The sequence below is a fragment of the Streptomyces sp. NPDC055254 genome (assembly GCF_053606025.1).
In genome coordinates this window covers 1-85475 of sequence record NZ_JBSGQV010000026.1, presented here as the reverse complement: position 1 = coordinate 85475, position 85475 = coordinate 1, and the positions used below count along the sequence as shown (strand labels likewise).

General features: G+C 72.5%; 75 protein-coding genes, 7 tRNA genes and 3 pseudogenes. 19 read left to right on the top strand and 66 right to left on the bottom strand.

Features of this window, described 5'->3' with window-relative positions; translation table 11 throughout:
- Positions 1-18: 18 nt before the first annotated feature.
- Positions 19-768: pseudogene (locus ACWFQ8_RS23160) on the bottom strand (transcription antitermination factor NusB); the annotation flags it as partial.
- A gap of 201 nt (positions 769-969) precedes the next feature.
- Positions 970-1914, bottom strand: coding sequence for a methionyl-tRNA formyltransferase (fmt, locus tag ACWFQ8_RS23155; protein ID WP_453788158.1), 945 nt, complete (start codon positions 1912-1914; stop codon positions 970-972).
- A gap of 295 nt (positions 1915-2209) precedes the next feature.
- Between fmt and ACWFQ8_RS23150 the strand changes: the two genes are divergently transcribed.
- On the top strand, positions 2210-2734 hold the full coding sequence (locus tag ACWFQ8_RS23150; protein ID WP_453788157.1) for a hypothetical protein: 525 nt from the start codon (positions 2210-2212) through the stop codon (positions 2732-2734).
- Positions 2735-2903: 169 nt separating this feature from the next.
- Here the strand turns inward: ACWFQ8_RS23150 and ACWFQ8_RS23145 are convergent, their stop codons facing one another.
- The 14 genes from ACWFQ8_RS23145 to pyrR form a co-directional block, all read right to left on the bottom strand.
- A complete protein-coding gene (locus ACWFQ8_RS23145) occupies positions 2904-5036 on the bottom strand; it encodes a primosomal protein N' (RefSeq protein WP_453788156.1) in 2133 nt (710 codons plus the stop codon).
- A 90-nt stretch (positions 5037-5126) separates the two neighbouring features.
- Positions 5127-6335, bottom strand: a complete 1209-nt coding sequence (gene metK, locus ACWFQ8_RS23140; RefSeq protein ID WP_453788155.1) for a methionine adenosyltransferase — start codon at positions 6333-6335, stop codon at positions 5127-5129.
- Positions 6336-6530: 195 nt separating this feature from the next.
- Positions 6531-7751 (bottom strand): bifunctional phosphopantothenoylcysteine decarboxylase/phosphopantothenate--cysteine ligase CoaBC, encoded by a 1221-nt coding sequence (gene coaBC / locus ACWFQ8_RS23135; protein ID WP_453788154.1) that lies wholly within the window; start codon positions 7749-7751, stop codon positions 6531-6533.
- A gap of 118 nt (positions 7752-7869) precedes the next feature.
- Positions 7870-8142 (bottom strand): DNA-directed RNA polymerase subunit omega, encoded by a 273-nt coding sequence (gene rpoZ, locus ACWFQ8_RS23130; protein WP_004948662.1) that lies wholly within the window; start codon positions 8140-8142, stop codon positions 7870-7872.
- A gap of 64 nt (positions 8143-8206) precedes the next feature.
- Positions 8207-8770 carry a guanylate kinase gene (gmk, locus tag ACWFQ8_RS23125; RefSeq protein WP_453788153.1) on the bottom strand — a complete coding sequence of 188 codons (564 nt, stop codon included), beginning with the start codon at positions 8768-8770 and terminating at the stop codon, positions 8207-8209.
- A 61-nt stretch (positions 8771-8831) separates the two neighbouring features.
- Positions 8832-9155 (bottom strand): integration host factor, encoded by a 324-nt coding sequence (locus ACWFQ8_RS23120; RefSeq protein ID WP_030008746.1) that lies wholly within the window; start codon positions 9153-9155, stop codon positions 8832-8834.
- A gap of 305 nt (positions 9156-9460) precedes the next feature.
- A complete protein-coding gene (gene pyrF / locus ACWFQ8_RS23115; RefSeq protein ID WP_453788160.1) occupies positions 9461-10294 on the bottom strand; it encodes an orotidine-5'-phosphate decarboxylase in 834 nt (277 codons plus the stop codon).
- Between the two features lie 2 nt (positions 10295-10296).
- The gene (locus ACWFQ8_RS23110) at positions 10297-11406 is read right to left on the bottom strand and encodes a quinone-dependent dihydroorotate dehydrogenase (RefSeq protein WP_453788159.1); all 1110 of its coding nucleotides are present in this window, start codon (positions 11404-11406) and stop codon (positions 10297-10299) included.
- Positions 11407-11505: 99 nt separating this feature from the next.
- Positions 11506-14814 carry a carbamoyl-phosphate synthase large subunit gene (carB, locus tag ACWFQ8_RS23105; RefSeq protein WP_453788152.1) on the bottom strand — a complete coding sequence of 1103 codons (3309 nt, stop codon included), beginning with the start codon at positions 14812-14814 and terminating at the stop codon, positions 11506-11508.
- A complete protein-coding gene (carA, locus tag ACWFQ8_RS23100; RefSeq protein ID WP_453788151.1) occupies positions 14807-15955 on the bottom strand; it encodes a glutamine-hydrolyzing carbamoyl-phosphate synthase small subunit in 1149 nt (382 codons plus the stop codon). Before carA ends, carB begins: the two co-directional genes overlap by 8 nt.
- A complete protein-coding gene (locus ACWFQ8_RS23095; protein ID WP_384543726.1) occupies positions 15952-16533 on the bottom strand; it encodes a PH-like domain-containing protein in 582 nt (193 codons plus the stop codon). Before ACWFQ8_RS23095 ends, carA begins: the two co-directional genes overlap by 4 nt.
- Positions 16530-17816: a dihydroorotase gene (locus ACWFQ8_RS23090; protein WP_453788150.1), complete on the bottom strand. Its 1287-nt coding sequence runs from the start codon at positions 17814-17816 to the stop codon at positions 16530-16532. The genes ACWFQ8_RS23095 and ACWFQ8_RS23090 overlap by 4 nt, the downstream gene beginning before the upstream one ends.
- 2 nt (positions 17817-17818) lie before the next feature.
- Positions 17819-18808: an aspartate carbamoyltransferase catalytic subunit gene (locus ACWFQ8_RS23085; protein ID WP_453788149.1), complete on the bottom strand. Its 990-nt coding sequence runs from the start codon at positions 18806-18808 to the stop codon at positions 17819-17821.
- 115 nt (positions 18809-18923) lie between these two features.
- Positions 18924-19517: a bifunctional pyr operon transcriptional regulator/uracil phosphoribosyltransferase PyrR gene (gene pyrR / locus ACWFQ8_RS23080; protein WP_453788148.1), complete on the bottom strand. Its 594-nt coding sequence runs from the start codon at positions 19515-19517 to the stop codon at positions 18924-18926.
- 272 nt (positions 19518-19789) lie between these two features.
- Between pyrR and bldD the strand changes: the two genes are divergently transcribed.
- Positions 19790-20290 carry a transcriptional regulator BldD gene (gene bldD, locus ACWFQ8_RS23075; RefSeq protein WP_453788147.1) on the top strand — a complete coding sequence of 167 codons (501 nt, stop codon included), beginning with the start codon at positions 19790-19792 and terminating at the stop codon, positions 20288-20290.
- Positions 20291-20514: 224 nt separating this feature from the next.
- On the opposite strand, the gene nusB is transcribed toward bldD, so the two are convergent.
- From nusB to rpsD, 15 genes are all read right to left on the bottom strand, one after another.
- Positions 20515-20943, bottom strand: a complete 429-nt coding sequence (nusB, locus tag ACWFQ8_RS23070; protein ID WP_453788146.1) for a transcription antitermination factor NusB — start codon at positions 20941-20943, stop codon at positions 20515-20517.
- 3 nt (positions 20944-20946) lie between these two features.
- Complete coding sequence (gene efp / locus ACWFQ8_RS23065; protein ID WP_384537624.1) at positions 20947-21513, bottom strand: elongation factor P; 567 nt, start codon at positions 21511-21513, stop codon at positions 20947-20949.
- A gap of 58 nt (positions 21514-21571) precedes the next feature.
- Positions 21572-22678, bottom strand: coding sequence for an aminopeptidase P family protein (locus ACWFQ8_RS23060; RefSeq protein ID WP_453788145.1), 1107 nt, complete (start codon positions 22676-22678; stop codon positions 21572-21574).
- Between the two features lie 144 nt (positions 22679-22822).
- Entirely contained in the window at positions 22823-23719 is an 897-nt protein-coding gene (locus ACWFQ8_RS23055) for an AAA family ATPase (protein ID WP_453788144.1), read from the bottom strand.
- A 92-nt stretch (positions 23720-23811) separates the two neighbouring features.
- The gene (gene aroQ / locus ACWFQ8_RS23050) at positions 23812-24261 is read right to left on the bottom strand and encodes a type II 3-dehydroquinate dehydratase (RefSeq protein WP_453788143.1); all 450 of its coding nucleotides are present in this window, start codon (positions 24259-24261) and stop codon (positions 23812-23814) included.
- Positions 24258-25349, bottom strand: coding sequence for a 3-dehydroquinate synthase (gene aroB, locus ACWFQ8_RS23045; RefSeq protein ID WP_453788142.1), 1092 nt, complete (start codon positions 25347-25349; stop codon positions 24258-24260). The genes aroQ and aroB overlap by 4 nt, the downstream gene beginning before the upstream one ends.
- Positions 25346-25864: a shikimate kinase gene (locus ACWFQ8_RS23040; RefSeq protein WP_453788141.1), complete on the bottom strand. Its 519-nt coding sequence runs from the start codon at positions 25862-25864 to the stop codon at positions 25346-25348. The genes aroB and ACWFQ8_RS23040 overlap by 4 nt, the downstream gene beginning before the upstream one ends.
- Positions 25861-27045, bottom strand: coding sequence for a chorismate synthase (gene aroC / locus ACWFQ8_RS23035; RefSeq protein WP_453788140.1), 1185 nt, complete (start codon positions 27043-27045; stop codon positions 25861-25863). The genes ACWFQ8_RS23040 and aroC overlap by 4 nt, the downstream gene beginning before the upstream one ends.
- Positions 27046-27189: 144 nt before the next feature.
- Entirely contained in the window at positions 27190-28017 is an 828-nt protein-coding gene (locus ACWFQ8_RS23030; RefSeq protein ID WP_453788139.1) for a shikimate dehydrogenase, read from the bottom strand.
- 7 nt (positions 28018-28024) lie between these two features.
- Positions 28025-29749, bottom strand: coding sequence for an endolytic transglycosylase MltG (gene mltG, locus ACWFQ8_RS23025; protein ID WP_453788138.1), 1725 nt, complete (start codon positions 29747-29749; stop codon positions 28025-28027).
- A 128-nt stretch (positions 29750-29877) separates the two neighbouring features.
- On the bottom strand, positions 29878-30348 hold the full coding sequence (gene ruvX / locus ACWFQ8_RS23020; protein WP_384537649.1) for a Holliday junction resolvase RuvX: 471 nt from the start codon (positions 30346-30348) through the stop codon (positions 29878-29880).
- Positions 30349-30350: 2 nt separating this feature from the next.
- Complete coding sequence (alaS, locus tag ACWFQ8_RS23015; RefSeq protein WP_453788137.1) at positions 30351-33020, bottom strand: alanine--tRNA ligase; 2670 nt, start codon at positions 33018-33020, stop codon at positions 30351-30353.
- On the bottom strand, positions 33020-33364 hold the full coding sequence (locus ACWFQ8_RS23010) for a DUF6167 family protein (RefSeq protein WP_453788136.1): 345 nt from the start codon (positions 33362-33364) through the stop codon (positions 33020-33022). Before ACWFQ8_RS23010 ends, alaS begins: the two co-directional genes overlap by 1 nt.
- 8 nt (positions 33365-33372) lie before the next feature.
- On the bottom strand, positions 33373-33807 hold the full coding sequence (locus ACWFQ8_RS23005) for a DUF948 domain-containing protein (protein WP_453788135.1): 435 nt from the start codon (positions 33805-33807) through the stop codon (positions 33373-33375).
- A 361-nt stretch (positions 33808-34168) separates the two neighbouring features.
- Entirely contained in the window at positions 34169-34780 is a 612-nt protein-coding gene (rpsD, locus tag ACWFQ8_RS23000; RefSeq protein ID WP_384537663.1) for a 30S ribosomal protein S4, read from the bottom strand.
- Between the two features lie 55 nt (positions 34781-34835).
- Between rpsD and ACWFQ8_RS22995 the strand changes: the two genes are divergently transcribed.
- Positions 34836-35747, top strand: a complete 912-nt coding sequence (locus tag ACWFQ8_RS22995; protein WP_453788134.1) for a DUF2470 domain-containing protein — start codon at positions 34836-34838, stop codon at positions 35745-35747.
- 88 nt (positions 35748-35835) lie between these two features.
- Here the strand turns inward: ACWFQ8_RS22995 and ACWFQ8_RS22990 are convergent, their stop codons facing one another.
- The 4 genes from ACWFQ8_RS22990 to ACWFQ8_RS22975 all read right to left on the bottom strand — a co-directional run bounded on the left by ACWFQ8_RS22990 (position 35836) and on the right by ACWFQ8_RS22975 (position 39983).
- Entirely contained in the window at positions 35836-37188 is a 1353-nt protein-coding gene (locus ACWFQ8_RS22990) for a replication-associated recombination protein A (RefSeq protein WP_453788133.1), read from the bottom strand.
- 50 nt (positions 37189-37238) lie between these two features.
- Positions 37239-37853: a vitamin K epoxide reductase family protein gene (locus ACWFQ8_RS22985; RefSeq protein WP_453788132.1), complete on the bottom strand. Its 615-nt coding sequence runs from the start codon at positions 37851-37853 to the stop codon at positions 37239-37241.
- Between the two features lie 146 nt (positions 37854-37999).
- Positions 38000-39262 carry a histidine--tRNA ligase gene (gene hisS, locus ACWFQ8_RS22980; protein WP_453788131.1) on the bottom strand — a complete coding sequence of 421 codons (1263 nt, stop codon included), beginning with the start codon at positions 39260-39262 and terminating at the stop codon, positions 38000-38002.
- A gap of 10 nt (positions 39263-39272) precedes the next feature.
- Positions 39273-39983 (bottom strand): MBL fold metallo-hydrolase, encoded by a 711-nt coding sequence (locus tag ACWFQ8_RS22975; protein ID WP_453788130.1) that lies wholly within the window; start codon positions 39981-39983, stop codon positions 39273-39275.
- Between the two features lie 153 nt (positions 39984-40136).
- Between ACWFQ8_RS22975 and ACWFQ8_RS22970 the strand changes: the two genes are divergently transcribed.
- Together ACWFQ8_RS22970 and ACWFQ8_RS22965 are read left to right on the top strand one after the other, a co-directional pair.
- The gene (locus tag ACWFQ8_RS22970; protein WP_453788129.1) at positions 40137-40919 is read left to right on the top strand and encodes a peptidylprolyl isomerase; all 783 of its coding nucleotides are present in this window, start codon (positions 40137-40139) and stop codon (positions 40917-40919) included.
- Positions 40920-41109: 190 nt separating this feature from the next.
- Positions 41110-42339, top strand: a complete 1230-nt coding sequence (locus ACWFQ8_RS22965; protein ID WP_453788128.1) for a DUF349 domain-containing protein — start codon at positions 41110-41112, stop codon at positions 42337-42339.
- A gap of 81 nt (positions 42340-42420) precedes the next feature.
- Here the strand turns inward: ACWFQ8_RS22965 and ACWFQ8_RS22960 are convergent, their stop codons facing one another.
- From ACWFQ8_RS22960 to pgsA, 15 genes are all read right to left on the bottom strand, one after another.
- A complete protein-coding gene (locus tag ACWFQ8_RS22960; RefSeq protein ID WP_453788127.1) occupies positions 42421-44835 on the bottom strand; it encodes a RelA/SpoT family protein in 2415 nt (804 codons plus the stop codon).
- A 278-nt stretch (positions 44836-45113) separates the two neighbouring features.
- Positions 45114-45668, bottom strand: coding sequence for an adenine phosphoribosyltransferase (locus ACWFQ8_RS22955; protein WP_453788126.1), 555 nt, complete (start codon positions 45666-45668; stop codon positions 45114-45116).
- Positions 45665-46720, bottom strand: a complete 1056-nt coding sequence (gene secF / locus ACWFQ8_RS22950) for a protein translocase subunit SecF (RefSeq protein WP_453788125.1) — start codon at positions 46718-46720, stop codon at positions 45665-45667. The genes ACWFQ8_RS22955 and secF overlap by 4 nt, the downstream gene beginning before the upstream one ends.
- A gap of 3 nt (positions 46721-46723) precedes the next feature.
- On the bottom strand, positions 46724-48505 hold the full coding sequence (secD, locus tag ACWFQ8_RS22945) for a protein translocase subunit SecD (RefSeq protein WP_453788124.1): 1782 nt from the start codon (positions 48503-48505) through the stop codon (positions 46724-46726).
- Between the two features lie 152 nt (positions 48506-48657).
- Entirely contained in the window at positions 48658-49134 is a 477-nt protein-coding gene (gene yajC, locus ACWFQ8_RS22940) for a preprotein translocase subunit YajC (protein WP_453788123.1), read from the bottom strand.
- Between the two features lie 165 nt (positions 49135-49299).
- Positions 49300-50370 carry a Holliday junction branch migration DNA helicase RuvB gene (gene ruvB / locus ACWFQ8_RS22935; RefSeq protein WP_453788122.1) on the bottom strand — a complete coding sequence of 357 codons (1071 nt, stop codon included), beginning with the start codon at positions 50368-50370 and terminating at the stop codon, positions 49300-49302.
- 127 nt (positions 50371-50497) lie between these two features.
- The gene (gene ruvA / locus ACWFQ8_RS22930) at positions 50498-51130 is read right to left on the bottom strand and encodes a Holliday junction branch migration protein RuvA (protein WP_453788121.1); all 633 of its coding nucleotides are present in this window, start codon (positions 51128-51130) and stop codon (positions 50498-50500) included.
- Positions 51127-51657, bottom strand: a complete 531-nt coding sequence (gene ruvC, locus ACWFQ8_RS22925; RefSeq protein ID WP_453788120.1) for a crossover junction endodeoxyribonuclease RuvC — start codon at positions 51655-51657, stop codon at positions 51127-51129. Before ruvC ends, ruvA begins: the two co-directional genes overlap by 4 nt.
- A 142-nt stretch (positions 51658-51799) precedes the next feature.
- A complete protein-coding gene (locus ACWFQ8_RS22920) occupies positions 51800-52552 on the bottom strand; it encodes a YebC/PmpR family DNA-binding transcriptional regulator (RefSeq protein WP_384375083.1) in 753 nt (250 codons plus the stop codon).
- Between the two features lie 57 nt (positions 52553-52609).
- Positions 52610-53203, bottom strand: coding sequence for a pyridoxal 5'-phosphate synthase glutaminase subunit PdxT (gene pdxT, locus ACWFQ8_RS22915; RefSeq protein ID WP_453788119.1), 594 nt, complete (start codon positions 53201-53203; stop codon positions 52610-52612).
- Between the two features lie 6 nt (positions 53204-53209).
- Positions 53210-54127 carry a pyridoxal 5'-phosphate synthase lyase subunit PdxS gene (pdxS, locus tag ACWFQ8_RS22910; protein ID WP_030010552.1) on the bottom strand — a complete coding sequence of 306 codons (918 nt, stop codon included), beginning with the start codon at positions 54125-54127 and terminating at the stop codon, positions 53210-53212.
- A 157-nt stretch (positions 54128-54284) separates the two neighbouring features.
- Positions 54285-54827, bottom strand: coding sequence for a hypothetical protein (locus ACWFQ8_RS22905; protein WP_453788118.1), 543 nt, complete (start codon positions 54825-54827; stop codon positions 54285-54287).
- 119 nt (positions 54828-54946) lie between these two features.
- Positions 54947-56119 carry a glycosyltransferase family 4 protein gene (locus ACWFQ8_RS22900; protein WP_453788117.1) on the bottom strand — a complete coding sequence of 391 codons (1173 nt, stop codon included), beginning with the start codon at positions 56117-56119 and terminating at the stop codon, positions 54947-54949.
- The gene (locus ACWFQ8_RS22895; protein WP_453788116.1) at positions 56119-57021 is read right to left on the bottom strand and encodes a phosphatidylinositol mannoside acyltransferase; all 903 of its coding nucleotides are present in this window, start codon (positions 57019-57021) and stop codon (positions 56119-56121) included. Before ACWFQ8_RS22895 ends, ACWFQ8_RS22900 begins: the two co-directional genes overlap by 1 nt.
- The gene (pgsA, locus tag ACWFQ8_RS22890; RefSeq protein WP_453788115.1) at positions 57021-57686 is read right to left on the bottom strand and encodes a phosphatidylinositol phosphate synthase; all 666 of its coding nucleotides are present in this window, start codon (positions 57684-57686) and stop codon (positions 57021-57023) included. The genes ACWFQ8_RS22895 and pgsA overlap by 1 nt, the downstream gene beginning before the upstream one ends.
- Positions 57687-58006: 320 nt before the next feature.
- Between pgsA and ACWFQ8_RS22885 the strand changes: the two genes are divergently transcribed.
- Both ACWFQ8_RS22885 and ACWFQ8_RS22880 read left to right on the top strand, forming a co-directional pair.
- Positions 58007-60211, top strand: coding sequence for an elongation factor G-like protein EF-G2 (locus ACWFQ8_RS22885; protein WP_453788114.1), 2205 nt, complete (start codon positions 58007-58009; stop codon positions 60209-60211).
- Positions 60212-60341: 130 nt separating this feature from the next.
- Positions 60342-62009: a hypothetical protein gene (locus ACWFQ8_RS22880; protein WP_453788113.1), complete on the top strand. Its 1668-nt coding sequence runs from the start codon at positions 60342-60344 to the stop codon at positions 62007-62009.
- Positions 62010-62094: 85 nt separating this feature from the next.
- Here ACWFQ8_RS22880 and ACWFQ8_RS22875 read toward each other — a convergent pair whose 3' ends face one another.
- Entirely contained in the window at positions 62095-62655 is a 561-nt protein-coding gene (locus ACWFQ8_RS22875; protein WP_453788112.1) for an HIT family protein, read from the bottom strand.
- A gap of 70 nt (positions 62656-62725) precedes the next feature.
- Positions 62726-64702 carry a threonine--tRNA ligase gene (thrS, locus tag ACWFQ8_RS22870; protein ID WP_453788111.1) on the bottom strand — a complete coding sequence of 659 codons (1977 nt, stop codon included), beginning with the start codon at positions 64700-64702 and terminating at the stop codon, positions 62726-62728.
- A 347-nt stretch (positions 64703-65049) separates the two neighbouring features.
- On the opposite strand from thrS, the gene ACWFQ8_RS22865 reads away from it, so the two are divergent.
- Complete coding sequence (locus tag ACWFQ8_RS22865; protein WP_453788110.1) at positions 65050-65565, top strand: GNAT family N-acetyltransferase; 516 nt, start codon at positions 65050-65052, stop codon at positions 65563-65565.
- A gap of 37 nt (positions 65566-65602) precedes the next feature.
- On the opposite strand, the gene ACWFQ8_RS22860 is transcribed toward ACWFQ8_RS22865, so the two are convergent.
- Both ACWFQ8_RS22860 and ACWFQ8_RS22855 read right to left on the bottom strand, forming a co-directional pair.
- Complete coding sequence (locus ACWFQ8_RS22860; protein WP_453788109.1) at positions 65603-66847, bottom strand: hypothetical protein; 1245 nt, start codon at positions 66845-66847, stop codon at positions 65603-65605.
- Positions 66847-67449 carry a DUF4365 domain-containing protein gene (locus ACWFQ8_RS22855; RefSeq protein ID WP_453788108.1) on the bottom strand — a complete coding sequence of 201 codons (603 nt, stop codon included), beginning with the start codon at positions 67447-67449 and terminating at the stop codon, positions 66847-66849. The genes ACWFQ8_RS22860 and ACWFQ8_RS22855 overlap by 1 nt, the downstream gene beginning before the upstream one ends.
- A gap of 220 nt (positions 67450-67669) precedes the next feature.
- Between ACWFQ8_RS22855 and ACWFQ8_RS22850 the strand changes: the two genes are divergently transcribed.
- Positions 67670-68395, top strand: a complete 726-nt coding sequence (locus tag ACWFQ8_RS22850; protein ID WP_384537742.1) for a 3'-5' exonuclease — start codon at positions 67670-67672, stop codon at positions 68393-68395.
- A gap of 90 nt (positions 68396-68485) precedes the next feature.
- On the opposite strand, the gene ACWFQ8_RS22845 is transcribed toward ACWFQ8_RS22850, so the two are convergent.
- Positions 68486-68557, bottom strand: a tRNA-Val gene (locus ACWFQ8_RS22845).
- 38 nt (positions 68558-68595) lie between these two features.
- On the bottom strand, positions 68596-69084 hold the full coding sequence (locus ACWFQ8_RS22840; protein ID WP_453788107.1) for an SRPBCC family protein: 489 nt from the start codon (positions 69082-69084) through the stop codon (positions 68596-68598).
- A 123-nt stretch (positions 69085-69207) separates the two neighbouring features.
- Here ACWFQ8_RS22840 and ACWFQ8_RS22835 point away from each other — a divergent pair, with 123 nt between their 5' ends.
- Entirely contained in the window at positions 69208-71571 is a 2364-nt protein-coding gene (locus tag ACWFQ8_RS22835) for an SCO7613 C-terminal domain-containing membrane protein (RefSeq protein WP_453788106.1), read from the top strand.
- Between the two features lie 85 nt (positions 71572-71656).
- Here ACWFQ8_RS22835 and ACWFQ8_RS22830 read toward each other — a convergent pair.
- Positions 71657-71728: transfer RNA gene (locus tag ACWFQ8_RS22830), tRNA-Val, on the bottom strand.
- Positions 71729-71774: 46 nt separating this feature from the next.
- Positions 71775-72323 (bottom strand): TIGR02611 family protein, encoded by a 549-nt coding sequence (locus ACWFQ8_RS22825; RefSeq protein ID WP_453788105.1) that lies wholly within the window; start codon positions 72321-72323, stop codon positions 71775-71777.
- Positions 72324-72500: 177 nt separating this feature from the next.
- On the opposite strand from ACWFQ8_RS22825, the gene ACWFQ8_RS22820 reads away from it, so the two are divergent.
- Both ACWFQ8_RS22820 and ACWFQ8_RS22815 read left to right on the top strand, forming a co-directional pair.
- The gene (locus ACWFQ8_RS22820) at positions 72501-72914 is read left to right on the top strand and encodes an SsgA family sporulation/cell division regulator (protein WP_030011909.1); all 414 of its coding nucleotides are present in this window, start codon (positions 72501-72503) and stop codon (positions 72912-72914) included.
- 198 nt (positions 72915-73112) lie between these two features.
- A pseudogene (locus ACWFQ8_RS22815) lies at positions 73113-73667 on the top strand (CGNR zinc finger domain-containing protein); the annotation flags it as partial.
- 69 nt (positions 73668-73736) lie between these two features.
- Here the strand turns inward: ACWFQ8_RS22815 and ACWFQ8_RS22810 are convergent.
- The gene (locus ACWFQ8_RS22810) at positions 73737-73910 is read right to left on the bottom strand and encodes a hypothetical protein (RefSeq protein ID WP_453788104.1); all 174 of its coding nucleotides are present in this window, start codon (positions 73908-73910) and stop codon (positions 73737-73739) included.
- An 88-nt stretch (positions 73911-73998) separates the two neighbouring features.
- Positions 73999-74433 (bottom strand): hypothetical protein, encoded by a 435-nt coding sequence (locus ACWFQ8_RS22805; RefSeq protein WP_453788103.1) that lies wholly within the window; start codon positions 74431-74433, stop codon positions 73999-74001.
- 256 nt (positions 74434-74689) lie between these two features.
- On the opposite strand from ACWFQ8_RS22805, the gene ACWFQ8_RS22800 reads away from it, so the two are divergent.
- A complete protein-coding gene (locus tag ACWFQ8_RS22800; RefSeq protein WP_453788102.1) occupies positions 74690-75205 on the top strand; it encodes a DsbA family protein in 516 nt (171 codons plus the stop codon).
- Between the two features lie 7 nt (positions 75206-75212).
- Here the strand turns inward: ACWFQ8_RS22800 and ACWFQ8_RS22795 are convergent, their stop codons facing one another.
- The 3 genes from ACWFQ8_RS22795 to ACWFQ8_RS22785 form a co-directional block, all read right to left on the bottom strand.
- On the bottom strand, positions 75213-76037 hold the full coding sequence (locus tag ACWFQ8_RS22795) for a GNAT family N-acetyltransferase (RefSeq protein WP_453788101.1): 825 nt from the start codon (positions 76035-76037) through the stop codon (positions 75213-75215).
- A 169-nt stretch (positions 76038-76206) separates the two neighbouring features.
- The gene (locus ACWFQ8_RS22790) at positions 76207-77028 is read right to left on the bottom strand and encodes an aminotransferase class IV (RefSeq protein ID WP_453788100.1); all 822 of its coding nucleotides are present in this window, start codon (positions 77026-77028) and stop codon (positions 76207-76209) included.
- A 15-nt stretch (positions 77029-77043) separates the two neighbouring features.
- Positions 77044-78105, bottom strand: a complete 1062-nt coding sequence (locus ACWFQ8_RS22785; protein ID WP_453788099.1) for a chorismate-binding protein — start codon at positions 78103-78105, stop codon at positions 77044-77046.
- Positions 78106-78284: 179 nt separating this feature from the next.
- On the opposite strand from ACWFQ8_RS22785, the gene ACWFQ8_RS22780 reads away from it, so the two are divergent.
- From ACWFQ8_RS22780 to ACWFQ8_RS22760, 5 genes are all read left to right on the top strand, one after another.
- A tRNA-Gly gene (locus ACWFQ8_RS22780) sits at positions 78285-78357 on the top strand.
- A 37-nt stretch (positions 78358-78394) separates the two neighbouring features.
- Positions 78395-78468 (top strand) — tRNA-Cys (locus ACWFQ8_RS22775).
- 1 nt (position 78469) lies between these two features.
- Positions 78470-78541 (top strand) — tRNA-Val (locus ACWFQ8_RS22770).
- A 19-nt stretch (positions 78542-78560) separates the two neighbouring features.
- Positions 78561-78632 (top strand) — tRNA-Val (locus tag ACWFQ8_RS22765).
- Between the two features lie 37 nt (positions 78633-78669).
- Positions 78670-78744, top strand: a tRNA-Val gene (locus ACWFQ8_RS22760).
- Positions 78745-78937: 193 nt separating this feature from the next.
- Here the strand turns inward: ACWFQ8_RS22760 and ACWFQ8_RS22755 are convergent.
- The 3 genes and pseudogenes from ACWFQ8_RS22755 to ACWFQ8_RS22745 all read right to left on the bottom strand — a co-directional run bounded on the left by ACWFQ8_RS22755 (position 78938) and on the right by ACWFQ8_RS22745 (position 83491).
- Positions 78938-79246: a TFIIB-type zinc ribbon-containing protein gene (locus ACWFQ8_RS22755; protein WP_453788098.1), complete on the bottom strand. Its 309-nt coding sequence runs from the start codon at positions 79244-79246 to the stop codon at positions 78938-78940.
- A gap of 65 nt (positions 79247-79311) precedes the next feature.
- Positions 79312-79788, bottom strand: a pseudogene (locus tag ACWFQ8_RS22750) (phosphotransferase family protein); the annotation flags it as partial.
- Between the two features lie 3517 nt (positions 79789-83305).
- Positions 83306-83491 (bottom strand): hypothetical protein, encoded by a 186-nt coding sequence (locus ACWFQ8_RS22745; protein ID WP_453788097.1) that lies wholly within the window; start codon positions 83489-83491, stop codon positions 83306-83308.
- A gap of 564 nt (positions 83492-84055) precedes the next feature.
- Here ACWFQ8_RS22745 and ACWFQ8_RS22740 point away from each other — a divergent pair.
- Positions 84056-85252: a serine/threonine-protein kinase gene (locus tag ACWFQ8_RS22740; RefSeq protein WP_453788096.1), complete on the top strand. Its 1197-nt coding sequence runs from the start codon at positions 84056-84058 to the stop codon at positions 85250-85252.
- Positions 85253-85475 lie beyond the last annotated feature (223 nt).

The following is an 85475-nucleotide window of genomic DNA, read 5'->3' as shown; positions in this document are numbered from 1 at the left end:
GCACAGCGGCAGGGCTTAGGGCCCCCCGCCCCCCGGCAGCCCCTGGCCCTCGCCCACGCCTTCCCCACGCCGGGGGGGGGGCGGGCGGCGGGCCCGCCCCACCAACGTGACCTCCGGCCGCTCGTTGTCGGCCTCCAGCAGGTCCTCGATCCCGGCCCGGCCGCCGCCCAGGGAATCCCACAGGGCGCTGACGACCCAGCGCGGGTGCGAGTGGTACACCGCCAGGTGTTCCTCGGCGTCGTCCTCGTACGGCGGCGCGACGCGCTCCAGCCAGCCGTCGAGGTCGTGCGCGGCGATCTTGCGCAGGACGGCGTTCACGAACTTCGCGCGCCCGTCGCCGAGCACCACCCGGGCCAGCTCGACGCTCGCCGAGACCGCCGCGTGCGTGGGGATGCGGGTGCCGAGCAGCTGGTGCGCGCCGAGCGAGAGGACGTCCAGCACCGGCGGGTCCACCTCCCGCAGCGGGCGGTCGATGCACGCCTTGATGACCGCGTCGTAGGTGCCCTGGCGGCGGAGCGTCCCGTAGACCAGCTCGGTGGCCAGCGCCGCGTCCCGTGCCTGGAAGCTCTCGTCCTGGCGGGCCTTGCGCAGCAGCGGCGGCAGCACGAGGTTCGCGTACGCGTCGCGCTCGTCCACCGCCCGCAGCACCTCGAAGGCCAGCATCCGCACGGGATCCTTCTTGGGCCTGCGGTGAGGCTTGGCCTGGCGGTTCTTGCCGCCACCGGCCGCGGCGGGGCTGCGGTGGGGCTGAGGGGGCTGTTCGCTCACGTGAAAGGTGCTCCGGATGTACGAGTGCTACGAGTGCTACGAAGGCTACGGGGGGTGCGCGGGCGGCGGTCGCGGCGCGCGCCGGAAGGCCGGACCCGTGCGGGTGCTGTGCTGCTGTGCGGTGCCGGGGGTCGTACGGCGTGCTGGGAACGGGCGCGGTCGCGGTGCCGACGGGTCCGGTCCGCGGCGCGGCCGTACCGGTCAGCCTACGTCGGCCCCGCCGAGCCGCTCGCCGGGAGCGATCCGCACCCCGCGCGCCCAGTCGGCGCCGCGCATCGGCTTCTTGCCCTGCGGCTGCACCCACAGCAGCTCCACGGCGTGCGAGCCGGTGCCGACGTACACGTTGTTCTTGGCGGGGGCCAGCACGCCGGGCTCCAGGTCGGTGCGGTCGGGCACCGCGCCCACCGAGATCAGCTTGAGCCGCTCGCCGCGGAAGACCGTCCAGGCGCCCGGCGCGGGGGTGCAGCCGCGCACGACGCGGTCGACCCGCATCGCGGGGGCCGCCCAGTCGATCCGGGCGTCCTCCACCGTGATCTTGGGCGCGAGCGAGATCCCGTCGAGGGACTGCTCCACGGCGCGCAGGGTGCCGTCCTCGATGCCGTCCATGGTGGCGGACAGCAGACCGCTGCCGGCGAAGGCCAGCCGGGTGAGCAGGTCGCCGCTGGTGTCGGTGGGCCGGATCTCCTCGGTCAGGATCCCGAAGACGGGCCCGGAGTCCAGGCCCTCCTCGATCCGGAAGGTGGAGGCGCCGGTGACCTGGTCGCCCGCCATGATCGAGTGCTGGACGGGGGCCGCCCCGCGCCACGCGGGCAGCAGCGAGAAGTGCAGGTTGACCCAGCCGTGCCGGGGGATCTCGATGGCGCTCTTGGGGATCAGCGCCCCGTAGGCGACGACCGGGCAGCAGTCCGGGTCGATCTCGCGCAGCCGGGCCTGGAAGTCGGGGTCGCGCGGCCGGGTGGGCTTGAGGACCTCGATCCCGGCCTCCTCGGCGCGCTCGGCGACCGGGCTGGCGACCAGCCGGCGGCCTCGGCCGGCCGGTGCGTCGGGCCGGGTGACGACGGCCGCGACCTCGTGCCGCCCGGAGGCGATGAGGGCGTCCAGGGCGGGCACGGCGACCTCGGGGGTGCCTGCGAAGACGAGCTTCACTGGGTCCTACCTCGCTATCTCGGCTGTCAGCAGCGCACCAGTCTATGGGGCGTGCACGCCGGGGGGCACAGTGCCGGTCGAGCCTGGCCGACGGGCACCCCGTCACCGCGCCGACCAGCGGGCGCCGGGGAGCGTACGCGGACACACGCGCCTCTCGCATATGCCGACGCGCCCCCACAGCGTGACCTGGGCGCCCGGTGGCGCGTTGGTCAAGAGAGATTGACCAAGACGGGCCGCCCGTGAACGGTGTCCGCGGCCCGATCCGCCCTTCAGAACCGGTTCGAGAGGCTTCTTCATGGCCGACCACGCCACCCACGACGCCCAAGCCCGGGCCAGCCTGCACCTGCTGGTGCGGGACATCGAGCGGGTTCGCCGGCAAGTGGATGCTCTGCGTACGCTCACCGCCCAGCTCGGCAACGTGTACCGCCCCCGCCGCTCCGGCCCCTCCACGGGCTTCGTCGTCTACGGCCGGGCGCCCGCGCCCACCGTCCGCCTCGCGCAGGAGCTGCGGGACAGCGTCGAGACCCTGGTCACCGCCGCGGTGGACTTCGACCGCTCGCTCGGCTTCTCGTGGGACGCCGTCGGCTCGGCGCTCGGCGTCACCAAGCAGGCCGTGCACCGGCGCTACGGTGCCCGCCGGGCACAGGCCGCGGAGTCCGCGGAGCCGCCGGCCGAGGGCACGACCACCCGCACTCCGGGACCGCTCCCCACGGTCCCGGCGGCCCGCTCGGTGCCGCCGCAACTCGTGCGCGAGGACTCCCAGGCCGTGGCGGGCGCCGCCGCCCGCCCGGCGGCCTTCCCCGGACCGCGCAACGGCTGATCCGCCCGTCGCCGCCGGGTCGCCGACCCCCGACGGCCCCGGACACCCCGCTCCAGCGCCGCACCGACCCGCCCCCGTCGGGACGACCCCCACGGTCGCCCCGCCGGGGGCGTCCTTGCGTCCGCGCCGCCGCACCCGTCGGACGGCGCCCGCCCCGGCCGACGGCCTGTCAGCCGATGTCCAGCGGGTCGATGCGGACCCGCACCGCCTCCGCCGCCGGGACCCCGCGCGCCATGCGGGCCGCCTGGGCCGCCTTGAGAGCGGCCGCCAGGGCCGCCCCGCTGCCCGGGGGGACCCGCACCAGCGCCCGCTCCCCCGGGGACGGCTCCCCGCGCCGCCCGGGCAGCGGGACGGGGCCCAGCACCTCCGCGTCCGGCGGCAGCCCGGCACCGGCCAGGAAGGCCTCCACGGCCTCGCCCCGGCCGGCCACCGACGCCATCCGGGACACCGGCGGGAACCCGAGCTGGGCCCGCTCCGCGAGCTCCCGCACGGCATGGCCGACCGGGTCCCACCGCACCAGCGCCTGCACCGGCCGCAGCGTCGGCTCGGCGACGACGACGACCTGCCCGTCGCCCCGCACCAGGGAGGCGGCCCCGATCCACCGCCGCAGCGCGTCCTCGCCGGCCCGCAGGTCGGGCCGGGTCAACATCGCCCAGCCGTCCAGCAGCAGCGCCGCCGCGTACCCGGCGCCGGACGCGACGGGCTCGGCTCCCGGGGTGCACACCACCAGCGCGGGCCGGTCCGGCACCTCGTCCAGCACGTGGTCGCGCCCGGAGGTCCGTACGGGCACGGCCGGAAAGGCCCGCCCCAGCTCCTCGGCCGTGCGCCGCGCGCCCACCACCCGGGCCCGCAGCCGGAACGAGCCGCACTCCTCGCAGTGCCAGGACGGCTCCGCCCGCCCGCACCAACCGCACTGCAGGTCCCGCTCGTCGGGGGCCTCCAGCGGCCCCGCGCAGACCGTGCAGCGGGCCGGGGTCCGGCACCGCTCGCACGCCAGCCGGGGCACGTACCCCCGGCGCGGCACCTGGACCAGGACCGGTCCGCTCCGCAGTCCCTCGCGGACGGTCTCCCAGGCCAGGCTGGGCAGCCGCGCGGCCCGCGCCGCCCCGTCCCGGGCCAGCAGCTCGTCCCCGACCGTTCGGATCCGGGGCGCGCAGGCCCGTACCGTCTCGCGGTCGGCGACCAGCGGCCGCGCCCAGCCGGACTCGACCAGCTGGGCGGCCTCGACGGTGCAGCTCGTACTGCCCGCCAGGAAGCCGCAGCCGTCGGTGACCGCGCGCAGCTCCAGCACCTCCCGCACGTGCGGGAAGGGCGCGTGGTCGTCGCTGTGGCTGGAGTCGCCGTCGTCCCAGATCGCCACCAGCCCGAGGTCCCGTACGGGCGCGAACATCGCGGCACGGGTGCCGATGACGGCCCGCACCGAGCCCCGGTGGACGGACAGCCACTGCCGGTAGCGCTTCTCGGGCCCGGACTCGGCGGTCAGCAGCGCGTGCCGGCCCTCGCCCAGCAGGGCGGTCAGCGCGGCGTCCACCCGGGAGGCGGTGCGCCCGTCGGGCAGTACGGCGAGGGCGCCGCGGCCCGAGGCGAGGGTGGCGGCCATGGCCCGGGCGAGCTCGTCGGCCCAACCGGGGCCGGGCAGCGCGGTCCACACGGCACGCGGCGTGCCGCCGCCGGCCAGGGCCCGCAGGAAGGCCGGCCCCGCGCCGTACCGCTCCCAACCGGCCGGTTCCGGCGCCGGGGGCGGGGGCAGCGGCTCGGGCGAGGGCTTGGCCTCGGCGCGGGCGTTGCGGGGCGGCAGGGCGAGCTGGAGCACGTCGGCCAGGCTGCCGGCGTACCGGTCGGCGACGGCCCGGGCGAGAGCCAGCATGCGCGGATCGAGGACGACCTCGGGCGAGACGACGTGCGCGAGGGCCGCGAGGGCGCCGTCGTAGTCCGACTCGGCGCGGCGCTCGACGACGAAGCCGTCGATGAGCCCGCCGCCCTCGCGGCGGCCGCCGTGCACCTGGTGGGAGCCCGCGCCGAAGCGGACCCGGACGCGGACGCCCGGCTGCGCGGCCTCGGAGAGCTCCTCGGGGACGGCGTAGTCCCAGAGCTGGTCGAGGTGGAGCACGCCCTTGTTGACGAGGATCCGGGCGACCGGCAGCTCCTCGGCCAGCGCGGCGCCGCGCCAGGTGCGCGGTTTCGCCTTGGGTGCCTTGGCCTTCGCCTCGGCGACGATCTCCCGGATCAGCGCGAGCTGCTCCGGCGGACCGTCGGGGCTCTCGCCCCCGGCCCGCTCCCCGGAATCGTTCGTGCTGCTCACAGCAGCATTCTTACCAAACCCCACCGACAGCGGACGGCCCCGGACCACAGGGTCCGGGGCCGTCCACGACGCTCGCTACGGCGAGTCGGCTCAGAGACCGGCGGCCGCGCGCAGCGCGTCCACGCGGTCGGTGCGCTCCCAGGTGAAGTCCGGCAGCTCACGGCCGAAGTGGCCGTAGGCTGCGGTCTGGGCGTAGATCGGGCGCAGCAGGTCCAGGTCGCGGATGATCGCGGCCGGGCGGAGGTCGAAGACCTCGCCGATCGCGTCCTCGATCTTCTGGACCTCGACCTTGGCGGTGCCGAAGGTCTCGACGAACAGACCCACCGGCTCGGCCTTGCCGATCGCGTACGCGACCTGGACCTCGCAGCGCGAGGCGAGGCCGGCGGCGACCACGTTCTTGGCGACCCAGCGCATCGCGTACGCGGCGCTGCGGTCGACCTTGGACGGGTCCTTGCCCGAGAAGGCGCCGCCGCCGTGGCGGGCCATGCCGCCGTAGGTGTCGATGATGATCTTGCGGCCGGTGAGGCCGGCGTCGCCCATCGGGCCGCCGATCTCGAAGCGGCCGGTCGGGTTCACCAGCAGGCGGTAGCCCTCGGTGTCCAGCTTGATGCCGTCCTCGATGAGCTGGGCCAGCACGTGCTCGACGACGAACTCGCGGATGTCGGGAGCCAGCAGCGAGTCCAGGTCGATGTCCGAGGCGTGCTGCGAGGAGACGACGACCGTGTCGAGGCGGACGGCCTTGTCGCCGTCGTACTCGATGGTGACCTGGGTCTTGCCGTCGGGACGCAGGTACGGGATGGTCCCGTTCTTGCGGACCTCGGACAGCCGCTTGGAGAGCCGGTGCGCCAGGTGGATCGGGAGCGGCATCAGCTCGGGCGTCTCGTCGCACGCGTAGCCGAACATCAGGCCCTGGTCGCCGGCGCCCTGCTTGTCGAGCTCGTCCTCGTCGCCCTCGACCCGCTTCTCGTAGGCCGTGTCGACACCCTGTGCGATGTCCGGGGACTGCGCGCCGATGGACACCGACACGCCGCAGGAGGCGCCGTCGAAGCCCTTCTTGGAGGAGTCGTAGCCGATCTCGAGGATCTTGTCGCGCACGAGCTGCGCGATCGGCGCGTACGCCTTCGTCGTCACCTCGCCCGCGATGTGCACGAGACCGGTGGTGATGAGGGTCTCCACGGCGACGCGCGAGGTCGGGTCCTCGGTGAGGAGCGCGTCGAGGATCGTGTCGCTGATCTGGTCAGCGATCTTGTCAGGGTGGCCCTCGGTGACGGACTCCGAGGTGAACAGGCGACGGGACACAACGCTCCCTGGGGTTGCAGCGGCTGCTGGCTGATCATTGGCGGAACCACACCGGGGGCTGCGCCCGATCACGTTCCGAGTGCAGTTTATCGGTCGCCACCGGCTGAGGGACCACCCGTCTCGCCTTGTGGGAGCCACGTGACCTGCGCCACGCCATTCTCACCCACACTCGCGCCCAGGAGAAGGGGATCTCACTCACGCGCGTCGCGGCGCCAGCAGGAGCGCCACCTGGTCCCAGATCTCCTCCGCCAGGGCTTCCTTCGGACCGTAGGGGACCTGGATTTCAGACCCGCTGGAGGCCAGGATGACCGCCTCGTTCTCCTCGGAACCGAAGGTCTTCGTGGCGCCGACCTCATTGACCACGAGGAGGTCGCAGCCCTTGCGCCGGAGCTTGGCCCGCCCGTTGGCCAGGACGTCGTCGGTCTCCGCGGCGAATCCCACCACGACCTGGCCCTCCCGGGCCCGGTCGGCGGAGATCTCCGCGAGGACGTCGGGGTTGCGGACGAGGGCGACCGGCGCCGGGTCCTGCCCGTCCTTCTTCTTGATCTTGCCGTCGGCGTACTCGGCGGGCCGGAAGTCCGCCACGGCCGCGGCCATCACCACCACGTCCGCCCCGGCGGCCGCCCCGAGCACCGCCTCCCGCAGTTCGAGGGCCGTCCCCACCCGGACGACGTCCACCCCGGCCGGATCGGCCAGGGCGGTGTTCGCGGCCACCAGGGTGACCTTGGCGCCGCGCGCGACGGCGGTGCGGGCGAGGGCGTAGCCCTGCTTGCCGGAGGAGCGGTTGCCCAGGAAGCGGACCGGGTCCAGCGGCTCCCGGGTGCCGCCCGCGCTGATCACCACGTGCCGCCCGGCGAGGTCCGCCTCCGCCCCGGTCGCCCCGCGCGCCAGGACGTGCCGGCACACCTCGAAGATCTCCTCGGGGTCGGGCAGCCGCCCCTTGCCCGTGTCCTTGCCGGTGAGGCGGCCCACGGCGGGCTCGACGACCACGGCCCCGCGGCGGCGCAGCGTGGCCACGTTCTCCTGGGTGGCCGGGTGCTCCCACATCTCGGTGTGCATGGCGGGCGCGAAGACCACCGGGCAGCGGGCGGTGAGCAGGGTGTTCGTGAGCAGGTCGTCGGCGAGTCCGTGGGCGGCCTTGGCCAGCATGTCGGCGGTCGCCGGGGCGACGACGACGAGGTCGGCGGACTGCCCGATGCGCACGTGCGGCACCTCGTGGACGGTCTCCCACACCTCGGTGGAGGCCGGGTTGCCGGACAGGGCGGCCCAGGTGGCCTCGCCGACGAAGTTCAAGGACGCCGCGGTGGGCACCACCCGCACGTCGTGGCCGGACTCGGTCAGTCGGCGCAGCAGCTCGCACGCCTTGTACGCGGCGATCCCGCCGCTGACTCCCAGCACGACCTTCGGCTTACCCACCACGTACTCCCCTTCGACCCGTCCGGCGCCCTCGGCACCGGTCGCCGTACCTACCCATGACACACCACAGGCCCGGCAGATGTTCTGCCGGGCCTGTGGTGAAAGGAATTTCCGTGCCTTACTGAGCCGGGGCCTCGATGGCCTCGGAGGTCAGCAGACCCGCGTTGATCTCGCGCAGCGCGATCGAAAGCGGCTTCTCGTGGACGTGGGTGTCCACCAGCGGGCCGACGTACTCCAGCAGGCCCTCGCCGAGCTGGGAGTAGTACGCGTTGATCTGACGCGCGCGCTTGGCCGCGTAGATCACGAGGCTGTACTTCGAGTCCGTGGCCTCGAGCAGCTCGTCGATCGGCGGGTTGATGATGCCCTCGGGCGCAGTGATGGAAGAGGACACGCTCTACCTTCCGAAGATGGGTGAAAGATCAGGCATTGAACGTGGAGATAAATACGTTCAACGATCAGACAACTTCCACCAAGGCTAGCAGCTCGCGCGCCACGTCCTCGACGGAGGTATTGACCAGGGTGGTGTCGAACTCGGACTCGGCAGCGAGTTCGATCTTGGCGGTGGCGAGCCTGCGCTCGATGACCTCCGCCGATTCGGTGCCGCGGCCGGTGAGCCGGCGGACCAGCTCGTCCCAGCTCGGCGGGGCCAGGAAGACCAGTTGGGCCTCGGGCATGGACTCGCGTACGAGCCGTGCGCCCTGGAGGTCGATCTCCAGCAGGACCGGCTCGCCGTTCTCCAGGCGTTCCAGTACCGCGCCGCGCGGTGTGCCGTAGCGGTTGCCCGCGAACTCGGCCCACTCCAGCAGCTCGCCGTTGGCGATCAGCTTGTCGAACTCGTCGTCGGAGACGAAGAAGTAGTGGACTCCGTGTCGCTCACCGGGCCGCGGCTTGCGGGTGGTGGCCGACACCGAGAGCCATACCTCCGGGTGGACCTTGCGCATATGCGCGACGACCGTGCTCTTGCCGACCCCGGAGGGGCCGGAGAGCACGGTCAGCCGCGGACGAACCTCTGCTGCCATAGAGCGATTATCCAGGTTCCCGGGCATGCCCGGGAACGCCGGGAGAACTTCAGGCGACGCCTCAGGCGCCGGTGCTGCCGAACTCGCGCTCCAGAGAGGCGATCTGGTTGGAACCGAGACCTCGGACACGCCGGGACTCGGAGATGCCGAGACGCTCCATGATCTGCTTGGCGCGGACCTTGCCCACGCCGGGCAGGGACTCCAGCAGGGCGGAGACCTTCATCTTGCCGATGACGTCGTTCTCCTGGCCCGTCTTGATGACCTCTTGGAGCGAGGCGCCGGAGTGCTTGAGTCGATTCTTCACCTCGGCCCGCTCCCGGCGAGCCGCGGCGGCCTTTTCGAGCGCGGCTGCGCGCTGTTCAGGGGTAAGGGGCGGAAGAGCCACGCCTACGTCACCTCGGATGTCGAACTGTCGGATACGGACCGGTGGGGAACCCAAAGGCACCACACCAGGCGAGGTCCCGAACAGCGATGCAATTTCGCTCGCTGCACGTTCACTCTGCTCGGAGACTAGCGGCCATCACCGCTCCAGTCAGCGAGAACGGACTAAAAGTCCTGGTCAGCCTCCACCGAACCGTACATTACGGACAAACTACCCCGGTTTTGTCCGGTGAAAGACCTTCCAATTTCGTCAGCCCGTGCGAGACGCCGGGCCGACCCGAGGCGAGAACACCTCGAATCGGCTTCCGGCTACGCGGAAACGGCCGCGCGGATCTCGTCCGCGAACCGCCGTGCGGACGCGCGCAGGGCGGTCACGTCCGGACCGTGCTTCAGGACGCCGCGGGACACGTTGGGCACCACATGGCGCACCGCCGTGCCGAACACGGCCGGCAGGTCCGCAGCCGTCGCGCCCTGCGCGCCGATGCCCGGGGCCAGCAGCGGCCCGTTGATGTCCAGGTCGAAGGAGGAGAGGTCGCCCAGCGTCGCGCCGACCACCGCGCCGAAGGAGCCCATCGGGTCGGCCCCCGCGTTCTCGGCGGCCAGGTGCGCCAGCATCGTCGCGCCGATCGTGCGGCCGTCCTCCCGCACCGCCCGCTGGACCTCCGCGCCCTCCGGGTTCGAGGTGAGGGCCAGGACGAACAGGCCCGCCCCCGACTCCCGGGCCAGGTCGACGGCCGGCTTCAACGAGCCGTAGCCGAGGTACGGGGAGACCGTCAGCGCGTCCGAGAAGAGCGGGGACGCCGGGTCGAGGAAGGCCGAGGCGTAGGCGGCCATGGTCGAGCCGATGTCGCCGCGCTTGGCGTCCATCAGGACCAGCGTGCCGGCCGCCCGCGCGTCCGCGACGGTCCGCTCCAGCACCGCCACGCCCTTGGAGCCGAACCGCTCGAAGAAGGCCGCCTGCGGCTTGAAGACCGCCACCTGGTCGGCGAGGGCCTCCACGACGGTCCGCGAGAAGCTCTCCAGGCCCGCGATGTCGTCCCCCAGACCCCACTGCGCCAGCAGCGCGGCGTGCGGGTCGATGCCCACGCACAGCGGGCCGCGGGAGTCCATCGCCTCGCGGAGGCGGGTACCGAACGGGGTCACGGTCACTTCGCGGCCTTTCGGTTCTCGGCGCCCACCGCTTCGGCGAGCGTCGCGTACGGGCTGGCGGCCAGGCGCGCGGCCAGGCCCTTGTGGACGGCTCGGGCGTAGAACGGGCCCTCGTAGACGAAGGCGCTGTAGCCCTGGATCAGGGTGGCGCCGGCCAGGATGCGCTGCCAGGCGTCCTCGGCGTTCTCGATGCCCCCGACGCCGACGAGGACCAGCCGGTCCCCCACACGGGCGTACAGGCGGCGCAGGACCTCCAGGGAGCGCTCCTTGACGGGCGCTCCGGACAGCCCGCCGGTCTCCTTGACCAGGGCGGGGTCCGAGAGCAGGCCCAGGCCCTCGCGGGCGATGGTCGTGTTGGTGGCGATGATCCCGTCCAGGCCGAGCTCCAGCGCCAGGTCGGCCACCGCGTCGACGTCCTCGTCGGCGAGGTCGGGGGCGATCTTGACCAGCAGCGGGACGCGGCGGTCGGTGACCACCCGGTCCGCGGCTTCCCGGACGGCCGTCAGCAGCGGACGCAGGGACTCGGTGGCCTGGAGGTTGCGCAGCCCGGGGGTGTTGGGCGAGGAGACGTTCACGACCAGGTAGTCCGCGTGCCGGGCCAGGCGCTCGGTGGACGCCACGTAGTCGGCGACCGCCTCCTCCTCCGGGACGACCTTCGTCTTGCCGATGTTGACGCCCACGACGGTCTTGAAGACGGCACGGCGGGCCGCCAGGCGCTCCGCGACGGCCGCCGAGCCCTCGTTGTTGAAGCCCATCCGGTTGATCAGCGCACGGTCCGGCACCAGCCGGAACAGCCGCTTCTTCGGGTTGCCGGGCTGCGGCTCGGCTGTGACCGTACCGATCTCGACATGGTCGAAGCCGAGCATCGACATGCCGTCGACGGCCACGGCGTTCTTGTCGAAGCCCGCCGCGAGCCCGAAGGGCCCGTGCATGCGCAGGCCCAGCGCCTCGGTGCGCAGCTCCTCGTGGCGGGGGGCGAGCCAGGCCGCCGCGAAGGTGCGCAGCACCGGCGTGCGGGCGGTGAGGCGGATCCAGCGGAAGGCCGTGTAGTGGGCCCGCTCCGGGTCCATCCGCTTGAAGACCAGGTTGAAGAAGAGTTTGTACATCGTCGTGAAGGATCCCTCTGCGCTCATGGAAAGGGGGACACCCGTCGTGAAACCGGTGTCCCCCTCTCCCGTTCTCCCGAGTCCGGGCTGTACGGGCTGCTAGTCGCGGGCCGCGTTGAGGTGCTCCGCGTGCTCCTGGAGCGAGCGGACGCCCACGTCGCCGCGGTTCAGCGCGTCGATGCCCTGCACGGCCGCGGCGAGTGCCTGGACCGTGGTCAGGCACGGGACGCTGCGCGCCACGGCCGCCGTACGGATCTCGTAGCCGTCGAGGCGGCCGCCGGTGCCGTACGGGGTGTTGACGATCAGGTCGACCTGGCCGTCGTGGATCAGCTGGACGATGGTCTTCTCGCCGTCCGGGCCCTCGCCCTCGCTGAGCTTGCGCACGACGGTGGCGTTGATGCCGTTGCGGCGCAGCACCTCGGCGGTGCCCGAGGTGGCGAGCAGTTCGAAGCCGTGGGCGACGAGCTCGCGTGCCGGGAAGATCATCGAGCGCTTGTCGCGGTTGGCGACGGAGATGAAGGCGCGGCCCTTGGTGGGCAGCGGGCCGTAGGCGCCGGCCTGCGACTTGGCGTACGCCGTGCCGAAGAGGGCGTCGATGCCCATGACCTCGCCGGTGGAGCGCATCTCCGGGCCGAGGACCGTGTCGACGCCGCGGCCGTGGATGTCGCGGAAGCGCGACCACGGCATGACGGCCTCCTTCACGGAGATCGGCGCGTCGATCGGCAGCGTGCCGCCGTCGCCGGTCTTGGGCAGCAGGCCCTCCGCGCGCAGCTCGGCGATGGTGGTGCCGAGCGAGATGCGGGCGGCGGCCTTCGCGAGCGGGACGGCGGTCGCCTTCGAGGTGAAGGGGACGGTCCGGGAGGCGCGCGGGTTGGCCTCCAGGACGTAGAGGATGTCTCCGGCCATCGCGAACTGGATGTTGATCAGGCCGCGGACGCCGACGCCCTTGGCGATGGCCTCGGTGGAGGCGCGCAGCCGCTTGATGTCGTAGCCGCCGAGGGTGATCGGGGGCAGCGCGCACGCGGAGTCGCCGGAGTGGATGCCGGCTTCCTCGATGTGCTCCATGACGCCGCCGAGGTAGAGCTCGGTGCCGTCGTAGAGGGCGTCGACGTCGATCTCGATCGCGTCGTCGAGGAAGCGGTCGACCAGCACGGGGCGGGTCGGGGAGATCTCGGTGGACTCGGCGATGTAGGACTCCAGCCGGGTCTCGTCGTAGACGATCTCCATGCCGCGGCCGCCGAGCACGTAGGAGGGGCGGACCAGGACCGGGTAGCCGATCTCGTCGGCGATGGCCTTCGCACCCGTGAAGGTGGTGGCGGTGCCGTGCTTGGGCGCGGGCAGGCCGGCGTCGGCGAGGACCTGGCCGAAGGCGCCGCGGTCCTCGGCGGCGTGGATGGCCTCGGGCGAGGTGCCGACGACGGGGACGCCGTTGTCCTTGAGCGCCTGGGCGAGACCGAGGGGGGTCTGGCCGCCGAGCTGGACGATGACGCCGGCGATGGGGCCGGCCAGCGTCTCCGCGTGGACGATCTCCAGCACGTCTTCCAGGGTCAGCGGCTCGAAGTACAGGCGGTCGGAGGTGTCGTAGTCGGTGGAGACGGTCTCCGGGTTGCAGTTGACCATCACGGTCTCGTAGCCCGCCTCGCTGAGCGCGAAGGAGGCGTGGACGCAGGAGTAGTCGAACTCGATGCCCTGGCCGATGCGGTTGGGGCCGGAGCCCAGGATGATGACCGCGGGCTTCTCGCGCGGGGCGACCTCGGACTCCTCGTCGTAGGAGGAGTAGAAGTACGGGGTCTTCGCGGCGAACTCGGCGGCGCAGGTGTCGACCGTCTTGTAGACCGGTCGCACGCCGAGGGCGTGGCGGACCTCGCGGACGACGTCCTCGCGCAGGCCCCGGATCTCGGCGATCTGGGAGTCGGAGAAGCCGTGGCGCTTGGCTTCGGCGAGCAGCTCGGGGTGGAGCTTGTCCGCGGCGGCGAGCTCGTCCGCGATCTCCTTGATGAGGAAGAGCTGGTCGACGAACCAGGGGTCGATCTTCGTGTACTCGAAGACCTCTTCCTGGGTGGCGCCGGCGCGGATGGCCTGCATGACGGTGTTGATGCGGCCGTCGGTGGGGCGCACCGCCGTGGCGAGGAGCTCGGCCTTGTCGCCGGGCTCGCCGACGAAGGTGAACTGCGAGCCCTTCTTCTCCAGGGAGCGCAGGGCCTTCTGGAGGGCCTCGGTGAAGTTGCGGCCGATCGCCATGGCCTCGCCCACCGACTTCATGGTGGTGGTGAGGGTGGCGTCGGCGAGCGGGAACTTCTCGAAGGCGAAGCGCGGGGCCTTGACGACGACGTAGTCGAGGGACGGCTCGAAGGAGGCCGGGGTCTTCTCGGTGATGTCGTTGGGGACCTCGTCGAGCGTGTACCCGATGGCCAGCTTGGCGGCGATCTTGGCGATCGGGAAGCCGGTGGCCTTCGACGCGAGCGCCGAGGAGCGCGAGACGCGCGGGTTCATCTCGATGACGATGACGCGGCCGTCGACGGGGTCGATGGCGAACTGGATGTTGCAGCCGCCGGTGTCGACGCCGACCTCGCGGATGATCGCGATGCCGATGTCGCGCAGCCTCTGGTACTCGCGGTCGGTGAGGGTCATCGCCGGGGCGACGGTGATCGAGTCACCGGTGTGGACGCCCATCGGGTCGAAGTTCTCGATGGAGCAGACGACGACGACGTTGTCCTTGGTGTCGCGCATCAGCTCCAGCTCGTACTCCTTCCAGCCGAGGATGGACTCCTCCAGGAGCACCTCGGTGGTCGGGGAGAGCGTGAGGCCCTGTCCGGCGATGCGGCGCAGCTCGTCCTCGTTGTGGGCGAAGCCGGAGCCGGCGCCGCCCATGGTGAAGGAGGGGCGCACGACGACCGGGTAGCCGCCGAGGGTCTCGACGCCGTTGATGACGTCGTCCATCGAGTGGCAGATGACCGAGCGGGCGGACTCGCCGTGGCCGATCTTGGCGTTGACGGCCTCGACGACGCCCTTGAAGAGGTCGCGGTCCTCGCCCTTGTTGATGGCCTCGACGTTGGCGCCGATCAGCTCGACGCCGTACTTCTCCAGCACGCCCTGCTCGTGCATGGAGATGGCGGTGTTCAGCGCGGTCTGCCCGCCGAGGGTCGGGAGCAGCGCGTCGGGCCGCTCCTTCGCGATGATCTTCTCGACGAACTCGGGGGTGATCGGCTCGACGTACGTGGCGTCGGCGATCTCCGGGTCGGTCATGATCGTCGCGGGGTTGGAGTTCACCAGGATGACCCGCAGGCCCTCGGCCTTGAGGATGCGGCAGGCCTGGGTACCGGAGTAGTCGAACTCGGCTGCCTGGCCGATGACGATCGGGCCGGAGCCGATGACCAGGACGGACTGGATATCGGAGCGCTTAGGCACGATCGGCCTCCATCAAAGAAACGAAGCGGTCGAAGAGGTACGCGGCGTCGTGCGGGCCGGCGGCCGCCTCGGGGTGGTACTGGACGCTGAAAGCGGGCTGGTCGAGCAGTCGCAGGCCTTCGACGACCTGGTCGTTCAGGCAGACGTGGGAGACCTCGGCGCGGCCGTAGGGGGTTTCGGAGACCTTGTCGAGGGGCGCGTCGACGGCGAAGCCGTGGTTGTGCGCGGTGACCTCGACCTTGCCGGTGGTGCGGTCCTGCACCGGCTGGTTGATGCCGCGGTGGCCGTACTTCAGCTTGTACGTGCCGAAGCCGAGCGCACGGCCGAGGATCTGGTTGCCGAAGCAGATGCCGAAGAGCGGCGTCCTGCGCTCCAGGACGCCCTGCATGACGGCGACGGGTCCGTCGGCGGTGGCGGGGTCGCCCGGTCCGTTGGAGAAGAACACGCCGTCCGGCCCGACCGCGTAGACGTCCTCGACGGTGGCGGTGGCGGGCAGTACGTGCACCTCGATGCCGCGCTGCGCCATCCGGTGCGGGGTCATGCCCTTGATGCCGAGGTCCACGGCGGCCACGGTGAACTTCTTCTCACCGACCGCGGGGACGACGTACGCCTCCTTGGTGGCGACCTCGGCGGAGAGGTTCGCGCCCTTCATCTGCGGGGCTTCCTGGACGCGGGCCAGCAGGGCCGCGTCGGCGACGCCGGCGCAGGCCTCGCCGGAGAAGATGCCGACGCGCATGGCGCCGCGCTCGCGCAGGTGGCGGGTCAGGGCGCGGGTGTCGATGCCGCAGATCCCGACGACGCCCTGCGCGACGAGCTCCTCGTCCAGGGAGCGGCGGGAGCGCCAGTTGGAGGGGACGCGCGCGGGGTCGCGCACCACGTACCCGGCGACCCAGATGCGGGAGGACTCGGGGTCCTCGTCGTTGACCCCGGTGTTGCCCACGTGCGGCGCGGTCATCACGACGACCTGGCGGTGGTACGACGGGTCGGTGAGGGTCTCCTGGTAGCCGGTCATGCCGGTGGAGAACACGGCCTCACCGAAGGTCTCCCCGACGGCGCCGTAGGCGCGGCCGCGGAAGATCCGACCGTCCTCCAGGACGAGTACGGCGGGAGCTTTGGCTGCTCCCCTGGTGGAGGTCGTCATCGTTCGGCGCCTTCCGTCGTGATGGATGAGTTCATGAGATTGACGGCTTCGACCCAGGCGGCGTGCTCGGCCGCGCGGTCGGAGCGGAATCCGGAGTCGATCAGCTTGTCACCGTGCGCCCAGGTGACGACGAGCAGACCGCCTTCGGTGAGTACCTTGCCCGCGATGCCCTTGTCGAGGCGGGCGCCGCGCAGCTGCGCGGCCGGTACGAAGAAGTCGTTGGCACCCGGACGGACCACGTCCAGGCCCGCGTCGGTGAGCGTGAGCTCCACGCGGCTGCGGACGCCCAGGCCGTGGGCGACGATCCGGTCGAGCCACTGCCCGGCGGTCGTGGACCCGTGGTACCGGCCGGTCAGGGCCAGCCGGTGCTCGGGGAGACCGTCGGGGGCGGCGGGCAGCTCCGGCAGGTCGTTCTGCAGAGCGCCGCGCCATTTCCAGCCCTGCCGCATCAGCCAGTAGACGAACGCGATGAAGACGAGCAGACCGATCACCCACGCCATGCGGGCGCCCCAGTCCGTCACCTCCGCCGACCGTCGTTCCGCGGCCTCGGCGGCCAGTTGGATTACTGCAGGTGTCACGCCAGCGTCCCGTCCACGACCGTTGCCCGGCCCCGCAGGAAGGTGTGAGTGACGCGCCCCGGCAGCTCACGGCCCTCGTAAGGCGTGTTGCGGCTGCGGGAAGCGAAGTGTGCGGGGTCCACGACACCACGGTACGAGGTATCGACCAAGGTCAGGTTCGCGGGTTCACCTGCCGAGACGGGACGGCCGTGGTGGTCGAGGCCGCCGATGCGCGCCGGGGCGAAGGACATCCGCTCGGCGACGCCCGCCCAGTCGAGCAGTCCGGTCTCCACCATCGTCTGCTGGACCACGGAGAGCGCGGTCTCCAGGCCCACCATGCCCATGGCGGCGGCGGCCCACTCGCAGTCCTTGTCCTCGTGCGGGTGCGGGGCGTGGTCGGTGGCCACGATGTCGATCGTGCCGTCGGCGAGCGCCTCGCGCAGGGCGAGTACGTCGCGTTCGGTGCGCAGCGGCGGGTTGACCTTGTAGACCGCGTTGTACGAGCGGACGAGCTCGTCGGTGAGCAGCAGGTGGTGCGGGGTGACCTCGGCGGTGACGTCGATGCCGCGGGACTTGGCCCAGCGGACGATCTCGACGGAGCCGGCCGTGGAGAGGTGGCAGATGTGGACGCGGGAGCCGACGTGCTCGGCGAGGAGGACGTCGCGGGCGATGATCGACTCCTCGGCGACGGCGGGCCAGCCGCCGAGGCCCAGCTCCGCGGAGACGACGCCCTCGTTCATCTGGGCGCCCTCGGTGAGGCGGGGCTCCTGGGCGTGCTGGGCGACGACGCCGCCGAAGGCCTTCACGTACTCCAGGGCGCGGCGCATGATCACGGCGTCGTCGACGCACTTGCCGTCGTCGGAGAAGACCGTGACGCGGGCGGCGGACTCGTGCATGGCGCCCAGCTCGGAGAGCTGCTTGCCCTCCAGGCCGACGGTGACGGCGCCGATCGGCTGCACGTCGCAGTAGCCGGACTCCTTGCCGAGGCGCCACACCTGCTCGACGACGCCGGCGGTGTCGGCGACCGGGAAGGTGTTCGCCATGGCGAACACGGCGGTGTAGCCGCCGGAGGCGGCGGCGCGGGTGCCGGTGAGGACGGTCTCGGAGTCCTCGCGGCCGGGCTCGCGCAGGTGGGTGTGCAGGTCGACGAGGCCGGGGAGGAGGACCCGGCCCTCGGCCTCGATCACCCGGGCGCCGTCCGCCGACAGGTTCTGCCCGACCTCGGCGATGGTCTCGCCGTCGATCAGGACGTCCTGCGCCTCGCCGCCGAGTACCTTCGCGCCACGGATAAGGATCTTGCTCATGGTTACTTGCTCTCCTCGGTACGGGCGGCGGGGGTGGTGGTGACGGCGGGCTCGGAGCCTCCGAGCAGCAGGTACAGGACGGCCATCCGGGTGGAGACGCCGTTGGCGACCTGCTCGACGGCGGTGCAGCGGTCGGAGTCGGCGACCTGGGCGGTGATCTCCATACCGCGGTTCATCGGGCCGGGGTGCATCACGATGGCGTGCTCGGGCATCTTCGCCATGCGGTCGCCGTCGAGCCCGTACCGGCGCGAGTACTCGCGCTCGGTCGGGAAGAAGGCGGCGTTCATGCGTTCGCGCTGCACACGCAGCATCATCACCGCATCGGACTTCGGCAGCACCTCGTCCAGGTTGTACGAGACCTCGCAGGGCCAGCTCTCGACGCCGATCGGGACCAGCGTGGGCGGGGCCACCACGGTGACCTGGGCGCCGAGGGTGTGCAGCAGCTGCACGTTGGACCGGGCCACCCGGCTGTGCAGGACGTCGCCGACGATGGTGATCCGGCGGCCGCCGAGGTCCTTGCCGAGCCCGGCGTCCCGGCCGACGAGGCGGCGGCGCATGGTGAAGGCGTCCAGCAGGGCCTGGGTGGGGTGCTCGTGGGTGCCGTCGCCCGCGTTGACTACGGCGGAGTCGATCCAGCCGGAGGTCGCGAGGCGGTAGGGGGCGCCGGAGGCGTGGTGGCGGATGACGACGGCGTCCGCGCCCATGGCCTCCAGGGTCAGCGCCGTGTCCTTCAGGGATTCGCCCTTGGAAACGGAGGAACCCTTGGCGGAGAAGTTGATGACGTCCGCGGACAGCCGCTTGGCGGCCGCCTCGAAGGAGATCCGGGTGCGGGTCGAGTCCTCGAAGAAGAGGTTGACGACGGTCAGGCCGCGCAGGGTGGGCAGCTTCTTGATCGGCCGGTCCGCGACGCGGGCCATCTCCTCGGCGGTGTCGAGGATCAGGACGGCGTCGTCGCGCGTGAGATCGGCGGCCGAGACGAGGTGGCGCTTCATCTGGATGGCTCCACGGGTCGGGGCGGGCAGGCAGGCGTGCGGACGGGCAGGGGGTGCGGGCGGGCGGGGCAGGCCGGTGCACGGGCCCGGTCGGGGCCCGGTGGCGGGTGCGGACCTACTGCCCGGCTTCCTGGGCGGTCCGCTGTCCGAGCAGCACGGCGTCACGGCCGTCCTCCTCCTGGAGCTGGACCTTGACGGTCTCCCGCAGCGACGTGGGGAGGTTCTTGCCGACGTAGTCGGCGCGGATCGGCAGCTCGCGGTGGCCCCGGTCGACGAGGACGGCGAGCTGGACCGCGCGGGGGCGGCCGAGGTCGCCGAGGGCGTCGAGGGCGGCGCGGATGGTGCGGCCGGAGAAGAGCACGTCGTCGACGAGGACGACCAGGCGGCCGTCGAGGTCGTCGCCGGGGATCTCGGTGCGCCCGATCGCGCGGGCGGGCTTCATCCGCAGGTCGTCGCGGTACATGGTGATGTCGAGGGAGCCGACCGGGATCTTCGTGCCGGTGATCTCTTCGAGCTTGGCGGCCAGCCGGCGGGCGAGGTGGACACCGCGGGTGGGGATGCCGAGGAGCACCACGTCGTCGGCGCCCTTGGCGCGTTCGACGATCTCGTGGGCGATGCGGGTCAGGACCCGGGCGATGTCCTGCGCCTCCAGTACGGGGCGCATGGCGCCGGCCTGGTCGACCGTGCCGGCAATATTCTGAGCGTCCATGGAAAGGACCTCCTTCTCCGCCTCACGGGACGGACCTTAAAGGACGTCTGATGTACGCCTCCCACGGTAGCAGGGTGATTCCGGCCGGGCGTACCGGGCCGTCGGCGCGGCGGCGCCCACGGGGCCCCTGGGACCGCCCGCGAGGGGGCGGCGGGGACCATTCGGCTTGACGCATCCAAGTAACGCTGCGTAACCTCACAGTGAGTTACCAGCCGCGCGGCGGAGCCGCACGTTGTCCATGTCGTCACAGCGTCACAGCGTCCGGGAGCGTTATGTCCAGCGAATACGCCAAACAGCTCGGGGCCAAGCTCCGCGCCATCCGCACCCAGCAGGGCCTCTCCCTCCACGGTGTCGAGGAGAAGTCGCAGGGCCGGTGGAAGGCCGTGGTGGTCGGTTCGTACGAGCGCGGGGACCGCGCCGTGACCGTCCAGCGCCTGGCCGAGCTGGCGGACTTCTACGGGGTGCCGGTGCAGGAGCTGCTGCCGGGCACGACTCCCGGCGGAGCGGCCGAGCCGCCGCCGAAGCTGCGCCTCGACCTGGAGCGTCTGGCGGGCGTGCCCGCGGAGAAGGCCGGCCCGCTCCAGCGGTACGCGGCCACCATCCAGAGCCAGCGCGGCGACTACAACGGCAAGGTGCTGTCGATCCGCCAGGACGACCTGCGCACCCTCGCCGTCATCTACGACCAGTCGCCCTCGGTCTTGACCGAGCAGCTCATCAGCTGGGGCGTCCTGGACGCGGACGCGCGTCGCGCCGTGGCCCACGAGGACCTCTGAGTCCGGGCCCAGGACCAGCAGAAACGTTACCGGTGGCGCCGGTCCCCGCGGGGGCCGGCGCCACCGGTCGTTTCACCGGCCTCCGGGCCTGCGGGCCGCGGCGCCTGCGGGTCTCCGGGGTGCTCCGGGTCTCCGGGCCGCCGCGCCGCCGGCCGCGCCGGACGTGCCCAGGGCCCGCCGCGCGTGCGCGCTGCGGGCCCTGGGCACGACCGATGCACCGGAGACTACTCGCGGCGCAGGTTCGGCTTCAGCTCCTTGAAACGGGCCAGCAGACCGTTCACGAACGAGGGGGACTCGTCCGTCGAGAACTCCTTGGCCAGCTGGACGGCCTCGTCGATGGCCACGGCGTCCGGGGTGTCGTCCACCCAGATCAGCTCGTAGGCGCCCAGCCGCAGGATGTTGCGGTCCACGACCGGCATGCGGTCGAGCTCCCAGTCCACGGCGTAGGTGACGATCAGGTCGTCGATGCGGTTCACCTTGTCGGCGTACCCCTCGACGAGGTCCATCGTGTAGGCGCTGACCGGCGGCTGCCGGTCGTCCGACCGCGCGTGGCGGATCCAGTCCGCGAGCACCTCGCGCACGGGGACCCCGCGCTGGTCGGCCTCGAACAGGATCTGGAAGGCGCGCTTGCGCGCATTGCTCCGAGCAGCCACGGGTTAGTTGCTCTTCCGGCCGAGGTAGTCGCTGGTGCGGGTGTCGACCTTGACCGTCTCGCCGGTGGTGACGAAGAGCGGGACCTGGATCTCGTAACCGGTCTCCAGGGTGGCGGGCTTGGTGCCGCCGGTGGAGCGGTCGCCCTGGACGCCCGGGTCGGTGTGCTGGATCTTCAGCTCGACCGCGGCCGGGAGCTCGACGTAGAGCACCTCGCCGTCGTGCTGCGCCACCGAGGCGGTGAAGCCCTCGATCAGGAAGTTCGCGGCGTCGCCGACGGCCTTCTTGTCGACCATCAGCTGGTCGTAGGTGTCCATGTCCATGAAGACGAAGTAGTCGCCGTCCATGTACGAGAACTGCATGTCACGGCGGTCGATCGTGGCGGTCTCGACCTTGGTGCCGGCGTTGAAGGTCTTGTCGACGACCTTGCCGGAGAGCACGTGCTTGAGCTTGGTGCGCACGAAGGCCGGGCCCTTGCCGGGCTTGACGTGCTGGAACTCGACGACGGACCAGAGCTGGCCCCCGTCGAGCTTCAGCACCATGCCGTTCTTGAGGTCGTTCGTGGAAGCCACGGTTGCGGAATCTCCTGCACTGGAAGACCACGGGTGCGCGCACAGCCCGGCGGGCGGGCTAGAGCGCGAGCAGCTCCTTGGTCGTAATGGTGAGTAGCTCGGGACCGCCGTCCGCCTCGGGGCGTACGACGAGCGTGTCATCGATCCGGACACCTCCCCGGCCCGGGAGGTGAACCCCCGGTTCGACGGTGACCGGCACGCAAGCGTCCAGTTTACCCATGGCCGTAGGTGCAAGCTGCGGGTCCTCGTCGATTTCGAGACCGACGCCGTGTCCGGTGCACGGAGCGAGGGCCTCCCCGTGCCCCGCGGAGTCCAGTACGGACCGTGCCGCATGATCCACGTCGCGGTACGCGGCTCCCGGCAGCAGGGCCTCCCGGCCCGCCCGCTGGGCGGCGAAGACGAGTTCGTACAGCGCGATCTGCCAGTCGGCCGGGGTGGTGCCGATCACGAAGGTACGCCCGATCTCGCACCGGTAGCCGCGGTAGTTGGCGCCGAGGCAGACGGTGAGGAAGTCGCCCTCCTCGACCCTCCGGTCGGAGGGCCGGTGCCGGGACCGCCCGGAGTGCGGGCCGGTGCCCACCGAGGTGGGGAACGCGGGCCCGTCCGCGCCGTGGTCGACGAGCCGCCGCTCCAGCTCCAGCGCCAGGTGCCGCTCGGTGCGCCCGACCAGGATCGATTCCAGGAGCTCGCCGAGCGCCTGGTCGGCGATCTCGGCGGCGATCCGCAGGCAGGCGATCTCCTCCTCGTCCTTGACCAGGCGCTGCTGCTCCACCGCCGTACCGAGGTCCGTCAGGCGCAGGTTCGGCGCCACGGCGCGCAGGGCCCGGTGCCGGGCCACCGTCAGGTGGTGCTCCTCCACCGCCAGCGAGTCGGCGCGTACGGCGGCGGCCATGTCCGCGGCGGCGACGGCCGGGTCGCCGCCCGGGCCCGACAGCACCGAGAGCCGCAGGCGTTCGTCCAGACGGCCCTCGTCGGCCTCACCGGAGGGCGTGCCGCCGCAGAACACCATGTCCTGGGCGGGCGCGACGAGCAGGACGGCGCCCGAGGGCGAGGCCCCGGACAGGTAGCGGACGTTCGACGGACGCGTGATCAGTGCGGCGGCGTTCCCGGCGGCGGCGCAGCGGTCGCGAAGCAGGTCCCGGCGGGCGGCGTACACGTCTGACATGCATTCGAGCCTACGAGCGCGGCACGTATCCGGCCCGGCGAGCGCGTCCGACCGGGGCCGGACCAGGGGCCCGCGCCCCGGCCCGCCACCGGAACGGGCGACGACACCTGCGCCTGGACAGGCACCGCACGGCCTTCTGCGCGGTCACCAGCCGCCCGGGGCCGCCAGTGCCCGCGCGAGGGCCTCGTCGAGGGCGCGGGCCGTGCCCTCCACGTCGAGCTGCGAGTTGTCGATGATCGGAAGTCCGGAGCCGTACCAGCCCGCCATCCGACCGTGGATGCGCGCGACTTCCTCGTCGGAGAGCCTGCGGTTGCCGGAGCGCGCCGCGTTCCGCTCCAGGACGATCTCCAGACCGGGCAGCAGGACGACGGGCAGCAGGGCCGGGCCCACGTGCCGCTTCCAGCCGCCGAGCCCGACGACGGGGCGGTCCGGGAAGACCGCGTCGTCGAGGATGCAGGAGATGCCGTTCGCCAGGTAGTTGCGGGCGGCGAAGCCGCAGGTGCGGCGGGCGAGGCGGTACTGCGCCTCGGAGAACTCGTTCCAGCCCGCCTGCGGGTCGGCGAAGCCCGAGCACACCCACTCCCGGACGTCGTCCAGGCTGACGTGGGCCGTCGGCACCGGCCGGGTGCTCGCCCAGTGCCGGGCCACGGTGGTCTTGCCCGCGCCGGCCGGCCCGATGAGCAGCACCGCGAGGGTGGCCCCACCCGTACCGGCCACGGCGGGCGGCAGCGGAACGTGCCCCGTGGCCTCCGGCACCGGCACGACGGGGACCTGGCCCGAGGTCCCCGGCCGGTGCCCGGCGTGGTGCCCCGGCGGAGGAACTGCCTGGTGCCCCGGCTGATGGCCTGACGGCGGACCCGGCTGATGCCCCGGCTGCTGCCCCTCCGGGGGGCCTGACTGATGCCCCGGCGCGGGGCTCGGCTGGTGCGCGGCCGCGCCGTGCCAGCCCTGCGCCGGGGGTATCGGCGGCTGCTGGGGCGCCACCGGGGGCGGCCCCTGCTGCCACCGGCCCGCGCCCCCGCCCCCCACTCCTTGGTGCATCCGCTGCCACTCCGTCTCGTTCCGGCGACTGATGCGAGAACGTTATATGACCCCGCAGGCCCGGCCGTCCACCGGCGTCGCGGTACGCGAACTCAGGCGGAGATCTCGTCCGCCAGCGCGCGCAGCGCCAGCCGGTACGACCCGATGCCGAAGCCCGCCACGGTCCCGGTCGCCACCGCGGCGACGACCGAGGTGTGCCGGAACTCCTCGCGGGCGTACGGGTTCGAGATGTGCACCTCGATCAGCGGCGCGGTGCGCTGCGCGGCCGCGTCCCGCATGGCGTAGGAGTAGTGCGTGAAGGCCCCCGGGTTGATCACGACCGGGATCCTGCCGTCCGCCGCCTCGTGCAGCCAGCGCACGAGCTCGCCCTCGTCGTTGGTCTCGCGGACCTCGACGTCGAAGCCGAGCTCCGCGCCCAACGTGCGGCAGCTCTCCACGAGCCCGGTGTACGAGGTGGCCCCGTACACATCCGGTTCGCGCGAGCCGAGCCGGCCCAGGTTCGGGCCGTTCAGCACCAGCACCCGGCGCGCGGCCCCGCTCACGCGGCGACCTCTCCGTACGCGGCCACCAGCACCGCCGGGTCGGGACCCTCCAGGACGGTCGGCTTGCCCAGCCCGTCCAGGACGATGAAGCGCAGCAGGTCGCCCCGGGACTTCTTGTCGACCCTCATGGTCTCCAGCAGCTTGGGCCACTGGTCGCCGCGGTAGGTCAGCGGCAGGCCCACGGAGGCGAGCACCGCCTTGTGCCGGTCGGCCGTCGCGTCGTCGAGGCGGCCGGCGAGCCGGCCGAGCTCGGCCGCGAAGACCATGCCCACCGACACCGCCGCGCCGTGCCGCCACTTGTAGCGCTCGTTCTTCTCGATGGCGTGCGCGAGGGTGTGGCCGTAGTTGAGGACCTCGCGGAGTCCGGACTCCTTGAGGTCGCTCGACACCACGTCGGCCTTGACCCGGATGGAGCGCACGATGAGCTCGGCGGTGTGCGGGCCGGCCGGCGTACGCGCCGCCTGCGGGTCCGCCTCGATCAGGTCGAGGATCACCGGGTCGGCGATGAAGCCGGCTTTGATGATCTCGGCGAGGCCGCTGACGTAGTCGTTGACCGGCAGCGAGTCCAGCGCCGCCAGGTCGCACAGCACACCGGCCGGCGGGTGGAAGGCGCCGACCAGGTTCTTGCCCTCGGCGGTGTTGATGCCGGTCTTGCCGCCGACGGCCGCGTCCACCATCGCGAGGACGGTGGTGGGTACGGCGATCCAGCGCACCCCGCGCAGCCAGGTGGCCGCGACGAAGCCCGCGAGGTCGGTGGTGGCTCCCCCGCCGACGCCGACGATCACATCGGTGCGGGTGAAGCCGGACTGGCCGAGCGCCTTCCAGCAGTAGGCGGCGACCTCGGCCGTCTTGGCCTCCTCGGCGTTCGGCACCTGGATGGCGACCGCCTCGAAGCCCTGCTCGGCCAGGTCGTCGCGCAGGGCCTCACCGGTCGAGGCCAGCGCCTCGGGGTGGATCACCGCGACGCGCCGGGCCCTGGTACCGATCAGGGAGCCGAGCTCGCCGAGCAGCTGCCGGCCGACCAGCACGTCGTACGCGTCGTGTCCGGCACTCGCGCCGACCTGGATCCGCGTCACCTGGTCTGTCATACGTCCTTCAACTCCAGAGCGTCGAGGACCGCCTGGGCGACCTCTTCGGGGGTGCGGTCGTCGGTGGCCACCACGACGCGCGCGACTTCGGTGTACAGGGGGCGCCGGGCGTCCATCAGCTCGCGCCACTGGCGGCGCGGGTTGACGGCGAGCAGGGGGCGCGCGGCGCCGAGGCCGACGCGCCGTACCGCTTCCTCGACGTCCATCGAGAGGTAGGCGACGGGCCGGCCCGCGAGCAGTTCGCGGGTGCCCTCGTCGAGGACGGCGCCGCCGCCGAGGGCGAGGACTCCGGTGTGCTCGGCGACGGCGGCCGCGACCGCCCGCCGCTCCAGCTCGCGGAAGTACGGCTCGCCCTCGTCGACGAAGAGGTCGGAGATCTCCCGCCCCTCGGCGGCGACGATGTCGGCGTCCGTGTCCCGGTAGCCGACGCCGAGCCGCTCGGCGAGCAGCGACCCCACCGTGGACTTGCCGGACCCCATCGGGCCGACGAGGACGACCAGTGGTCCGCCGGTCATCGGATCTGCAGGTGGTCGAGGTAGGAGCGGACGTTGCGCCGGGTCTCGCCGACCGAGTCGCCGCCGAACTTCTCCACGACCGCGTCGGCCAGCACCAGGGCGACCATGGCCTCGGCCACGATGCCCGCGGCCGGCACGGCGCACACGTCGGAGCGCTGGTGGTGCGCCACCGTCGCCTCCCCGGTGGCGACGTCCACGGTCGCCAGGGCGCGCGGCACGGTCGCGATCGGCTTCATGGCGGCCCGTACGCGCAGCAGCTCACCGGTGGTCAGACCGCCCTCGGTGCCGCCCGAGCGGCCGGAGGTGCGCTTGAGGCCCTCGGGGGTGGAGACGATCTCGTCGTGCGCCTGCGAGCCGGGCACGCGGGCGAGTTCGAAGCCGTCGCCGACCTCCACGCCCTTGATGGCCTGGATGCCCATCAGGGCGGCGGCGAGGCGGGCGTCGAGACGACGGTCCCAGTGCACGTGCGAGCCCAGCCCGACGGGCACGCCGTAGGCGAGGACCTCGACGACGCCGCCGAGGGTGTCGCCGTCCTTGTGCGCCTGGTCGATCTCGGCGACCATCGCCTTGCTCGCGTCGGCGTCGAGGCAGCGGACCGGATCGGCGTCGAGCCGCTCGACGTCGGCGGGGGTCGGGTAGACGCCGTACGGGGCCTTGGCCGCGGCGAGTTCCACCACGTGCGAGACGATCTCGATGCCCGCGGTCTCCTTGATGAAGGACCGGGCGATGGCACCGAGGGCGACGCGGGCGGCGGTCTCACGGGCGCTGGCGCGCTCCAGGATCGGCCGGGCCTCGTCGAAGCCGTACTTCTGCATGCCGGCGAGGTCGGCGTGGCCGGGCCTCGGGCGGGTCAGCGGCGCGTTGCGGCCGGTGTCCTTGAGCAGCGACGGGTCGACCGGGTCGGCCGACATGACCGTCTCCCACTTCGGCCACTCGGTGTTCCCGATCATCACCGCGACGGGGGAACCCTGCGACAGCCCGTGGCGGACGCCACCGAGGAAGGTGATCTCGTCCTGCTCGAACTTCATCCGGGCACCGCGGCCGTAGCCGAGCCGGCGCCGGGCCAGGTGCTCGGCCACCAGCGCCGTGGTGACCGGGACGCCGGCGGGAAGTCCCTCCAGCGTCGCAACCAGCGCCGGTCCGTGCGACTCCCCGGCGGTCAGCCAACGCAACCTGCTCAACGATGCTCCTCATGCTCGCGCCTGGTACAGCGACGGCGCGATCGGGTGCGCGGCCCGGACCCGCCTCACCCGATCCTCCCATGTCCGGGCCGGTGCGCCGCCCTCCGGTCCAACTGTCGGACGGGGCCGGCCGGAATCGCAGATTCAGTGCCGGGCCGCGAGCGCGGCCTCGCCCGCGGCACGCATCGCCGCCAGCGGGGCGCGGGGCCGGCCCGTCATCCGCTCGACCTGGAGCACGGCCTGGTGGACGAGGAGGTCCAGCCCGCCGACGATCGTGCCGCCGCGCTCCGACCAGGCCGCCGCGAGGCCGGTGGGCCAGGGGTCGTAAAGGACGTCGAAGAGGGTTCCGGGCGCCGCCGGCACGGACGCGGCCAGGGCGTCCGTCGTCCCCGCCGGGGTGGTCGCGATCACCAGCGGCTCGGTGAACGCCCCGGCCGCCTCGGACCAGTCGGCCGTCCGGACGGGGACGCCGAGCCGCTCGCCCCACCCGCGCATCTCGTCCGCCCGGGTCCGCGAGCGGACGTACGCCGTGACCTCGCCGGAGCAGATCCGCGAGAGCGCGGCGAGCGCCGAGGAGGCGGTGGCGCCGGCGCCGAGGATCGCGGCGGACGGCACCTTTTCGATGCCCCGCTCGTGGAGCGCGGCCACGATGCCCGGGATGTCGGTGTTGTCGCCGAGGCGGCGACCGTCCGGCGTGAGGACGACCGTGTTGACCGCCTCCACCGAGGCGGCCGTGTCGCTGATGCCGTCGAGAAGCGGGATGACCGCGCGCTTGAGCGGCATGGTCAGCGACAGTCCGGCCCACTCGGGGCCCAGGCCGGTGACGAACTCCGGGAGCGCGGCCTCGTCGATCTCGAACCGGTCGTACGACCAGTCGGCGAGGCCGAGCTCCTGGTAGGCGGCGCGGTGCAGCACCGGTGAGAGGGAGTGCTCGATGGGCGAACCCAGCACCGCGGCCCTTGTGCGTGACATGCCTTGCCTACCCGCCGTTCTTCTGCTTCTGCCGCTCCTGGAACTCCGCGGCGAGCTTCTGGTGCTCCGCGTAGGTCTGGGTGAACGTCGTCTTCTCGCCGTCCACCGACACGAAGAACATCCAGCCGCCCTGGTCGGGGTCGAGCGTAGCGGTCAGGGCGTCCGCGCCGGGATTCCCGATCGGGCCGGGGGGCAGGCCCTGGACGTTGTGCGTGTTGTAGGGGTGTTCGAGCGCCCTGGCCTCCTTGAGGGAGAAGTTGAGGTCGCTCTTGCCCTTGAGGTAGTTGTACGTCGAGTCGAACTCCAGCCGCCGGTTGGTGACGTCGTTGGTCTTCTTCAGCCGGTTGTAGACGACCTCGGACATCTTGCGGAAGTCGTCGTGGTTCTTGCCCTCGGCGTTGACGAGGCTGGCGACCGTGACCACCTGGAGCGGGTTCTCCAGGCCCAGTTCCTTGGCCTTGCTCTCGACGCCCAGCTCCGCGTACTTGTCGCTCGCGTTCTTGACCATCTCCTTGAGCAGGGACTCGGGGGTGCTGTCCTTGCTGAGGTCGTAGCGCGCCGGGAAGAGGAAGCCCTCCAGCGGGTCGATGAGCCGCTGATCGTTGCCGGCCCAGGCCGGCAGGCCGAGGTTCTTGGCCTCGCGCAGCGCGATGTCCTTGGTGGTCCCGTCCGGCTTGCCCAGCTTCTTGTCGATCGCCTCGTACACCCGGGCGTTGCGCATGCCCTCGGTGACGGTGATGACGTTCAGCTTGCTGGGGTCGCTCATGACCTCGATGGCCGCCGCGGCGGACATCTTCTTCCGCAGCGGGTAGACGCCCGCCTGGATGGCCTTGTCGCTCGGCAGCGCCTTCGCGACGTCGACGAACGCCTGGGCGCTGGCGACGACGCCCGCCTCCTTGAGGATGCGGCCCATCTGCCCGAGGCCGGCGCCCTTGGGGATCTCGACATCGACGATCTCGCCGGTGCCGGTGCCCGCGAAGTCCTTGGCCGCGCCGAACTTGTCCTGGAGGAAGGTGTAGCCGTAGTAGCCGCCGCCGCCGAGCACGCCGACGATGACCAGGGACGAGATCAGACAGGCCGCGCCGCTGCGCCGCTTGGGCTTGCCGCCCTTGCCGCCCTTGGAGCGGCCGGAGCGGCGGCCTCCGCCGGGGCCGTCGTCGCCGTCGTCGCCGGGGTCGCGGTCGGTCTCCTCGGCCGCCGCGTCGGCGTCCTGCCAGTCCTCGACCGGTTCCGGCTCCAGGTGGCGGCGGCCGGGGGGCTGCGGCGGCGGGTAGGCCTCGGCTGTGGTGTAGAGGTCCGGGGTCTCGCCGGGGTAGCCGCTGACCGGCTGCTGGGAGTACGGGTCCACGCCGCCGTACGCGTCGGTCTGCGCGGCGGCGACGTACTGCCCCTGGCCCGTGTCCCAGCCCTGGCCGTCGTAGACCGGCTGCTGGGGCTGGGCGTACTGCTGCTGCGGGGCGTACGCGTGCTGCTGCTCGGCGTACTGCGGAGGCTGGGGGTACTGCTGCTGGTACTGCGGCTGCTGCGCGTGCTGGTGCGGCTGCTGCGGGGCGTACTGCTGCTCCGGGTACTGCTGCTGGTACTGCGGCTCCTGCGGATAGTCCGCTCCCGAACCGTCGCCGTACGGCACCTGGCCCTGCTGGGTCTGGTGCCCGGTCCACCCCTGGTCCCCGTACAGAGGGTCCTCGGGGTGCCACGGTTCGGGGCCTCGGCCCCGTCCATACTCAGTCATCGGTCCCCTAGAGCCGCGAGACGAAGGCCGCGGGCTACGTCTTCCGCGACACCCGGTTCCGCCTCTTTGGTGGTGGGCGACGGCTGTTCGAATGCCGTCTCATCGCGCGGAACGTTACCGTATCGCGATCAGACAACCACTTCGACGCACTCGCCGGGCGGATTACCTGATACCCGTTCGGTCTCAAGAGCGTTCTGAAGGATCACCACAGCGGCTGCCTGATCGATGACCGAACGGCCCTTCTTCGCGTTCCTCCCCGAGGCCCGCAGGCCCTGGGCGGCGGTGACCGTGGTCATCCGCTCGTCCACCAGACGCACCGTCACCGGCTTGATGCCCTTGGCGAGTTCGTTCGCGAAGGCGCGCACCTTGACCGCGGCCGGCCCCTCCCGTCCGCTGAGCGAACGGGGCAGACCGACCACGACCTCAAGGGGCTCGTACTCCTCGACGAGCTGCCGCAGCCGCCGGTGGGCGAAGGGGACGTCCCGGCCGGGCACCGTTTCCACCGGTGTGGCCAGGACCCCGTCGGGGTCGCAGGAAGCGACCCCGATCCGGGCGTCCCCTACGTCGATCGCGAGGCGGCGGCCGCGGCGCAGTGCCATCGTCAGACCGTCTCGACGACGAGGCGCTCGACGGCGCTGATGGCCTCCGGCACGGCGGCCGCGTTCTGGCCACCGCCCTGGGCGACGTCCGGCTTGCCGCCACCGCCGCCGCCGAGGGTCTTGGCGGCCGTACGGACCAGGTCGCCGGCCTTGAGACCGCGCTCGCGGGCGGCCTCGTTGGTGGCGATGACGGTCAGCGGGCGGTCGTTCGCCACGGTGAACAGGGCCACGACGGCCGGGCGGTCGCCAGGGATGCGGCCGCGGACGTCGAGGACCAGCCTGCGCAGGTCGTCGGCGCCGGTGCCGTCCGGCACCTGGCCCACGACGAGGGCGACGCCGTGGATGTCCTGGGCGTTCTGGGCGAGCCCGGCGGCGGCCTGGAGGACCTTCTCCGCGCGGAACTTCTCGATCTCCTTCTCGGCGTCCTTCAGCTTGCCGAGCATGGAGGCGATCTTCTCCGGCAGCTCCTCGGGGCGGCCCTTGACCAGCTCCTGGAGCTGGGCGACGACCGTGTGCTCCTTGGCGAGGAAGTTGTACGCGTCCACACCCACGAGGGCCTCGACGCGGCGCACGCCGGAGCCGATGGAGGACTCGCCGAGCAGCTTCACCAGACCCAGCTGGGCGGTGTTGCCGACGTGCGTGCCGCCGCACAGCTCCTTCGAGAAGTCGCCGATGGTGACGACGCGCACGCGCTCGCCGTACTTCTCGCCGAACTCGGCGATGGCGCCCTGCTTCTTCGCCTCGTCGATGCTCATGATCTCGGCGGTCACGTCGAGCTCGCGGGAAAGCACGTCGTTGATCTTCTGCTCGACGTCGGTGAGGACCGTGCCGGGGACGGCGTTCGGCGAACCGAAGTCGAAGCGGAAGCGTCCGGGCGAGTTCTCGGAACCGGCCTGAGCGGCCGTCGGGCCCAGCGCGTCGCGCAGCGCCTGGTGCGTCAGGTGGGTGGCCGAGTGGGCGCGGGCGATGGCGCGCCGGCGCTTCACGTCGATGGCGGCGTACGCGGAGGCGCCCACCGTCACCTCGCCGACCTGGACGGAACCCTTGTGCACGGAGACGCCCGGGACCGGCTGCTGGACGTCGCGGATCTCGATGACGGCGCCCGTGTCGAGCTTGATGCGGCCCTGGTCGGCGAGCTGGCCGCCGCCCTCGGCGTAGAACGGGGTGCGGTCGAGGACGACCTCGACCTCGTCGCCCTCGGAGGCGGCGGGCGCGGAGACGCCGTTGACCAGGAGGCCGACGATGGTGGACTCGCCCTGGGTGGTGGCGTAGCCGGTGAACTCGGTGGCGCCGGACCCGTCGGCGATCTCCCGGTACGCGGACATGTCCGCGTGGCCGGTCTTCTTGGCCTTGGCGTCGGCCTTGGCGCGGTCGCGCTGCTCCTGCATCAGGCGGCGGAAGCCGGGCTCGTCCACGGAGAGGCCCTGTTCGGCCGCCATCTCCAGGGTCAGGTCGATCGGGAAGCCCCAGGTGTCGTGGAGCAGGAACGCCTTGTCGCCGGAGAGGACCGTGCCGCCGGCGGCCTTGGTCTCGGTCACGGCGGTGTCGAGGATGTTGGTGCCGCCCTTGACGGCCTTGAGGAAGGCGGCCTCCTCGGCGAGCGCGACGGTCTCGATGCGCTTGCGGTCGGTGACGAGCTCCGGGTACTGCTGCCCCATCGTGTCGATCACGACGTCGACGAGGTCCTGGACGACCGGACCGGTGGCGCCCATGAGGCGCATGTTGCGGATGGCTCGGCGCATGATCCGGCGCAGCACGTAGCCGCGGCCCTCGTTGCCGGGGGTGACGCCGTCGCCGATGAGCATCACGGAGGTGCGGATGTGGTCGGCGACCACGCGCATCGACACGTCGGTGCCCTGGGCGGCCCCGTACTGGACACCGGTGAGCTCGGTGGCCTTGTCCATGACGACGCGCAGGGTGTCGGTCTCGTACATGTTCTGCACGCCCTGCAGGATCATCGCGAGACGTTCGAGGCCCAGGCCCGTGTCGATGTTCTTCGACGGCAGGTCACCGAGGATCGGGAAGTCTTCCTTCCCGTCGCCGGCGCCGCGCTCGTACTGCATGAAGACCAGGTTCCAGATCTCCACGTAGCGCTCGTCGTTGACGGCCGGGCCGCCCTCGACGCCGAACTCGGGGCCGCGGTCGTAGTTGATCTCCGAGCACGGGCCGCAGGGGCCGGGCACGCCCATGGACCAGAAGTTGTCCTTCTTGCCCAGGCGCTGGATCCGCTCGGCGGGGACGCCGATGACGTCGCGCCAGATCGTCTCGGCCTCGTCGTCGTCGAGGTAGACGGTGATCCACAGCTTCTCCGGCTCCAGGCCGTAGCCGCCGTCCGCCACGGAGCCGGTGAGCAGCTCCCAGGCGTACTTGATGGCGCCTTCCTTGAAGTAGTCGCCGAAGGAGAAGTTGCCGCACATCTGGAAGAACGTGCCGTGGCGGGTGGTCTTGCCGACCTCTTCGATGTCCGGCGTCCGGACGCACTTCTGCACGCTGGTGGCGCGGGGGGCCGGGGGCTTGGTCTCGCCGAGGAAGTACGGCTTGAAGGGGACCATGCCCGCGTTGACCAGCAGAAGAGTCGGGTCGTCCGCGATGAGCGACGCCGAAGGGACAACGGCGTGACCGCGCTCCTCGAAGAAGCTCAGCCAGCGGCGGCGGATTTCAGCCGACTCCATCAGTGGTCCTCATTCCGGTCGTACGTGAACTTCGGTCGGTGGTCGGTCGTGTCGTTCCCGAGGGCCCGCAGCCGTCGCTGCCCGGGGAGGGCGGTGACGTTGTCGGGGCGGTCGGGATCCTGGGTCAGCCCCAGTGCGTCGTTCAGCTCGTCCTCGCGCTGCGTCATTCCCGCCTTGACGTCGAGGGCGAAATCCTTGAGGCGGTGGCCCGCCTCCACGGCCTTGTCGGCAGCCTGCGCCGCGAGGCTCTCGGGCGTCAGCTTCTTCAGCTGACGGTTGACCTTGGTGGTGGCCCACACGCCGGCGGCCGCGCCGGCGGTGAACCAGAAGGCTCGGCGGAACATCGGCGGTCTCAGCCCTTCTGCTTGCGGCGCCCGGCCGCCGGCACCGTACGGCCGACGATCACGGTGCGTCGGGATTTCTTGGCGGGCGGCTGCGCCTCGTCCGTCCGGCCCAGCGCCCTGCGGACGCCGTAGCCGAACGCCGCGACCTTGACCAGCGGGCCGCCGAAGGCGGAGGCCACGGTGGAGGACAGCGCGGAGGCGTTGGAGGTGACCTCCTGGACGTCGCTCGCGATGGCGTCGACCCGGTCCAGCTGGGTGCGCGCGGAGCGGACGGTCGTGGAGGCGTCGGCCAGCAGCGGCACCGCCTGATCGGTCACCTCGGCCACCAGCTTGGTGGTCGCCCTGAGCACCTGGGCCAGCCTCACCAGCACGACGGCGAGGAAGGAGACCAGGATGGCCCAGAAGACGGCCACGAGGATCCCGGCCACCTCTCCACCGGACACGTCGCACCGCTCTCTGTCTGTACCTGAACTGCAGGAGGATTCGCCCTACGACCCTATCGCGCCGGAGATCCCCGGCCGTACCGGAATTCCGCGGTCGACGGCGATCGCTTGTACGCCGCGCGTCCGGGCGCTACGGGGAGGTCGGGAACTGAACAGCGACGTGCCGATGTGCCAGGGGCGGGCGGGCGAGGGTGCTGGGCGCCGAGCGGTACGCCGCGTACGCCGCCGCCGGGCGGTCGGTGCCCCGCGAGGCCCTGGTGCTGCGCACGCAGGCCCTTCCGACGCGCCGGGCCCACGCGAAACCCGCCGCCCCCCGGAGGGGACGACGGGCTTCGACCAGCCTGTGAGGGCTACGCCTGCGTCAGCGGGCGTAGTACTCGACGACGAGCTGCTCGTCGCAGATGACCGGGATTTCCTTGCGGTTCGGGTCGCGGTCCAGGCGGAAGGCCAGGGCCTTCAGGTTGACCTGCAGGTAGCGCGGGGTCTCGCCCTCGCCTGCGTAGCCACCCTCACGGGCAACCTGGAACGGAACCTTCTCGCGGCTGCGCTCGCGCACGGTCACGACGTCGTCCGGGCGGACACGGAACGACGGCTTGTCGACCTTGTCACCGTTGACCTCGATGTGGCCGTGAACGACCATCTGGCGGGCCTGGTAGATGGTGCGGGCGATGCCCGAACGCAGGACCAGGGCGTCGAGACGACGCTCGAGCTCGACGACCAGCGCCTCGCCCGTCTTGCCCTCGGCCTTCTTGGCGCGGTCGTACGCGCGGGCCATCTGACGCTCAGAGATGTCGTACTGAGCGCGCAGACGCTGCTTCTCCAGCAGACGAACCTTGTAGTCCGAGTTCTGCTTGCGGCCACGGCCGTGCTCGCCCGGCGGGTAGGGGCGGGCCTCGAAGTACTTGACGGCCTTCGGGGTCAGCGCAATGCCGAGGGCACGCGACTTCTTGACCTTGGGTCGCTTCTGGTTCACGTGGAACCTACCTCCATGTAAGTTAGGTGAGGCTTACCTTAGCGAGGAGGACGTAATGTCTCGACCACATGGGATCCCCCTGCCCAGTGCGCATCGAAGTTCAGATTCCAACGAAACGGAATCTGCTTTCGACGACGATAGGCAAGGTCAGCCGCGTCCCAGGGAAGGCGTTCGGCAGCTCACCGGAGCCGAACGCGTACGAACCCTCGTAGAGTCCAACGCCTCAGTATCCCTCACCCTGCCGGGTGCTCGTGACACGCACGAACCCGACGAGTTCGGGACGGGGATGCCGGCCGCACGGACCGTCACCCCGGACGGGGACGTGATTCTCCTTGTTTCCGGGGAATCCGCGGCTGCCAGGGCAGCCGCTCACGCCCAGGACGACGACCTCACCGCCGTGATCGAGATCACGGACGTGGCGCCGGTGTCCGTGCCCCATCGTATCCGAGGCCGCGCGTGGCTGGCCGGGTGGCTGACACCGGTGCGCGGGGACGATCGCGCGGCCTGCGCGGCGCTGCTCGCGGAGCGCCACCCGGTGGGCGAACTGCTGGGGCTGAGCGAGCCGGCCGAGCACCCCCGCTCCGTCCGCCCGGCCTGGATGATGCTGCGGCTGGAGGTCGGCGAGATCTCGGTGGACGACCTGTGGGGCGCCGAGCACGTGGATCCGGACGACCTGGCGGCGGCGGAGCCGGACCCGATGGTCGCCCACGAGACGGAGCTGCTCCAGCACCTGCACGCCTCCCACGGCGACCGGCTCGGCGGACTGGCCGGCCTGCTGGGCCACCGGGAGGCACGGGGCGCGACCGCCGTCCCCCTCGCCCTGGACCGACTCGGTCTGCGTGTCCGCTTCACCGGCGGCGGCTCGGCCCCCTTCGACGCCCGCTTCGACTTCCCGGAGCCGGTCGCGGACGTCCGCGGCCTCCGCCGGGCGATGCGCACGCTGTTCTCGGCCGCCTCCCACCGCTGACGGACGAGCCCGCTCCCGCCGGTCCCGGGCCCCGGCCTCCCCGGGCCGGGGGCCGCTCAGGAGCCCCGGATTTCCGGACCGGGCCCGCTCAGGAACCGCCGCGCAGCCGTTCCCGCACCTTCTCCACGACGTCCGCGTAGCGCGCCTCGGCTCCGTACCGCGTCGGCTCGTAGTACCGCCTGCCGTGGATCTCGTCCGGGGCGTACTGCTGGGCTGCGATGGCCCCCGGTACGTCGTGCGGGTACACGTACCCCTGCGCGTGTCCCAGCTTGGCCGCGCCCTTGTAGTGGCCGTCCCGCAGATGGGGCGGCACGGAGCCGGCCAGCCCCGCCCGTACGTCGGCGAGCGCCGCGCCGATCGCGGTCGTGGCCGTGTTCGACTTCGGGGCCAGCGCGAGGGCGATCGTGGCGTGGCTCAGGGTCAGCGCGGCCTCCGGGAAGCCGATCAGGACCACCGCCTGGGCGGCGGCCACCGCGATCGGCAGGGCCGTCGGATCCGCCAGGCCGATGTCCTCGCTCGCCGAGATCATCAGGCGTCGGGCGATGAACCGCGGGTCCTCCCCCGCGTCGATCATCCGCGCCAGGTAGTGGAGCGCGGCGTCGACGTCCGAACCCCGGATCGACTTGATGAGCGCGCTCGCCACGTCGTAGTGCTGGTCGCCGTCCCGGTCGTACGTGACGGCCGCGCGGTCGACGGCTTCCTCCACCGTCCGCAGGGAGATCTCGTCCTCGCCCTTGGCGATGGCGGAGCCGGCCCCCGCCTCCAGGGCCGTCAGCGCCCGCCGGGCGTCGCCGCCCGCGATCCGCAGCAGGTGCGCCTCCGCGTCCGCCGGCAGGGACACGGCCCCGCCGAGGCCGCGCTCCTCCGTGAGCGCGCGGCGCATCAGCGCGCTCAGGTCCTCGTCCGTCAGCGGTTCCAGGGTGAGCAGCAGCGACCGGGAGAGCAACGGGGAGATGATCGAGAAGTACGGGTTCTCGGTGGTCGCCGCGATCAGCGTCACCCAGCGGTTCTCGACGGCAGGAAGCAGGGAGTCCTGCTGCGCCTTGCTGAAACGGTGGATCTCGTCGAGGAAGAGGACGGTCTCCTTGCCGTATCCTCCGGCCGCGCGGCGGGCGCCCTCGATGACGGCCCGGACCTCCTTGACGCCCGCCGTGATGGCGGACAGCTCGACGAACCGCTTCTGCGTCGCCTGGCTGACCACGTAGGCCAGGGTGGTCTTCCCGATGCCGGGCGGACCCCACAGGATCACCGACGAGGCACCGGCCGGACCTCCGGCGCCCTCCCCCACCAGTCGCCGCAGCGGCGAGCCCGGCTTGAGGAGGTGCTGCTGGCCGACCACCTCGTCCAGGGTGCGCGGGCGCATCCGGACGGCGAGCGGAGAACTCGCGGGATCCTTCGCCCGGCGCTCTTCGGCGGCTGCGGTGAACAGGTCTGGTTCCACACAGGAAGCCTATGCGAGGCCACCGACAGTCCCGGCCGGGCGGCGGCGGCTCAGGAGGTCCAGAAGTCCCACCAGCGGGTCAGGATCAGCATGCCGATGATCCCGACGTGCAGCACGGGCGCCACCCAGGTGAACTCGTCCAGGAACGCCCGCAGCCAGCCGGGGGCCGGCAGCATCCCCTCGCGCACGTTGTACGAGGTCACGTACCAGAACAGGAAGATCGTGGCGACCCAGGCGAGGCAGCACCACAGGCACAGCGAGTTGATGTTGTACAGCGACTGGTAGGTCAGCCAGGCGCAGAAGACGACGCCGAACAGGGTGCCCGCGTTGAGGGTGAGCCAGTACCAGCGGCGGAAGCGGGCTCCGGCCAGCAGGCTCATGCCGACGCAGACCACCATGCCGTAGGCGACCAGGCCCAGCATCGGGTTCGGGAAGCCGAAGACGGCCGCCTGGTCGCTCTTCATGATGTTGCCGCAGGAGACGATCGGGTTCAGGCTGCAGCCCGGGGTGAAGTTCGGGTCCTCCAGCAGCTTGAACTTGTCGATCGTGATGATCCAGGCGGCGAGCAGACCCGCGGCCCCCGTGATGACCAGCAGCAGGGCCAGGGCCCGGCTCCCGCCGTACGTCCGCGGGGCGGTGTCCCCGCCGGCGCTCGTTGTCGTCATACCCGCCCGCTCCACATCTGCAAGGTGATCAAGCACCGGCCATTGTGCCGTACGGGGCATGCCGTCGGCCGTTCGACCGGGATAAGGACGGGGCGGGAGAATGGCTCTCCCGCCCCGTCCGCGCCGCGTCCGCGACCGGGTCGTGCTCAGGCCAGGCGGGCCCGGACCGTCTCGACGAGATCGGCCAGCGGCACCGCCGTCTGCTCGCCGGCCTCCATGTCCTTGAGCTGCACCACGCCCTCGGCGAGGTCCCGCTCGCCGGCGACCACGGCGAACCGGGCGCCCGAGCGGTTGGCGTCCTTCATGGCGCCCTTGAGGCCCTTGCCGCCGTAGGAGAAGTCCGCCGCGATCCCGGCCCGCCGCAGCTCGGTGACCTTGCCGAACAGCACCCGCCGGGCCTCGTCGCCCAGCGCCACCGCGAACACCGACGTGGTGGCGGGGAGGTCCAGCTCGACGCCCTCCGCCTCCAGGGCGAGCACCGTGCGGTCGACGCCCAGCGCCCAGCCCACGGACGGCAGAGCCGGTCCGCCGATCATCTCGGACAGGCCGTCGTAGCGGCCGCCGCCGCCCACGGCGGACTGCGAGCCCAGGCCGTCGTGGACGAACTCGAAGGTGGTCCGGGTGTAGTAGTCCAGCCCGCGCACCAGCTTCTCGTCGTCCTCGAAGGGGACCCCGGCCTCGGTGATCAGCGACCGGACCTCCTCGTGGTAGGCCTTGCAGGCGTCGCACAGGTAGTCCCGCAGCATCGGCGCGCCCCCCAGCTGCTTCTGCACGTCGGCCCGCTTGTCGTCGAGCACCCGCAGGGGGTTGATCTCGGCCCGGCGGACGGTCTCCGCGTCGAGGTCGAGCCCGCGCAGGAAGGACTGGAGCGCCTCCCGGTAGACCGGGCGGCACTCCTTGTCGCCCAGCGAGTTCAGCAGGATCCGGAAGTTGCGCAGGCCCAGCGAACGATAGGCCTGGTCGGCCAGGATGATCAGCTCGGCGTCCAGCGCCGGGTCCTCGGCACCGATCGCCTCGGCGCCGACCTGCGAGAAGTGGCGGTAGCGGCCCTTCTGCGGGCGTTCGTAGCGGTAGTACGAGCCCGAGTACCAGAGCTTGACCGGCAGGTTGCCCTGCTTGTGCAGGCTGGCCTCCAGGGCCGCGCGCAGCACCGAGGCGGTGCCTTCGGGACGCAGGGCCAGCTGGTCGCCGCCCTTGGTCTCGAAGGCGTACATCTCCTTGGAGACGATGTCGGTGGACTCGCCGACACCGCGGGCGAAGAGGCCGACGTCCTCGAAGCCGGGCGTCTCGATGTAGCCGTAGCCGGAGTTGCGCAGCGGGGCGGCGATGGCCTCGCGCACCGCCAGGTACTTCACGGAGACCGGCGGGATCAGGTCGTACGTGCCCTTGGGGGCCTTGAAGGTGCTCACGAAGCTCTCGTCACATTCCTCGTCGCGGGGCGGCCGTACCGCCCCTGGGGCCGGCGGCGACTTCCCGCAGGTACGGGTTGGTCGCGCGCTCGCGGCCGATGGTGGTCTGGGGACCGTGTCCGGAGAGGACCACGGTCGAGTCGTCGAGCGGCAGGCACACCCGGGCCAGCGAGTCGAGCATCTCGGCGTGGGAGCCGCCGGGCAGGTCGGTGCGTCCGATGGAGCCGGCGAAGAGCAGGTCTCCCGAGAAGAACACCGGCGGGACGTCGGCGAGCTCGGGCATCCTGAAGGTCACCGACCCCTTGGTATGGCCCGGCGCGTGCGCGACGGAGAAATCCATTCCGGCCAATCGCAGGGCGGCCCCGTCGGTCAGCTCGCGGACGTCGTCCGGCTCCCCCACGGTGAGCTCGCCCATGAGCGGCATCCCGATGGAGCGGCCGAGGGCCTTCTCCGGGTCGCTCATCATGTAGCGGTCCTCCGGGTGGATCCAGGCCGGGACGTCGTGTGCTCCGCACACCGGGACCACCGAGGCCACATGATCGATGTGGCCGTGGGTCAGCACGACCGCGACGGGCTTGAGCCGATGCTTCCTCAGCGTCTCCTCGACGCCCTGGACGGCCTGGTGGCCGGGGTCGATGATGACGCACTCCTCACCGGCGGCGGGGGCGACCACGTAACAGTTGGTCCCCCAGGCCCCGGCGGGGAACCCGGCAATCAGCACGTTCGTCCTCAATCGTCGTCCGGTGGGAGGCTGCAGATCCGAATGCTGCTGCTCAGAGCCTACCGGCGCCGCTCATTACACAGCGAACCCATATACGGTACGGCCTAGCCCAGCCCGGACAGCAGTACCAGAGACGCACAAGGAGACGACCCGGTGGTCACGAGCGATCAGCGACGGCGACAGCTCGCCAGGGAGAAGTACGAGCGCCAGCAGCAGCGCCGGGCCGAGGCCCGGCAGAAGGCCCGCCGCCGTGCGGCCGTGATCGGCGCGGCGGCGGCCGTGGTGGTCGCGACGCTGGTCGGCCTCGTCGTGGGCGGTGTCTTCGACACGGACAAGAAGGACCAGGCGGCCGACCCCGCCGCGAGCCCGTCGGCCGAGCCGACGCCGCAGCAGTCCCCGTCGCCGGAGATGGCGATCGACCAGAAGGCGAAGTACACCTTCGCGCTGAAGACGAGCGCGGGCGACATCAACTTCACGATGGACGCGGCGAAGACCCCGCAGACCGTCAACTCCTTCAAGTCGCTCGCCGACAAGGGCTACTTCGACAACACGAAGTGCCACCGCCTCACGACCGGCGGGATCTTCGTGCTCCAGTGCGGCGACCCGAAGGGCACCGGCACGGGCGGCCCCGGCTACACCATCCCGGACGAGAACCTCGACGCCCTCGGCAAGGCGAACGAGCAGGGCCAGGTCGTCTACCCGGCGGGCACCGTGGCGATGGCCAACACCGGCCAGCCCGGCTCCGGCGGCAGCCAGTTCTTCCTCGTCTACAAGGACAGCCCGCTGGCGCCCTCGTACACCCCGTTCGGCACGATCGACGCGGCCGGCCTGAAGGTCCTGGAGGAGGTCGCCAAGGCCGGTACGGCGGACGGCGGCCAGGACGGCGCCCCGAAGAACGAGGTCAAGATCGAGAAGGGTTCCGTGACCCAGAACTGACGGCCCGCGGCGGCCCCGGGCCAGGCCGCTCTCCCGCCCGCACGTCGATATTCCGTCGTGCGGGATGCGGACAGCCGGCCCGGCGGTCGCCTATGTTGGCGTTGTGCAGGGCGGGCGCGGCCCGCCCCAGGAAACTGTGGACGATGCCCAGGGGGAGAACCCCTCGCAGGCATCAGGTGGAGGAGGCGCTGTGAGCAGCGACCCGTGGGGCCGAGTCGACGAGACGGGCACCGTGTACGTGCGTACTGCCGAGGGCGAGAAGGTCGTCGGCTCGTGGCAGGCGGGCACCCCCGAGGAGGCCCTGGCCTATTTCGAGCGCAAGTACGAAGGCCTGGTGGTCGAGATCGGCCTCCTCGAAAAGCGGGTGCGGACCACTGATCTGTCCGCCAAGGACGCCCAGACGGCGATCGACCACCTGCGCACGCAGGTGGACGAGCACCACGCCGTCGGCGACCTCGACGCTCTGCGGGTACGGCTGGACAAGCTGGTCTCGACCGTCGAGTCCCGGCGCGAGGAGCGCAAGGCCCAGCGGGCCAAGCAGACGGACGAGGCCCGCGCGGCCAAGGACGCGCTGGTCGTCGAGGCCGAGCAGCTGGCACAGAGCGACCAGTGGCGCAGTGCGGGCGAGCGGCTGCGCGCCCTGGTGGACATCTGGAAGGGTCTGCCGCGCCTGGACCGCAAATCGGACGACGAGCTCTGGCACCGCTTCTCGCACGCCCGCTCCGCCTTCTCCAAGCGCCGCAAGGCCCACTTCGCCTCGCTCGACGCGCAGCGCGAGGACGCCCGCAAGGTGAAGGAGAAGCTGGTCGCGGAGGCCGAGGCGCTGTCGAAGTCGACCGACTGGGGTCCGACGGCCGCACGCTACCGCGAGCTGATGGCGGACTGGAAGGCGGCCGGCCGGGCGCAGCGCGAGTCCGAGGACGACCTGTGGAACCGCTTCCGCGGCGCGCAGGACGTGTTCTTCGCGGCCCGCAGCGAGGTCTTCGCCGAGCGTGACGCCGAGCAGGTGGAGAACCTCAAGCTCAAGGAGGAGCTGGCCGACGAGGCCGAGAAGCTCCTCCCGGTGACGGACCTGAAGGCGGCCCGGGCCGCCTTCCGCTCCCTCAACGAGCGCTGGGAGGCCATCGGCCACGTGCCGCGCGACGCCCGGCCCAAGGTCGAAGGCCGGATGCACACGGTCGAGCGGGCCATCCAGGAGGCCGAGGAGGGCGAGTGGCGCCGTACGAACCCGGAGGCGCGGGCCCGCGCGGCCGGTCTGACGGGTCAGCTCCAGGCCGCGGTGGACAAGCTGCGCCAGCAGATCGATGCCGCGCGCGCCGCCGGCAACAACGCCAAGGCCGACAAGCTGGCGCGTGAGCTGGAGGGCCGCCAGGCTCTGCTGGACCAGGCGCTCAAGGGCCTGGAGGAGTTCGGCGGCTGACCGCCCCGGACACCGCGCACACGACGGTGGGCGCCACCCCCTCGGGGGTGGCGCCCACCGTCGTGTGCGGGTCCCGGCCGGCTACGGGCGCCTGGCCGAGGTCACGCGGTAGACGTCGTACACGCCCTCGACGCCCCGGACGGCCTTGAGGACGTGACCCAGGTGCTTCGGGTCGCCCATCTCGAAGGTGAACCGCGAGGTGGCCACCCGGTCGCGGGAGGTCTGGACGGCCGCCGACAGGATGTTCACGTGCTGGTCCGACAGGACGCGGGTGACGTCCGACAGCAGGCGGGACCGGTCCAGCGCCTCCACCTGGATGGCCACCAGGAAGACCGAGGACTGGGTGGGCGCCCACTCGACCTCCAGCATCCGCTCGGGCTGCTGGGAGAGCGAGTCCACGTTGACGCAGTCCGCGCGGTGGACCGATACGCCGCTGCCCCGCGTGACGAACCCGATGATCGGGTCGCCCGGTACCGGGGTGCAGCAGCGGGCCAGCTTGACCCACACGTCGTCGACGCCCTTGACGACGACGCCCGGGTCGGCGTTGCTGCGCCGCTTGGCGCGGCCCCGCGCCGGCGGGATGCTCTCCTCGATGTCCTCGTTGGCTGCTTCCTCGCCGCCGAGGGCCGCCACCAGCTTCTGCACGACGCCCTGCGCGGCCACGTGACCCTCGCCGATGGCCGCGTACAGCGAGGAGATGTCGGGGTAGCGCATCTCGTGCGCCAGGGTGACCAGGGAGTCGCCGGTGAGGATGCGCTGGATCGGCAGGTTCTGCTTGCGCATGGCCCGCGCGATGGCGTCCTTGCCGTGCTCGATGGCCTCGTCGCGGCGCTCCTTGGAGAACCAGCCGCGGATCTTGTTCCTGGCCCGCGGGGACTTGACGAAGCCGAGCCAGTCGCGGGAGGGACCGGCGCCCTCGGCCTTGGAGGTGAAGACCTCGACGAGGTCGCCGTTGTCGAGGGTGGACTCCAGCGGGACGAGCCGGCCGTTGACCCTGGCCCCTATCGTCCGGTGGCCGACCTCGGTGTGGACGGCGTACGCGAAGTCCACGGGGGTGGCGCCGGCGGGCAGCGCTATGACGTCGCCCTTGGGCGTGAAGACGAAGACCTCGTTGCGGGAGAGGTCGAAGCGCAGCGAGTCGAGGAACTCGCCGGGGTCCTCGGTCTCCTTCTGCCAGTCCAGCAGCTGGCGCAGCCACGCCATGTCGTTGACCGTGTCGTGGCCCGCGCTGCTCTTGGCGGTCTGGGGGACGTCGGTGCGGACCTTGGAGGTGCCCGCCACGGTCTGCTGCTTGTACTTCCAGTGCGCGGCGATGCCGTACTCGGCCCGGCGGTGCATGTCGAAGGTGCGGATCTGGAGCTCGACCGGCTTGCCGCTGGGCCCGATGACCGTCGTGTGGAGCGACTGGTACATGTTGAACTTGGGCATCGCGATGTAGTCCTTGAACCGGCCCGGGACCGGGTTCCAGCGCGCGTGCACCGTGCCGAGGGCCGCGTAGCAGTCCCGGACGGTGTCGACGAGGACGCGGATGCCCACCAGGTCGTAGATCTCCGCGAAGTCACGGCCGCGGACGATCATCTTCTGGTAGACGCTGTAGTAGTGCTTGGGCCGGCCGGTGACGGTGGCCTTGATCCGCGCCGCCCGTAGGTCGGTCTGCACCTCGTCCGTGACGACGGCCAGGTACTCGTCGCGCTTGGGGGCCCTTTCGGCCACCAGCCGGACGATCTCGTCGTACATCTTGGGGTACAGGATCGCGAAGGCGAGGTCCTCCAGCTCCCACTTGATGGTGTTCATGCCCAGCCGGTGCGCCAGCGGGGCGTAGATCTCAAGGGTCTCGCGGGCCTTCTTCTCCTGCTTCTCCCGCTTGAGGTAGCGCATGGTGCGCATGTTGTGCAACCGGTCGGCGAGCTTGATGACCAGGACGCGCGGGTCCTTGGCCATGGCGACGACCATCTTGCGGACGGTCTCCGCCTGGGCGGCCTCGCCGAACTTGACCCGGTCGAGCTTGGTGACGCCGTCGACGAGCAGGGCCACGGCGTCGCCGAAGTCGCGGCGCAGGTCCTCCAGCCCGTACTCGGTGTCCTCGACGGTGTCGTGCAGCAGGCCGGCCATCAGGGTGGCCGGGTCCATGCCGAGCTCGGCGAGGATGGTGGTCACCGCGAGCGGGTGGGTGATGTACGGGTCGCCGCTCTTGCGCTTCTGGCCGCGGTGCCAGCGCTCCGCGACCTGGTAGGCCTGCTCCAGCTGGCGCAGCGTCGCCGTCTCGATCTTGGGGTCGTTGCTGCGGACTATGCGCAGGAGCGGTTCCAGGACCGGGTTGTACGGGTTGGAACGCTGCCCCCCGAGCCGGGCGAGGCGGGCCCGCACCCGGTTGGAGGACCCGGCCGACTTCGCCGACCCGGGCTTGACCGGCGGGGGCGTGGCGGCGGGCGCCGCGGCCGGCTCGGCCTGCGGATCGGGCTGCGCGGCGGAGAGTGGCTGGACCTCGTCTGGCAAGAGCACTCCTCAAAGCGGATCCGGTGCCCCGGTCAGGTCCGGATAAACCATGGTAGCGAGGGTTCGCCGCCCCCGTTCCCCGAGCCCACCCGGGGAGTATTTTCAGCCGCGCGTACCAGTTCCGGCCTCCCGGCCGTTCGAGGCGCGGGAGGCTAGTCAGCCCCGCCGGCGTTTGAGGCGCGGGGGTCCGGGGGCGGAGCTCCCGCAGCGGCTCCGCACGCGAAAGCGGCGGGCGCCCGGGAGGCCCCGGACACCCGCCGCTCCGCGAGCAACGACCGTCAGACGACGATCAGCGCGTCCAACGGAGCCCCTGCCAGGGCCCCGGCCAGCTTGGCCCGCCCGGGCAGGAACGACAGTTCCATCAGCACCGCCACCCCGGCCACCTCCGCCCCGGTCCGCCGGATCAGCTCCAGCGACGCCTCCGCGGTACCACCGGTGGCCAGCACGTCGTCGATGACCATGACCCGGTCACCGCCCGCCAGATCCTCCGCGTGGATCTCGATCTCCGCGGTCCCGTACTCCAGCTCGTAGGACTGCGCGAGCGTGGCCCCCGGCAGCTTCCCGGCCTTGCGCACGGGCACGAAGCCGATCCCGGCCTGCACGGCCACCGGGGCCGCCAGGATGAACCCGCGCGCCTCCAGTCCGACGATCTTCGTCGCGCCGTACCGGCCCGCCAGCTCCACCAGCGCGTCCGTCAGCGCGGCGAACGCCTTCGGGTCCGCCAGCAGCGGGGTGATGTCCTTGAACATCACGCCCGGCTTCGGGTAGTCCGGGACGTCCTTGATCCGGCCGAGCAGCAGCGCCCGTACGTCCTCGGACAGCGGGGCCGTCACCGGCGCCGTCCCGGGCGGCCCTGTGCCACGACCTGCTGGTCGTCACCGGACCCGTAGCCCTCGTCGCCGGACTCGCCACGCGCCGCCGAGGCCGACCGCTTCGCGAGCACCCGCTTCTTGAGGGCCTTCATCGCCGGCTCGCGCTCCTTGAGGTCCACGACCAGCGGGGTCGCGATGAAGATCGAGGAGTACGCACCGGCCGCGAGGCCGACGAACAGCGACAGCGAGATGTCGTTCAGCATGCCGGCGCCCAGGAAGCCGCCACCGATGAACAGCAGCGCGGCGACCGGGAGCAGTGCCACGACGGTGGTGTTGATCGAGCGGACCAGCGTGCCGTTGATGCTGCGGTTGGCCACCTCGCTGTACGTCCAGCGGGTCTGCTTGGTGATGTCCTTCGACCCCTCCTTGAGACCGTCGAAGACGACGACGGTGTCGTAGAGGGAGTAACCGAGGATGGTCAGCAGGCCGATGACCGTACCCGGGGTGACCTCGAAGCCGACCAGCGCGTACACGCCGACCGTGATCGTGAGGTCGTGGATCAGGGCGATCAGGGCCGCGACCGCCATGCGCCACTCGAAGGCGATGGCGAGGTAGATGACCACGAGCACCATGAAGATGCCGAGGCCGGTCCAGGCCTTGTTGGCGATCTGGGAGCCCCAGCTGGGGCCGACCAGATCCGCGTTGATGTCGGCCTCGGTGACCTTGAGGTCGGTGGCGAGCTGCTTCTTCACCTCGGTCGCGGCGTCGGTGTCGACGCCGGAGATCTGGATCCGCAGGCCGCCGGTGCCGAGCTCCTGGACGATCGCGTCGTGGCCCGAGGCCTTCTCCGCGTCCTCGGTCGCCTGCGCGACGGAGACGGCCGTCTTCGGCGTGGTGAAGACGGCACCGCCCTTGAACTCGATGCCCATGTTGAGGCCCTGAACGGCCAGGGCCACGATCGCCGTGATGGTGATCAGGATGGAAACGCCGTACCAGAGGAAACGCTTGCCGACGAAGTCGTAGCCGACGTCACCGCGGTACAGCTTGGCGCCGAGATCTCCCAGCTTCGACATCTCTCACGCCTCCTTTGCTTCGACGGGGGCGGGGGCGGAACCGGTGGAGCGGGACCGGCGCAGCGGGGGCTTGGCACCCAGCCGCTTCGGGTCCAGCCCGGACCACGGGTGACCGCTGGAGAAGAACTTCGTCCGCGCGAGCAGGGTCATGACCGGCTTGGTGAAGAGGAACACCACGACCACGTCGAGCAGGGTGGTCAGACCCAGCGTGAAGGCGAAGCCCTGCACCTTGCCGACGGTGACGATGAACAGCACCGCGGCCGCCAGGAACGACACGAAGTCGGACACGAGGATGGTGCGCCGGGCCCGCGGCCAGGCGCGCTCGACGGCCGGACGCAGGGTGCGGCCCTCGCGGATCTCGTCGCGGATCCGCTCGAAGTACACGATGAACGAGTCCGCCGTGATGCCGATCGCCACGATCGCGCCGCAGACGGCGGGCAGGTTCAGCGCGAAGCCGATGCCCTTTCCGAGCAGCGCCATGATCGTGTAGGTCAGGATCGCCGACACCAGCAGCGAGATGATCGCGATGAACGCCAGGCCGCGGTAATAGACCAGCAGGTAGATCACCACGAGGATGAGGCCGATCGCGCCCGCGATCAGACCCGCCCGCAGCTGCTCGCCGCCGAGCGCGGCGGTGACGGTGGTGACGCTGTCCTCCTGGAAGGACAGGGGGAGCGCGCCGTACGAGAGCATGTTGCCCAGGTCCTGCGCGGACTGCTGGGTGAAGCCGCCGGAGATCTGGGCGTTGCCGCCCATGATCGCGGTGCTGACGGACGGGTCGGAGACCACGTCGCCGTCGAGCACGATCGCGAACTGGTTCTGCGGGGACTGCTTGGCGGCGAGCTCACCGGTGACCTTGGCGAACGCGTCGGAGCCGCGGTCGTTGAAGTCCATGGTGACGATCCAGCCGCCGGCCTGCGGGTCGATGACGCCCTTGGCGCTCTTGACGTCCTTGCCCTCGACGGCGGCCGGACCGAGCACCCACTTGCCCCAGGCCTCGCCGCGCTTGCCACAGGCGAGCGTCGGCTCCTCCGGCTTGACGCCCTTGCCGACGGCGGCGCGCTGCGCCTCGTCGGCGCAGTTGAGGGCGGCGAACTTGGCCTGGAGCGCGGCCGCGGCGGCCTCGTCGCCCGTGGGCGGCGCGGACGGCGTCGGAGCCTTGTTGTCGTCTGCCTTCTTCGACTCGCTCGCCGAGGGCGAGGGAGTGGGGGCGTTCGGGGCCTTGAGGGCCTCACTGAGCGCGCGGCCCTGGGAAGTGGCGCTGGACGACGGGGTGGCGGAGGGACTGGCCTTGTTGCCGTCCTCGGCCTTCGGGGCACCGGAGGCGCTCGGGGAGGGGCTCGGGCTCTGCGTTCCCTCGGGGGCGACGGGGGCGCCGTCCGCGAAGGCGAGCACGGGACGGAAGTACAGCTGGGCGGTGGTGCCGACCTGCTCGCGCGCCTGCTTCTCGTTCATCCCCTTGGGGATGTTGACGATGATGTGGTCGCGGCCCTGGGTCTGGACCTCCGCCTCCGACACGCCGAGACCGTTCACGCGGCGCTCGATGATGCCGACCGCCGTGTTCATATTGGTCTCGTTGACGGCGTTCTCTTTGCCGGGCTCGCTCTTGGCCTTGAGCGTGATGCTCGTTCCGCCGGCGAGGTCGATGCCGAGCCGGGGAGTCGTCTGCTGGGAGAGGAACATCCCCGCGGTGAGCGCCACCATCGCGATCAGGATGATCGCCAGGGCGCGCCCCGGCCTCCCCTGAGCCCCCGTGGGCCGCCGGCCCTTCTTCGGTGCTGCCACCTTGTCGTTTCTCCCTGTCCAACCGTCCCGCGCCGGGTCAGCGCGCGGACGGCCACGAAATGTGTGGTGGGGACCCCTGCCCCCGCAGAAGTGTCACGGACGGGGACCGCGTCGGTCGCCGGTCGGGCGCCTGCGCGGTCCCCTGCCGAGCGCTACTTCGCGCCAGCCTCGCCGTCGGCCTTGCCGTCCTTGCCGGCCTCGCCGTCCTTGGAATCGCCGTCCTTCTTGCCCAGGTCGAGCTTGGGCGCCTCGCCGTCCTCGGCCGGACCCGACTCGGGGGTACCGGTCAGCGAGGACGCGTCGTCCGGGACGACCGGCGTGTCGCTCGCCGCGTCGTCGTGGATGCCGTGGACGATGCGGTTGTACTCCGCGTCCTCCAGGACGGCACCGATGGCGTTCTTCGCGAAGACGGCGTGGACCCCGGGGGCCAGTTCCAGGGTGACGGTGTCGTCACCGACCTCCTTCACCGTGGCGTACGCGCCGCCGATGGTGCGGACCCCGGTGCCGGGCGTCATTTGATCGCGCATCTGCGCGGCCGCCTGCTGCTTCTTCTTCGCCGAACGGGTCATCAGGAACATCGCCCCGATGAGCACGATGAACGGGAGGAAGGTCACGAGACTACTGTTCACGGGACGGAGATCCTTCGCACGACCGCACGCGGACGGCGGCCATTTCTACGGGGGTGGGCATGCCGACCCGAAAGGTCGGCATCGGCGGAGTCTAGGCGAGTCCGCACCGATGGAACAACGCCCAGCATGGCACCGCAGTTCCTGAGGGGTCGAACCTCCGCGCCGTCAGGCCCCGAACAAGCCCTGTTGTCCGCTTGGTCCGCTCCCGCCGTGCCCGGGCGGAACCAGTCCCAGGTGGGCCCAGGCGGCGGGCGTCGCCACCCGGCCCCTCGGCGTGCGCGCGAGCAGACCCTCGCGGACCAGGAAGGGCTCGGCGACCTCCTCGACCGTCTCGCGCTCCTCGCCGACGGCGACGGCGAGGGTGGAGAGCCCGACGGGGCCGCCGCCGAACAGCTTGAGGAGGGCTTCCAGCACCGCCCGGTCCAGCCGGTCCAGGCCGCGCTCGTCCACCTCGTACACCTGGAGCGCGCTCGCGGCCACCGCTCGGTCGATCACGCCGTCGGCCCGGACCTGCGCGTAGTCGCGCACCCGGCGCAGGAGCCGGTTGGCGATGCGCGGGGTGCCCCGGGAGCGGCCGGCGATCTCCGCCGCGCCGACGGTGTCGATCTCCACGTCGAGGAGGCGGGCGGAGCGGTGGATCACCCGCTCCAGCTCCTCGGGGGCGTAGAACTCCATGTGGCCGGTGAATCCGAAGCGGTCCCGCAGCGGCGGGGGCAGCAGCCCGGCGCGGGTGGTGGCACCGACGAGGGTGAACGGCGGCAGTTCCAGGGGGATGGCGGTGGCCCCGGGACCCTTGCCGACGATCACGTCGACGCGGAAGTCCTCCATGGCCATGTAGAGCATCTCCTCGGCGGGCCGGGACATGCGGTGGATCTCGTCGAGGAAGAGGACCTCGCCCTCCTGGAGGGAGGAGAGGATCGCGGCGAGGTCGCCGGCGTGCTGGATGGCGGGGCCGGAGGTGATCCGGATCGGCGCGCCCATCTCGGCCGCGATGATCATCGACAGGGTGGTCTTGCCGAGCCCGGGGGCGCCGGAGAGCAGGACGTGGTCCGCGGTGGCGCCGCGCTGGCGGGCGGCCTTGAGGACGAGGTCCAGCTGCTGGCGGACCTTCTCCTGGCCGACGAACTCGCCGAGGTCCTTGGGCCGCAGCGCCGCCTCGACGGCGGTGTCCTCGCCGTCGGCGGCTGCCGCGACGAGTCGCTCGGTCTCGGCGTCGCTCTCGTCGTACCGGTTCACGGTGTCAGTCTGCCTTCTCGGTCGTGCGGTGGTCTGTCGTCTGCGGGCCGCGCACCCGGCTCCGCGGGCTGAGCCCGCGGCAGCGGCCGAGGCCGGCCCGGGGCCCGGTGGGCGCGGCCCGGCCGACTCAGCGGGCCCGGTTCAGGGACTGGAGGGCGGCCCGCAGCAGCTGCGGTACGGGGGCCGACCCCCCTGCGGCGATGGCGGCCTCGGCCTGCGGGGTCACCGCCGACACCGCTTCCTCGGCCTCCCGCGACGCGTACCCGAGGCCGATCAGCGCGGCGGCGAGCTGCTCCGTCCACGGGGCGGGCCCGGCGGCGGCCGCCCGCTGCGCCCCGACGAGGCCGCTCGCGCCCAGGGGCTGTCCGAGCTTCCCCTTGAGCTCCAGCAGCAGCTTCTGCGCGCCCTTCTTGCCGATGCCGGGGACGGCCGTCAGCGCCTTCTCGTCCCCCGTGGACACCGCGAGGCGCAGGGCGTCGGGGCTGTGCGCGCCGAGCATCGCCTGGGCCAGCCGGGGCCCGACCCCGCTGGCGGTCTGGAGCAGCTCGAAGACCTGGCGCTCGTCGTCGTCGGCGAAGCCGTACAGCGTCAGCGAGTCCTCCCGGACGACGAGGGAGGTCGCCAGCTTGGCGTGCTCCCCCGTGCGCAGGGCGGCGATGGTGTTCGGAGTGCACTGGACGGCCATGCCCACGCCGCCGACCTCGATCACGGCCACGGTGGGGGCGAGGGCGGCCACGGGGCCGCTGACGAAGGCGATCATCGGGTACGGCCTTTCGAGGTGTGCAGGGCGACCGCCTGCTGGAGGCGGTTCTGGGCGGGGGCCCGCCAGATGTGGCAGATGGCGAGGGCGAGCGCGTCGGCGGCGTCGGCCGGTCGGGGTGGGGCCGCGAGCCGCAGCAGCCGGGTGACCATGGCGCCGACCTGGGCCTTGTCGGCCCGGCCGCTGCCGGTCACGGCGGCTTTGACCTCGCTCGGGGTGTGCAGCGCGACGGGTATGCCGCGGCGGGCCGCGCACAGCATCGCCACGGCGCTCGCCTGGGCGGTGCCCATCACGGTACTGACGTTGTGCTGGCTGAACACCCGCTCGACGGCGACGACCTCGGGCCGGTGCTCGTCGAGCCACTGCTCGATGCCCTGCTCGATGGCGACGAGCCGGTGGCCCAGCTCGGCATCGGGGGGCGTGCGTACGACCCCCACGGCGAGCATGGCCAGGGGACGGCCGGCGACCCCTTCGACGACACCGACGCCGCACCGCGTCAGTCCCGGGTCCACGCCGAGTACGCGCACCGCCCACCCCCCTGTTCTTCGATCACCTGTCCGTGGCAGGCAGGCTATCCGCCGCCACTGACATCGCGCGCAACACGACGGCGGGCCGACGGGGTGTGTCCCCGTCGGCCCGCCGGTGCCGCGTACGAGCGGTGGACGCCGCTCAGGCGTCGACCTTCTCCATGACCTCGTCCGAGACGTCGAAGTTGGCGAAGACGTTCTGCACGTCGTCGCTGTCCTCCAGCGCGTCGATCAGCTTGAAGATCTTGCGCGCGCCCTCCTCGTCCAGCTCGACCTGCATGGTCGGCAGGAAGTTGGAGTCGGCCGAGTCGTAGTCGATGCCGGCCTCCTGGAGCGCCGTGCGGACGGCGACCATGTCCGTGGCCTCGCTGATGATCTCGAAGCTGTCACCGAGGTCGTTGACCTCTTCGGCACCCGCCTCCAGCACCGTCTCCAGGACGTCGTCCTCGGACAGCTCGCCCTTGGGCAGGATGACGACGCCCTTGCGGTTGAACAGGTACGAGACCGAGCCCGGGTCGGCCATCGAACCGCCGTTGCGGGTCATGGCGACGCGGACGTCGGAGGCGGCGCGGTTGCGGTTGTCGGTGAGGCACTCGATGAGCACCGCGACACCGTTCGGACCGTAGCCCTCGTACATGATCGTCTCGTAGTCGGCGCCGCCGGCTTCGAGACCGCCGCCGCGCTTGACCGCGGAGTCGATGTTCTTGTTCGGGACGGAGCTCTTCTTGGCCTTCTGAACGGCGTCGAAGAGCGTCGGGTTGCCGTCGATGTCGGCGCCGCCCATACGGGCCGCGACCTCGATGTTCTTGATCAGCTTCGCGAAGAGCTTGCCGCGCTTGGCATCGATCACGGCCTTCTTGTGCTTCGTCGTAGCCCATTTAGAGTGGCCGGACATCCGCCTGTCTCCTTCGCGTCACCAACAGTGTTCGTCCCCGATCCTACCGGGACCGGGTCACAGCCCCGCGCGCACCATGTCGACGAAGTAGGCGTGAACACGGTCGTCGCCGGTCAGCTCGGGGTGGAACGAGGTCGCGAGGACGTTGCCCTGGCGCACCGCGACCGTGTGGCCGTCGTACGTGGCCAGCACTTCGGCCGAGGCGCCGACGGACTCGACCCAGGGGGCGCGGATGAAGACGCCCTCGACGGGGCCGCCCTCGACGCCCGCGAAGTCGACCTTCGCCTCGAAGGACTCGTTCTGCCGGCCGAAGGCGTTGCGGCGGACGATCATGTCGATGCCGCCGAGCGTCTCCTGGTCCTCACGGCCGTCCAGGAGCTTGTCCGCCAGCATGATCATGCCGGCGCAGGTGCCGTAGACCGGCATGCCCGCGGCCACGCGCTCGCGCAGCGGCTCCAGCATGCCGAACAGCACGGCGAGCTTCGACATGGTCGTGGACTCGCCGCCGGGGATCACCAGCGCGTCGACCTCGGCGAGCTCCTCGGGACGCCGGACCGGCCTGGCCACGGCGTCCGCCGAGGCCAGGGCGATCAGGTGCTCCCGTACGTCGCCCTGGAGAGCCAGGACACCGATCACGGGGGTAGGGGTCATGACCGGTTACCAGCCGCGGTTGGCGTAGCGCTCGGACTCGGGGAGGGTGTCGCAGTTGATGCCGACCATGGCCTCGCCCAGGTTGCGGGAGGCGTCCGCGATGATCTTCGGGTCGTCGTAGAAGGTGGTGGCCTTCACGATGGCGGCGGCGCGCTTGGCGGGGTCGCCGGACTTGAAGATGCCGGAGCCGACGAAGACGCCCTCGGCGCCGAGCTGACGCATCAGGGCGGCGTCGGCCGGGGTGGCCACGCCACCGGCGGAGAACAGCACGACCGGGAGCTTGCCGAGCTCGGCGACCTCCTTGACGAGCTCGTACGGGGCGCGCAGCTCCTTGGCGGCGGCGAACAGCTCGTTGTTGTCGTAGCCGCGCAGGCGGGCGATCTCGTTCTTGATCTGGCGCAGGTGACGGACGGCCTCGACGACGTTGCCGGTGCCGGCCTCGCCCTTCGAACGGATCATGGCCGCGCCCTCGGCGATGCGGCGCAGGGCCTCGCCCAGGTTGGTGGCGCCGCAGACGAAGGGAGTGGTGAACGCCCACTTGTCGGAGTGGTTGACCTCGTCGGCCGGGGTCAGGACCTCGGACTCGTCGATGTAGTCGACACCGAGGGACTGCAGCACCTGGGCCTCGACGAAGTGGCCGATGCGGGACTTGGCCATGACCGGGATCGAGACGGCCTCGATGATCTCTTCGATCATGTTCGGGTCGGACATGCGCGCCACGCCGCCGTCCTTGCGGATGTCGGCGGGCACCCGCTCCAGGGCCATGACGGCCACGGCGCCGGCATCTTCGGCGATCTTCGCCTGCTCGGCGTTGACCACGTCCATGATCACGCCGCCCTTGAGCTGCTCGGCCATGCCGCGCTTGACGCGCGAGGTGCCGATGGCCGACTCGGCGGACTGGGGGGAGGTGGGAAGCGTGCTCACGGATGACCTCACTCGAAGGAAACTCGAAAAGAAGACGGGTACGACAGGTGCTACGGGTTCTACCTGACCGAGAAAACCCCATCGACCAGTCCACAGCAAGGGCCAATGTGGAGCCGGTGGCTCCTTCCTTTTGTCCCCGGCGGCCCTGGACCGCGCCCTACACGGGCCGTTCGGCGAGGTCGGCCGGGGGCTCGTCGTCCATCTCGAAGGCCAACGGGAAGGGCGCGTGCCCGGCCAGCCGGAACCAGCGGACCTTGCGGTGCCTGCGCAGGGCCCGGGCGGCGCGCACCGAGTCGTTGTGGAACCGCCGGGCCATGGGCACGCGGCGCACGGCCTCCGCGAGCTCCTCGGTGGCCTCGGCCCCACCGGGCGCCGCCTTCAGCACGTCGACCTGGTCGACGTCGGCGAACACCGCCCGCAGGGCCTGGCTGAGCTCGCTCTCGGCGACCTCCCGGTGCTCCTCCTCGGCCTGCCGCGCTGCGTGGGCGGCCTCGTACAGCACGAGGGAGGACGCGGGGTCGAGCACCCCGGAGGTGGCGACCTCCAGGACCACCGAGGCCCGCCGCACGAGCTGCGCGTCGAGCGCGGCCCGCGCGGCGTCCATCCGCGAATGCAGCCGGTCCAGCCGCCCGGCGGTCCAACTGAGGTACACCCCGACCACGGCCAGCGCCACGGCGGTCCAGACAAGGTTTTCGATCACGGGCGGCGACACTACCGCTCCCCGCGCCCCCGGCCCCCATCGCCCGTGGCCCCACCCCGCGCCCAGCCCCTGGGCTGCGTGATCCACATCGTTGCGGGGAGGTGAACCTTGAACTCCAGTCAGGACTCCGCGGAGTCCCGGGAGAATCCGAGGCGGGTGCGGAGGGGGATGCGTTCGTCGGCCGCCACCGCCGCCGCGCCGTCCGTGACCGTCTCGTACACCGAGAGGATGTCCGCGCCGACCGTGGACCAGTCGAAGCGGCGGACGTGCGCCGAGCCGCGGGCGCTGAGTTCCGCGCGGCGGGCCGGGTCCCGCAGGAGGGCGATCGCCGACGCGGCCAGCGCGTCCGCGTTCTCGTTCGAGAAGAGCTCTCCCGCCCCGCCCTGGTCCAGGACCTGCGCGAACGCGTCGAGGTCCGAGGCCAGGACCGGCGCGCCCGCCGAGAGCGCCTCGACGAGGATGATGCCGAAGCTCTCGCCTCCCGTGTTCGGGGCGACGTACACGTCGACGCTGCGCAGCAGCCGCGCCTTGTCCTCGTCCGAGACCATGCCGAGGAACTCCACGCGGGAGCGCAGCGGCGCCGGCAGGGAGGCCACCGCTTCCTCTTCGTCGCCGCGGCCCGCGACGAGCAGCCGTACGTCCGGGCAGGCCTCCACGATCTTCGGGAAGGCCGCCATCAGCACCGGCAGGCCCTTGCGGGGCTCGTCGATGCGGCCGATGAAACCGAGGGTCTGCCCGGACCAGGCGGGGTTCGGGTCGGCCTTGGCGAAGAAGTCCACGTCGACGCCGTTGGGGATCAGGACCGCGTCCCCGCCCAGGTGCTCCACCAGGGTGCGCCGCGCGTACTCGCTGACCGCGATCCGCGCGCTGATCTTCTCCAGCGCGGGCTGGAGTATCGGGTACGCCGCGATCATCGCCCGGGAGCGCGGGTTCGAGGTGTGGAAGGTCGCCACGATCGGGCCCTGCGCCGCCCAGCAGGCCAGCAGGCCCAGGGACGGCGAGGTCGGCTCGTGGATGTGGATCACGTCGAAGGTGCCGTCGTGCAGCCAGCGCCGCACCCGGGCCGCCGACAGGAAGCCGAAGTTCAGCCGGGCCACCGACCCGTTGTACGGCACCGGCACCGCCCGTCCCGCCGAGACGACGTACGGCGGCAGCGGGGTCTCGTCGTCGGCCGGGGCCAGCACCGACACCTCGTGGCCGAGGCGGATCAGGTGCTCCGCCAGGTCCCGGATGTGGAACTGGACGCCTCCCGGCACGTCCCACGAGTACGGGCACACGATGCCGATCTTCACTACGGGCGCTCCTCCAGGTCGTCGAGCCACAGCCGCTGCAGCATGTGCCAGTCCTCCGGGTGCTCGGCGATGCCCCACGCGAAGGTGTCCGCCAGGGCCTGGGTCATGGCCACGGTCTTCTCGATCCGCGTCCCGCTCGCGGGCACCTCCACCGCCGGGTGGATCCGGCCGTACAACTTCGGCGTGTCGCCGTAGTGCAGGGTGGCCGGGAGCAGCAGCGCCCCCGTCTGCTGGGCCAGCAGCGCGGGCCCGGCGGGCATGCGCGTCCGGGCGCCGAAGAAGTCCACCTCCACACCGGAGGCGGACAGGTCCCGGTCGGCGACCAGGCAGACCATGCCGCCCGAGCGGAGCCGGCGGGCGAGGGTGCCGAAGGCGGCGGCGCCGTTGTGCGGCAGCACCTCCATGCCGAGGCTCTGCCGGTAGGCGACGAAGCGGTCGTAGAGCGATTCGGGCTTGAGCCGTTCGGCGACGGTGGTGAAGGGGACGCCGATGTGGCTGATGGCCCAGGCCCCGGCGAGGTCCCAGTTGGCGAGGTGCGGCAGGGCGACGACGACTCCGCGCCCGGAGGCCGCCGCGTCGCGCAGCAGGTGCTCGTCCGTGAACTCGACCTCCGTGGCGAACCGGGACGGGTCCATGGTCGGCAGCCGGAAGGACTCCATCCAGTACCTCATGTACGACCGCATGCCGGCCTGCGAAAGCTCGCGCAGCCGCTCCGGCCCGGCGTCCGGCACGACCCGTGCCAGGTTCGACTCCAGTCGCAGCACGCTCTTGCCGCGCCGCTTCCACACGAAGTCGGCGATCCGCCGGCCGAGGGCGACGGCAGCCGGCTCCGGCAGCTTCTTGACCCCGGCCCAGCCGAGCCCGTAGAGCCCGTCGACCAGCTTGTCCCGCGTCGTCCCCATCAGGCCGCACCGCCCTCGGCGACGGCGGCCGCGGCGTCGGCCTCGGCGGCCTCACGGCGTACGGTGACCACCCGCTGGATCAGCGTGACGAGCGAGCCCACGGCCACGATCCACAGCGCGGCCGGCAGCAGGACGCCGATCCACGAGGGCGCCCCGAAGATCTGCAGCCCGGACAGACCGGCCGCGAACAGCGAGATCACCAGCCGCTCGGCCCGCTCGATGAGTCCGTTGACGGCCACCGGCAGCCCGATCGACTCGCCGCGGGCCTTGGTGTACGAGACCACCTGGCCGCTGGCCAGGCAGAAGATCGACACCGCGCACAGCACGTTGTCGTTCCCGGAGCCCGCGTACCAGAGCGCGAGGCCGCCGAAGATCGCCGCGTCCGCGACCCGGTCCAGGGTGGAGTCGAGGAACGCGCCCCACCGGCTGGAGACACCGGCCTGGCGGGCCATGTTCCCGTCCACCAGGTCGGAGAAGACGAAGAGGGTGATGGTGATGGTGCCCCAGAAGAACTCCCCCCGGGGGAAGAAGACCAGCGCTCCCGCCACCACTCCGGCCGTGCCGATCAGGGTGACCGCGTCCGGGCTCACCCCCCGCCGGAGCAGAAAAGCGGCGAATGGCGTGAGAACACGCGTGAAGAATGCACGCGCGTACTTGTTCAGCATGGCCTTCCCGGAGGGTCGCTGGGCCGCACGGCCACCACGGCCACCGGCTGGCCCATCGTAGCCAGCAGAGCGCCTCTCGGACGCCGCGCACCCACCGGTTCGGGCCACGTGAGCCGCGCGTCACGTCGCGGACCCCTCCCGAGGGGGGCTCCCGTGCCCCGCCCGTGCCCCGCCCGCACCCCCGCCGTGCCCCGCCCATCCGTCGCCGGTACGACGTATGGACGCCGTGTGACAGCGGTGCAAAGCTCGAAGAACCCCGTATTCCTCCTCCGAGGGTCCGTCGAGGGTCCTCACCGTCACCAGCGGGAGGCACGAGCACCATGGGAGCCACCTCACACCAAACCGGAGCCGCCGGCAGGGCACCGACGGCCGACCGGCCCTCCTCCGTACGCAACGTCGTGCTGGTCGGCCACAGCGGATCAGGCAAGACCACGCTGGTCGAGGCGCTGGCCCTGACCGCCGGAGCGGTCAACCGGGCCGGCCGGGTCGAGGACGGCGCCACCGTCTCCGACTACGACGAGATCGAGCACCGGCGACAACGCTCCGTCCAGCTCTCCCTCGTCCCCGTCCAGTGGGGCGGAATCAAGATCAACCTCCTGGACACCCCCGGATACGCCGACTTCGTCGGAGAACTCAGGGCCGGTCTGCGCGCCGCGGACGCGGCCCTTTTCGTCGTCTCGGCCTCGGACGGCATCGACGGCGCCACCCGCATGGTCTGGGACGAGTGCGAGGCCGTGGGCATGCCCCGGGCCATCGTCGTCACCCACCTCGAAGCCGCCCGCGCCGACTACGCGCAGATGACGACGGTCTGCGGGGAGATCTTCGGCGCCGACGACCCCGACGCCGTCGTCCCGCTCCACCTCCCCCTGTACGGGCCCGCCGGCCACGACGGACACGCCCCCGTCACCGGGCTCCTCGGCCTGCTCTCCCAGCGCGTCTACGAGTACGCCTCGGGCTCCCGCGTCGAGCGCGACCCGGACCCCGCCGAGCTCGACCTCATCAGCGCCGCCCGGTCCCGCCTCATCGAGGGGATCATCGCGCAGAGCGAGGACGAGAGCCTGATGGACCGCTACCTCGGCGGCGAGGACATCGACCTCAAGACGCTGGTGGACGACCTGGAGCGGGCCGTGGCCCGGGGCACCTTCCACCCCGTCCTGATGGCGGCCCCCGCCGCCGAGGGCGCGCGCCAGGGCCTCGGCACCACGGAACTCCTCGAACTGATCACCGGCGGCTTCCCCACTCCCCTGGAACGGGCCGCCGTCCCGGTCACCGCCCCCGACGGCTCCGCCCGGCCCGCCGTCACCTGCGACCCCGACGGCCCCCTCGTCGCGGAGGTCGTCAAGACCTCCTCCGACCCCTACGTGGGCCGCGTCTCCCTCGTCCGCGTCTTCTCGGGCACCCTGCGCCCCGACGCCACCGTGCACGTCAGCGGCCACGGCCTCGCGGACCGGGGGCACGAGGACCACGACGTGGACGAGAAGCTGGGCGCCCTCAGCTCGCCCTTCGGCAAGCAGCAGCGCACCCTGGAGCGGTGCGTCGCCGGTGACCTGGCGTGCGTGGCGAAGCTCACCCGCGCCGAGACCGGCGACACCCTCTCCGCCAAGGACGACCCGCTCCTCATGGAGCCCTGGACCATGCCCGACCCGCTGCTCCCCCTCGCCGTCGAGGCCCACAGCAAGGCGGACGAGGACAAACTCTCCCAGGGGCTGGCCCGCCTCGTCGCCGAGGACCCGACGATGCGGCTGGAGCAGAACCCGCACACCCACCAGCTCGTCCTGTGGTGCCTGGGCGAGGCCCACCAGGACGTCGCCCTGGAGCGGCTGCGCAGCCGGTACGGGGTCCAGGTCGACCCCGTACCGCACCGGGTTAGCCTGCGCGAGACCTTCGCGGCCACGGCCGCCGGACGCGGCCGGCACGTCAAACAGTCCGGCGGCCACGGCCAGTTCGCCATCTGCGAGATCGAGGTCGAACCCCTCCCGCCCGGCAGCGGCATCGAGTTCGTCGACAAGGTCGTCGGCGGCGCCGTGCCCCGCCAGTTCATCCCCTCGGTGGAGAAGGGCGTACGCGCCCAGGCCACCCGGGGCGTCTCGGCCGGGTACCCGCTGGTCGACGTCCGCGTCACCCTGCGCGACGGCAAGGCGCACTCGGTGGACTCCTCCGACGCCGCCTTCCAGACGGCCGGAGCCCTCGCCCTGCGCGAGGCCGCCAGCGGGGCCGGCACCCATCTGCTCGAACCGGTCGCCGAGCTCTGCGTGGAGATCCCCGACGAGTACGTCGGCCCCGTCATGAGCGACCTCGCCGGCCGCCGGGGCCGGGTCGTCGGCACCGAACAGGCCGGACCCGGGCGCACCCGGGTGCGGGCCGAGACCCCGGAGATCGAGATCGGCCGCTACGCCGTGGAGCTGCGCTCCGTCTCGCACGGCACCGGCCGCTTCGCCCGGACCTACGCCCGCCACGAACCCATGCCCCCACAGATCGCGGACAAGGTGCGCGAACAGGCCGGGAAGGGGAGCAGATCGAGCTGACTCCGGGACGCCGCCCGTCCAACCCGCTTGCGGTGGGCGGCATTTCCCTGTCCCATGACCATGGGGCGAGATCCGCCGATATGCTCATCGGTGCACCGAGGAGCAGGAACGCACAGCGACGGGGGCAGCGGTGGCGGACGACGGATTCGACTTCAGGCCCGGGGCGCAGATTCCCCTCCAGGGCGGCGGCGGACAGACGGCGGCGACGAACGCGCTCGCCTCCGCCGCGTACCGCGACGGGGCGAAGGACACCGCGTTGGCCTCGATCCTCGACGCCAACAGCGAGAACCATCCGGCGTCGGTCAAGCCGGCCAAGATCTCCCTGTTCGAACCCAACCTCGGCGAGGCCTTCTGCCGGGCCGTCGAGGCCCGCACGCTGGGCGGGGCCCGCAAGCCGATCATCCAGTCCTTCGGCGCCGATCCGCAGACCGTGGTCGAGCACTGCCTGGCCGCCTCCCGCATCCGCAAGGAGCGCGACCAGAAGCTCCGGCTGATCATGCTGGTCTGCGGGGTGCTGTTCCTGCCGGGACTGCTGCTGTGGCTGGGCCTGTTCCAGCTCCGCAAGAGCCTGTCCTCGGGCGCGGGCAAGCGCGCGTCCTGGGTCGGCACCGCCCTGCTGGTCGGCGTCGCGGTCGTGGTGGCCGTGCTGATGTTCCGGCTGCCGTTCACCGGCTTCTTCGGCCTCTACCTGCGCGGCATGATCATCGCCCCGGTCCTGGGCTGGCTCCTCGCCCGCCGGCTCTGCGAGTCCACCGCCGCCGACCTGCGCTCCCGCTGGGACGGCCTGCTCGACGGCGGCGGCATCGGCGCGAAGATCCCGGAGGCCGTGCCGGGCAACCCCGACGAGAAGGCCCGCGAGGACCTGCGCCGCCAGCTGGCCAAGCTGACGGCCGAGGACCGCAGCAACCACGTCTTCTACGCCGGGCCCAAGGGCATACTCGGCATGGGCACCCGCTGGGGCAACTGGCAGATGGCCGAGGAACTCGCCCCCAAGACCGAGGGCGCGGAGATCCATCCCTTCCGCAGCTGGGACGTCATACGCGCGATCGACACTCAGCTCCGCAAGCTGGAGCGAGGCCCCCTGCACACCGGCGGCTTCCCGGCCGCCGCCATCCAGCACTGGATCGTCACACCGGTCGGCGAGGGCGCCGCCGAGGTGGCCCGCCCCACCGGCGAGAACATGGACACGTTCCTGATCAAGCCGCACGAGATCACCCGCATCTGCAACGAACAGCAGTTCAGCGCGGGGAACCGGCACTACCTGGGCATCCAGTACCCGCTCTGGGACGGCCAGCTCGTGATCACCATGCTGGTCACGGTCACCGTGCTCTACAAGACCCTGCGCATCGACGTCACCGCGCACGCCCTGGGACCCGTGCACGGGCTGTTCACGACCAAGGCCAAGGCCCCGGTGGTGGAGGTGCCCAAGAGCATCCGCTTCTGGGAGACCGTGGAGCGACCGCTCCCGCTGGTCGACGCCGCCGAGGTCGTCCGCCTCGCCGTACGGGCGCCGCTGACCTGGTACCCGCCGATACTCGACTTCCTCGGCGGCAAGCTCGTCCTGCCCGAGCCCTTCGGCCTGCGGCACGTGTGGGCGGGCTCGATGTGGCGCCACCGCTTCATGGCGGACGACGCCCTGCGCACGGTGGCACCGGTCCTGAGGTCGGTGCACGCCGCCACCTTCAAGGTGCTGGAGGACAACGGCGTGGACACCGACCGCTTCACCAACCGCTCCTCGATCATGAGCGGCCTCATCCAGGAGCCGGCCCCGCGCAAGGCCGACGTGTACGACGCCTAGGTGTTGCGCGCCGGACAGCTAGGTGACGCGGCGGGCCGTCCTGCGCGCCGCCGCGCGCCGGCCGGTGGGCGCGGATGCCCGTGCGTCAGCCGGTGGGCCAGGCGTCCGCGAGCATCTGCCGGGTGTCCGCGAGGAGTTGCGGCAGCACCTTGGTGTGCCCGACGACGGGCATGAAGTTCGTGTCCCCGCCCCAGCGCGGCACGATGTGCTGGTGCAGGTGCGCGGCGATCCCGGCGCCGGCGGCCGCGCCCTGGTTCATGCCGATGTTGAAACCGTGCGCCCCGGACGCCTTGCGCAGCGCGATCATGGCCCGCTTGGTGAGGTCCGCGAGCTCGGCCGTCTCGTGGGCGTCGAGCTCGGTGTAGTCGGCGACGTGCCGGTACGGGACGACCATCAGGTGGCCGCCGTTGTACGGGTACAGGTTCAGGACGGCGTAGACGTGCTTGCCGCGGGCGACGACCAGGCCGTCCTGGTCGGACATCTCCGGAATCCCGCAGAAGGGACAGCCGTCCCCGGCCTCCGGACCGGTCGGCTTGTTCTCCCCCTGGATGTAGGCCATCCGGTGGGGCGTCCACAGACGCTGGAACGCGTCCTGCGTGCCCACCCCGATCTGCTGCTCCGGCTCAGTCGTCATGGGAAGCAGCATATGACCTTGCCCGCGGGTACGAGGAAGGCCCCCGGAAAGCGATCACTTCCCGGGGGCCGGCTCCGTACGGTCAGACCTGGACGCGGTCCGCGACGACCTTGGCGAGCTTCGCCAGGGCCTCGTCCTTGGCGATGCCGTTCTCCTGCGAACCGTCGCGGTAGCGGAAGGAGACGGTGCCCGCGGCCATGTCCTCGTCACCGACGATGATCATGAAGGGGACCTTGAGCTTCTGGTGGTTGCGGATCTTCTTCTGCATCCGGTCGGAGGAGGCGTCCACCTCCACCCGCAGGCCCTGCTTCTTCGCCGCGGCGGCGAACTCCTGCAGGTACTCGACGTGGCCGTCGCCGATCGGGATGCCGACCGCCTGGACCGGGGCCAGCCACGGCGGCATGGCGCCCGCGTAGTGCTCCAGCAGTACGGCGAAGAACCGCTCGATCGAGCCGAAGAGCGCGCGGTGGATCATGACCGGGCGCTGCCGCGAGCCGTCCGGCGCGGTGTACTCCAGGTTGAAGCGCTCCGGCAGGTTGAAGTCGAGCTGGACCGTCGACATCTGCCAGGTGCGGCCGATGGCGTCCCGCGCCTGCACGGAGATCTTCGGACCGTAGAAGGCCGCGCCGCCCGGGTCGGGGGTGAGGGGGAGTCCCTGCTTCTCGGCGACCTGCTGGAGGACGGCGGTCGCCTCCTCCCAGACCTCGTCCGAGCCGACGAACTTCTCCGGGTCCTTGGTCGACAGCTCCAGGTAGAAGTCGGTCAGACCGTAGTCGCGCAGCAGGTTCAGCACGAAGGTGAGCGTGCGGTCGAGCTCCTCCGCCATCTGCTCACGGGTGCAGTAGATGTGCGCGTCGTCCTGGGTGAAGCCCCGGGCACGGGTCAGGCCGTGCACGACGCCCGACTTCTCGTACCGGTACACCGTGCCGAACTCGAAGAGGCGCAGCGGCAGTTCGCGGTAGGAGCGGCCGCGCGCGTCGAAGATCAGGTTGTGCATCGGGCAGTTCATCGGCTTGAGGTAGTAGTCGGTACCACCGTCGAGCTGCATGGGGGGGTACATGCCCTCCGCGTACCAGTCCAGGTGCCCGCTCTTCTCGAAGAGCGCGCCCTTGGTGGCGTGCGGGGAGTAGACGAACTCGTAGCCCTCCTCCTCGTGCCGGCGGCGCGAGTAGTCCTCCATGACCCGGCGGATGATGCCGCCGCGCGGGTGGAAGACGGCCAGGCCGGAGCCGATCTCGTCCGGGATGGAGAAGAGGTCCAGCTCGTTGCCGAGCTTGCGGTGGTCGCGCTTCTCGGCCTCGGCGAGGAAGTCGAGGTGCGCCTTCAGCTCTTCCTTCGACGGCCACGCGGTGCCGTAGATGCGCTGGAGCATCGGGTTCTTCTCGCTGCCGCGCCAGTAGGCGGCCGCGTTGCGCATGAGCTTGAAGGCGGGGATGTTGCGGGTGGTGGGAAGGTGGGGGCCTCGGCAGAGGTCCTTCCAGCACAGGTCGCCGGTCTTCGCGTCGAGGTTGTCGTAGATGGTCAGCTCGCCGCCGCCGACCTCGACGTTCGCGCCGTCGTCGGTCGACGCGGAGCCCTTGATGCCGATGAGCTCCAGCTTGTACGGCTCGTCCGCGAGCTCCTCGCGGGCCGCCTCGTCGGTGACCACGCGGCGGGAGAAGCGCTGCCCGCGCTTCTGGATCTCCTGCATCTTCTTCTCGATGGTCTTCAGATCATCGGGAGTGAAGGGCTTGGCCACGTCGAAGTCGTAGTAGAAACCGTCCCGGACCGGCGGGCCGATGCCCAGCTTGGCTTCGGGGAAGAGCTCCTGCACGGCCTGCGCCATGACGTGGGCGGTGGAGTGGCGCAGGATGTTCAGGCCGTCCTCGGAGGAGATCTCCACCGGCTCGACGCTCTCGCCGTCCTTCACCTCGTACGCGAGGTCCTTCAACTCACCTGCGACGCGCGCGGCGACGACGGTGCGCTCGCCGGCGAAGAGCTCGGCCGCCGTAGTGCCCGTGGCCACCACGCGCTCGTCCCGCTCGGAATCGCGTTGGATGATCACACGGACGTCTGACACCGGTCTCTCCTGACTCAGGGGGTGCGCGAGCGAACACTGCGCGCCTGAATCGTACCGAGCCGAGTGGCCGCGCCGCGAAACGGTTGTCCGGGGCCCCTGCCCACAGCCGCGGGCGGTCCGCGGGGCGGAACACTCCGGGACGTCCCCGGACCCGCCCCCGGGCACGCCCCCCTCTGCCCGCCCGCCCTGCGCCCCGCGCCGCGGACGGTCCGTGGGGCGGACTTCCGGCGCGCACCCCTCCGCTCCGCCCGCCCCGCGGGCCGCCCGCGGCCCCCACCACCGGCCCCCGGGCTCCGTACGCCCCCGGGTAGCGTGGGCACTCCCGCCCGCCCCCCGAAGGGACCCGTATGCCGAGCCCCCGGATCCGCCCGCTCGACCTGGCCGACGACGCCACCGCGGCCGCCGTCCACCGGATCGGCCTGGACGCGTACGCGGTGGAGGCGGAGCTGATCGGCTTCGACGGCATCCCGGCCCTGCGCGAGGACCTCGCGACGATGCGGGCGCGGGCCCTGCACTGGGTCGGCGCCGTCCGCGCGGACGGGGAGCTCGCCGGCTTCCTCGCCTGGGCCGAGGCGGCCGACGGCGCCCTCCTCATCGACCGCCTGTGCGTGGCCCCGGCCCACTTCCGCCGGGGCGTCGCCTCCCGGCTCATGCGCCACGCCCTGACCGACCTCCCGGACCGCCCGGTCCACGTCACCACGGGCGCCGACAACGCCCCCGCGGTACGTCTCTACGAAGGACTCGGCTTCGTCCGCGGAGCGGACTTCTCCCCGGCCCCCGGCCTGCGGATGGCCGCCTTCACCCGGGCTCCGCGCAGCGCCGTCCCCGGCCCCTCCGGCCCCTCCGGCCCCTCCGGCGCGTGAGGAGCCGCGTGAGGAGCGGGGACCGCGCCGCCGCCGGCTAGTCGTCGGACGGCAGCGCGTCCGCCGCGTCGAAGGGGTCGTCCAGCGCCTTCATCAGCCGGTCCCGTTCCACCTCGTCCAGCGGTACCGGCGTCACGTCCACCGCGTCCGTCAGCCGCCGGAAGCCGCCCCGGCGCTGGAGCCTCCCGCTGAGCCGCACCGGCAGCCCCACCAGGTGCGCGTGCCCCGCCACCCGGTACGCCTCCTCGTCCAGCGCGGCGCGCACGTACGGGACCTCCGCACCGGCCAGGACCCGCAGCCGGACCGTGCCCCCGCCGCCGGGGGCCGAGCGGCGCATCCGGACCACGGCGCCGGCGATCCGGACCTGCACCGCGGGCTCGTCGCGGGTGTAGCGGGCCGCCGCCTCGCGGAGCACCGGCAGGTCGCCGGGCGAGAACTCCACGGGCTCCGGGCGGGCCGCGCACCCCGCCGGAACGCCCGCCGCCGGCGCCCAGGCCAACGCGATACGGGCCCCCTCCGAGCCCCGGACCAGGGCGATCAGCGCGTGGGCGAGCTCCCGGCTGACCCCGGCCGGCACGGCGGCGTCGAAGGCCTCCATACCGCCGGTGGCCCGCCGGTAGTCCACGGCCTCCCGGGCGGCGTGCAGGGCGTGGTGGAGCCGGGTCACCGCGCCCCGGCCGCCGTCCACCGGCACGAAGGCGGTGAGCCGCCGGCCGCCCGGCGCCGGCCCCACCAGCACCCCGTCCAGGGTCCGTTCGGCCTTCTCCCGGTGCCGGGCGCCGTAGTACCCGGCCCTGGCCCGGTCCGCGAGGGCCCCGGCGAGCAGCAACTGCCCCGCGGCCGAACGCAGTTGCTCCTGCACCGTCCAGGCGGCCTCGCGGTGCAGCCCGTTGGGTCCCGGCGGGATCTCCCGCTCCCAGCGGACCTCGTCGCTCGGCACGGTGAGCCCGTAGAGCACTTCCCGCGCGGACGGCAGCCCGCTGCGCGAGAGCGCGGTGAGCGCCTCCTCCAGCAAGTCCGAGCAGTCGGGGAAGGCGCGGCTCTCGGGCACGAGCAGGCTGGCGCCGCCCGCCGCCCCGCCCGCCGCGCCCGCTTGGGCGGCCGGCGGTGTCCAGCGCCCGTACTTGCCGGCGGCCCCGCCCCGGCGCAGCCAGCCGTGCCGGTGCAGCAGGGCGCCGAGCACCGCCGGGTCGACCTGGGCGGGATCGGGTGCGGCGGAGCGGCCGGGGTCCCCGTACTCCGCGGACGGCAGTGGTTCGAGGTGCGACGGGTGCCAGCGCATCAAGGTGTCCCTCCCGACCCGACCCGGGTCATGATCTCGCACAGCGCCCGGTCGTCGAAGATCCGCAGGGTCGGGATCCGTACGGTGGTCCGGCGCCGGCCGGTCACGGGGTGTCCGGCGAGATTGGTCCAGTAGCAGCAGTGCCGCAGGTCGAGCCGGTCGTGTCCGGCGGCCAGCCACCGGTCGCGCTCCCTCGGGACGAGCATCACGACGAGGATCTTGTGGACGGCGACCGGCGTGCGGGCCAGCTTCACCAGGTGCTCGTTGTCGAGGGTGAAGCCGAAGGTGGGTCCGGGCGGACTCGGAGGTACCTGGTAGGTCGCCTTGAGCTGCACCTTGATGGTGACCTCGTCGTCGACGACGTGCTCGGGGGCGCCGTGGCTGACGTGCCAGTCGATGCCGTTGTCCGGGAAGGGCTGGGAGAGCGAGCAGCCGGCCGCGGCCGCGACGGCGTGCAGGTATCCCACTTGGAGGGTCTCCATACAGGCGGTGGTGGCGAGTGTGCCGCGCAGCGGTCCGGTCCGCGCGTGGTCCGGTGCTCCGGTCCGCGGATCGATCTGCCCCGCCGGCACCCCGCCCGGTTCGGGCTGCGCGAGCGCCATGGCCGGCTCCCCATGCCTTGCGGGCTCTGCCGTGGTGGTGGGTGGGGTGACGACCGGTCATGTGTACGGCCCCCCAGGATTGTTGTCTCCGCACCCGGGTGCCCGCAAACGGCGTACGGGGCAAACAGCCCGGGTATCACCGATTCGGGCATGGGTGGCACGTTCCGAGGCGGCGGCGCCCGGGTGCGCCCAACTGCCGATCCGGGACGAGGAGTTCGCCATGACACGCTGGTACGAGGGCCCGCTGGCCGCATTCGACACCGAGACGACCGGGGTGGACGTCGAGCAGGACCGCATCGTGTCCGCCGCGCTCATCGTGCAGGAGTGCGCGGGCGGCCGGGTCCGCACCACGCGCTGGCTGGTCAATCCCGGCATCCCGGTCCCCCCGGGAGCCACGGAGGTGCACGGCCTGACGGATGAGCACCTCCAGCGTCACGGACGCTGGCCGGCGCCGGTGGTGGAGGAGATAGCCCGCGCGCTCGGGGAGCAGCGGGTGGCGGGCCGTCCGGTGGTGGTGATGAACGCGCCGTTCGACCTGACGCTACTGGACCGGGAGTTGCGCCGGCACCGGGCGTCCTCGCTGTCGCGGTACCTGGACAACCGGCCGCTGACGGTGCTCGATCCGCGGGTGCTCGACAAGCATCTGGACCGCTACCGCAAGGGCCGCCGGACGCTGACGGACCTGTGCGCGCACTACGGGATAGAGCTGGAGGGTGCGCACGACGCGGCGGCGGACGCGCTGGCCTCGCTGGAGCTGGTCCGGGCGGTGGGCCGCCGGTTCGCGGGGCGGCTGGAGCGGCTGACCCCGGCCGAGCTGCACACGTTGCAGCAGGTGTGGCACGCGGCCCAGGCCCGTGGCCTGCAGGCGTGGTTCGCCCGGCAGGGGACGCCGGAGTCGGTGGATCCGCACTGGCCACTGCGTCCGGACCTGTCGACGGCGGCGTAGGCGCGCGCGGCCGGGCCGCCGGGGCCGGGCCGCCGGGGCCCCGGAGATGCGGAAGGCCGGTCCGTCAGCAGACGGACCGGCCTGTCCCGGTGGGCGATACTGGGATCGAACCAGTGACCCCTTCGGTGTGAACGAAGTGCTCTCCCGCTGAGCTAATCGCCCGGGAACGGACTGAACAATACAGAAGGCCCGGGGCTGGTTCAAACCGCTTCCTGCGGGCCGGCAAGCCGGGCCGCGAGACCGTGCCGCCCGGCGCGCATCATGAGCGCGTGGTTGAGCCGGAACACCGGCCGCCCGGGCAGGGCGAGGAGCCGCATCAGCGGCCTGCGCACCTCGACCTCCTGCTCGTACAGAACGCGGGTGCGGGCCGTCCCCGTTCCGGCGCGCGGGCGTACGGTCCACCGCGCCCAGCCGTCCATGTCCCCGCGCAGGGACACTTCCAGGACCCCGCGGACGGGGTCGCGCAGGAGTTCGGTCGCGGTCACGCGCAGCGCGTAGGGCAGGACCGAGCGGAAGGTCGCGGCGGCGGTGCGGTCGTCGACCGGTTCGAAACCGCATATCTGGGGCCACCAGTGCGGGTACTCCGCGGGCCGCGCCAGGACGGCGTAGACGGCTGCGGGCGGGGCGTCGAGGTCCCACACGCTGCGGAAGCGGTAGCGGCTCCATCGGTCCCGGCGGTCGTGGTCCATGGCTCCAGTCTGGCCCGCGGGGGGTCCCCGTATGCCCGCCGCCCCGGTCCTGTGCGTACTCAGGGCGCATCTGAGTACGCACGCCCATGTCCCGGGGGCGTGACGGGCACCACACTGCGGACCATGAACATGCCCCTGCCGCCGGCCGAGGAGCTGGCGCTCATCGACCGCGAGCTGGCTCAACTCGATGTCCGGCGGTCGTACTTGCTGCACCGCCGGGACTGGCTGCTGCGGCTCGCGCACTTCGTTCCGCCCGTCCCGGCGGGCCGGCCCGCTCCTCCGGCGGGTTGGCCCGCTCCGCCGACCGGGCCGGGGAAGGAGGCCTCGGCCCGCGGTGCGCAGAACGTGCTGCTCACCCTGGGCGCCGTCCTGCTGGCCGTGGCCGCGCTGGCGTTCACGCTGGTCAGCTGGGGCTCCATGGGCATCGCGGGGCGTTCCGCGGTGCTGGCCGCGGTGACGGCGGCGGCGCTGGGCGCGCCCGCGGTGCTGCTGCGCCGCGGGCTGCGGTCGACGGCCGAGGCGGTGGCGGCGGTGGGGCTGCTGCTGACGGTGCTGGACGCGTACGCGCTGCACGCGGTCGGCCTGCCCGGTACGGACGGCACGGCCTACGCGGCGGGGGCGGCCGCCGTGCTGGCGGCGGTGTGGGCCGGGTACGGGCGGGGGTTGCGGGCGCTGCGGACCCCGTTGCCCGCGGCGCTGCTGGCCGCGCAGTTCCCGCTGCCGCTGGCGGCGCTGGCCGCCGGGTCGGGGCCGTTGGTGGTGGGCTGGGCCCTGCTGGCGACGGCCGCGCTGGACGTCGCGGCGGCGCGGATCCGTGCGGTGACCGTTCCGGCGGTCGTCGCGGCGGCCGTGCTCGGTGCGGGGGCGCTGCTGGTCGGAGCGGCGCAGTCCTGGTCGGCGGGCTCGGTGGGGCAGGCGACGGCCCCGGCGGCGCTGCTGCTGGCGGGCGCGGTCCTCGGCGTGGCGGCGGCCTGGCGGGAGCCGCGCGCCTCGGCCGCGGCCCTGGCGGCCGGGACGGCGTGGGTGGTGGCGCTGGGCGGGGTGGCGCGGCCGGCGGCGGACCCCGGCTGGGCGGTGGTCGCGCACCTGCTGGTGGCGCTGCCCCTGCTCGTGGCGGTACGGGTTCCCGCGCTGCCGGCGCAGGTTCGGCGCGGGCTGGCGCGGGCGGGCGCGGCCGTGGCCGCCTTGGCGGCACTGGCCGCCTGGACGGCGGTGACGCTGATGCTGCTGGCCCGGGCCCGGGTGCTGGAGGAGGTGTGGGCGGCCACGACCCCGGCCCCGGACACGTACTGGCCGGGGGCGGCGACGCTGACCCTGCTGATCGCGGGGGGCGCCTCCTGGTGGTCGGCCCGGGTGACGGCGCGCCCCGAGCCGCGGGTGGTGGCGGTGGTGCTGGCCTGGTCGGGACTGTTCGCGGCCCCGGTGCTGCTCGGTGTCCCGGTGGCCGCGGCGCTCGCGGCGCAGCTGGCGGTGACGGGGGCGGCCGGGCTCCTCGCGGTGCGCTCCCCCGCCCGGGGGGTCGGGATCGCGGCGGCGGCGTGCGCGCTGGCGGGTGCCGCGAACGTGTCCCTGGGGGCGCTGGACGGACGTACGGCCACCTTCGCGGTCTGGGGGCTGCTGGGCGCGGGCTGCGCCGCGGGAGCGGCGTACGGGCGCGCGCCGGCCCCGATCCGCTCCGGGGCGGCCGTGTGCGCCGTCGGGTACGCCACGGGCCTGCTGGTGGCGATCGGCGCGGTGACGGAGCTCGCGGTGGTCTGGTGGGCGCTGCCGGTGCTCGCGGTCCCGGCCGCGGTGGCCGCACTCGGTCCCGCCCTGCGGCCCGTACGGCTGCCGGCCGAGATCGCGGCGGCCGGGGCCGGGGCGCTGGCGGTGGCCCTGTCGGCCGGGCGCCCGGGGACCCTCGCCCTGGTCCTGGCGCTGGCCGGGGTGGTCTGCGCGGGCGCCGCCGTGCGCGTGGAGCGCCGCCGGGCGGGCTGGGCGGCGGGAGCGCTGTTCGTGGCCGCGACCTGGGTCCGGCTGGCCGAGGCCGGGGTCACGACGCCGGAGGCGTACACCCTGCCGGTGACGGTCCCGGCCCTCGCTGTGGGCCTGCTGCGCCGCCGGAAGGACCCGCGGGCCTCGTCGTGGACGGCGTACGGCCCGGGTCTGGCGGCGACCCTGGCACCGAGCCTGCTGGCCGTCTGGGGGACGGAGCCGGCGGGGGCCGCGCACTGGCTGCGGCCGCTGCTGCTGGGGCTGTGCGCGCTGGCCGTGACCCTGGTGGGCGCCCACCGGCGGCTCCAGGCGCCCCTGGTGCTCGGCGGTGCGGTGCTGGCGGCGGTGGCGGTGCACGAGCTGGCCCCGTACGTGGTGCAGGTCGCGGGGGCGCTCCCGCGCTGGGTGGCGCCGGCGCTGGCGGGACTGCTGCTGCTGGCGGTGGGGGCGACGTACGAGCAGCGGCTGCGCGACGCCCGCAGGCTGCGGGAGGCGATCGGCCGGCTCCGGTAAGGCGTCTCGCCCGCGGAACGCCTGTAACGCCTGTAAACGCCAGAGGCCCGGAGACTGTGAAAAGTCTCCGGGCCTCTGGTCCGGGTGGGCGATACTGGGTTCGAACCAGTGACCCCTTCGGTGTGAACGAAGTGCTCTCCCACTGAGCTAATCGCCCGGACGCACCGCAAACATTACCGCATGTCAGCGGTGCTCCTCGACCACTATTGGTCCTTGAGGTCCCAGGGCAGGACGAGCCCGTACTTCCACAGGTAGAAGCCGATGAGCGCACCAGCGACGACGAGGCCGACGCTCGTCAGGATGATGTTGCGGCGGCGGACCTTCGGGTCGAGCGCCTTCTGCGCCGCCTCGGTGACCTTGCGTTTGGTCCAACGCAGCACCAGGTGGGCCCAGGCGAATTCGGTGGCCCAGATCGCCAGGCCCGCGAAGATCGCCACCCAGCCCGGTCCGGGCAGGACGAGCATGGCGACGCCCGCCCCGATCACGGCGAGGCCGACGACGAAGACGCCGACCTGCCAGCTCAGGTGCAGGGTCCGGCGGGCCTTGACGAAGGCCGGCGCCTTGGACACATGCTGCACTTCTTCGGCTTCGGCGGCTTCGGTCTCCGCCGTTTCCCCTGCGGTCCGTCCCGCGTCCACGCCGGCTTTCTCCCCACCGGTCTCCCCGGCGCTCCCGCCGGTGGTCTTCCCGGTCCGCTCGGCGGATTCGTCGGCTGCGGACGCGTCGGTCCCGCGGTCACTCCCCGTATTCATGACTCCGAATCTACCCGAGCCGGAAGCACACGTGAACGACCGTTTGGATCCGCCGTCCGAGGGACCCAGAGGTCCGCAAAACGGTCAGAGGGGTTTACAACGGCACCGTAGGTGGCATGTCGATTTCGCCGACGTGCGAATCCCCGAGCGCACACTGAGCGAAAGGCCCTGGCGCTTATGAACACCACGGTCAGCTGCGAGCTGCACCTGCGCCTCGTTGTGTCGAGCGAGTCCTCACTGCCTGTTCCCGCGGGCCTGCGGTATGACACGGCCGACCCCTACGCCGTGCACGCCACCTTCCACACCGGCGCCGAGGAGACGGTCGAATGGGTATTCGCCCGCGACCTCCTCGCGGAGGGCCTCCACCGGCCCACCGGTACCGGCGACGTCCGCGTCTGGCCGTCCCGCAGCCACGGTCAGGGCGTCGTCTGCATCGCCCTGAGCTCACCGGAGGGAGAAGCACTGCTCGAAGCACCCGCGCGAGCACTCGAATCGTTCCTCAAGCGGACGGACGCCGCGGTTCCACCCGGGACCGAGCACCGGCACTTCGACCTCGACAAGGAGCTCTCCCACATCCTGGCCGAAAGCTGAGCCAGGCCCACAGCCGCTCGGCACCGTCCGACTCGGGGCGACGGTGCGGGCCGGACAACCACATACGGCGTTACCGGCGCTGTCCTCTCGGGAGCCACCCGCGCGGATGGCGCCGGTGCACGTCAGGGCGACCCGCTAGAGTCGGCCCCCAGCGACGGCAGGACAGTCGTCGCAGGCCCGCCCCCTGAGGGAGACCCCGTGCAGATCCCCCACGACACCCGTCGCGCGCTCGACGTCGTCGTCGCGCTGGTGAACACCGCGGCCGAGGCCGACCAGCCCGACGGACTGGCTGACATCGGCGCACTGCGCGCCTTCGTCCAGGAGTACGCGATCAGCGACGTCGGCGAGCTCGGCGCCCGCGACCTGGCCGGGGTACGTACGGTGCGGGGCAAGTTCGCGCAGATCTTCGCGGCACCGAACTCACGGGCGGCGGCCGCACTGGTCAACGAACTGGTGGCCACGGCCGGCACCACCCCGCAGCTGACGGACCACGACGGCTACGACTGGCACGTGCACTACTTCGCGCCCGGCGCGTCGGTGGGCGACCACGTGGCGGCCGACGGCGGCATGGCACTGGCTTTCATCGTGGTCTCCGGAGAGCAGGAGCGGCTGCGCCGCTGCGAGGCCCCGGACTGCCGGCGGGCCTTCGTGGACCTGTCCCGCAACCGCTCGCGCCGCTACTGCGACAGCCGGACCTGCGGGAACCGGCTGCACGTGGCCGCGTACCGGGCCCGGCGCAAGGAAGCCGACTCGGGCGCGCCGGAGCACCGGGAGCACACCGAGCGGTCGCCGCGCGCGGAGGGCGCCGAGGGTGCGAAGGGCTCAGAGCACGAAGAGGTCGTGCACGGCGGCCAGCAGCAGCAAGGTGCCGATCACTCCTAGAAAGATCATCAGGGGCGGCTGGGAGAGGGCGAAGAGGCAGCCTCGCGGCTCCTCGACGACGGGGGCGGGGGCCGGCGCGGGCAGCGGCGGGCCCGGGTGCGGTGTGTCGGGCATGTCCGGCCGATGATGGCGCAGCGAACCACCGTACGGGCCTCAACACGCCAATCCCCGGGCGGCAGTTCGCCCGATCTCGTGGCGCCGGTCAGATGCCGTGCTTCTTCAGGATCGCCTCGATGTCGGAGAAGTCCTCCCCGTCGGGGGCGTCCTGCCGACCCGTGCGACCGGCGGACCGGGACGGCGCGGCGCCCGGGCCCCGCGCAGGTTCCGACGCGGCCGGGGACACGGCGCCGCGGACCGGAGCGCCCTCGACCGCCCGGCCCGCGGCCCGCCGCTCCGCGGCGCGCGTGGCGGCGAAGAGCAGCCAGGCCAGGCCCAGCAGGCCGAAACCGGCCCACACGGTCGGCTTGAAGATCATCCCGGACACCCACGCCACCGCGCCGGTCAGCACCAGGCCGATCGGCACCAGCGCGTACGCGGTGATCCGCGCGGCGGCAAGGAAGCGCTTGCGGTACGCGGTCAGTGCCGCGACGCCCAGGCCCGCCGCGGACACGGCGGCACATACGGTCTCGGCGATCATGCTGCCCTCCGGTTCTCGGCGGTTCTCAGCGGTTCTCGGCGCCGTCGGCCTCCGCACCGTCGGCGGTCCCGGCGGCGTCGGCGGTCGCGGCGGTCCCGGCGGTTCACGACGATCCGTCCCGTCCATCCTGCACCCGACACCGCCGTGCGGGCCACGCCCGGCCCGGCTCCGGCGCGGATCTCCGGGACATCTCCGGGTCCCGCCTCCTCCCCAGGTGTCGGTCGGACGGGCCGCACGGGGCTGGGAGACTGTCCGTATGACCGATTCCGTGATCCTCGACGTCTGGTGCGAACTCCAGTGCCCGGACTGCCACCACGCCCTGGACGACGTGCGCGCCCTGCGGGCCCGCTACGGCGACCGGCTGGACATCCGGCTGCGCCATTTCCCCCTGGAGAAGCACAAGCACTCCTTCGCCGCGGCGCAGGCCGCCGAGGAGGCCGTGGAGCAGGGACAGGGCTGGCCCTACGCGGAGGCCGTGCTGGCGCGCTCGGCCGAGCTGGGCGAGCGCGGCGAGCCGGTCCTGCTCGACGTGGCGCGCGAACTGGGCCTGGACGTGGAGGAGTTCGACACGGCGCTGATCGACGGGCGGCACATCCTGATCGTCGACGCCGACCAGGCGGAAGGCAAGGCGATCGGCGTGAGCGGCACCCCGACGTACGTGATCGGCGGCGAACGCCTCGACGGCGGCAAGAGCCAGGACGGCCTGCGCGCGCGCATCGAGGAGATCGCCGACCGTCTGCTGGCCGCTCCCACCGACGCTGCACAGCACTAGAGAGCACTCAGAGCAGGTCCTTGGCGTAGTTGAAGTTGTTCGGGCGGTAGCCGAGGGACTCGTACAGCCGCAACGCCGGGGTGTTGTCCGTGAAGACGTGCAGCCCCAGGACCCGGTGTCCCGCGGCGAGGGCCAGGCCTTCGGCGAGCCGCATCAGGTCGCGGCCGTACCCGTGGCCGCGGTGCGCGGGGTCGACCACGACGTCGTAGACGTACGAGCCCTCCCCGCGCGGCGCCAGCCACAGCCGGCCGACGGGCGCGCCGGCGACCTCCAGGACGGTCAGGGTGACGCCGGGGGTGTCCTGCCCCTGGGGCAGCAGGGCCTCGTGGTCGGCCACCGACTTCGCCCGGGCGGCCTCCAGCGACATGCCGCGGCCGACCCAGTCGGCGGCGTAGCCCTCGATCGCGTCCGCCTGCCAGACCTCGTACTCGGCCGCGGTCATCGGGCGGGCCAGGACGCCCTCGGACAGGGCGGGCGGCCCGGCCGGGAGCTCCTTGTCCATGTTCCGGCTGTACTCGGTGTAGCCGAGGGCCGCCGCGAGGCGCAGGCCGCCGGCCGAACCGGCCGGGACCGAGACCCGGACCCGGCGGCAGCCCCATCCGCGCAGCACTTCCTCGGCCGCCAGCGCGGCCACGGTGGCCCGGCCGCGCCGGCGGTCGGGCTCCTCGACCAGCAGGTCGCGGACCTCCCCGACGCTCGGGCCGAAGGGCGTGTCGGAGGCGATCACCAGGGCGCCGACGCGCCTGCTGTTGACCCGGATCTCGTACGGACGCGAGCGCGCCCCGCCGCTGGTCTGCTGAAGCGGCCCGGACGGCCGCAGGGTGGTGGTCATCCGTCGAGTTCTACCCGCCCGGCGGCCGCAAGGACAGCGCGGGGACGGCCTGCGCCGGACGGACCGGGCCGGCGGCCGTCCCGCTGTGCCTCCCGCAGGCCCTCCGGGCCGGGGGCCTACGGGTTCCCAGCCTCCTACGGTCCTGCGGGTCGCGCGGGTCCTACGGGTCCTACGGGTCGAGGTCGTCGGCGGCGCGCGCCGCGAAGGTCCGCATTGCCTCGGTCGTGACCGGCCCCGGGGCGCCGGCGAGCTCGCGGCCGTCGATCCGCAGGACGGCCTGCACGTCGCGCAGCGAGGAGGTCAGGAAGACCTCGTCCGCCTGCTCCAACGCCTCGAAGGGCAGGTCGGTCTCCTTGGCGCCCGCCCAGTCGACGACGAGGTCGCGGGTGATGCCGGCCAGGCAGCCGGAGGACACCGGCGGCGTGTGCAGCTCTCCGTCGATGACGACGAAGACGTTGGAGCCGGTGCCCTCGCAGAGGCGGCCGACGGTGTTGGCGAAGAGCGCCTCGGAGGCCCCGGCCCGGTGGGCGGCGGCGAGCGCGACGACGTTCTCGGCGTACGAGGTGGTCTTCAGCCCGGCCACGGCGGAACGCTCGTTGCGGACCCAGTCCACGGTGACGACGGCGGTGGTGTCCGGGCGGCGGGTGGACTCGGCGAGGGCGGCGATCAGGGTGGTGCCGCAGTCGCCGCGCTCCGAGCCGAGCGGGGAGCGGCCGCCGGTGTAGGTGACGCGCAGCCGGCCGAGGGGGACGGGGTTGGCCTCCAGGACGGCCGCGCAGGCGCGCCGCACCTCGTCGAGGTCCGGGTCCGGCAGGCCGAGGCCGCGGGCCGAGCGGGTCAGGCGCTCCAGGTGGCGGCTGAGCGCGAAGGCTTCACCGCGCTCAGCCTTGAGCGTCTCGAACACGCCGTCTCCCACGGTCAGCCCGTGGTCGAACACGGACACCTGTGCGCTGTCCGCGTCCCGCAATGCTCCGTCGAGCCAGATCCTCACGTACGGTCCCTCCGCTCATCCCGTTCCATGGGTGCCGGTCACCTCATGGGCTCCTGACGCTACCCGCAGCAGGCGGGCTGCCTTCAGTTCGGTTTCCGCCCACTCGCGGTCGGGGTCGGAACCCCACGTGATACCGGCTCCGGTGCCGAAGAGCAGCCGGGGCCCGCCGGGGGCCTCCCGGTCGATCCAGAAGGTACGGATGCCGACGGCGAGCTCGGCGGTGCCCAAGTCCGCGTCGACCCAGCCGATGCCGCCGCAGTACGGGCCGCGCGGGGCGGTCTCCAGGGCCGCGATGATCCGCAGCGCGGAGGACTTGGGCGCGCCGGTGACCGAGCCGGGCGGGAACGCGGCGGCGAACAGCTCGGGCCAGCCGGCGCCGGCGGCGAGTTCCCCGCTGACGGTGGACACGAGGTGGACCAGGCCCGGGTGCTCCTCCACGGCGCACAGCTCGGGGACGGTGACGGAGCCGGTGGCGCAGACGCGGCCGAGGTCGTTGCGCACCAGGTCCACGATCATCACGTTCTCGGCGTGGTCCTTGGGGAGCAGGTCGGCGACGGTGCGTCCGGTGCCCTTGATGGGGCCCGACTCGACCCGGCGGCCCGCCCGGCGGAGGAAGAGCTCCGGGGAGGCGGTGGCGATCTCGACGCCGTGAGCCGGGAGCCGAATCGTTCCTGCGTAGGGCGCGGGGTTGCCGCGCGCGAGGAGCGAGGTGAGGGCGTCCACGTCGGCGCCGGCCGGGTCGGGCAGCGGCGCGGACATCACCCGGCAGAGATTGGCCTGGTACACCTCGCCGGCGGCGATGTGCTCGCGGATCCGGCGGACGCCCGAGACGTACGCGGCCCGGTCGAGCGAGGTGCTCCAGGCGTCGGGGTCGGGCCCGCGCCAGGCGCCGGGGACGGGCGGGGGGACCGGGTCCGGGCGTATGTCCCCGAAGCGCGCGCAGGTCAGCCGCCCCTCGAAGTCGGCGGACACCGCCCAGAACCCGGTGGAGTCGAGGGCTGCGGGATCACTGGTGACGTCTCGGAGGTCGGTCGCGAGGAGGCCGCCGAAGCGGGCCAGGGGAGGCAGGTCGTGCACGGCTGCGAGTCTATGACCGGTGACGCGGCGGCGCCGGTGGGGTGACGGCGGGGTGACCGCCGGTGATCGAGCGGCAGCACGCTGCGGAAACGCGTTTTTGAGCTGGCCCGGGAATCCGCTAGAGTTCAACACGTCGCCAGGAGCGAAGGGGGAACACCCCGGAGCGAGCACGGTGACCTGCGGACGTAGCTCAGTTGGTAGAGCACCACCTTGCCAAGGTGGATGTCGCGAGTTCGAGTCTCGTCGTCCGCTCGAAGTGGGGGATCTTCCCGAACCCCCGCAGCTCCATGGTGGAGTGGCCGAGAGGCGAGGCAACGGCCTGCAAAGCCGTCTACACGGGTTCAAATCCCGTCTCCACCTCCAAGGACGATTAGCTCAGCGGGAGAGCGCTTCCCTGACACGGAAGAGGTCACTGGTTCAATCCCAGTATCGTCCACTGGTCCGCAAGGATCCCCGCGCGATTAGCTCAGCGGGAGAGCGCTTCCCTGACACGGAAGAGGTCACTGGTTCAATCCCAGTATCGCGCACGCAGCACACGCACTGCGGCTTCGATGCCGCGGTCCCGCGCGATTAGCTCAGCGGGAGAGCGCTTCCCTGACACGGAAGAGGTCACTGGTTCAATCCCAGTATCGCGCACCATCCGCAAGCCCCGGCCGTCGAGACGGCCGGGGCTTCCGCGTTCCCGGGGGCGGGGTGGCGGCGCCGGTGGGGTGCCCGCCCGGCGCAAGGCCCACCGGGCCGGAGCGGCGCAAGGCCCACCAGGCCGGAGCGGCGCAAGGGCCGTGCCGCCTACCCGGCCGGACCGGGCCGGAAGGCCGGACCGGGCCGGTGTTCAGGAGGAGAAGAGCATCCGGCCGAAGCCGCCGCGGTGGTGGCCGTGGCGGTGACCGCCGTGGCCGCCGTGCTGCGGGGCTCCCCAGGCGGGGGCCGGCGCGGCGTGCGGGGCCGGATACGGGGCCGGGGGCGCCACGGGCGGCGGGACCTGCCCGTACTGCTGGGCCGTGTACTGGGACTCCAGGCGGGTCAGCGCCTCCAGCTCGCCGTAGTCGAGGAAGATGCCGCGACAGCCGCTGCACTGCTCGATCTGGACCCCGTTGCGGTTGTAGGTGTGCATGATCGCGTGACACTTCGGACACTGCATGACCGGATCAACTCCTCGCCGTCGCCGTCACCACCGGATGCATGCCCAGTGGCGGGAAACTCACCCTACGACGGAGTCCCGGACTCCAAGTCGGGCGGGAGCGCTGCCATCCGGACACAGGCGTCCACCATGAGCCGCTCCACGTCCTCCAGTCGGCGTCCGCGCTCGGTGGCCTTGGCCACCGCCAGGGCCGCTGTCTGGACGGTGAGGGCGCGGGCGGCGAGGTCCAGTTCCGGCCAGGGGTCGGAGCCGGGCGGACCGGCGGCCGGGCCGCCGGCGGCCCGGTAGGCGTCGAGGAACCGCAGCCAGGTGGTGGTGTCGAGCAGCCCGGCGGCGTACCAGGCGGCGGGGCGGGCGAGGTCCCAGGCGGGTGTGCCGAGGCCGAGGTCGTCGACGTCGATGAGGAGCCAGGCCCCGTCGGGGGCGGGGTGGCGCACCAACTGCCCGAGGTGCAGGTCGCCGTGGCAGAGAGCCCAGCCGTCGGGCGCGGCCGCCTCCCCGCGCGCCCACGGCGGCAACGTCCCCGCGGCGGCCCACACGGCACGCACGTCCCCCTCCGTCGGCCACCCGTCGCCGCCCCGGCCGGGTCCTTCGCCGGGTTCGAGACCCCCGTTCCCACCGCACCCGCCCCCCGAGCGGGCGCCCCCGGCCGGCCCGAGCCCGCCCGTAGGAGAGGAACCGGCCTCCGAACCGGCGGATGCCCCGGGCCATGACGCCCCCGTGCCCGGACCCTCATCGGGGCCAGGGCCAGCGGCGCTGCCGGTGGTGGCGTCAGCCGGCCCGTGGCCGAGTCCGCTCTTGGAACGAAGACCGGCTCCCGAACCGGCGCCGGCCCCGGGCCCATACGTGCCCGTGCCGGGACCCTCATCGAGGCCGCTGCCGACGGCGCTGCCGGTGCCGTCGGTCGGCCCGTGGCCAAGTCCGCCCGACGAGCGGAGGCCGGCCCCCGAACCGACGGAGGCCCCGGGACCGATCCCTGAGCCCGCGGTGGCTCCGGCGCCGTCGGTCGGCCCGAGGCCACGTCCCCCCGTCGCGCTGGGGCCGACCCCCGAGCCGACGGAGGTCGCCTCGGCCGGCACGCGGCCGGCTGGGCACGTGGAACCGGGGCCGGTGCCATCGGTCGGCCTGAGCGCGAGTCCCTCCGTAGGGCAGGGTCCGGTCCCCGAGTCGGCGGAGGTACCGACGGCCGGTACCGGGCTCGCCGTGCCCGTCGCACCAAGACCGGTCCGCGAGTCGGCGGTGGCCGGTGCGCACGCGTGGCCGGGACCGACCCCCTCTCCGGAAGCGCCCCCCGGGCCGTCGCCGGGGCCGGGAGTCGGGGCGCCCAGCAGGCCGGACACGCCTGCGGGGCCGAGAGCGAACGCGGGACGGAGCACGGGGCCGGTCGCGGCGGCGCCAGGGCCCGGGGCACCAAGGCCTGCCGCACCCGCGGGTCCGAGCGCGGGGCCGGGCGTCGGGATGCCCGACGCGCTGGCGGGCCCGGGGACAGCAATGGGCGCGACGGCACCACCCGCGGGATCAGCTCCCGGGGAACCCATGAGGTTGGACGCACCCGTGTGTGCGAAGGCGGGGCCTGTGGCCGGGGTGCCTGTAGGGCCGGGTGTGGCAACCGAGCCGGAACTCCGGTTGCCCCTCGCGCCGGACACGACTGCGGAGCCGGGCACGTCGGAGCCGCCGACCGGGTCAGCGCCCGAGGAGCCCACGGAGCTGAACGCGCCCGCATGCCCGAGCACGGAACCCGGGGCCGGGGTACCCGACACGGCTGCGGCACCGGGAAGAGGACCGGGCGCGTTGGAACCGCCGACCGAGTCAGCGCCCGCAGGCCGGAGCACGGAACTCAGGGCCGGGGTGCCCGACACGACTGCGGTACCGGGGACAGGACTTGTCGCGGCGGAGCCGCCAACGGGATCAACTCCCGGAGAGCCGATGGGGCTGGAAGCACCAGTGCGTGCCGAGGCGAGGCCCGGGGTCGGGGTGTCCGTGGGGACGGCGGCGGAGTTGGAGCTCCGGATGCCCCTCGCGCCAGACACGACTGCGGGGCCGGGCTCGACCGGGCCGCAGACCGGGGGTGCACCCGTAGAGCCCATGGAGCCGAACGCGCCCGTGGGCCCGAGCACGGGGCCGGAGGCCGGGATGCCGGACTCGCCCATGGGCCCGAGAGCGGAGCCCGAGGCCGGGGTGACCGTTGCCCCCGACACGGCCGCAGGACTGGCGGCGGAGCCTTGGGCAGCGCCGAGCTCGGCGGAGCCGCCGACCGGGGGTGCACCCGTAAAGCCCATGCGGCCGAACGCGCCCATCGGCCCGAGCACGGAACCCGGGGTCGGGATGTCGGACTCTCCCGCAGACCCGAAAGCGGAGGCGGGGACCGGGGTGACCGCCCCCGACACGGCCGCGGGACTGGCGGCGGGGCCTTGGGCAGGGCCGGGCTCGGCGGAACACTCGACCGGGGGCGCACCCGTAGAGCCCATGGGGCTGGACGCGCCCGTGGGCCCGAGCGCTGCACCCGGGGTCGGGACGCCCCCAGGCCCGAAGGCGGAGCCGGGAGCCTGGGTACCCGTGGGCCCGGGTGCAGCAGCCGAACCCGGGCTGGAGCGCCGGGCACCCGTCGAGCCCGACACGCCTGCGGTCCCAGCGACTGGGTCCCCCGCGCACGTAGGCCCGAGCGCGGGGGCCGGGGCCCCCGGGCCCGTCGGGCCCGACGCGACTGCGGGCGCGGGGCCGGAGGCCCGGGTGTCCGCTGGGCCCGACGGGGTGGAGGTCGGAGAGCACGTCGGGCCTGGTGCGGCGGCCGAGCCGAGAACGGAGCTCGGGGGGGCCGGTGCGACTACGGGCGCGGGGCCGGGGGCGCCCGGGGCGGGGCTTCCGGAGGTCGTGGGGGTGGATACACCCGTGGGGGCGAAGGCCTGGGTCGGGGGCGTGGGGGTGAGAAGGGGGGCCACGCGGTGCAGGCGGCGGAGCGCGCGGGCCACTTTGGCCGGGCCGCGCATGGGAGGGACCGGGCCCGGGAGGGTGTCGAGCGGGACCTGGTGCAGGGCGGCCAAGAGGCGGGCCGCCTCCTCCCAGGGGGCGTCCTCGGGGCGCTCGGGGTCGACCGGAGCCCCGTAGGGCCAGAGGGAGACGGGCCTCCCCCGCAGGTGGCCGTCCACGCCCGGCAGCGGGGCGAGGAGTACCCCGACAAGTGCCCGGTGTCCGGCGATCCGCAGGCGCACGGCGAGGTCCTCGCGGTCGGCGTCCGCGGCGTGGGCCTTGGCCACGAGCTCGCCGCAGCGGATGACCGTCGCGTCCTCCCGGTCCGCGAGCAGGACGTACGGCGCATGGGGGCGTGCGGTGGCGTAGGCGGCGAGTGCGGCGGGCAAGGGCGGGGGCGCTGCGGGCACCCGGCGCCGGGCGGCGTCGTCCTGGGGCATCACGGTCCGTGGCACCTCCTCTCGAAAGCAGCCTACGGAAATCCCAGCGGCTCGCAGGCGCGGAAGCTGGCGTGCAGCGGGCGCGGGCCCGGTGCGGAGCTGGCGGATCGGGCGAGGCGCGGCGGGCCCTGCCGCCACCGTCCCCCGGACACCGCTCCCATGGCGGAAGCACAGTGGCCAGCAGGCGTGACCAGGCGCGGAGCAGACGCGCATCAGACTCGGAGCAAGGATCTGTTCGCGGAGCAGTGCTCTGATCGCGGAGCAGGCACGGACCCGGCGCGCAGCGGACGCGCAGCCCAGCAGTCAGGTGGCGGCGGGAAGGCGGGAAGGCGGGCAGCGTGTACCGGACGCGCAGCTGACGCGGACTCGGCGCGGACTCGCGGGCCCGGCGCGGACCCGGCGCGAAGCGGACGCGCCAGACACGGAGCAGCGATCCCCTCGCGGAGCAGTGATCTGACGGTGAGGGGGGCGGACCGTGGCAGGTGGGGCTGGCGGGCGGCGGGGTGGGTGGGGTGAAAAAGGGTGCTGCCCGTCCGACTCCCCAGTCGGACGGGCAGCACCCTTCACCTGCCGTCCGTCGCGCCCCCGTCCCCACGGGGTTCGACGGGCCGATGTCGCGGTCCGGGCCGCTCTCCCGGACCTGGGGCGCCGCTCAGCGCCCCAGCATCACACCCACGGACGACGCCTGTGCCGCCACCTGCTCGAAGCCTCCGAAGAGGAAGAGCAGGACGGCGGCCAGGGGGAGCACCATGGCCGCGGCCACCAGAGGGTGGCGCGTACCGGACTCATGGCCGTTGAACGCGAATGCCTTGCGTCCCTGCCGTGCGATGTCCGCCATGGCCCTCTCCCTGTCGTTTGGCAGCGGCGGGCTTGTGACCTCGGGGGACGAGTGCTCCACCCGCCGCTTGTCCTCAACACTAGGCGCGCGGAGGGGCCGTGACCTCATGCCTGTGGACCCATTGGCGGGCCTCCCGGAGGATGACGGGCCCCACCCCGTGTACTCCCCTGGGTGGAGACCGCGCCCCCGTTGTAGGGGTCTTCCCGGAGGGGATGACCGCAGGGTGGTGACTTCGCTCACTTCCGTCACTCTCCGCACACCGACCCCCGCCCCGGCGGACCCGGCGAAGATCCACTCGGATGCGCCCGGGGCACGGCGGAGCCCACCCCCCGGTCAGGCACCCGCCGATGGGCCGTCCGGAAGCCAACACCCTTGGGCGAAAGGATGTTTGAGCCGCCGGGGAGCGCGCCCGTCCTCGCCGGGCGACAGGGCCGGAGCTCCCCCAAGTGTGCGGCGCCGCACTGACAATCGAATCCCCCGGCGAGGGCGCGGCCTCTGAGCGCGCATGCCGGATGGTCCGTAAGCTGTGCCACGTCAACAGGACGACCGGTCAGCGGGGTGGACATGGCGATGATGCGGCTCCGGCGCGAGGACCCGCGTGTCGTCGGCTCGTTCAGACTGCACCGCCGGCTCGGCGCCGGCGGCATGGGCGTGGTCTACCTGGGGTCGGACCGGCGCGGGCAGCGCGTCGCCCTCAAGGTCATCCGGCCGGATCTGGCCGAGGACCAGGAGTTCCGCTCGCGGTTCGCCCGCGAGGTCTCCGCGGCCCGGCGGATCCGGGGCGGTTGCACCGCGCGCCTGGTGGCGGCGGACCTGGACGCCGAGCGCCCGTGGTTCGCCACCCAGTACGTGCCCGGGCCCTCCCTCCACGACAAGGTGGCCGAGGAGGGACCGCTCACGGCCGCCCAGATCGCCGCCGTCGGCGCCGCGCTGTCCGAGGGGCTGGTCGCCGTGCACGAGGCGGGGGTCGTCCACCGGGACCTCAAGCCGTCGAACATCCTGCTCTCCCCCAAGGGCCCCCGGATCATCGACTTCGGCATCGCGTGGGCCACCGGCGCGAGCACGCTCACCCACGTCGGAACGGCCGTCGGCTCCCCCGGCTTCCTCGCGCCCGAGCAGGTGCGCGGAGCCGCCGTCACCCCCGCCACGGACGTCTTCGCCCTGGGGGCCACCCTCGCCTACGCGGCGACCGCCGACTCGCCCTTCGGGCACGGCAGTTCCGAGGTCATGCTGTACCGCGTGGTGCACGAGGAGCCGCATCTGGCCGGGGTACCGGACGCGCTGGCTCCGCTCGTCCAGGCGTGTCTGGCCAAGGACCCCGAGGACCGGCCCAGCACACTGCAGCTGTCGATGCGGCTCAAGGAGATCGCGGCGCGCGAGGCGCAGGGCCTGTCCGACGGCCGCCCCCCGGCGCAGCGCACCCGGTCCGAGCGCCCGGCCGACGCGTCCGACCGCACGGCGCAGTACACCGACCGCTACACGGACCCGCGTACGGAGCGTCGTACGGGCGGCACCCCCGCGCCCCGGCCGCAGGGCGGACCGCACTCGCGGCCCTCGTCCTCGCGCCACACCGGCGACCCGGGCGGCCCGACCTCCCGGCCCACCGCCGGGCGTACGGGCGGCCGGCAGGCTCCCCGGACCACGGGGGCGGGGCGCCGGCCGACACGGCCGGACCCGAGGCTGATGCGGCAGCGCCTGATCGTGTTCGTGGTGGTGACGCTGATCGTGGCGCTGGGCATCGCGGCCGCGCAGAAGCTCTAGCCGGGCGGCCGCACCGCGCCGGGCCCCGCGCCACGCCAAACCCCCGCACCGCGCCAGGCCCCGCGCCACGCCAGGCCCCCACACCGCGCCACGCCCCGCGCCACGCCAGGCCCCGCCCCGCGCCAGGCCCCCCCCCGCGCGAGTCACCCCTGTCGCTTCGGCAGAGCTGACGCTGCGAGATACCTGGGGTGTGGGGATCTGGGTGGTCGGGGGGTGGGTGTGG

What these genes read in the sequence shown, in the direction of transcription:
- ACWFQ8_RS22740 (WP_453788096.1), top strand. Translation starts at nt 84,056, where the DNA reads ATGGCGATGATGCGGCTCCGGCGCGAGGACCCGCGTGTCGTCGGCTCG.
- ACWFQ8_RS22745 (WP_453788097.1), bottom strand. Translation starts at nt 83,491, where the DNA reads ATGGCGGACATCGCACGGCAGGGACGCAAGGCATTCGCGTTCAACGGC.
- ACWFQ8_RS23090 (WP_453788150.1), bottom strand. Translation starts at nt 17,816, where the DNA reads ATGAGCAAGATCCTTATCCGTGGCGCGAAGGTACTCGGCGGCGAGGCG.
- ACWFQ8_RS23060 (WP_453788145.1), bottom strand. Translation starts at nt 22,678, where the DNA reads ATGTCAGACGTGTACGCCGCCCGCCGGGACCTGCTTCGCGACCGCTGC.
- pgsA (WP_453788115.1), bottom strand. Translation starts at nt 57,686, where the DNA reads ATGCTGAACAAGTACGCGCGTGCATTCTTCACGCGTGTTCTCACGCCA.
- ACWFQ8_RS22800 (WP_453788102.1), top strand. Translation starts at nt 74,690, where the DNA reads ATGACCGATTCCGTGATCCTCGACGTCTGGTGCGAACTCCAGTGCCCG.
- ACWFQ8_RS23010 (WP_453788136.1), bottom strand. Translation starts at nt 33,364, where the DNA reads ATGTTCCGCCGAGCCTTCTGGTTCACCGCCGGCGCGGCCGCCGGCGTG.
- ACWFQ8_RS22835 (WP_453788106.1), top strand. Translation starts at nt 69,208, where the DNA reads ATGAACATGCCCCTGCCGCCGGCCGAGGAGCTGGCGCTCATCGACCGC.
- ACWFQ8_RS22885 (WP_453788114.1), top strand. Translation starts at nt 58,007, where the DNA reads ATGGGAGCCACCTCACACCAAACCGGAGCCGCCGGCAGGGCACCGACG.
- pyrR (WP_453788148.1), bottom strand. Translation starts at nt 19,517, where the DNA reads ATGGACGCTCAGAATATTGCCGGCACGGTCGACCAGGCCGGCGCCATG.
- secF (WP_453788125.1), bottom strand. Translation starts at nt 46,720, where the DNA reads ATGTCGAAGCTGGGAGATCTCGGCGCCAAGCTGTACCGCGGTGACGTC.
- ACWFQ8_RS23150 (WP_453788157.1), top strand. Translation starts at nt 2,210, where the DNA reads ATGGCCGACCACGCCACCCACGACGCCCAAGCCCGGGCCAGCCTGCAC.
- ACWFQ8_RS22795 (WP_453788101.1), bottom strand. Translation starts at nt 76,037, where the DNA reads ATGACCACCACCCTGCGGCCGTCCGGGCCGCTTCAGCAGACCAGCGGC.
- alaS (WP_453788137.1), bottom strand. Translation starts at nt 33,020, where the DNA reads ATGGAGTCGGCTGAAATCCGCCGCCGCTGGCTGAGCTTCTTCGAGGAG.
- ACWFQ8_RS22995 (WP_453788134.1), top strand. Translation starts at nt 34,836, where the DNA reads ATGTCTCGACCACATGGGATCCCCCTGCCCAGTGCGCATCGAAGTTCA.
- ACWFQ8_RS22825 (WP_453788105.1), bottom strand. Translation starts at nt 72,323, where the DNA reads ATGAATACGGGGAGTGACCGCGGGACCGACGCGTCCGCAGCCGACGAA.
- aroB (WP_453788142.1), bottom strand. Translation starts at nt 25,349, where the DNA reads ATGACAGACCAGGTGACGCGGATCCAGGTCGGCGCGAGTGCCGGACAC.
- ACWFQ8_RS22865 (WP_453788110.1), top strand. Translation starts at nt 65,050, where the DNA reads ATGCCGAGCCCCCGGATCCGCCCGCTCGACCTGGCCGACGACGCCACC.
- ACWFQ8_RS22805 (WP_453788103.1), bottom strand. Translation starts at nt 74,433, where the DNA reads ATGATCGCCGAGACCGTATGTGCCGCCGTGTCCGCGGCGGGCCTGGGC.
- ruvX (WP_384537649.1), bottom strand. Translation starts at nt 30,348, where the DNA reads ATGGCACTGCGCCGCGGCCGCCGCCTCGCGATCGACGTAGGGGACGCC.
- ACWFQ8_RS22985 (WP_453788132.1), bottom strand. Translation starts at nt 37,853, where the DNA reads ATGACGACAACGAGCGCCGGCGGGGACACCGCCCCGCGGACGTACGGC.
- ACWFQ8_RS23085 (WP_453788149.1), bottom strand. Translation starts at nt 18,808, where the DNA reads ATGAAGCGCCACCTCGTCTCGGCCGCCGATCTCACGCGCGACGACGCC.
- ACWFQ8_RS22755 (WP_453788098.1), bottom strand. Translation starts at nt 79,246, where the DNA reads ATGCAGTGTCCGAAGTGTCACGCGATCATGCACACCTACAACCGCAAC.
- carA (WP_453788151.1), bottom strand. Translation starts at nt 15,955, where the DNA reads ATGACGACCTCCACCAGGGGAGCAGCCAAAGCTCCCGCCGTACTCGTC.
- mltG (WP_453788138.1), bottom strand. Translation starts at nt 29,749, where the DNA reads ATGACTGAGTATGGACGGGGCCGAGGCCCCGAACCGTGGCACCCCGAG.
- ACWFQ8_RS23055 (WP_453788144.1), bottom strand. Translation starts at nt 23,719, where the DNA reads ATGCACCAAGGAGTGGGGGGCGGGGGCGCGGGCCGGTGGCAGCAGGGG.
- ACWFQ8_RS22850 (WP_384537742.1), top strand. Translation starts at nt 67,670, where the DNA reads ATGACACGCTGGTACGAGGGCCCGCTGGCCGCATTCGACACCGAGACG.
- ACWFQ8_RS22895 (WP_453788116.1), bottom strand. Translation starts at nt 57,021, where the DNA reads ATGGGGACGACGCGGGACAAGCTGGTCGACGGGCTCTACGGGCTCGGC.
- ACWFQ8_RS22875 (WP_453788112.1), bottom strand. Translation starts at nt 62,655, where the DNA reads ATGCTGCTTCCCATGACGACTGAGCCGGAGCAGCAGATCGGGGTGGGC.
- gmk (WP_453788153.1), bottom strand. Translation starts at nt 8,770, where the DNA reads ATGGCAGCAGAGGTTCGTCCGCGGCTGACCGTGCTCTCCGGCCCCTCC.
- ACWFQ8_RS23030 (WP_453788139.1), bottom strand. Translation starts at nt 28,017, where the DNA reads ATGTCACGCACAAGGGCCGCGGTGCTGGGTTCGCCCATCGAGCACTCC.
- ACWFQ8_RS22820 (WP_030011909.1), top strand. Translation starts at nt 72,501, where the DNA reads ATGAACACCACGGTCAGCTGCGAGCTGCACCTGCGCCTCGTTGTGTCG.
- pdxT (WP_453788119.1), bottom strand. Translation starts at nt 53,203, where the DNA reads ATGACCCCTACCCCCGTGATCGGTGTCCTGGCTCTCCAGGGCGACGTA.
- ruvA (WP_453788121.1), bottom strand. Translation starts at nt 51,130, where the DNA reads ATGATCGCCTTCGTCAGCGGCCCCGTGGCCGCCCTCGCCCCCACCGTG.
- ACWFQ8_RS22855 (WP_453788108.1), bottom strand. Translation starts at nt 67,449, where the DNA reads ATGGCGCTCGCGCAGCCCGAACCGGGCGGGGTGCCGGCGGGGCAGATC.
- ACWFQ8_RS22920 (WP_384375083.1), bottom strand. Translation starts at nt 52,552, where the DNA reads ATGTCCGGCCACTCTAAATGGGCTACGACGAAGCACAAGAAGGCCGTG.
- ACWFQ8_RS22810 (WP_453788104.1), bottom strand. Translation starts at nt 73,910, where the DNA reads ATGCCCGACACACCGCACCCGGGCCCGCCGCTGCCCGCGCCGGCCCCC.
- bldD (WP_453788147.1), top strand. Translation starts at nt 19,790, where the DNA reads ATGTCCAGCGAATACGCCAAACAGCTCGGGGCCAAGCTCCGCGCCATC.
- ACWFQ8_RS23040 (WP_453788141.1), bottom strand. Translation starts at nt 25,864, where the DNA reads ATGACCGGCGGACCACTGGTCGTCCTCGTCGGCCCGATGGGGTCCGGC.
- ACWFQ8_RS22860 (WP_453788109.1), bottom strand. Translation starts at nt 66,847, where the DNA reads ATGCGCTGGCACCCGTCGCACCTCGAACCACTGCCGTCCGCGGAGTAC.
- ACWFQ8_RS23110 (WP_453788159.1), bottom strand. Translation starts at nt 11,406, where the DNA reads ATGTACAAACTCTTCTTCAACCTGGTCTTCAAGCGGATGGACCCGGAG.
- ACWFQ8_RS22840 (WP_453788107.1), bottom strand. Translation starts at nt 69,084, where the DNA reads ATGGACCACGACCGCCGGGACCGATGGAGCCGCTACCGCTTCCGCAGC.